The sequence below is a fragment of the Subdoligranulum sp. DSM 23681 genome (assembly GCF_057005535.1).
Genome location: NZ_CM168050.1, coordinates 2,755,391 through 2,870,733 on the forward strand (window position 1 = coordinate 2,755,391; position 115,343 = coordinate 2,870,733).

General features: G+C 57.6%; 103 protein-coding genes, 5 tRNA genes, 1 riboswitch and 1 other annotated feature (2 of these 110 running past the window's edge). Of the genes, 71 read left to right on the forward strand and 37 right to left on the reverse strand.

The window, feature by feature from the left end; genetic code table 11:
• Positions 1 to 1,038, forward strand: the 3' portion of a protein-coding gene (locus tag AC127K_RS12715; RefSeq protein WP_483720869.1) for a sensor histidine kinase. Its footprint begins 354 nt before the window's first position; 1,038 of the gene's 1,392 nt are visible here — the last part of the coding sequence; its start codon lies off the left edge, out of view; it ends in the stop codon at positions 1,036 to 1,038.
• A 91-nt stretch (positions 1,039 to 1,129) separates the two neighbouring features.
• Here AC127K_RS12715 and htpG read toward each other — a convergent pair whose 3' ends face one another.
• Positions 1,130 to 3,034 (reverse strand): molecular chaperone HtpG, encoded by a 1,905-nt coding sequence (gene htpG, locus AC127K_RS12720; RefSeq protein WP_483720870.1) that lies wholly within the window; start codon positions 3,032 to 3,034, stop codon positions 1,130 to 1,132.
• A 240-nt stretch (positions 3,035 to 3,274) separates the two neighbouring features.
• On the opposite strand from htpG, the gene AC127K_RS12725 reads away from it, so the two are divergent.
• The 4 genes from AC127K_RS12725 to AC127K_RS12740 are packed head-to-tail and all read left to right on the forward strand — an operon-like array spanning position 3,275 to position 6,264.
• Positions 3,275 to 3,739: a C-GCAxxG-C-C family protein gene (locus AC127K_RS12725; RefSeq protein WP_294540628.1), complete on the forward strand. Its 465-nt coding sequence runs from the start codon at positions 3,275 to 3,277 to the stop codon at positions 3,737 to 3,739.
• A 15-nt stretch (positions 3,740 to 3,754) separates the two neighbouring features.
• On the forward strand, positions 3,755 to 4,561 hold the full coding sequence (locus AC127K_RS12730) for an alpha/beta hydrolase (RefSeq protein WP_483720871.1): 807 nt from the start codon (positions 3,755 to 3,757) through the stop codon (positions 4,559 to 4,561).
• 18 nt (positions 4,562 to 4,579) lie between these two features.
• Positions 4,580 to 5,566 carry a D-isomer specific 2-hydroxyacid dehydrogenase family protein gene (locus AC127K_RS12735; protein ID WP_483720872.1) on the forward strand — a complete coding sequence of 329 codons (987 nt, stop codon included), beginning with the start codon at positions 4,580 to 4,582 and terminating at the stop codon, positions 5,564 to 5,566.
• The gene (locus tag AC127K_RS12740) at positions 5,563 to 6,264 is read left to right on the forward strand and encodes a YkgJ family cysteine cluster protein (protein WP_483720873.1); all 702 of its coding nucleotides are present in this window, start codon (positions 5,563 to 5,565) and stop codon (positions 6,262 to 6,264) included. Before AC127K_RS12735 ends, AC127K_RS12740 begins: the two co-directional genes overlap by 4 nt.
• 78 nt (positions 6,265 to 6,342) lie before the next feature.
• On the opposite strand, the gene AC127K_RS12745 is transcribed toward AC127K_RS12740, so the two are convergent.
• From AC127K_RS12745 to AC127K_RS12765, 5 genes are all read right to left on the reverse strand, one after another.
• Positions 6,343 to 7,083, reverse strand: coding sequence for a J domain-containing protein (locus AC127K_RS12745; protein ID WP_483720874.1), 741 nt, complete (start codon positions 7,081 to 7,083; stop codon positions 6,343 to 6,345).
• A complete protein-coding gene (locus tag AC127K_RS12750) occupies positions 7,080 to 7,958 on the reverse strand; it encodes a DUF5685 family protein (RefSeq protein ID WP_483720875.1) in 879 nt (292 codons plus the stop codon). The genes AC127K_RS12745 and AC127K_RS12750 overlap by 4 nt, the downstream gene beginning before the upstream one ends.
• Before the next feature lie 31 nt (positions 7,959 to 7,989).
• Positions 7,990 to 8,394, reverse strand: a complete 405-nt coding sequence (locus tag AC127K_RS12755) for a zinc ribbon domain-containing protein (RefSeq protein ID WP_294540615.1) — start codon at positions 8,392 to 8,394, stop codon at positions 7,990 to 7,992.
• A gap of 140 nt (positions 8,395 to 8,534) precedes the next feature.
• Positions 8,535 to 9,920, reverse strand: a complete 1,386-nt coding sequence (gene rlmD, locus AC127K_RS12760; protein ID WP_483720876.1) for a 23S rRNA (uracil(1939)-C(5))-methyltransferase RlmD — start codon at positions 9,918 to 9,920, stop codon at positions 8,535 to 8,537.
• Between the two features lie 91 nt (positions 9,921 to 10,011).
• Positions 10,012 to 10,857 (reverse strand): AraC family transcriptional regulator, encoded by an 846-nt coding sequence (locus tag AC127K_RS12765; protein ID WP_294542797.1) that lies wholly within the window; start codon positions 10,855 to 10,857, stop codon positions 10,012 to 10,014.
• Positions 10,858 to 11,082: 225 nt separating this feature from the next.
• Between AC127K_RS12765 and AC127K_RS12770 the strand changes: the two genes are divergently transcribed.
• A complete protein-coding gene (locus tag AC127K_RS12770) occupies positions 11,083 to 12,390 on the forward strand; it encodes a galactokinase (protein WP_294542795.1) in 1,308 nt (435 codons plus the stop codon).
• A gap of 153 nt (positions 12,391 to 12,543) precedes the next feature.
• On the opposite strand, the gene AC127K_RS12775 is transcribed toward AC127K_RS12770, so the two are convergent.
• Entirely contained in the window at positions 12,544 to 13,137 is a 594-nt protein-coding gene (locus AC127K_RS12775; protein WP_483720877.1) for a sugar O-acetyltransferase, read from the reverse strand.
• A gap of 591 nt (positions 13,138 to 13,728) precedes the next feature.
• On the opposite strand from AC127K_RS12775, the gene AC127K_RS12780 reads away from it, so the two are divergent.
• The 3 genes from AC127K_RS12780 to AC127K_RS12790 are packed head-to-tail and all read left to right on the forward strand — an operon-like array spanning position 13,729 to position 16,052.
• Entirely contained in the window at positions 13,729 to 14,529 is an 801-nt protein-coding gene (locus AC127K_RS12780) for a MerR family transcriptional regulator (protein ID WP_483720878.1), read from the forward strand.
• Positions 14,526 to 15,335, forward strand: a complete 810-nt coding sequence (locus tag AC127K_RS12785; protein WP_483720879.1) for an ABC transporter ATP-binding protein — start codon at positions 14,526 to 14,528, stop codon at positions 15,333 to 15,335. The genes AC127K_RS12780 and AC127K_RS12785 overlap by 4 nt, the downstream gene beginning before the upstream one ends.
• Positions 15,336 to 15,338: 3 nt before the next feature.
• A complete protein-coding gene (locus AC127K_RS12790; RefSeq protein WP_483720880.1) occupies positions 15,339 to 16,052 on the forward strand; it encodes an ABC transporter permease in 714 nt (237 codons plus the stop codon).
• Positions 16,053 to 16,424: 372 nt separating this feature from the next.
• On the opposite strand, the gene AC127K_RS12795 is transcribed toward AC127K_RS12790, so the two are convergent.
• Positions 16,425 to 16,500: transfer RNA gene (locus tag AC127K_RS12795), tRNA-Ala, on the reverse strand.
• A 475-nt stretch (positions 16,501 to 16,975) separates the two neighbouring features.
• On the opposite strand from AC127K_RS12795, the gene AC127K_RS12800 reads away from it, so the two are divergent.
• The 16 genes from AC127K_RS12800 to AC127K_RS12875 all read left to right on the forward strand — a co-directional run bounded on the left by AC127K_RS12800 (position 16,976) and on the right by AC127K_RS12875 (position 37,163).
• Positions 16,976 to 17,278: a hypothetical protein gene (locus AC127K_RS12800; protein ID WP_294540001.1), complete on the forward strand. Its 303-nt coding sequence runs from the start codon at positions 16,976 to 16,978 to the stop codon at positions 17,276 to 17,278.
• 70 nt (positions 17,279 to 17,348) lie between these two features.
• Positions 17,349 to 18,095: a hypothetical protein gene (locus tag AC127K_RS12805; protein WP_483720881.1), complete on the forward strand. Its 747-nt coding sequence runs from the start codon at positions 17,349 to 17,351 to the stop codon at positions 18,093 to 18,095.
• A 42-nt stretch (positions 18,096 to 18,137) separates the two neighbouring features.
• Entirely contained in the window at positions 18,138 to 18,956 is an 819-nt protein-coding gene (locus AC127K_RS12810; RefSeq protein ID WP_483720882.1) for an ATP-binding protein, read from the forward strand.
• Positions 18,957 to 19,088: 132 nt separating this feature from the next.
• Positions 19,089 to 19,796: a UMP kinase gene (pyrH, locus tag AC127K_RS12815; protein ID WP_294539995.1), complete on the forward strand. Its 708-nt coding sequence runs from the start codon at positions 19,089 to 19,091 to the stop codon at positions 19,794 to 19,796.
• A 71-nt stretch (positions 19,797 to 19,867) separates the two neighbouring features.
• A complete protein-coding gene (gene frr / locus AC127K_RS12820; protein WP_483720883.1) occupies positions 19,868 to 20,422 on the forward strand; it encodes a ribosome recycling factor in 555 nt (184 codons plus the stop codon).
• A 146-nt stretch (positions 20,423 to 20,568) separates the two neighbouring features.
• On the forward strand, positions 20,569 to 21,435 hold the full coding sequence (locus tag AC127K_RS12825; RefSeq protein ID WP_483720884.1) for a phosphatidate cytidylyltransferase: 867 nt from the start codon (positions 20,569 to 20,571) through the stop codon (positions 21,433 to 21,435).
• 19 nt (positions 21,436 to 21,454) lie between these two features.
• Entirely contained in the window at positions 21,455 to 22,606 is a 1,152-nt protein-coding gene (locus AC127K_RS12830; RefSeq protein WP_294539990.1) for a 1-deoxy-D-xylulose-5-phosphate reductoisomerase, read from the forward strand.
• 60 nt (positions 22,607 to 22,666) lie between these two features.
• Positions 22,667 to 23,788 carry a M50 family metallopeptidase gene (locus tag AC127K_RS12835; RefSeq protein ID WP_483720885.1) on the forward strand — a complete coding sequence of 374 codons (1,122 nt, stop codon included), beginning with the start codon at positions 22,667 to 22,669 and terminating at the stop codon, positions 23,786 to 23,788.
• Positions 23,789 to 23,801: 13 nt separating this feature from the next.
• The gene (gene ispG, locus AC127K_RS12840; protein ID WP_294539986.1) at positions 23,802 to 24,851 is read left to right on the forward strand and encodes a flavodoxin-dependent (E)-4-hydroxy-3-methylbut-2-enyl-diphosphate synthase; all 1,050 of its coding nucleotides are present in this window, start codon (positions 23,802 to 23,804) and stop codon (positions 24,849 to 24,851) included.
• Between the two features lie 24 nt (positions 24,852 to 24,875).
• Positions 24,876 to 25,118, forward strand: coding sequence for a hypothetical protein (locus tag AC127K_RS12845; protein WP_483720886.1), 243 nt, complete (start codon positions 24,876 to 24,878; stop codon positions 25,116 to 25,118).
• 344 nt (positions 25,119 to 25,462) lie between these two features.
• Positions 25,463 to 29,479, forward strand: coding sequence for a PolC-type DNA polymerase III (locus AC127K_RS12850; RefSeq protein ID WP_483722199.1), 4,017 nt, complete (start codon positions 25,463 to 25,465; stop codon positions 29,477 to 29,479).
• A gap of 212 nt (positions 29,480 to 29,691) precedes the next feature.
• The gene (locus AC127K_RS12855) at positions 29,692 to 30,102 is read left to right on the forward strand and encodes a hypothetical protein (RefSeq protein WP_483720887.1); all 411 of its coding nucleotides are present in this window, start codon (positions 29,692 to 29,694) and stop codon (positions 30,100 to 30,102) included.
• Between the two features lie 196 nt (positions 30,103 to 30,298).
• Positions 30,299 to 32,275: a DNA gyrase/topoisomerase IV subunit B gene (locus AC127K_RS12860; protein ID WP_483720888.1), complete on the forward strand. Its 1,977-nt coding sequence runs from the start codon at positions 30,299 to 30,301 to the stop codon at positions 32,273 to 32,275.
• A gap of 14 nt (positions 32,276 to 32,289) precedes the next feature.
• Entirely contained in the window at positions 32,290 to 34,545 is a 2,256-nt protein-coding gene (locus AC127K_RS12865) for a DNA gyrase subunit A (protein ID WP_294539978.1), read from the forward strand.
• 105 nt (positions 34,546 to 34,650) lie between these two features.
• The gene (secG, locus tag AC127K_RS12870) at positions 34,651 to 34,896 is read left to right on the forward strand and encodes a preprotein translocase subunit SecG (protein WP_483720889.1); all 246 of its coding nucleotides are present in this window, start codon (positions 34,651 to 34,653) and stop codon (positions 34,894 to 34,896) included.
• Between the two features lie 143 nt (positions 34,897 to 35,039).
• The gene (locus AC127K_RS12875) at positions 35,040 to 37,163 is read left to right on the forward strand and encodes a ribonuclease R family protein (RefSeq protein ID WP_483720890.1); all 2,124 of its coding nucleotides are present in this window, start codon (positions 35,040 to 35,042) and stop codon (positions 37,161 to 37,163) included.
• A 141-nt stretch (positions 37,164 to 37,304) separates the two neighbouring features.
• Here the strand turns inward: AC127K_RS12875 and AC127K_RS12880 are convergent.
• Both AC127K_RS12880 and AC127K_RS12885 read right to left on the reverse strand, forming a co-directional pair.
• Positions 37,305 to 37,396 (reverse strand) — tRNA-Ser (locus tag AC127K_RS12880).
• Positions 37,397 to 37,486: 90 nt separating this feature from the next.
• Positions 37,487 to 38,275: a DUF975 family protein gene (locus tag AC127K_RS12885; protein WP_294539972.1), complete on the reverse strand. Its 789-nt coding sequence runs from the start codon at positions 38,273 to 38,275 to the stop codon at positions 37,487 to 37,489.
• 238 nt (positions 38,276 to 38,513) lie between these two features.
• Here AC127K_RS12885 and AC127K_RS12890 point away from each other — a divergent pair.
• From AC127K_RS12890 to AC127K_RS12900, 3 genes are all read left to right on the forward strand, one after another.
• Positions 38,514 to 38,600 (forward strand) — tRNA-Leu (locus AC127K_RS12890).
• Positions 38,601 to 38,763: 163 nt separating this feature from the next.
• Positions 38,764 to 38,850: transfer RNA gene (locus AC127K_RS12895), tRNA-Leu, on the forward strand.
• A gap of 97 nt (positions 38,851 to 38,947) precedes the next feature.
• On the forward strand, positions 38,948 to 39,694 hold the full coding sequence (locus AC127K_RS12900) for a hypothetical protein (RefSeq protein ID WP_294539970.1): 747 nt from the start codon (positions 38,948 to 38,950) through the stop codon (positions 39,692 to 39,694).
• A gap of 83 nt (positions 39,695 to 39,777) precedes the next feature.
• Here AC127K_RS12900 and AC127K_RS12905 read toward each other — a convergent pair whose 3' ends face one another.
• Complete coding sequence (locus AC127K_RS12905; RefSeq protein ID WP_483720891.1) at positions 39,778 to 41,211, reverse strand: DUF3329 domain-containing protein; 1,434 nt, start codon at positions 41,209 to 41,211, stop codon at positions 39,778 to 39,780.
• 221 nt (positions 41,212 to 41,432) lie between these two features.
• Positions 41,433 to 41,526, forward strand: a riboswitch (NiCo riboswitch).
• Between the two features lie 110 nt (positions 41,527 to 41,636).
• Here AC127K_RS12905 and AC127K_RS12910 point away from each other — a divergent pair.
• From AC127K_RS12910 to AC127K_RS12920, 3 genes are all read left to right on the forward strand, one after another.
• A complete protein-coding gene (locus tag AC127K_RS12910) occupies positions 41,637 to 42,575 on the forward strand; it encodes a cation diffusion facilitator family transporter (RefSeq protein WP_483720892.1) in 939 nt (312 codons plus the stop codon).
• A gap of 95 nt (positions 42,576 to 42,670) precedes the next feature.
• A complete protein-coding gene (locus AC127K_RS12915) occupies positions 42,671 to 43,021 on the forward strand; it encodes a transposase (RefSeq protein WP_483720450.1) in 351 nt (116 codons plus the stop codon).
• Positions 43,012 to 43,860, forward strand: coding sequence for an IS3 family transposase (locus AC127K_RS12920; protein WP_483720451.1), 849 nt, complete (start codon positions 43,012 to 43,014; stop codon positions 43,858 to 43,860). Before AC127K_RS12915 ends, AC127K_RS12920 begins: the two co-directional genes overlap by 10 nt.
• Positions 43,861 to 43,935: 75 nt before the next feature.
• On the opposite strand, the gene AC127K_RS12925 is transcribed toward AC127K_RS12920, so the two are convergent.
• Positions 43,936 to 46,527, reverse strand: a complete 2,592-nt coding sequence (locus AC127K_RS12925; RefSeq protein ID WP_483720893.1) for an ATP-binding protein — start codon at positions 46,525 to 46,527, stop codon at positions 43,936 to 43,938.
• A 317-nt stretch (positions 46,528 to 46,844) separates the two neighbouring features.
• Here AC127K_RS12925 and AC127K_RS12930 point away from each other — a divergent pair, with 317 nt between their 5' ends.
• The 3 genes from AC127K_RS12930 (at position 46,845) to AC127K_RS12940 (ending at position 49,972) form a co-directional block, all read left to right on the forward strand.
• Positions 46,845 to 47,441: a Crp/Fnr family transcriptional regulator gene (locus AC127K_RS12930; protein ID WP_483720894.1), complete on the forward strand. Its 597-nt coding sequence runs from the start codon at positions 46,845 to 46,847 to the stop codon at positions 47,439 to 47,441.
• A 135-nt stretch (positions 47,442 to 47,576) separates the two neighbouring features.
• A complete protein-coding gene (locus AC127K_RS12935; protein ID WP_483720895.1) occupies positions 47,577 to 48,779 on the forward strand; it encodes a glycoside hydrolase family 3 protein in 1,203 nt (400 codons plus the stop codon).
• 26 nt (positions 48,780 to 48,805) lie between these two features.
• Positions 48,806 to 49,972, forward strand: a complete 1,167-nt coding sequence (locus AC127K_RS12940; RefSeq protein ID WP_483720896.1) for a glycosyltransferase family 4 protein — start codon at positions 48,806 to 48,808, stop codon at positions 49,970 to 49,972.
• 68 nt (positions 49,973 to 50,040) lie between these two features.
• Here the strand turns inward: AC127K_RS12940 and AC127K_RS12945 are convergent, their stop codons facing one another.
• Positions 50,041 to 51,558 (reverse strand): YifB family Mg chelatase-like AAA ATPase, encoded by a 1,518-nt coding sequence (locus AC127K_RS12945; RefSeq protein ID WP_483720897.1) that lies wholly within the window; start codon positions 51,556 to 51,558, stop codon positions 50,041 to 50,043.
• Positions 51,559 to 51,771: 213 nt separating this feature from the next.
• Here AC127K_RS12945 and AC127K_RS12950 point away from each other — a divergent pair, with 213 nt between their 5' ends.
• The 6 genes from AC127K_RS12950 to AC127K_RS12975 all read left to right on the forward strand — a co-directional run bounded on the left by AC127K_RS12950 (position 51,772) and on the right by AC127K_RS12975 (position 57,432).
• The gene (locus AC127K_RS12950) at positions 51,772 to 53,454 is read left to right on the forward strand and encodes a phospho-sugar mutase (RefSeq protein ID WP_483720898.1); all 1,683 of its coding nucleotides are present in this window, start codon (positions 51,772 to 51,774) and stop codon (positions 53,452 to 53,454) included.
• A gap of 141 nt (positions 53,455 to 53,595) precedes the next feature.
• A complete protein-coding gene (locus AC127K_RS12955) occupies positions 53,596 to 54,444 on the forward strand; it encodes a PHP domain-containing protein (protein ID WP_483720899.1) in 849 nt (282 codons plus the stop codon).
• A 29-nt stretch (positions 54,445 to 54,473) separates the two neighbouring features.
• A complete protein-coding gene (locus tag AC127K_RS12960; protein WP_294542432.1) occupies positions 54,474 to 54,731 on the forward strand; it encodes a TIGR03905 family TSCPD domain-containing protein in 258 nt (85 codons plus the stop codon).
• 39 nt (positions 54,732 to 54,770) lie between these two features.
• Positions 54,771 to 56,549, forward strand: coding sequence for an HAD-IIIC family phosphatase (locus AC127K_RS12965; RefSeq protein ID WP_483720900.1), 1,779 nt, complete (start codon positions 54,771 to 54,773; stop codon positions 56,547 to 56,549).
• A 305-nt stretch (positions 56,550 to 56,854) separates the two neighbouring features.
• Positions 56,855 to 56,939 (forward strand) — tRNA-Tyr (locus AC127K_RS12970).
• A gap of 73 nt (positions 56,940 to 57,012) precedes the next feature.
• A complete protein-coding gene (locus AC127K_RS12975) occupies positions 57,013 to 57,432 on the forward strand; it encodes a hypothetical protein (protein WP_483720901.1) in 420 nt (139 codons plus the stop codon).
• 62 nt (positions 57,433 to 57,494) lie between these two features.
• Here the strand turns inward: AC127K_RS12975 and AC127K_RS12980 are convergent, their stop codons facing one another.
• Positions 57,495 to 58,334 (reverse strand): DegV family protein, encoded by an 840-nt coding sequence (locus AC127K_RS12980; RefSeq protein WP_483720902.1) that lies wholly within the window; start codon positions 58,332 to 58,334, stop codon positions 57,495 to 57,497.
• A gap of 240 nt (positions 58,335 to 58,574) precedes the next feature.
• Here AC127K_RS12980 and AC127K_RS12985 point away from each other — a divergent pair, with 240 nt between their 5' ends.
• From AC127K_RS12985 to AC127K_RS13010, 6 genes are all read left to right on the forward strand, one after another.
• Positions 58,575 to 59,585, forward strand: a complete 1,011-nt coding sequence (locus AC127K_RS12985; RefSeq protein ID WP_483720903.1) for a GDSL-type esterase/lipase family protein — start codon at positions 58,575 to 58,577, stop codon at positions 59,583 to 59,585.
• A 333-nt stretch (positions 59,586 to 59,918) separates the two neighbouring features.
• Complete coding sequence (gene glgB, locus AC127K_RS12990; RefSeq protein WP_483722200.1) at positions 59,919 to 61,916, forward strand: 1,4-alpha-glucan branching protein GlgB; 1,998 nt, start codon at positions 59,919 to 59,921, stop codon at positions 61,914 to 61,916.
• A gap of 36 nt (positions 61,917 to 61,952) precedes the next feature.
• On the forward strand, positions 61,953 to 63,176 hold the full coding sequence (locus AC127K_RS12995; protein ID WP_294540130.1) for a glucose-1-phosphate adenylyltransferase: 1,224 nt from the start codon (positions 61,953 to 61,955) through the stop codon (positions 63,174 to 63,176).
• Entirely contained in the window at positions 63,170 to 64,297 is a 1,128-nt protein-coding gene (glgD, locus tag AC127K_RS13000) for a glucose-1-phosphate adenylyltransferase subunit GlgD (protein WP_483720904.1), read from the forward strand. Before AC127K_RS12995 ends, glgD begins: the two co-directional genes overlap by 7 nt.
• 131 nt (positions 64,298 to 64,428) lie before the next feature.
• Entirely contained in the window at positions 64,429 to 65,847 is a 1,419-nt protein-coding gene (glgA, locus tag AC127K_RS13005; RefSeq protein WP_483720905.1) for a glycogen synthase GlgA, read from the forward strand.
• 165 nt (positions 65,848 to 66,012) lie between these two features.
• On the forward strand, positions 66,013 to 67,026 hold the full coding sequence (locus AC127K_RS13010; protein WP_483720906.1) for a serine hydrolase: 1,014 nt from the start codon (positions 66,013 to 66,015) through the stop codon (positions 67,024 to 67,026).
• A gap of 78 nt (positions 67,027 to 67,104) precedes the next feature.
• On the opposite strand, the gene udk is transcribed toward AC127K_RS13010, so the two are convergent.
• The 4 genes from udk to AC127K_RS13030 all read right to left on the reverse strand — a co-directional run bounded on the left by udk (position 67,105) and on the right by AC127K_RS13030 (position 69,701).
• On the reverse strand, positions 67,105 to 67,725 hold the full coding sequence (gene udk, locus AC127K_RS13015) for a uridine kinase (protein ID WP_294540122.1): 621 nt from the start codon (positions 67,723 to 67,725) through the stop codon (positions 67,105 to 67,107).
• 18 nt (positions 67,726 to 67,743) lie between these two features.
• A complete protein-coding gene (locus AC127K_RS13020; protein ID WP_483720907.1) occupies positions 67,744 to 68,223 on the reverse strand; it encodes a deoxycytidylate deaminase in 480 nt (159 codons plus the stop codon).
• Positions 68,224 to 68,331: 108 nt separating this feature from the next.
• On the reverse strand, positions 68,332 to 68,613 hold the full coding sequence (locus AC127K_RS13025; protein ID WP_294540118.1) for a sporulation transcriptional regulator SpoIIID: 282 nt from the start codon (positions 68,611 to 68,613) through the stop codon (positions 68,332 to 68,334).
• Between the two features lie 194 nt (positions 68,614 to 68,807).
• Positions 68,808 to 69,701, reverse strand: a complete 894-nt coding sequence (locus AC127K_RS13030; protein ID WP_294540116.1) for a PLP-dependent cysteine synthase family protein — start codon at positions 69,699 to 69,701, stop codon at positions 68,808 to 68,810.
• Positions 69,702 to 69,950: 249 nt separating this feature from the next.
• On the opposite strand from AC127K_RS13030, the gene AC127K_RS13035 reads away from it, so the two are divergent.
• The 21 genes from AC127K_RS13035 (at position 69,951) to AC127K_RS13135 (ending at position 90,053) form a co-directional block, all read left to right on the forward strand.
• Entirely contained in the window at positions 69,951 to 70,328 is a 378-nt protein-coding gene (locus AC127K_RS13035; RefSeq protein ID WP_294540114.1) for a sigma factor-like helix-turn-helix DNA-binding protein, read from the forward strand.
• A 20-nt stretch (positions 70,329 to 70,348) separates the two neighbouring features.
• Complete coding sequence (gene ffh, locus AC127K_RS13040) at positions 70,349 to 71,692, forward strand: signal recognition particle protein (protein WP_294540112.1); 1,344 nt, start codon at positions 70,349 to 70,351, stop codon at positions 71,690 to 71,692.
• A gap of 93 nt (positions 71,693 to 71,785) precedes the next feature.
• The gene (gene rpsP, locus AC127K_RS13045; protein ID WP_204645819.1) at positions 71,786 to 72,028 is read left to right on the forward strand and encodes a 30S ribosomal protein S16; all 243 of its coding nucleotides are present in this window, start codon (positions 71,786 to 71,788) and stop codon (positions 72,026 to 72,028) included.
• 29 nt (positions 72,029 to 72,057) lie between these two features.
• Positions 72,058 to 72,291, forward strand: a complete 234-nt coding sequence (locus AC127K_RS13050) for a KH domain-containing protein (protein ID WP_204645596.1) — start codon at positions 72,058 to 72,060, stop codon at positions 72,289 to 72,291.
• 77 nt (positions 72,292 to 72,368) lie between these two features.
• Positions 72,369 to 72,899 carry a ribosome maturation factor RimM gene (gene rimM / locus AC127K_RS13055; RefSeq protein ID WP_294540108.1) on the forward strand — a complete coding sequence of 177 codons (531 nt, stop codon included), beginning with the start codon at positions 72,369 to 72,371 and terminating at the stop codon, positions 72,897 to 72,899.
• A gap of 3 nt (positions 72,900 to 72,902) precedes the next feature.
• Positions 72,903 to 74,156, forward strand: coding sequence for a tRNA (guanosine(37)-N1)-methyltransferase TrmD (trmD, locus tag AC127K_RS13060; protein WP_483720908.1), 1,254 nt, complete (start codon positions 72,903 to 72,905; stop codon positions 74,154 to 74,156).
• A gap of 243 nt (positions 74,157 to 74,399) precedes the next feature.
• Entirely contained in the window at positions 74,400 to 74,663 is a 264-nt protein-coding gene (locus AC127K_RS13065) for an HPr family phosphocarrier protein (RefSeq protein WP_113999630.1), read from the forward strand.
• Positions 74,664 to 74,729: 66 nt separating this feature from the next.
• Positions 74,730 to 76,574, forward strand: a complete 1,845-nt coding sequence (gene uvrC, locus AC127K_RS13070; protein WP_483720909.1) for an excinuclease ABC subunit UvrC — start codon at positions 74,730 to 74,732, stop codon at positions 76,572 to 76,574.
• A 105-nt stretch (positions 76,575 to 76,679) separates the two neighbouring features.
• Entirely contained in the window at positions 76,680 to 77,228 is a 549-nt protein-coding gene (gene rsmD / locus AC127K_RS13075; RefSeq protein WP_294540101.1) for a 16S rRNA (guanine(966)-N(2))-methyltransferase RsmD, read from the forward strand.
• A complete protein-coding gene (locus tag AC127K_RS13080) occupies positions 77,225 to 77,701 on the forward strand; it encodes an HrpE/YscL family type III secretion apparatus protein (protein WP_294540099.1) in 477 nt (158 codons plus the stop codon). The genes rsmD and AC127K_RS13080 overlap by 4 nt, the downstream gene beginning before the upstream one ends.
• 390 nt (positions 77,702 to 78,091) lie before the next feature.
• The gene (gene mraZ, locus AC127K_RS13085) at positions 78,092 to 78,508 is read left to right on the forward strand and encodes a division/cell wall cluster transcriptional repressor MraZ (RefSeq protein ID WP_294540097.1); all 417 of its coding nucleotides are present in this window, start codon (positions 78,092 to 78,094) and stop codon (positions 78,506 to 78,508) included.
• Positions 78,509 to 78,541: 33 nt separating this feature from the next.
• Positions 78,542 to 79,465, forward strand: a complete 924-nt coding sequence (gene rsmH, locus AC127K_RS13090) for a 16S rRNA (cytosine(1402)-N(4))-methyltransferase RsmH (protein ID WP_483720910.1) — start codon at positions 78,542 to 78,544, stop codon at positions 79,463 to 79,465.
• 46 nt (positions 79,466 to 79,511) lie between these two features.
• Entirely contained in the window at positions 79,512 to 79,982 is a 471-nt protein-coding gene (locus AC127K_RS13095; RefSeq protein WP_483720911.1) for a hypothetical protein, read from the forward strand.
• 82 nt (positions 79,983 to 80,064) lie between these two features.
• On the forward strand, positions 80,065 to 82,524 hold the full coding sequence (locus tag AC127K_RS13100; RefSeq protein ID WP_483720912.1) for a penicillin-binding transpeptidase domain-containing protein: 2,460 nt from the start codon (positions 80,065 to 80,067) through the stop codon (positions 82,522 to 82,524).
• Positions 82,521 to 83,891 carry a UDP-N-acetylmuramoyl-tripeptide--D-alanyl-D-alanine ligase gene (locus tag AC127K_RS13105; protein WP_483720913.1) on the forward strand — a complete coding sequence of 457 codons (1,371 nt, stop codon included), beginning with the start codon at positions 82,521 to 82,523 and terminating at the stop codon, positions 83,889 to 83,891. Before AC127K_RS13100 ends, AC127K_RS13105 begins: the two co-directional genes overlap by 4 nt.
• A gap of 32 nt (positions 83,892 to 83,923) precedes the next feature.
• The gene (gene mraY, locus AC127K_RS13110; protein ID WP_294540088.1) at positions 83,924 to 84,937 is read left to right on the forward strand and encodes a phospho-N-acetylmuramoyl-pentapeptide-transferase; all 1,014 of its coding nucleotides are present in this window, start codon (positions 83,924 to 83,926) and stop codon (positions 84,935 to 84,937) included.
• A gap of 42 nt (positions 84,938 to 84,979) precedes the next feature.
• The gene (locus tag AC127K_RS13115) at positions 84,980 to 86,251 is read left to right on the forward strand and encodes an FtsW/RodA/SpoVE family cell cycle protein (protein ID WP_483720914.1); all 1,272 of its coding nucleotides are present in this window, start codon (positions 84,980 to 84,982) and stop codon (positions 86,249 to 86,251) included.
• Positions 86,252 to 86,293: 42 nt separating this feature from the next.
• Positions 86,294 to 87,418 (forward strand): undecaprenyldiphospho-muramoylpentapeptide beta-N-acetylglucosaminyltransferase, encoded by a 1,125-nt coding sequence (gene murG / locus AC127K_RS13120; protein ID WP_483720915.1) that lies wholly within the window; start codon positions 86,294 to 86,296, stop codon positions 87,416 to 87,418.
• A gap of 81 nt (positions 87,419 to 87,499) precedes the next feature.
• A complete protein-coding gene (locus AC127K_RS13125) occupies positions 87,500 to 88,759 on the forward strand; it encodes a cell division protein FtsQ/DivIB (RefSeq protein ID WP_483720916.1) in 1,260 nt (419 codons plus the stop codon).
• A 104-nt stretch (positions 88,760 to 88,863) separates the two neighbouring features.
• The gene (locus tag AC127K_RS13130) at positions 88,864 to 89,214 is read left to right on the forward strand and encodes a transposase (RefSeq protein WP_483720450.1); all 351 of its coding nucleotides are present in this window, start codon (positions 88,864 to 88,866) and stop codon (positions 89,212 to 89,214) included.
• Positions 89,205 to 90,053, forward strand: coding sequence for an IS3 family transposase (locus tag AC127K_RS13135; protein ID WP_483720451.1), 849 nt, complete (start codon positions 89,205 to 89,207; stop codon positions 90,051 to 90,053). The genes AC127K_RS13130 and AC127K_RS13135 overlap by 10 nt, the downstream gene beginning before the upstream one ends.
• Positions 90,054 to 90,150: 97 nt before the next feature.
• Here AC127K_RS13135 and purB read toward each other — a convergent pair whose 3' ends face one another.
• The 10 genes from purB to purE all read right to left on the reverse strand — a co-directional run bounded on the left by purB (position 90,151) and on the right by purE (position 103,065).
• A complete protein-coding gene (purB, locus tag AC127K_RS13140; protein WP_483720917.1) occupies positions 90,151 to 91,584 on the reverse strand; it encodes an adenylosuccinate lyase in 1,434 nt (477 codons plus the stop codon).
• A 36-nt stretch (positions 91,585 to 91,620) separates the two neighbouring features.
• Complete coding sequence (locus tag AC127K_RS13145) at positions 91,621 to 95,307, reverse strand: phosphoribosylformylglycinamidine synthase (RefSeq protein WP_483720918.1); 3,687 nt, start codon at positions 95,305 to 95,307, stop codon at positions 91,621 to 91,623.
• A 13-nt stretch (positions 95,308 to 95,320) separates the two neighbouring features.
• Positions 95,321 to 96,613, reverse strand: a complete 1,293-nt coding sequence (gene purD / locus AC127K_RS13150; RefSeq protein ID WP_483720919.1) for a phosphoribosylamine--glycine ligase — start codon at positions 96,611 to 96,613, stop codon at positions 95,321 to 95,323.
• A 17-nt stretch (positions 96,614 to 96,630) separates the two neighbouring features.
• Positions 96,631 to 97,812 carry a phosphoribosylaminoimidazolecarboxamide formyltransferase gene (locus AC127K_RS13155; protein WP_483720920.1) on the reverse strand — a complete coding sequence of 394 codons (1,182 nt, stop codon included), beginning with the start codon at positions 97,810 to 97,812 and terminating at the stop codon, positions 96,631 to 96,633.
• A gap of 2 nt (positions 97,813 to 97,814) precedes the next feature.
• Positions 97,815 to 98,552: an IMP cyclohydrolase gene (locus AC127K_RS13160; RefSeq protein WP_294542002.1), complete on the reverse strand. Its 738-nt coding sequence runs from the start codon at positions 98,550 to 98,552 to the stop codon at positions 97,815 to 97,817.
• 4 nt (positions 98,553 to 98,556) lie between these two features.
• A complete protein-coding gene (gene purN, locus AC127K_RS13165) occupies positions 98,557 to 99,150 on the reverse strand; it encodes a phosphoribosylglycinamide formyltransferase (RefSeq protein ID WP_483720921.1) in 594 nt (197 codons plus the stop codon).
• The gene (gene purM / locus AC127K_RS13170) at positions 99,147 to 100,187 is read right to left on the reverse strand and encodes a phosphoribosylformylglycinamidine cyclo-ligase (protein ID WP_294541990.1); all 1,041 of its coding nucleotides are present in this window, start codon (positions 100,185 to 100,187) and stop codon (positions 99,147 to 99,149) included. The genes purN and purM overlap by 4 nt, the downstream gene beginning before the upstream one ends.
• A gap of 20 nt (positions 100,188 to 100,207) precedes the next feature.
• On the reverse strand, positions 100,208 to 101,680 hold the full coding sequence (gene purF, locus AC127K_RS13175) for an amidophosphoribosyltransferase (RefSeq protein ID WP_483720922.1): 1,473 nt from the start codon (positions 101,678 to 101,680) through the stop codon (positions 100,208 to 100,210).
• 41 nt (positions 101,681 to 101,721) lie between these two features.
• Entirely contained in the window at positions 101,722 to 102,435 is a 714-nt protein-coding gene (gene purC, locus AC127K_RS13180) for a phosphoribosylaminoimidazolesuccinocarboxamide synthase (RefSeq protein WP_483720923.1), read from the reverse strand.
• A 123-nt stretch (positions 102,436 to 102,558) separates the two neighbouring features.
• Complete coding sequence (gene purE / locus AC127K_RS13185) at positions 102,559 to 103,065, reverse strand: 5-(carboxyamino)imidazole ribonucleotide mutase (RefSeq protein ID WP_483720924.1); 507 nt, start codon at positions 103,063 to 103,065, stop codon at positions 102,559 to 102,561.
• A 406-nt stretch (positions 103,066 to 103,471) separates the two neighbouring features.
• Between purE and AC127K_RS13190 the strand changes: the two genes are divergently transcribed.
• The 4 genes from AC127K_RS13190 to AC127K_RS13205 all read left to right on the forward strand — a co-directional run bounded on the left by AC127K_RS13190 (position 103,472) and on the right by AC127K_RS13205 (position 105,915).
• Positions 103,472 to 104,002: a PglD-related sugar-binding protein gene (locus AC127K_RS13190; RefSeq protein WP_483720925.1), complete on the forward strand. Its 531-nt coding sequence runs from the start codon at positions 103,472 to 103,474 to the stop codon at positions 104,000 to 104,002.
• A gap of 151 nt (positions 104,003 to 104,153) precedes the next feature.
• Positions 104,154 to 104,474, forward strand: coding sequence for a PadR family transcriptional regulator (locus AC127K_RS13195; protein ID WP_294542942.1), 321 nt, complete (start codon positions 104,154 to 104,156; stop codon positions 104,472 to 104,474).
• 28 nt (positions 104,475 to 104,502) lie between these two features.
• Positions 104,503 to 105,201: a hypothetical protein gene (locus tag AC127K_RS13200; protein WP_483720926.1), complete on the forward strand. Its 699-nt coding sequence runs from the start codon at positions 104,503 to 104,505 to the stop codon at positions 105,199 to 105,201.
• A gap of 30 nt (positions 105,202 to 105,231) precedes the next feature.
• On the forward strand, positions 105,232 to 105,915 hold the full coding sequence (locus AC127K_RS13205) for a hypothetical protein (protein WP_483720927.1): 684 nt from the start codon (positions 105,232 to 105,234) through the stop codon (positions 105,913 to 105,915).
• A gap of 106 nt (positions 105,916 to 106,021) precedes the next feature.
• Here the strand turns inward: AC127K_RS13205 and leuB are convergent, their stop codons facing one another.
• From leuB to AC127K_RS13250, 9 genes are all read right to left on the reverse strand, one after another.
• Positions 106,022 to 107,092: a 3-isopropylmalate dehydrogenase gene (leuB, locus tag AC127K_RS13210; protein WP_483720928.1), complete on the reverse strand. Its 1,071-nt coding sequence runs from the start codon at positions 107,090 to 107,092 to the stop codon at positions 106,022 to 106,024.
• 1 nt (position 107,093) lies between these two features.
• Positions 107,094 to 107,582 carry a 3-isopropylmalate dehydratase small subunit gene (gene leuD, locus AC127K_RS13215; RefSeq protein ID WP_294542934.1) on the reverse strand — a complete coding sequence of 163 codons (489 nt, stop codon included), beginning with the start codon at positions 107,580 to 107,582 and terminating at the stop codon, positions 107,094 to 107,096.
• A gap of 2 nt (positions 107,583 to 107,584) precedes the next feature.
• Positions 107,585 to 108,844: a 3-isopropylmalate dehydratase large subunit gene (leuC, locus tag AC127K_RS13220; protein ID WP_483720929.1), complete on the reverse strand. Its 1,260-nt coding sequence runs from the start codon at positions 108,842 to 108,844 to the stop codon at positions 107,585 to 107,587.
• Positions 108,845 to 108,874: 30 nt separating this feature from the next.
• Positions 108,875 to 110,542, reverse strand: coding sequence for a 2-isopropylmalate synthase (locus AC127K_RS13225; RefSeq protein WP_483720930.1), 1,668 nt, complete (start codon positions 110,540 to 110,542; stop codon positions 108,875 to 108,877).
• Between the two features lie 86 nt (positions 110,543 to 110,628).
• Positions 110,629 to 110,908: a binding site (T-box leader), on the reverse strand.
• Between the two features lie 86 nt (positions 110,909 to 110,994).
• Complete coding sequence (locus AC127K_RS13230) at positions 110,995 to 112,392, reverse strand: SGNH/GDSL hydrolase family protein (protein ID WP_294542875.1); 1,398 nt, start codon at positions 112,390 to 112,392, stop codon at positions 110,995 to 110,997.
• A 38-nt stretch (positions 112,393 to 112,430) separates the two neighbouring features.
• Positions 112,431 to 113,891, reverse strand: coding sequence for an MBOAT family O-acyltransferase (locus tag AC127K_RS13235; protein WP_483720931.1), 1,461 nt, complete (start codon positions 113,889 to 113,891; stop codon positions 112,431 to 112,433).
• 31 nt (positions 113,892 to 113,922) lie between these two features.
• Positions 113,923 to 114,312, reverse strand: a complete 390-nt coding sequence (locus tag AC127K_RS13240; RefSeq protein WP_483720932.1) for a DUF2304 domain-containing protein — start codon at positions 114,310 to 114,312, stop codon at positions 113,923 to 113,925.
• Positions 114,313 to 114,355: 43 nt separating this feature from the next.
• The gene (locus AC127K_RS13245; RefSeq protein WP_483720933.1) at positions 114,356 to 115,078 is read right to left on the reverse strand and encodes a glycosyltransferase family 2 protein; all 723 of its coding nucleotides are present in this window, start codon (positions 115,076 to 115,078) and stop codon (positions 114,356 to 114,358) included.
• A 56-nt stretch (positions 115,079 to 115,134) separates the two neighbouring features.
• A protein-coding gene (locus AC127K_RS13250; RefSeq protein ID WP_483720934.1) for a glycosyltransferase family 4 protein crosses the window boundary here: on the reverse strand, positions 115,135 to 115,343 show its final stretch. 1,018 nt of this gene lie beyond the right edge of the window; 209 of the gene's 1,227 nt are visible here — the last part of the coding sequence; its start codon lies off the right edge, out of view; it ends in the stop codon at positions 115,135 to 115,137.

Sequence of the window (115,343 nt, forward strand, 5' to 3'; positions counted from 1 at the left end):
GCCGATTATCCGGTGTTCTGCTGGATCACCGAAAACGGCCTTTTGGTGCTGGGCCGTACCCCGGGCACTATGTTCCGGTACAGTTTTTACTCTTACACCGAACTGTTCCAGGGAATTTACCGGGGCATCGTCCCCACATTGCTGGCCATTGTGGCTTTGGTGGTGGCCGGGTGCATGGTGTTCAGCTGGCGGGGGGCCAAAGCCCTGACCGGTGTGGCCAGGGGACTGGACACCCTGGCTGCCGGCGGTGCGGTACAGCTGCCCACCGTCGGCTTCACCGCGGAGGTGGCCCGCAAACTCAACCAGACCAGTGCACGACTGCAGCGCCAGAATGAGATCATTGCCAAGCGGGATGCCGCCCGCACCGACTGGATCGCCGGGGTCAGTCATGATATCCGCACGCCGCTGGCCCTGATTTTCGGCTATGCCGAACAGCTGGAACAGGATCCCACCCTGCCTTCGGACCAGCGGAACAAGGCGGCGGCCATCCGGGTCCAGGGGCAGACCATCCGGCACCTGATCGAGGACCTGAACCTGACCAGCAAACTGCAATACAACGCCCAGCCGCTTCGCCGTGCACCGATACATGCAGGGGAGCTGCTGCGCCGGATCGTTACCGATTTCTGCAATTCCGGCGTGGGGGAGACCTGTACCCTGGACTTTGACCTGGACCCGCTGGCAGAGAGGCTGGTGCTGGATGCGGATGCGTCTTTGCTGGGGCGGGCCTTCACCAATCTGCTGGGCAACAGTGCCAGACACAACCCGGGGTGCGCCATCACCGTTCATGCCCGAAGGGAGGAAACCACCCTTGCCGTGGCTGTTGCCGATACCGGCAGCGGGTACCCGCCGGCGGTGTTGGCGGTTCTGGAGGGCAATTGCCTTTCCGGCACGCAGCCCCATGTGCTGGGACTGCACATTGTGGAACAGATCGTGAAAGCCCATGGGGGGCAGGTGCAATTCGGCCAGAATACGCCCCACGGTGCCCGTACCGTTGTAAGGCTGCCTTTGGCAGAAGAACCGAATTCAGAAAAGCAATAAAAAACCGGGGCGCCCTGCCCCTGCTCCGCTTGGTGCGGAACAGGACGGCAGGGCGCCCCGGCTTGTTTTTTGGCAGGGGTGATCCCCTTGGTTACTTCATCAGGTCGCAGACCAGCTGGGCATACGCCACAGGATCTTCGATGGGCAGACCCTCAATGAGCAGGGCCTGGTCATACAGCAGTTCGCTGTATTTGTTGATCTTGTCAGTGTCGCCGGCAGCCTGGGCGGCCTGCAGGGCGGCAAAGACAGGATGGGTGGTGTTCAGTTCCAGTACCTTGGTGCTCTCCATGCCCTCGGTGTTACCGGGCATCTTGCGCAGGACCTTCTCCATCTCCATAGACAGTCCGCCTTCGCTGGACAGGCACACCGGATGATCTTTCAGAGTCGGGTTGGCCTTGACTTCCTTGATCTTGCCGTTCAGGGCGTTCTTGATGGCCTCAAACAGATCCTTGTTCTCATTGGCGGCGTCTTCGGCGGCCTTCTTTTCCTCATCGGTGGCCAGCCCCAGATCACCGGCATTGATGTTCTTGAATTCCTTCTCCTTGTAGTTGTGCATGATCTGCAGGCAGAACTCATCCACATCCTCGGTGCACAGCAGCAGGTCGTAGCCCTTGCTCAGAACCAGCTGGGCGTTGGGCAGCTTGCTCAGGCGGGCCGCATCGTCGCCGGCGGCGTAGTAGATGCACTTCTGGTCTTCGGGCATCTTTTCGATGTACTCATCCAGAGTCACATACTTCTGTTCCTTGGCGGAGAAGAACATCAGCAGGTCGGCCAGCAGATCCTTGTGCATGCCGTAGTCGCCGTAGATGCCGAACTTGATCTGGCGGCCGAAGGCCTTCCAGAAGGTCTCATACTTTTCGCGGTCGTTGACCAGCATGGCGTGCAGTTCGTTCTTGATCTTCTTTTCCAGACTGTTGCGGATCAGGCGCAGCTGGCTGTCTTTCTGCAGGGTCTCACGGCTGATGTTCAGGCTCAGGTCCTCGCTGTCCACAATGCCCTTGATGAAGCTGAAGTAGTCGGGCAGCAGGTCTGCGCACTTGTCCATGATCAGCACGCCGGAAGCGTACAGGGCCAGTCCCTTCTCGTATTCCTTGGTGTAGTAATCGTAGGGGGTACGTCCGGGCACAAAGAGCAGAGCGGTGTAGGTGGCGGTGCCCTCGGTGCGGGAGGTGATCACCCGCAGCGGGTCGGTGTAATCGTTGAAACGGTTTTTGTAGAACTCGTTGTAGTCCTCATCCTTCAGCTCTTTCTTGTCCCGCTTCCAGATGGGAACCATGCTGTTCAGGGTTTCCAGTTCGGTGTAGGTCTCCCACTCGGGCTTGTAGTCATCCCCGGCGTCCTCCGGCTTCGGCTTCTGACGGCTCTTTTCCCGGTACATGGTGATGGGATAATGCACATAATCGCTGTACTTCTTCACCAGATCGGCCAGAGTGTACTCTTCCAGATAGTGGCTGTAGTCCTCGTTTTCGGCGTCCTCTTTCAGCACCATGATCACATCGGTGCCCACGTCTTCCTTTTCGGCGGGGGTCAGGGTGTAGCCTTCCACACCCTTGGACTCCCACTTCCAGGCCTCATCGGAACCCAGAGCACGGGAGATGACCGTCACCTTGGACGCTACCATGAAGGCGGAGTAGAAGCCCACGCCAAACTGGCCGATGATGTCGATGTTCTCGTTCTGGTTTTCCTGCTTGAAGTCCAGGCTGCCGGACTTGGCGATGGTGCCCAGATTCTTTTCCAGCTCTTCCTTGGTCATGCCGATGCCGTTATCGCTCACGGTCAGGGTGCGGGTGTCCTTGTCGGCGGCAATGTGGATTTTCAGGTCTGCCTTGCTCACACCGATGCTGGTGTCGGTCAGGGACTTGAAATACAGTTTGTCGCAGGCATCCGACGCGTTGGAGATCAATTCACGCAGAAAGATCTCCTTGTTGGTGTAGATGGAATTGATCATCAGGTCCAGCAGCTTTTTGCTTTCGGCCTTGAATTGATGCATACCCATAAAATGATCGACCTCTTTGTATCTGAATTTCTTTGTTTTACCACGATTTAGCACTCTTGCAAGTCAAGTGCTAATGATAGTGTAGCACTCTGCTGCGCAAAGTGCAAGCGAAAACAGGCCTTTTTACAAAAAATTCAAAAACGTGTAAATCCCTCTTTTCAAACGCAAAGGTTTGCGCTATTCTATTGGTTGAAGCAAACCAAGAACAAAAACAATAATAATATACAAGGAAGTGTACCAATGTCCATTCATGGTGATGAGGCCTACAACAATTTTATGAAAGGCTATAACTGTGCCCAGTCCGTGGCGCTGGCCTATGCGGAAGAAATGCACCTGACCCCGGAGCAGGCCCTGACCATGTCGGCAGGCTTCGGCGGCGGCGTGGGACGCCTGCGGGAGGTCTGCGGCGCCTTTTCCGGCATCGTGCTGGTGCTGGGGGCGCTGTACGGCAGCCCGGACCCGTCCCAGAAAACCGCCCTGTATACGGAAGTGCAGGCACTGGCAGAACGTTACCGCACCGAAAACGGCGGCGGCAGCATCGTCTGCCGGGAACTGCTGGGCCTGAAAAAGGCGGAGGGGAGCCCGGTAGCCAGCCCCCGCACGCCGGAATACTATAAAAAACGTCCTTGCCCGGAGCTGGTCCGGCTGGCGGCCAATATTCTGGATGACTATATTGCCGCGCATCCGCTGCCCGAGCACAAATAAAAAGGGGAGAGAATCATGCATCTGTATGAGTACACCATGCCCAGCGGTGCCCGCATAGTGGGGTACCTGCGCGACCCCGACGACCATATGCCGGATTATAAGGTGCGCCCCGGGGTACTGATCATTCCCGGCGGCGGATACGACCATTGCGGCCACCGGGAAGGGGACCCTGTGGCCATGAACTTCCTCAACGCGGGGTATCAGGTGTTTATTCTGACCTACACCACCGCCAACACCACGCCGGCCCCTCTGGGGTTTGCACCGCTGCGGGATGCGGCCGGTGCCATCCTGCATCTGCGCCGGAATGCCGCCGCGCTCAATCTGGACCCCCACCGTCTGGCTGTATGCGGGTTCTCGGCGGGCGGGCATCTGGCCGCCTCTGTGGCGCTGCTGGCCCATCGTCCCGAAGTCTGTGCAGACCTGGGAGCGGAGGCTTCGCGGCTGCGCCCTGATGCGGTGATTCTGGGGTATCCGGTCATCACTTCCGGGGATTTTGCCCACAAAGGTTCTATTGCAAACCTGGCCGGGAATGACCGGTCCCTCTGGGAACTTTTCAGCCTGGAAAAGCAGGTGCAGCCCGGAATGCCGCCCTTTTTCCTCTGGCATACCGTGGAGGACGATGTGGTTCCGGTGCAGAACACCCTTCTGCTGGTCGGGGCTCTGCAGGCGTGCCATGTGCCGTATGAACTGCATCTGTTTCCCCATGGGGCCCACGGCAGCAGTACCTGCCACCGTGAGGTGAACCATCCCGATCCCCATAATGCAACATGGCTGCCGCTGTGCATCGACTGGCTGGCCGATGTTTTTGATTTTCACCTGTAACAAGGAGGCGCTTTTGCCATGAAAATCTTTTTCTATACCTTGCGGGAGTTCGATGAACTGCCGTATTGTGAACCCTTCAAACAGAAGTACGGTATCGACTACGCCTGGACTTCCGAGCCGCCCTGTCCGGAAAACCTGCATCTGGCCGAAGGCTGCGATGCGGTGAGCACCAACCCCTGCGAGATCCGCCCCGAATACCTGCAGACCTTTGCCCAAATGGGAGTGCGCTACCTGCCCTGCCGTAGCATCGGATATGACCACATTCCGCTGGATACCGCGAAAGAGCTGGGCCTGCGGGTCTCCCACAGCCATTATCCGCCGGAAGGCGTGGCCAACTATACCATCATGCTCATGCTGATGGCCACCCGCAAGATGAACCAGATCATGCTGCGTGCGGTGGCGCAGGATTATTCTCTGGCCGGCAAGATGGGCCGGGATCTGTCCAGCTGCACCGTCGGCGTGATCGGTACGGGCAAGATCGGCCGCACGGTCATCCGGCACCTGGCCGGGTTCGGCTGCCGCATCCTGGCCTATGATCTGTATCCCAATGAGGAAGTCTGCAATACGGCCGAGTACGTGGATCTGGACACTCTGTATGCCGAGAGTGATGTCATCACCCTGCACCTGAATGCCACGCCGGAGAACCATTACCTGATCAACGAGGCAGCCATTGAAAAAATGAAGCCGGGTGTGATCCTCATTAACACCGCCCGGGGGACCCTGATCGAACCCAAGGCGCTGGTCAATGGTCTGGAAAGCGGCAAGATCGGCGGCGCCGGTCTGGACGTGGTGGAGGATGAAAACGGCATCTGCTACTACAACCGCGCCGGAGAGGCACTGGCAAACCGGGAACTGGCCTTGCTGCGCAGCTTCCCCAACGTGATCGTCAGTCCCCATACCGCTTTCTATACCGACGTGAACGTGGCCAGCATGGTGCAGAGCGCCTTTGAGGCGGTGAGCAACATGGCTGCCGGACGTCCCGAACCCAACGAGGTGAAGCTGTGAGTCTGGAACCCGGCCGCACCGGGGAACCGGAACTGGAGGCTGCCCTGGACCATTGCCCGCGGCTGAAGCCGTCGGATGCGTTTTCTTTCGCCTGCGCGGGCTGCGGGGACTGCTGCCGCAGCCGTCGGGATCTGGTGCTGTCCGGTCTGGACCTGTATCGTCTGGCCCGGTGGATGCGCCTTCCGCCCCGCACGGTGGCGGAAGCCTTCTGCCGCCGGCAGATCGGTTCCGCTACCTGCCTGCCGGTGCTGGTATTGCGTCCCTCGGCCCGTACCGGAGACTGCCCCTTTCTGGAAGGAGACGGCTGTGCCATTCATCCGGCCCGTCCGCTGGCCTGCGCCCTGTATCCGTTGGGCCAGTCCATCGACCCGGACACTGCCCGGATAGAATACTTTCCCCAGCTGCCGCTGTGCGGAACAGACGCTCCCGACAGGACGCTGGCAGACTATCTGGAACATGCCGGCGTGACCGAACGTGCCGGCACGGACGCTTCCTGGGCGGTGGAGTGCACCCGCCTGACCGACATGCTCAAGGCGGCAGGGGGCAGGGAACATCCCCGTTTTGCTCCGGCGGTACGGCGCATCGAACGGGCTTTATACTACGACTACTCTACCCGGGATGAATTCTACCCCCAGTTCCGGGAAAACCTGGATATCCTGTATCCGGTTGTGCACAAATTGCTGGGCATCGACCCCTGAAACAAAGTAAAACAGCCCTTCTTCCCGGCGGATCGCCGCACAGGGAAGAGGGGCTGTTTGATTTTATATGGAAAATGGTCAGCAGCAGAAGAAGCCGCGTCCGCCGCAGCAGCAAATGCTGCACAGGTTGCACATCATCAGATACAGCCATGCCTGCAGGCAGAAGTTGCCCTGCTGCATGCGGGAACCGGGCTGGGTGTAGGCCTCCTGGTAGGAAGCATAGGTGCGGCCGGGGTTCTGCAGCCGGTCCAGCAGCCGCTGATAATCAAAGTTGTTGGGCTCCATATTTACGGCAGTGCGGGCTTCGTTCTGGGCGTTGATGTTGTTGCCAAGCCCGGAATTGGCCAGTGCCGCGTAATAGTGCCAGCGGGCGGAACGGTCGGCCACCGGTACGCTGTTCAGCACGTTGAGGGCTTCCGTGTAATAGCCGTTGCGGATATAGTTGTTGGCCGCCTGCATTTCGGGGGATTCCCGTCCGGTGTTGCTGCGGGTCTCATAGCCGCCAAAACCAAAGGGATCAAACCCAAAGCCGAACCCGAAGGGATCCTGGTACCCGGTATTTTGGCGGCCGTAACCGCTGTATCCGCCGGCATTGCCTTGCCCGTAGCCGCTCTGGGACTGCTGACGGCTGCCGCCGCCGGAACGCAGGCGCATGATCTCGCTGTACGCGGCCTGTACTTCTTTGAACTTGTCTTCGCAGGTGGGATCGTCGGGATGCAGGTCGGGGTGATACTGCTTGCATTTCTGGCGATATGCCTTTTTGATGGTTTCCTCGCCAGCCCCCGGCTGGATGCCCAATACGCTGTACGGATCGGTCATTCGTCTTGCTTCCCCTTCCTTGCCTTGCCGGACTTGTTGCGCATGGCCTTTACCAGCGCGTATTTGCTCCATACCCCGGCATAGATCGTGTTGTGCAGCAGCTGCCCCTCAGGTGTGTCGTTCAGTATGGGCAGCAGGTTGAAATTCTGGGCACACAGGCCCATCTGTTGGGTCAAAAGTTCATGGCACCGCTCTTCAAAGCCGGCCTTGTCAGGGCCGAATGCTTCAGCGATGGCGGCCAGGGCGTTGAAGCTGCCCCGGCGCTTATCTTTTTTCAAATCGTCATAGGCGTCCATCAGGTAAATGAACCCGCCCAGGCCTCGGCCCATGCCATCCAGGGCAGGGGCCCATATGTCCTCCCGACAGCAGAACACGGCTCCCAGCAATGCGCCGAAGCAATTGCACAGCGCATCCAGATCGGTGCTGCCGGCGCTTTCCAGCGCGTTCAGCTCGGCCAGTCTGATTTCGATGGCACCGCATTGCCGCGGCCATTTTTGGCGGATATCGGCCAGGGGCCGTTCCAGTTTGTGTGCGGCCAGAAGGCTGACGCGGCTGTGATCGTCTTGCCAGTTGTCCAGATAATTGTAGTAGGCCAGCGCTACGGTCATGTCGGCTGCGTACTCCAGAAATTCGTTGGCGGCACGGGGACGGGCTTTCAGCGGATGGGGGGCACAGCGTCCGGCGGAAAATTCGGTCTTCGGCTCGTACAGAGCGCTGAGCAGCAAAGCGGCAAATGTCATGTCGTAGGAAAGGGCCATCCGCGCTGTGTTTCCGTAGCGGGCCAGGGACTGGCACAGGCCGCAGTAATAGGCCTGATAGCAGTCCATGGCACTTTTGTCCAGCCCTTTGCGATAGATCGTAACATATCCGAACACGCAGCGTCAACCTTTCCGGCCGTAGAGTAAGTCAGCTCTTTTTGATAAAGCTGGTGCCGCATTTGGGGCAGGTGATGGAGATACGGCCCCGTCCGCGCGGCACCCGCAGCTGCTGGCGGCAGCGCGGGCAGCGGTAATAGTGATAGGTCTTGCGCAGGGAAAACCGGGTCTTTACGCCGCCGAACCAATTGAGTACAGCGGTGCGCTTTTCCCAGTACCAGCGGTTTTCAGCAATGCGCTGGGCGTGATTGCGGCTGAACATCCGGATGTAGGAATAGATCAGCATGGCAAAACCGATGGCGTAGAACAGTACGCCGAACAATCCGGGCAGAAACAGTCCCAAAATCAGGAACACCAGAGACGCAACGGCCAGAAAACGATTGAATTGATCGCCGCCGTACCGGCCCGACATAAAACGCTGAAACCAGGCTTTCATTTTGATACACGCATCCTTCTTGCAAACATTGTAAAAATCAGGTTCGGGCATTATTATGCCATGAATTTGTGGTCAAATCGTGAACAGGAAGGAAACAGACTATAAACATCCGGGCTTCCGACGGCCTTGTGATGCAAAGTTCAGCCGTTCTGCCGCTGCAGCAGTACGACGGTCTCACAATGTTTTGTCCGGGGGAACAGGTCCACCGGCTGGATGGTTTCAGGGCGGTACCCGGCATCCGCCAAGGCGCGGGTATCCCGGGCGGCGGTGGCAGGGTTGCAGCTGACCATGACGATGGTGCGCGGCGCCATATCCACCAGTGCTTTCAGGGTGGCCTCGTCGCAGCCCTTGCGGGGCGGGTCCACCACGATCACGTCGGGGCGGGCTCCTTCTGCCGCAAACCGGGCCGCAGCGGTCCCGGCATCCATGCAATAGAAGTCAGCCTGTTCGGGGGTCAGTCCCAGCCGTGCCGCCGTCTCCTTGGCGGCGTCCACGGCCTGGGGGACGACCTCTACCCCCACCAGCCGACGGCAGTCCGGCAGCATGGAAAGCCCGATGGTTCCCATACCGCAATACAGGTCCAGCAGAAAATCGTCAGGGCGCAGGGCTGCGTACCGTCGGGCAGTGGCATAGAGGAGTTCGGCGGCGGGGGTGTTGACCTGGTAGAACTCGTGAACGCTCATGCGCAGAGGGACGCCTGCCAGTGTATCTTCGATCAGACCGGGCCCCAGCACCGTGCGGGTGTTCTGCCCCAAAATCACATTGGTGCGGGCTGTGTTGCGGTTGACCAGGATGGTGGTCAGCTCAAATTCTTTTTGCAGCGTCTGGCAGATCTCCGCTTCGTGGGGCAATCCGTTTCCATTGACCACAAAACAGAGCAGACGCTGACCGCTGTGCCAGCCCTGCCGCATATACAGATGCCGGATGCGCCCCTTGCCGGTCTCCTCGTTGTATGGTTCCACATCATATCTTTCAAACAGAGCGCAGGCCCTGACAGCCAGGGCATTCATCCAGTCCGGCTGCAGCCGGCAGTCCGGTGTCCGGATGATGCGGTGACTGCGTCCGGCATAAAAGCCGGTAATGATGTGCCCGTCGCTGTCCCGTCCAACCGGCAGCTGTACCTTGTTGCGGTAGCGCTCCACCAGGGGCGAGGGCAGCACATCGGCCACCGGCGTATGCACTCCGCCCAGACGGACAAAGGCATCCCGGACAAAACCGGTCTTGGCAGCACATTCAGCCTCGTAGGTGATGTGCCGCAGACTGCATCCGCCGCAGGGAGCACAGACGGGACAGTCGGGCTCGCAGCGGCCGGGTCCGGGTTGAAGAAGGGTCTCCACCCGGGCAAACGCATAATTCTTCAGGGACTTTGTGATTCGTGCGCAGATGCGGTCACCGGGGGCGGTGGCGGGCACAAATACGGCCATGCCTTCAAAGTGGCCCACGCCGCTTCCGTCACTGGACAGGGACTCCACGGTCATTTCAATGATCTGGTTTTTTTTCAAAAAAGAGGAAGTCTGGTTCGGCATAATGCTCCTTTACATATAAGAAAAACAGGACGGGGAGAAACACACAAAACAAGCCCAAAACGCGGCACGTTGCGGCGCTTTGGGCCGGAAATCACAGCTGGGGATCTTTTTCCAGCGCAGCCAGATACTTGCTTGGGGGCACACCCTTGACCTTTTTGAAGACCCGGGAAAAATAGAACTGGTCAAAGAAGCCCACCGAAACGGCAATCTCCGCAATGGAAAGGTGGCTGTTTTTCAGCAGGGAGCAGGCCTCACTGATGCGGTATCCGGTCAGGTAATCAATAGGACTTTGTCCCACGTTTGCCATAAACACCCGGTACAGGTGGCTGCGGCTTACGCCCACCGCCTTGGCGATGTCATCCACCGAGATGTCATGGGAATAGTTGAACTGGATATACTTGATGGCGGCCAGCACATACTGGCTGCTGGAACTGCCGGGATTGGGCATGGTGTCCCGGGCTTCCTTCATGAGCTGGGCCATGAACAGGTACAGGTACCCGGTCATCAGAGCTTCGCACTGGGGTTCCGGCCCGCGGGAAAGATATATATTGTAAAGTGCTTCCCGCACGCTTTGCGGATCCTTGCAGTGGTGCAGAGGATGCTGGTCGGTGAACGGAGTCTGCTGCACCAGTTTGTTGGCGCAGGCGCCGTTGAATCCCACCCAGTAATATTCCCAGGGTTCGGTTTCATCCGCGGCGTAGGTGATCAGCTGGTTCGGCTTGGCCAGGAACAAGTCGCCCTCCTGCAGATTGAACGCCGCACCGCCCACCTGGTATACGCCTTTTCCGGCCACCACCAGGTGGATCAGGTAATGGTCGCGCACACCGGGCCCCCAGGTGTGCCCCGGCAGACAGCACTCATGACCGCAGTTGAAGATGGAAAGTTCCACGTTGTCGGTATAGCTTTGCTTATAGGATTGCTTGAGCAGGTTTGCCATGTTTTGCCCCCAAAAGGATGTTGCGGCACAGGCCGCGGGATTTCTTTTATTATAGCAAGGCATTCATCAAAAGTCCATAATCTCGTTGAAAAAAACTGTTTACTTACCGGTAAAATTTGTTATACTGGGTATAGATAGAGCCTCTGAGAGCAGAGTCTACCAAAAAATGCGAAGCTTTTTGTGCATGATGCTAAAGCTGAACAGAAACGGGAGGTTGTTACGACCATGGCCATTTCCAGCGTTCTCAAAAAACAGATTCAGGACGGCGCCTATGACGCCGCTTTTGCCAAGCTGTACGCGGCTGACCCGGCGGTCATTGCGGCGCAGCGGGCACGTTACATAAGGACCATTGAAAATTTTGAAAAGGAGTTTGGTGCGGACCGCGAAGTGCGTCTGTACTCCGCTCCCGGCCGGACGGAAATCGGCGGCAACCATACCGACCACAACAACGGCGTTGTCATGGCAGCGGCCGTCAACCTGGATATCATCGCTGTGGTTGCCAAAAATGACAACAATACTGTCCGTTTCATTTCCGAAGGCTTCGGCAAGATCGATGACATTGACCTTTCGGTGCTGACCCCGCAGAAACCGGAAGCGGAGCACAGCGCGTCCCTGATCCGCGGCGTTGCTGCCGGTATCGTGAAGGAAGGCGGCAAGGTGGGCGGCTTCGACGCTTTTTCCACCAGCGATGTGCTGCGCGGTTCCGGCCTGTCCAGCTCCGCGGCCTTCGAGGTGTGCGTGGGTGCCATCTTCCGCGGCGAATACAATGACAACGATATGGAACGCCTGAACCAGGTGGAGATCGCCAAGATCGGTCAGTATGCCGAAAACGTCTTTTTCGGCAAGCCTTCCGGCCTGATGGACCAGACCGCCTGCGCCGTGGGCAGTGCCATTACCATTGATTTCAAGGATCCTTCTGCACCCATTGTCAATAAGGTGAAGTTTGACCTGGCCGGCAAGGGCTTTGCCCTGTGCATCAGCGATACCAAGGGCAGCCACGCGGATCTGACCGATGATTATGCCGCTATCCGCCGTGAGATGGAATCGGTGGCGGCCTGCTTCGGCAAAAAGGTCCTGCGGGATGTGGACGAAGAAACCTTCATTGCCGCCATTCCCGAAGTCCGCAAGAAGGTGGGGGACCGTGCGGTGGTGCGTGCCATCCACTTTTACAACGATTGCCGGCGCGCTACAGAGCTGTGCGATGCCATCAAGGCGGATGAATTTGACCGGTTCCTGGAACTGATTCTGGAAGGCGGTCATTCCAGCTTTGAGTATAACCAGAATGCTTACAGCATCAAGAACGTAAAAGAACAGGGCGTACCTCTGGCGTTGGCCATCAGCCAGCGGGTGCTGCAGGGCCGCGGCGCCTGGCGTCTGCAGGGCGGCGGTTTTGCCGGTACCATCCAGGCCTTTGTGCCCCTGGATCTGCTGGACAAGTACCGCACTGCCATTGATGCGGTCTTTGGCGCCGGCAGCTGCCATGTGCTCAGTGTGCGCAATTACGGTGCTGTGCCGGTAGAAGAAACGATGTAACCTGCATTTCGGAAAAGGTAAGGGCGGCTTTTTCTCCGTGCCCGTCTGCATGGAGGAAGGTCCGCCCTTTTTTGTACCGACATCCCATAAGAAAAGACCCGCAGGGGAAACCTGCGGGTCTTTCTTCATCAGGGCAAAGGTGGCCGGACCGCATCAAAAAGCAAGCTGATCCGGATGGATCCTATCAGATTCAGAGATCGCCCGGATAGGGCGGCAGGGAACACCCGCCGCCACAACACCGGCGGGGATATCATGGGTGACCACGCTTCCGGCACCGATGACCGAGCCGCTGCCGATGGTAACACCGCCGCACACCACGGCGTTGGCACCAATCCAGACATTGTCCTCCAGCCGGATGGGCTTGGATGTGCTGATCCCCTCGGACCGCTGCACAGGATCAAGGGAATGTCCGGCACAGCTCAGGCATACCCCTGGCGCAATGAAAGCACCGGCTCCGATGTGAACGGGGGAGGTGTCCAGGATCACGCAGTTATAGTTGATGACCGTTAATCCGTGGGTATGAATATTGAATCCGTAATCGCAGTGAAAATCCGGTTCGATAAAGGTCAGGGGATGGCAGGTTCCCAGCAGCTTTTCCAGGATATCCCGGCGGGTCCTGGCGTCATCGGGTGCTGTGCGGTTGTACTCCCAACACAGCCGTTGGGCAGCGGCTTTCAGCGTGGGCGGAATGTTCCGGTTCTGGGCGGCGTATCCGGCGGGGTCTCTTAAAATGTCTGCTATTTCCATGGCTCTATCCTTTCCGGCAGCATAACGGCGTGATATAAAATAAAAAAACCGACTTGCAACAACAAGTCGGCTGATTCTGTGTTGCGACGTCAACAATGGATATCGCTGGCCTCGCTTTTACGTTATATCATACTTTGACACAGTTAGACCAACTTTAATAAGGGGTGACACAGTAATTTAGCTCGGCACCAGTTTTCTTAATTATGGGAAGCATTTCCTTTCTTTGGTGCAATAAGGAACTCCATATCCACCTTTTCCAGCTGCAAGAATTCCAAATATATTGCTACGGTTGCTGACCGTTAGCCTGACCGATCGCACCTCCAATACCTTACGGAAGCCCCGTAATATCCCTGGTATTCTGCGGAATTAAGGGAAACGACTTACTGCTTATTTCTAAAACAGCAATCCAGTTCTGACGGCGGCCAACCGTCAGAACCATCCGCAGTATCCTCAGCAAACTCATGTGCCGTAAAGTAATGTAAGAGAATTTGATAAGCGGCCACCCCCTATTCCGTATTTTTTCCTGAATCTGTTCAAAAAGCTTGTTTGTGACGTAACGTAATAAGATATACTATAAGCAGGAGGTACGATATGGATAAGCATAAAGCTATACCACAAGGTTATATGACAGTTGGCGAAGTCGCAAAGAAAATGGATGTTACTGTACGGACATTACAACATTACGATAGAGAAGGCTTGCTCTCTCCCTCAGCCATGAGTGAAGGGGGACGCAGGTTATATACGGATAAGGACATCGTTAAGCTTCATCAGATTTTGTCCCTCAAGCACTTGGGTTTTTCTCTGGACGATATAAAGAACCGGTTGATTCCTCTTGATACACCGGCTGAAATTGCTGCTGTTCTAACGGAACAGGCTGCCGCTGTCAAGCAAAAAATAGATAGCCTGTCCGAAACGCTGAGGGAACTGGTAGTATTGCGCGAGGAAGTTCTTCAAATGCAGTCTGTTGACTTCAAAAAATATGCTGATATTATTGTCAATTTGCAGATGAAAAACGATTTCTACTGGCTAATTAAGCATTTTGATGACCAGACCCTTGACCACATCCGCAGCCATTTTGATAAAGACAGCGGAAAGGCATTTATGGACACTTTCATGCAGCTTCAAGACGAAGCGATAAGACTTCAAAATGCAGGCGTTCCCGCAGACAGTGATGAGGGACAGAATTTTGCAAGAGCCTATTGGAATATGATAACGGATTTTACTGGCGGAGACATGAGTATGCTCCCTAAACTCATCGAATTAGGGCAATTTCAAAACGTAGAACAAAGCTGGAAAGAAAAACAAAGTATTGCGAATGGCTATGTTGAGCAGGTATTAGGAGTCTATTTTTTCAAATTAGGAGTTGACCCGTTTCAGGAGGGATCGAAATGAATGAGGCTATAAAAATCAGCGGTTTAAAGAAAAGCTACGGAGCCCATGTCGTGTTGAACGGTTTGGATTTTTGTGTACGGCAAGGAGAGATTTTCGCGCTGCTCGGTGTAAATGGCGCAGGGAAAACCACCTCTCTTGAATGTATCGAAGGTCTAAGAAAATATGATAGTGGAAACATTACAATCCACGGTAGAATAGGAATCCAATTACAGTCCGCATCGTTGCCGGAACATATTAAGCCATTGGAGGCGATTAAACTATTTGCTAAATGGAGCAAGACGACCCCTGATAGAACAACGCTTGAAGCTCTCGGCATTTATGAGCTTGAGAAAAAACAATATTATCAATTGTCAACCGGTCAAAAGCGGCGGCTTCATTTAGCACTCGCTCTAACGCGAAAACCAGACATTCTTTTTCTGGATGAGCCAACAGCTGGTCTTGATGTGGAAGGACGGCTTTCTTTACACAAACAAATTCGACAATTAAAGGCAATGGGGAAAACAATCATATTAACAAGCCATGACATGGCTGAAGTAGAGAATTTATGTGACCGGATTGCTATTTTGTCCGAGGGGAAGATTGTTTTTATTGGAACCGTTGGACAATTGGGGGAAACCGTAGGAAGGCATTATAACATCATAATTCAAACAGAAAACAGCACCAAAAAATACGAATCTGATAATATCGGAGAAACATTGCTGTCGTTGCTTACACAGTATAAAGAAAATGGAGAATCTATTGTAGATATACAGATAAACCGCGGTACTCTGGAACAACATTTTATGAAGATTGCAAAAGGAGAATAATAGATGGGTGCTTTTTTATACGGAATTTACCTGCAATGGAAGTTAGATATACGGAGTAAGACATTACTTATAACCTGCTATATTGTCCCTCTCCTGTTTTTTGCGATTATGGGTGGGATATTTACATCTGTTATGCCGGAAGCAAGATACACACTCATTCAGTCTATGACCGTTTTCGGAGTAACAATGGGTGCGTTAATTGGCTTGCCGCCCTCTCTTGTTGAAATTTACAGCAGCGATATTAAAAAAGTTTATAAGGCAAATGGTGTGCCACTATATCTTGGTCTTGTTTTGACGAATATTTCCGCATACATACATCTGTTTATTATGAGCATAATTCTATACATTGCTGCGCCGCTTGCTTTCAATGCTGAGATACCAGAAAATCCGATGCTGTACTTTGCCAGCCTTGCTATTTTTATTGCGGTGTCCCTTAGCATTGCCAGCATAATTGGTTTAGCAGTAAAAGACCAAGCGAAAACTTCAATGGTTTCTATCATCATTTTTTTGCCCTCTATCATGCTTTCCGGAATTATGTTTCCGATTGAATTGCTGCCAAAAGCATTTGAAATTGTAGGAAAAATTTTTCCAGCCTCATGTGGCTATAGAGTAATGACGGATAGTACATTCCAACTTGAAAACTTGTTGCCGTTGGTAGCAATTCTTATATTGGCTATTTGTGTATGTGGCATACTACTACGCAAAGTTGATAAATAGCAAAGCCAGCCGAGCCAGTCAAAGATAAAATGAACGCCGCTTCGCGTCTTCGTTGACAGTCCCGCCCGCCTTTGCAAATAAGTGATCAGGGGTCGGCAGCATTTCTTGCTGCCGACCTCAGTCTGTCGAAAAATATCCGTATCATCTACTTAAAAGTGGTGCAGAAAGAAACATCCGTGTCAGAAGTGGTGCGATAGACTCACCAGTGAAACCGGCCGTTCTCTCCCACTCATAAAAATAGTGCAGCTCGATCTCTGAGCAAAGTCCAGAACGATCAATAATGAACACAAAAAAGCGGGACACCCCTGTTATTCACAGGGGTGTCTCATAACTTTGCGCCGCTATGCGATATCCATAGGCGACGTCCTAATGTGGTGGACCTGGAGGGATTCGAACCCTTGACCTCTCGGATGCGAACCGAACGCTCTCCCAACTGAGCTACAGGCCCAAATTTATCTGACCAAGATACTATACTCTTTTTGCAAAAAAATGTCAAGCCCCGGTCAGAAAAAAGAAATAGTATGCAGCTGTGAACCTGTGACGCAGCCCATGATAAAGGGATCTGTGGCAAAAGATAAGGAAGAAATCCGATATTTTGTATCAATAATCGCGTTTGCGCGCTTGGTTCCGTTTTGTAAAGCCAAAACGAAGGAACAAAAAATGCGAAATAAAAAGGCGATGTATCAAATATAATGAAAATAACGTGCAAATATTGCTGCAAACGTATGAAATCGTAAAATCAAATACGACGCGCAGCCATTGATTTTGCGGACATAAATCAGTATGATTATTTATCGAGAAGACCCGCGTCCGGTGCGGTATCCCGGCGCGGGCTTTCGGCGGTGTGCGCCCGCCGTTTGCGGTCCCGGAACGCGGGCGGTATCTACCCGGCTGAATTTGTATTGTGGGGAGACAAGAGGAAGATGAATCCAACACAGGCAGAATTGCTGGAATCCTATGCGCGGAATTTTTCGGAGATTGAAGGTCTGCAGAAGGCCCATCGCATCGGGTATGCCCTCTATGTGAAAGAAGGGTGCCTTGGTGTTGTGATCTGCCGGGAGGCGGGCGACGGAGTACCTAGGACCATGCGCTGCACGCTGCGGGATGTAAGTGAAAAATTCGGCCGGGGGCTGCTGCGGTTTCTGTATGAGAATGCAGTCCCACCGGAAAATGCCTGCGACGTGATCCGGGACGTGTGCGGCGCGGCGGCGGAATGCGCGGTCTGACGCAGCGGACAGCAAACAACAAGGACGCCCTGCGGAAGCGGCCGGAAAAGGAATGAAGAAGATGCGCGACATGGACAAACAGGAATGGGTCAGCGCACTGTTTGCAGACAGTGACCGTGGCCAGTGCAGTGCAATCAGACTGTACGGATCGGCCCAACGGTCGGTGGAGGTGTGTGCGGCGGTCACGTCGGGGCAGCAGGTGCTGGAAATCCTGCAAAGCGGCCTGTGCCCGCAGGTCCTTGTGCTGGATACCCTGCTGCAGGGACCGGGCCTGGGAGAGTTGCTGTGGCAGCTGGGCATGCTGGAACTGCCTCAGCGTCCGCGCATCCTGATCACCGCCATGCCCTATACACAAAAGTCCACGGCGCGTTTCTTGACAATGGGTGCTGATTGTATTATCTTTAAGCCATATACCTTGTCGGAGTTATTTGCGGCGGTGTATCGCTGCGGCGGCAGTGATGATGCCTGGGATGCCTACCGCGTACGGGAGTATCTGCACGAACTGCTTTGCTCCATGCACTACAACCGGCGCCTGGGTGGCTGGAATTACTTGGAGCGGATCCTGCTGCGCACCGTTCTGGGGGCCGATGATTATATTGCCAAGGAACTGTATCAATATGCAGCGGACGGACAGCATATCCGTCCCGGCACCGTGGCCTCGGCGATGCAGCGGATCAATGAATCCCTGCGGCACACCGGACCCCAGGGATATGACCGGCTGTGCCGTGCGGTCAACAAACCGGAAGGCAGCCGTCTGACCAACCTGGAATTGATCCGCAGCCTGACCGAACTGATCCGCAGGGCCATCGGGCGCTGAACCGATACTGCATTGCGCGCGGGATCAGAGGAGACTCTTGCGATGAACACCGAAAGATCCACCGACCACATCTGGCCGGAAAACTGTAACCCCCTTCGCGGCGGCCTGAAAGGGCGGCTGGCGGAGGATTTTTGTGTTTTGCAGGGCACGGTGGATGCCCTGACCCGGTACCTGGAACAGCAGGCCCCGGAACCGGTCCGCTCCACCGGTCTGGATACTTTGCGGGAAATGTCCCGGCGCATTCAAAGGCTGGAACGTCTGGCCGACAATGCTGCCGATCTGGCGCTGGGAACGCAGCTGCGGCAGCTGCGTCCGGCCTTTCCCCTGGAACTGACTGATCACCTGCGGGGCGTATGTACCTGCGCCCAGGAGGAACTGGCGGCCTGCGGCCGTGCCGTTCGCCTGACCTTGCGGGACGAAACGGAACGGGGGCTCTGGCTGGAAGCGGATGAGGCGCTGCTCAACAGCCTGCTGGCCAATCTGATTTCCAATTCGGTGCGTGCCGGGGCGGACACGGTGGAGCTGACCTGCACGGAAAACCGCCGGCTGGTGTATCGGGACAACGGCCCGGGCGCCGCGCCGGAGGCTGTGGCCATGCTCACGGAAGGGACCCTCACCGGAGATTTGCTGAACCGGGGTGTTACCGGTCTTTTGCTGGTGCGGGAATATGCCGCTGCGCTGGGATGGAAAACGGAGGAGGCCCAGGGAACGGACGGCTTTTCCGTTGTCTTCGCCCTGCCGCAGCACTGTCCGGACCCGTCCCGGCTGGTTCTGGCGGATGATGCCAACAGCAGACAGCAGATGCTGGCGCAGTGCCGTCATTGTCTGCGCAGAGAATTTGCCGCCGTACTGGAAGAATAATCAGCGCTTTCCTTTTTCACACTGCCCCCATGGGCGGTGTGAATTTTTTATGCCATTTTCCGAACCCTTATTTACTTTGTGGGCAAACTATTGTAAAATAACTACATATGACAAAATCAGGTGGTGCTTACTATGGAGAACCGTTATAATCGTATATTGCTGAAACTCAGCGGGGAAGCGCTGGCCGGCAGCAAGGGCGCCGGCTTTGATGAGGCAACCATTGCTTCCATCTGTGCCGGTGTCAAGCAGGCCCATGATCTGGGCGTGCAGATCGGCATTGTGGTGGGCGGCGGCAACTTCTGGCGCGGCCGTTCCAGCGGCAAAATGGACCGTATGGACGCGGACAAGATCGGTATGCTGGCCACGGTCATGAATGCCCTGGCCGTGAAAGATGCCCTGCGTCAGCAGGGGGTGCCGGCGGTGGTCATGACCAGTGCCGTGATGCCTCAGGTGGCCGAGACCTTCACCAGCGACAAGGCCATTGCTGCGCTGGAAGAGGGCAAGGTCGTGGTGTTCGGCGGCGGTACCGGCAACCCCATCTTCTCCACCGACACGGCCTCCGCCCTGCGCGCTCTGGAAATCGGTGCCGATGCCATGCTCAAGGCCACTATGGTGGATGGTGTCTATGACAAGGATCCCCACAAATACCCCGACGCAGTGCGGTATGACACCCTGACCTTTACCCGGGTGCTGGACGAACGTCTGGCCGTGATGGATTCCACCGCCGCCAGCCTCTGCCGGGACAATGCCCTGCCCATTCTGGTATTTGATCTGGGCGACGGTTCCAACATTGCCCGCGCGGTGCGCGGAGAAAAGATCGGCACACTGGTCAGTGAATGAATCTGCCGGAATGCCGGAAAAGAAGAAAAACACGGTCACCCAAGGCCGTTTGAACAAAAGGAGACACTTGTATGAGCAGCACGACCAAAATCTATGAAGAGAAAATGACCAACTGCGTCAACCACCTTTCCCGTGAGCTGGCCACCATCCGCGCGGGCCGTGCCAATCCGGCCATTCTGGACAAGGTCGCAGTGGATTATTACGGTGCTCCCACCCCGGTCAACCAGATCGCGGCTGTGGCTGTGGCCGAAGCCCGCATCCTGACCATCACCCCCTGGGACCCCAAGATGGTCAAGGAGATCTCCAAGGCCATTCAGACCAGCGATATCGGCATCAATCCCATTGACGACGGTCATACCATCCGCCTGATTTTCCCGGCTCCCACCGAAGAACGCCGCAAGCAGCTGACCAAAGATGTGCAGAAGCAGGGCGAAGAAGCCAAGGTGGCCGTGCGCAACGTCCGCCGTGATGCCATGGACAGGTTTAAGGCCATGAAGAAGGCCGGCGAGATCACCGAGGATGACCAGAAGAATCTGGAAGAAGAGGTCCAGAAACTGACCGACAAGTTTGTCAAGAAGATCGACGAGACCTGCACCGCCAAAAATCAGGAGATCATGGAAGTCTGATCGTTTCAGGCTTTCTGCTGCGTGTGCCGCGCATCTGCGCGGCATACGTCATATCTGGCAAACTCCGGCAGCAGTGCGCATATAGTAAAACCATCCCCGAAGCAGTAAACCGTGCACTTCTGTCTCCGAAAGGAATTCCCGCCCATATGAAAACTCGAATCATAACAGCCGCTGTAGGGCTGTGCCTGCTGGCCGTTGTCCTGGCTTTCTTTGATACCGTCTTTTTTGACCTGGTCCTGGCCCTGATCTGCCTGATCGGCATGCATGAAGTGTATTCCGCCATGGGCTTCGGCCGCCGTCAATGGTACCTGTTTGCAATGGCAATACCCTATACAATGCTGATCATGCTGTCCAGCAGCGCTGCCGTCCGTGCGGTCATTCTGCCGGCCAGTTTCCTGGTGGTGCTGTATTATAACATCTGCCTGATCGTCAAACATGGAACGTTGGATTTCGGCCGTCTGGCCGGGTTCGTCTATTTCGGCGGCGTCATTCTCTTCTGCTTTTATTCCCTGATTTATCTCAAACGCCAGCTGCCCATCGACCAATACGGGTATGATGCCGTCTATTTCATCCTGCTGATTCTCTGCTTCGCCTGGGGCGGAGATACCGCAGCCTACTTTGCCGGCCGTGCCTTCGGGCGGCATAAGCTGGCCCCCATTGTCAGCCCCCACAAAACGGTGGAGGGGGCTGTTGGCGGCGTCATCGGCAGCATGGCAGCCGGACTGCTGGTCACCTTTGTTTACGGCCTTCTGTCGGGACGGCTGCAGGTCTTTACGGTCAACATCAATCCCCAGCATTACCTGGTCATTCTGGGCCTGGGCGCTCTGGCCTCGGTGCTGGGAATCCTGGGAGACCTGTTTGCATCGGCGGTCAAGCGTCAGGTGGGAATCAAGGACTACGGCACGATTTTCCCCGGCCACGGCGGCATTCTGGACCGCTTCGACAGCGTGATGTTCATTGCGCCGTTTGTGTCCATTGCGGTGCGCCATTTCTTCTATCTTTCCTCTTTTTGACTGAACAGGAAGTGAATGTATGAGCAAGACGATCACTCTGCTGGGGTCCACCGGTTCCATCGGGACCCAAAGCCTGGATGTGGCCCGTATGCACGGGTATACCATCTTCGGTCTGGCAGCCCATTCCCGCATTGAGATCCTGCAAAAACAGATTGCAGAATTCCATCCCCGCTATGTGGCGGTGGTGGATGAAGCTGCCTGTGACCGACTGGAAGCGGAACTGACCGGCATGGCGGATGCCCCGCGGCTGCTCAGGGGAACCGAAGGCCTGCGTACCCTGGCAGCCATGGATGGCCCCGATGTGGTGCTCAATGCCGTTGTGGGCATTGCGGGCCTGCCTGCTTCGCTGGCCGCCATCGAGAGCGGCCATGATCTGGCTCTGGCCAACAAGGAAAGCCTGGTCACCGGCGGCCATCTGGTCACCGATGCAGTACGCCGCAAGGGCGTGCGCCTGCTGCCGGTGGACAGTGAACACTCAGCGATCTTCCAGTGTCTGCAGGACCAGCACTCGGCCAAACGGCTGACCAAGATTCTGCTGACCGCTTCTGGCGGCCCCTTCTTCGGTATGAAACAGGATCAGCTGGCCGGCAAGAAAAAGGAAGATGCCCTCAAGCATCCCAACTGGAATATGGGGGCCAAGATCACCATCGACTCCGCCACCCTGATGAACAAGGGACTGGAATTGATCGAGGCTGTCTGGCTTTTCGGATTGCCGGAGGATAAAATCCAGATCGTTGTCCAGCGGGAGAGTGTTATTCACTCGGCGGTACAGTTTGCGGACAATTCGGTCATTGCCCAGATGGGGGTGCCGGATATGCGTATTCCCATCCAGTATGCGCTGACATGGCCGGATCGTCTGCCCAGCCCGGTACCGGAGCTGGACTTTGCGGCTCTCAAGTCCCTGAGTTTTGATGTGGCCGATGAAGAGACCTTCCGCTGTCTGGCCGCCTGCAAAAAAGCCATCCGGAAGGGCGGCCTTGCCCCTTGTGCCGCCAACGGCGCCAATGAGGAAGCCGTGCGCCTGTTCCTGCAGGACAAGATCGGTTTCCTGGATATCGGCCGCCTGGTGGAAGGTGTGGTGGACAGCCAATCTTTCGGCGGCGACTATACCCTGCAGGATGTATATGACTGTGACGCCATGGCCCGGGCTTACGTCCGTGCCCATCTGTAATTCCCACCGGCGGCAGGGCAGGGGATGCCCGCCGTGCGGCAACTTCAATCGAGGTGTTCAATGACGATCGTCCTTCTCACCACCATTGTGGCAATCGTGGTATTCGGTCTGGTTGTGCTGGTGCATGAGGCCGGCCATTTTCTGGCGGCCCGGCGTGTGGGAATGTGGGTTCAGGAATTTTCCATCGGGTTTGGTCCGGCGCTGTGGTCCCGGGTCAGGAACGGCACCCGATACAGCATCCGCCTTCTCCCTTTGGGCGGATATAACCTTCTTCCCGGGGAAAATCCCGAGGAAGAAGGGGAAGACCGGGAAGCGGAACAGGACGGGTTCGTCCGTCCCCATGCTTCCTACGACCGCCGCCGTCCGGTACTGCCCGCGGCGGTCAGGGGCAAGTTTTTTGACGAAGCACCGCCCGCGCATCGCTTTTTTGTGATCCTGTGCGGTGCCATGATGAACTTCGTCCTCGGGTATTTTCTGCTGGTGGCCCTTCTTTGCGGGGAGGATGCCATCACCAGCTGTATGATTTACGATTTTCTGGGCGATGCACCGGCCAGTGAGGCCAGCGGTCTGCAGGCGGGAGATGAGATCCTCTCGGTGAACGGACATGTCTGCTTTGTGGCCGAGGACATCGTGTACGAGCTGCAGCGCACCCCGGATTACACCGCCTCCATGACGGTGCTGCGGGACGGCAGCATCGTACACCTGCCCGCCGTGCATTTTGACTCCTCCACCGGGGCGGACGGCACCACCACCATGGTACTGGATTTCCAGGTCTACGGCATTGCCAAATCGCCCCGCAAGGTGGCCGGTTGGGCAGGCCGGTATTTTCTGTATTACGCCCGGGCCATTCTGCGCGGCTTTGTGGATATGGCCACCGGCCGGGTCGGCATCAACCAGCTGTCCGGCCCGGTGGGCTTTGTCAGCGCAGTGAGTCAGGCGGTACGCTACGGCTGGAAGGATGTGGTCAGTCTGGCGGCCCTGATCTCGGTGAACCTGGGCATCTTCAATCTGCTGCCCATTCCCGGACTGGACGGTTTCAAGCTGCTGTTCCTGGCGGTGGAATGTGTTTCCGGCAAGACGGTGCCGGCGCGGGTGCAGGCGGTCCTCAATGCTGCGGGCATCGTGGCGCTGCTGGCCCTGATGGTGCTGGTTACCTTCCAGGATATTGCGAAATTTATATAAGGAGTGTCTTTGTATGCGCCAGCTCAAACGAACGGTCAAGATCGGCAATGTTACCATTGGCGGCAACAACCCCATCGCGGTGCAGACCATGCTCAACGTGCCGGTGGAGGATATCGCCGGCAATGTGGCCCAGGCCCGCCGTGTGGCTGAAGCCGGCTGCCAGATCGTGCGGGTCACGGTTCCCACCCCCAAGGACGCCGCGGTGGTTTCCGCCATCAAGGAAGAGGTGGACATTCCGGTGGTGGCGGACATTCACTTTGACTACAAGGCGGCTCTGGCAGCGCTGGATGCAGGGGCGGATAAGATCCGCATCAATCCCGGCAATATCGGGGATGACGACCGCGTCAAGGCGGTGGCCGATGCCTGCAATGCCAAGAACGTACCCATCCGCATCGGCGTGAACGGTGGCAGTCTGGAAAAGCACATTCTGGCCAAGTATGGCGCTCCGGTGCCGGAAGCCATGGTGGAAAGCGCCATGTATCATGTGCAGCTGCTGGAGAAGCATGATTTCAACAATATTGTCATTTCCATCAAGTCCTCCAACGTGCCCCGCATGATGGCGGCGTACCGGATGCTCAGTGCCAAGACCGACTACCCGCTGCATGTGGGCGTGACCGAGGCCGGCGGCAACCGGATGGGCCTGATCAAGTCGGGAATGGGCATCGGGGGACTGCTGCTGGAAGGCATCGGCGACACGCTGCGCGTTTCCTTGACCGACACACCGGAGAACGAAGTCCTGGCCGGATATGACATTCTGCGCGCTGTGGGCTATGCCGTGGCGGGTCCCGAGATCATCAGCTGTCCCACCTGCGGCCGCACCCAGTATCCCATGATGGATATTGCCCGTCAGGTGGAGGAGCGTCTGCGGGCCGACGGCTTCAAGAAACCCGTCAAGATCGCCATCATGGGCTGCATCGTCAACGGCCCCGGCGAAGCTTCCGACGCCGATATCGGCATTGCCGGCGGCAAGGACTGTGCGCTGCTGTTTATCCGCGGAGAAAAGGTCCGCATGCTCAAAGACAACATCGTGGATCAGTTCGTGGACGAGATCTATAAACTGTAAATAGCCACGCGGAGGAAGACCCCCATGGACCTGCTGCAACTTGTTGTTGATTTTTTGGTGGCCATTAGTCCGCGTTTTACCGCAGTGCTGCTGATTTTGGGAGCAGCACTGTTTGGTTTTTGTGCCTATGTGTTTTTTGATACGGCACAGTGGGCGGGCGGCATTTTCTTTCTGGTACTGGCCGCGGCCACGGCGGCACTCTTCCTTTGGCTGCTTTGCACCGGGGAATTCTGCCGCACCTCCGGCCGCCCGGGATCAAAGCGCTGATATCGCTGCCCTGTTTTTTCCCTGAATGGACCCGAAAATAAAAAGGAGAAGCCTTGAAACCTTTTGTCACTCAGGTCTGGCCGCAGTTTACGGCCGACGCCCAGTTCAACGCCTGCTTCAGCGGCGTGATCGTGGAAAAAGTGGAACTGTTCCGCACTTCCCGCAAGGTGGTCATCAGTCTGCGCAGCGCAGAGCCCCTGGACAGGGGGCTCTGCGGCCGCCTGCTGGCCTCGCTGGAACCGGTGTTTGCCGGCTATGAACTGGCACTGCGGAACTATTTCAATTATGATGCCATCACCCCGGATGCCGTGACCCTGCTCATTGAGGAACTCAAGCAGCAGGGGATGCCGGTAAATGGATTTCTGGACAAGGACCAGCCCGTGGCTTTTGAGCCTGACGGGCTGATTGTGCGTGTCAATGCGGGGCGCACCATTCTGGAAAGCGTGGAGCTTCCCCGGCGTCTGGCCGAACTGATTCAGGAACGTACCGGCTCTTTGCCGGTGGTCCGGATGAAGGATGTGGCGGCCCAGCTCAATGCCGAGGAACTGGAGCGGCGTGTGGCCGAAAAGGCGCCTGCCGTGCAGTTCAAGGCCAAGGAGGAGGTGGCGCCCTTCACCATCGAGGGTCTGGAACTCACCTCCAAGCCGGCGAAGCTTTTCCACGGCAAGTCTTTCAAACCGGCAGACCTGCGCCCTCTCAACGATCTGGGCGACGGCGGCAAGGTCACCGTCTGGGGCGATGTTTTCGCCACCGAAGTCAAGGGCAACCGCCGCAAGATCTATTTCACCTCCATCACCGACTACAACGGCTCCATCAACCTCAAGGTACTGGGGGATGAAGGGGAGGACATGTCCAAGTGGGAGGGCCTCAAACCCGGCACGACCCTGATCGTGCGCGGCAATTACACCTACGATAAATATGAGCGCGACTATGTGCTCCTGCCTTATGATGTCCTGCAGGTGGAACGTCAGCCCCGTCAGGACACCGAACCGGAAGGCCACAAGCGGGTGGAGCTGCATCTGCATACCAAGTCCAGCTCTATGGACGGATTCTGTGACCCCGGCAAGATCGTCCGGCTGGCCCACCGCATGGGCCATCGCGCCATTGCCATCACCGACCATGGCGTCTGCCAGGGATACCCGGAAGCCATGCTGGCGGCCGATGATATCCATGGTTCCGACCCCGGTTTCAAATTGATTTACGGGTGCGAAGCCTATTTCGTGGATGATATGATCCCCACGGTCTACGGCAAGGTCAAAATGCCTCTTACCGGGAGCTTTGTGGTCTTTGATACCGAAACCACAGGTCTGGATACCAACAACGACATCATGACCGAGATTGGTGCCGTCTATGTGGAAAACGGCAAGATCAACGAGGAAAAAAGCTTCGCTACCTTTGTCAATCCCGGGCGGCCCATTCCGGCCAAGGTGGTGGAACTGACCGGCATCAATGACGCCATGGTGGCGGATGCGCCTTCTCCGGATGAAGCCATCCGCAGCTTCAAGGAGTTCTGCGGGGACAACATCGTCATCGCCCACAATGCCAGCAGTTTCGATATGCTGATTCTGCAGCGGGCGGCCGAACGGGCGGGCATCACCTTCAACAATCCCTATATCGATACCGTTCCCATGGCGCAGGCTCTGTTTCCCGGGCTTCGCAGCTACAAGCTGGATGTGATCAACAAGCATCTGGAAATTCCTCCCTTCAACCATCACCGGGCGGTGGACGATGCCATGGCCCTGGCCCGCATCTTCGAGAAGATGCTCGAAGACCTGAAGGAAAAGGAAATCTACAACGTCGAGGACATCAACACCGGCCTGGGCGGCAATAAAGAGGTCCTGAAAAAGCGGTTCAACCATCTGATCATCTGGGTGAAGAACCAGACCGGGCTCAAGAATCTCTACCGCATTGTCAGTGCCGCCCACACCAAGTATTTCTTCAAAAAGCCCCGTGTGCCCCGCAGTCTGCTGAACCAGTACCGGGAGGGCCTGATCCTGTCCTCCGCCTGCGAGTCGGGAGAACTGTATCGTGCCATCGTCGCAGGCCGCAGCCATGAAGATCTTCTGCGGATTGCCGATTACTATGACGTTTTGGAGATCCAACCCCTGGGCAACAATGCGTTTATGGTCCGCAACGGTCAGGTGGACTCCATCGAAGCCATCAAGAATTTCAACCGTACCGTCATTGCCCTGGCGGACGAACTGCACAAACCGGTGGTCGCTACGGGGGACGTGCACTTCCAGGAACCGGAGGATGCGGCTTATCGGGCCATCCTGCAGGCGGGCAACGGCTTCAAGGATGCGGATAACCAGGCACCGCTGTTCTATCGCACCACCCAGGATATGCTGGAGGAGTTCAGTTATCTGGGCAAGGAAAAGGCCTATGAGGTGGTGGTCACCAATCCCAACAAGATCGCTGCCACCATCGACGGCAACCTGCGCGCCATTCCCAAGGGCACCTATCCGCCTTCCATCAAGGGCGCCGAGGAGCAGCTGCGTTCCGGCACCTGGGAGCACGCCCGGAAGGATTATGGCAGTCCGCTTCCCGATATTCTGCAAAAGCGCCTGAAAAAGGAACTGGATTCCATCTGCGGCCACGGCTATGCCGTTCTGTACGTCATTGCCGTCAAGCTGGTGGCGTTCTCCAACGCAGGCGGGTACCAGGTGGGCAGCCGTGGCTCTGTGGGGTCCTCCGCCGTAGCCCACTTTGCGGGAATCTCGGAAGTCAACAGTATGCCGCCCCATTATCTGTGCCCGGAATGCCAGCACAGTGAATGGATCGATGACGGCCACACCATGGACGGCTTTGACCTGCCGGACAAGAAGTGCCCGGTCTGCGGCACCTCCATGATCATGGAAGGCCACGACATCCCCTTTGAGACCTTCCTTGGCTTCTACGGCGACAAGGAGCCGGATATCGACCTGAACTTCTCCGGCATGTATCAGTCCAACGTTCACCGTTATACCGAGGAACTCTTCGGCAAGGAGAACGTCTTCAAGGCGGGAACGGTCTCCGGTCTGCAGGACAAGACCGCCTACGGGTATGTGAAGAAGTACCTGGAAGAACGCGGCCGCACCGTCAACCGTGCGGAGGAAAACCGCCTGTGCATCGGCTGTACCGGCGTCAAGCGGACCACCGGCCAGCATCCCGGCGGCATGGTCGTTGTGCCCGATACTTTTGATATCTACGATTTCTGTGCCATCCAGCACCCGGCGGACGACGTGAAGGGCGGTCTTTTGACCACCCACTTCGAATTCAAATACCTCCACGACACGCTGCTCAAGCTGGACGAGCTGGGCCACGATGTGCCCACCTTCTACAAGTTCTTCGAGGAGTATTCCGGTATCCCCATCAACTCGGTGCCCATGAACGATCCCAAGGTGTACAGCCTGCTCACCTCCACCGAGGCCCTGGGCGTCACCCCGGAACAGATCGGCAGCCAGACCGGTACCTTCGGCATCCCCGAAATGGGCACCAACTTCGTGCGCCAGATGCTACTGGATGCCCAGCCCAAGAACTTCTCGGAACTGATCCAGATTTCCGGCCTGTCCCACGGAACCGACGTCTGGACCAACAATGCCGACGAACTCATCCGCTCCAAGACCTGCACCATCGCCGAGGTCATCGGCTGCCGTGACAGCATCATGCTGTACCTGCTGCGCAAGGGCCTGGAACCCAAGATGTCCTTTGACATCATGGAGGCTGTGCGTAAAGGCAAGGTGGCCAAGGGCGGCTTCAAGCCCGGATGGGAGGAAGCCATGCGGGAACACGATGTGCCTGACTGGTACATCGAATCCTGCCGCAAGATCAAGTATATGTTCCCCAAAGCCCATGCGGTGGCTTACCTGATGGCGGCCATCCGCCTGATGTGGTTCAAGGTTTACCATCCGGCCATTTTCTATGCGGTCTACTTCACCGTCCGCGGTGCCGATATTGACTACGAAGCGGCCGTGGGCGGCGTCCGGGTTGCCAAGGAACACCTGCGGGATAACGAGCGCATCCCCAAGGATGAGCGTACCGCCAAGGATGACGATGCCCTGGTCAGCCTGCAGCTGGTCAACGAGATGCTGCAGCGGGGCTGCCAGTTCCTGCCCATTGAACTGGGCAAGAGCTATGCCAGCAAATATATCGTGGAGGACGGCAAGGTCCGCCTTCCCTTCACCGCGCTGAAAGGCCTGGGCGAAAATGCCGCCATTGCTCTGGAACAGGCCACCATCCACGGGGAAGAGTATATCTCCATCGAGGAACTGCAGCAGGCATCCGGTGTGGCCCAGTCCATCCTGGACAAACTGCGGGATGTGGGGGCCCTGGGCAACCTGCCGGAGACCAGCCAGGTGGACTTCTTCAGCATGATGGGCTGAGAAGTTTCTGTTACCCAAAACGCAAGAAGCTCTTCTGCCGCTTTGGCAGGAGGGCTTTTTTAGAAAGGAATGCAACCAAACTTTTACGGTTGTATCGTGGAAAACTGCCTTGTGGAGCGGCAGGAACATGTGGTATACTGAATGCAGGAAAGCTTTCTTGTGTTTCAGAATACCAAATTCGCCCCGTAACACCTTGCCAAAGGAGAACACAAATGAAACGTCGCACAATGTCCCGTCTTGCCGCCCTTTTGCTGGCTGCCGGTCTGAGTCTGGCGCTGTTCGGCTGCACCCCCAAGACCGACGAATCCCAGCCCGCGTCTGACCCGGCTGCCTCTGCGGATACCCAGACCCCGGAGGCTTCCTCCGACGATACCGCCCAGGAACCCGCTTCTTCAGACTCTCAGCCTGCCTCTCAGGAAGACGAGGCCACGCCCGCTGAGGAGGAAAAGCAGGCGGTGACCGAGAAGGTGAAAGAGCAGCTGGCGGAGATTCAGGAGCAGTCGGAACAGCTGCAAGCCGACAGCACCACCGCAGACGATTCCGAGGCCGAGGCAAAGCTGAATGAAGCCGCCGATGAACTGGACGCCTACCTGAAGGAAGAGGTGGAAGGCAGCAGCAACTGATCTGACTTGCTTCCCGTCTGAGCACAAACGCCGCCGGAGCCTTCCGCTCCGGCGGTTGCTTTTGTCTTGCAATACAACCAAGGGTTGTGATATAATGAAAGCATTATTTGACAAACCCTTCCACTTCATGGTTAAATAATAAATACGCGCAAAATACACATGAACTCGTCACAACGCAATTTCAGGGGGAAGCCGCATGGCAAAAAAACAGGTTTACGGCAACGAAAGCATTAAAAGTCTGAAGGGCGCGGACCGTGTCCGCAAACGTCCTGCCGTTATTTTTGGCTCCGACGGTGTGGAAGGCTGCGCTCACTCCATTTTTGAGATCGTCTCCAACTCCATCGACGAAGCCCGGGACGGCTTTGGTGACAAAATCAATGTTACCCTCTACCCGGACCACAGCGTGGAGGTTGAGGACTTCGGCCGCGGCATTCCGGTAGATTATAACAAGGCTGAACAGCGGTGGAACTGGGACCTGGTTTTCTGTGAACTGTATGCCGGCGGCAAATACGGCGAGGGAGCCGGCAACTATGATTTTGCCCTGGGCCTCAATGGTCTGGGTCTGTGTGCCACCCAGTATGCCAGTGCCTGGATGACGGCCGATATTTACCGGGACGGCTTTCACTATCACCTGGACTTCAAAAAAGGCGAGAATGTGGGCGGACTGAAAAAGGAACCTTTCAGCGGCCGCCGTACCGGGTCCGTCATCCGGTGGATGCCGGATACCGATGTTTTCACCGACATCACCGTATCGCCCGAGACCTTCCGGGATATGCTCAAACGGCAGGCGGTGGTCAATGCCGGCGTGACCCTGGTCTTTAACGACCGCTCGGGAGAGCGTGCGGAAAAAATCTCTTACTACTATGAAAACGGTATTGTGGATCATGTGGCCGAGCTGGCAGGGGACAAGGCCCTCACGCCGGTGCATGCCTGTGCCGGTTCCGCCGTGGGCCGTGACCGGGAAGACCAGCCCGAATACCAGGTCAAGATGAATGTGGCCTTCTGCTTCTCCAACCAGACCCAGGCGCTGGAATATTACCACAACTCCAGCTGGCTGGAACATGGCGGCAGCCCTGACCGTGCAGTGCGTCTGGCCTTTGTGAATCAGATCAATGCATGGCTGAAAAACAAGGGGCTGTATAAAAAGAACGAAAGCGCCATCACCTTTGCCGATGTGCAGGACTGCCTGATCTTGGTCTCTTCCAGCTTCTCCACCCGCACCAGTTATGAGAACCAGACCAAGAAGGCCATCACCAACAAGTTTGTGGCCCAGGCCATGACCGATTTCCTCAAGCATCAGCTGGAAGTCTATTTCATCGAAAACCCCGACGAAGCGGAGAAAGCCTGTAAACAGGTGCTCATCAACAAGCAGAGCCGGGAACACGCTGAAAAGGCCCGTATCTCCATCAAGAAAAACATCACCCAGCAGATGGACATTGCCAACCGGGTGCAGAAGTTTGTGGACTGCCGCACCAAGGACGCCTCCCGGCGGGAACTGTATATCGTGGAGGGCGATTCCGCTATGGGCGCGGTCAAGCAGAGCCGCGACTCCGAATTCCAGGCCATCATGCCCATCCGCGGCAAGATCCTGAATTGCCTGAAAGCCGATTATGCCCGCATCTTCAAGTCGGAGGTCATCACTGACCTGATCCGGGTCATGGGCTGCGGCGTGGAGCTGGGCGGGTCCCATAACAAGGACCTGGCCACCTTCAACCTGGACAATCTGCGCTTCAATAAAATCGTCATCTGTACCGACGCCGACGTGGACGGCTATCAGATCCGCACCCTGGTGCTGACCATGCTGTACCGTCTTACGCCCACCCTCATCAACCAGGGCTACGTCTATATTGCCGAGAGCCCGCTGTATGAGATCAACACCAAGGCCAAGACGTATTTCGCCTATACCGAGCCGGAAAAGGCGGATATCCTGCGCCGCATTGACGGCCAGAAATATACCATCCAGCGCTCCAAAGGTCTGGGCGAGAACGACCCTGAAATGATGTGGCTGACCACCATGAGCCCGGAGAGCCGCCGCCTGATCAAGGTGCTGCCCACCGACGCCAAGCAGACCTCCGAGGTGTTCGATCTGCTGCTGGGGGATAACCTGGCCGGCCGCAAGGAACATATTGCGGAACACGGCGCCGAGTATCTGGATGATCTGGATGTGTCCTGACAAGGGGAGGAACCATGGCAAAAAAACGTGAAAAGAAACAGGCGCCTGCCCGCCCGCAGCTGGGGGATAATGTAGAGATCCTCTCGGCGGGCGAAGTGATCGAAAGCCCCATCACCCAGACGCTGGAAACCAACTATATGCCGTATGCGATGAGCGTGATCGTCTCCCGCGCCCTGCCGGAGATCGATGGCTTCAAACCCGCCCACCGCAAGCTGCTGTACACCATGTACGGGATGGGCCTGCTCAAAGGGGCACGCACCAAGAGCGCCAACATCGTGGGCAGCACCATGCACCTGAACCCTCATGGTGATGCTGCCATCTACGATACCATGGTGCGTATGGGTCGCTCCAACGAAAGCCTGTTGGTGCCCTTCGTGGACTCCAAGGGCAACTTCGGCAAGGCGTACAGCCGGGATATGGCCTACGCTGCCGCCCGTTACACCGAAGCCAAGCTGGAACCGGTGTGCGAGGAACTCTTCCGGGACATCGACAAGGACACGGTGGATTTCGTGCCCAACTACGACGGCACCACCACCGAGCCCACCCTGCTGCCGGTGACTTTCCCCACCATTCTGGCCAACAACACCCTGGGCATTGCCGTAGGCATGGCCTCCAACATCTGTTCCTTCAATCTGGCCGAACTGTGCAATGCCACCATCGCCCTGATGAAGGACGAGAACGCCGACCTGATGCAGCTGCTGCCCGCCCCGGATTTTGTGGGCGGCGGCAGTATCCTGTATGATGCCGCCGAGATGAAGAACGTGCTGGAAAACGGCCGGGGCAGCATCCGGGTTCGGGCTGCCTGGTCCTATGACAAGGAAAACAACTGCATCGACATCACCCGCATCCCGCCCACCACCACGGTGGAAGCCATCATGGACAAGATCACCGAGCTGGTCAAGGCGGGCAAGATCCGGGAAATCAGCGATATGCGCGATGAGACCGACCTGAACGGCCTCAAGCTGACCATTGATCTCAAGCGTGGTCAGGACCCGGACAAACTCATGGCACGGCTGTTTAAGGCCACCCCGCTGGAAGACTCCTTTGCCTGCAACTTCAACCTGCTTATCGGCGGCCAGCCCCGGGTGCTGGGCGTGCGGGGCATCCTGCTGGAATGGGCGGCTTTCCGGGCTGAATGCGTGCGCCGCCGTACCTACCATGACCTCCAGGGCAAGCAGAAGCGTCTGCACCTACTGCGCGGTCTGGAGGCCATCCTGCTGGATATCGACAAAGCCATCCGCATCGTCCGGGAGACCGCCGAGGAGAGTGAGGTCGTCCCCAACCTGATGATCGGCTTCGGCATCGACGAAGTCCAGGCCGAGTATGTGGCCGAGATCAAGCTGCGGCACCTCAACCGGGAATACATCCTCAAACGCACCGAGGAGATCGAGGAGCTGGAAAAGGAGATCGCCGACCTGGAAGACATCCTCAAGCGTCCGGCCCGCATCAACAAGATCATCATGAAGGAACTCACCGAGGTGGCCCAGAAGTACGGCAAACCTCGCCGGTGCGAGATTCTGTACGACCTGCCGGAGGAGAGTGCAGAGGAGGAGCAGCAGGAGATTCCGGACTATCCCGTGCATCTCTTCTTCACCCGGGAAGGCTATTTCAAGAAGATCACCCCCCAGAGCCTGCGCATGTCCGGTGAGCAGAAACTCAAGGACGGGGACGAGATCGCCTTTACCTGTGAGTCCACCAACAGCGTGGAGCTGCTCTTTTTCACCAACCACGCCCAGGTCTACAAGACCCGCGCGGCGGATTTCTCCGACTCCAAGGCCAGCGTGCTGGGGGATTATGTTGCCTCCACCCTAGGCATGGACGACGGGGAAGTGCCCGTCTTCATGGCCGTGACCGCCGATTACAGCGGCCACATGTTCTTCTTCTTCCAGAACGGCAAATGTGCCAAGGTGCCTCTGACCAGCTACCAGACCAAGCAGAACCGCCGCAAGCTGCTCAAGGCCTACAGCGACAAGGCGGAGCTGGCGGCCATCCTCCATCTGACCGAGGAACAGGAGCTGGCCATCTTCGTCAATGCGGGTCCGGCCACCACCCGTCTGTTGTTGGCCGGCAGCGCTCTCATCCCCGAAAAGACCACCCGGGACACCGCCGGTGTCAATGTGGTCAACCTGAAAAAGAATTCCCGCATCACCCGGGTGCGTCCTGCGGCGGGGCTGGAGCTGGCCGATCCCCATCGCTATCGTGTGCGCACCCTGCCGGCTGCCGGTGCCCTGCTCAAGGAGACTGACAGCGTGGAGCAGATGACCCTGTAAAGGGACGGTGCGTATTTTTGCAGAAACCACGCCAAAATTTTCTTGCAATTCGGGATAGGGTGTGGTATAGTATATCCTGCATGAGACTTTGAAGGAGTGCTACAAATGGGAATCTATGAAATCGTGTTCGGCGTGATCCTCATCATCGCCTGCCTGTTGATCGTTATGTTCACCCTGGCGCAGGAGCAGAAGGGCCGCGGCCTTTCCAGTGCCATTATGGGCGACAACAGTTTCATGGCTGCCGGCCGTGAGCGCGGCCTGGATGCCAAGCTGGCCAAGTTCACCAAGATTCTGGGCGCTGTGTTCCTGATTGCCGCGCTGGTCGTCAGCGTTGTCAACGCCCGCCTGTAATCCATTTGACAGAAAACGGCCCGCCGGAACCCGCGGGCCGTTTTTTATGGGAAAGTTCATAAAGAAGAAGGTTTTGCGGGCCAGACCCGCACGGAAGGGCCCCGCCGGCCGACGGGGCGACGTCAGGGAGGAGTAAATACCACATGACACCACTGCAAAAAAATATTCTCAATGCCGTCAAGCGGCGCCCCCACACCCTGCGGGAACTGCAGAACAACCTGCAGGTGGACAACACCCGTCTGCGCAGCACCGTGTCCGGCATGGTGGCCACCGGCCTGCTGACCGTGCGTGATGGCCAGTATGCCCCGGGGCTTGCCACCATCGAAAACGAATCTGCTCCGGCGGGCATTCCCTGCACCTTGGTCAAGCTGGCGGCACGCTTCGGCTTTGCCGCCCGGGACGATGGCACCGGCGATATCTTCATCCCCGGCCGCGCCCTCCATGGTGCCATGCCTCATGACAAGATCCTGGTCAAACTGTTTGAGCGTCCCCGGGTAGAGGGCAGCGCAGAAGGCGAAGTGCTGGAAGTCACCGAGCCCCACAACAGCTTTGCCGGTACAATCACCATGACCGATGACGGCCGTATGGCGGTGGAGCCGGATGGCTGCCGGGACGTGCGCATCATACTGGACAAGAAGGCCATCAACGGCGCCCAGCTGGGCGACAAAGTGGGCGCTGTGCTCACCGGCCGCGGCGGCCGTCACATGGACCACCGCGCTGCCGTCACCGAGCGGTTCGGTTCCTCCGATTATGCCTGTGAGTGTGCCAAGGCCATTCTCTATGGCCGCGATGTGCGGCAGGAATTCCCGGACGAAGTCATGCAGGAAGCTTCTGCCTATGACAACGCCCGGATCGATCCCGCCGAAGCGGCGCACCGCATGGATCTGCGGGGATTGCCCATCTTCACCATCGACAGCGCCGAGACCAAGGATATCGACGACGCCATCAGCCTGATGCATCTGCAGGATGGCGGCTATGAACTGGGGGTTCACATCGCGGATGTGAGTCACTATGTCCGTCCGGACACGGCTCTGGACAAGGAAGCCTACGAGCGTGCCACCAGCATTTATTATGCGGACAAGGTCATCCCCATGCTGCCCCAGCAGCTGTCCAACGGCATCTGCAGCCTGAACGAAGGGGAAGACCGGCTGGCTTTCTCCTGCCTGATGCGCCTGGACGAAAAGGGCAACATCCATGGCTACCAGTTTGTCAAGACGGTCATCCGCAGCCGTGTCAAGGGCGTGTATAAGGAGATCAACTCCCTGCTGGACGGCACGGCAGGGGAGGACCTGCAGAATAAATACAGCGAAGTCCTGGCCCAGCTGCCGGTGATGAATGAGCTGTACGAAAAGCGGCTGGCCCTGCGGCGGGAACGCGGCAGCATGGAGATCGAGTCGGATGAAGCCAAGCTGGTCATCGATCCCGAGACCGGGCGCTGCGTGGACATCGTCAAGCGCGGCCGCGGCGTGTCCGAGTGCATGATCGAGGAATTCATGCTGCTGGCCAACCAGTGCGCGGCCAACGCCGGCCGCACCCATCGCGTGCCCTTCGTTTACCGTGTACACGAAGCCCCCGATGCCGAAAAGATGGAAAAGCTCCGGGCCACCCTGAAAGCCTGCGGCCTGAACCCGGTGTTCAAAGGCGAAATCCCCACCCAGCTGGAGCTGTCCGCCCTGCTGGATGAGACCCGTGATACTCCCATCCGCATTCCGGTGCATACCGGTATCCTGCGCAGCATGCAGAAAGCCCGGTACAGCCCGGAGCCTCTGGGCCACTTTGGCCTGGTGCTCAAGGACTATGCGCACTTTACCAGCCCCATCCGCCGGTACCCTGACCTGGCCATTCACCGTATCCTGACCGATATGCTGGTGGGGGCACCGCATGAACGTCTGGTCAAGAATTATACCGAGTTTGCCACCCATGCCAGCGAGCAGTCCAGCCGCAAGGAAGTGGACGCCGTGCGCATTGAGCGCGACGTGGAGGACCTGTACAAGGCCGAGTATATGCACGGCCATCTGGGCGAGGTCTATGACGGCACCATCTCCGGCATCACTGCCCGGGGCGTCTTTGTGGCCCTGGACAACACGGTGGAAGGGTTTGTGCCTGCCGCCCAGCTGTGCAAGGGGGAAGCCGCCGTCACCGAGGGCGTATCCCTGACCGACCCGCTCACCGGCCGTACCTGGATGCTGGGCAGCCCCATCAAGGTCAAGGTTGCCGGAGCCGATGTGCCTCTGGGCCGCATTGATTTTGAGTTCATGCCTCAGTGATTTCTGATTCTGACTGAAAAACAGCCGCCTTCCCCAATGCAGGGAAGGCGGCTGTTTTTGCGTGGCAGGAAGAACTCTGTCCCGTAAGCAGAAAGAAAATTATAAAAGAAAAAACCTTTCGGAATTTCCGAAAGGTTTTTCTGGCGGAAAGAGAGGGATTCGAACCCTCGAGGGCTTTCAGGGCCCTACACGATTTCCAGTCGTGCGCCTTAGACCAGCTCAGCCATCTTTCCATAGCAGCTCGGCAACGCCAAGCTGCAAGAGTTATTATAGCAAGGTCCGAGCCAACTGTCAAGTGTTTTTTTGACTTTTTTCTTCGGATATCAGTGGCGCACAAAACCGCCCAGCTCACTGGCATCGGTCAGGTTCATGGCAAAGGCTTTGCTGCGCAAAGCGGCATACAGTTCCGCCATGGTTGCCTGATAGTAGGGTTCCAGAAACAGAAGCCCGATCCCAAGGGTCAGCATGCCCAGAATGACCCAGCCCACGAAGGAAAGACGCAGCAAGAAGGCGTGCCACTTTTCGCCGTGCATCATCTCGCGGCTCAGCTGCATGGCGCGGGTGGTGCTCATGTAGGGATTTTCCGCCAGCAGATAGGGGACCATCAGATAGCAGTACGCCCAGTAGATGCCGGGGATCACCAGCAGGAAAAGTCCCAGCACAATCTTCAGGTCAACCAGAAATTTCACCTTGACCATGTTCAGATAGGGGGTACGGAAAACGGTGGTGACGGTGCGCAGCGGTGCAGGGCTCTGGCGGTTCTCCATGAAGAAGCGGTTGCGTCCCACTTCCAGGGGCGCAGCGACAAAGGCGGCCCACAGCACAGCGATCACCACCGATATGAGCAGGATGACAAACACAATGCTCCATACGGCAGCGGGGATTCCGGCCAGCTGCTGCCAGATGTCGGCCTGGGCAGCCTCCCCGGTCCAGACTCTGCCGCGGAACATGGTGTTCAGGCGGTCGACCTCGGTTTCAAAATGATACGAGGCAGTAACTGAATAGTCGCCCACGCCCACAATAGCCAGCAGAAGGCACAGGGCAAAAGTGCGCCAGTATGTACCGGACAACGCCTGTCTGGCATTCTGCTTCAAAAGCGAACAAGTCCACATAAGAAAGATCCTCCCGGAAATGGCCAGCAAGGGCCGAAGTTTTCCCTTATTATAGCATGGAAACGGAAAATGGAAAACCGGTAACACTGTTTCTAAATTGTAAATAAACGACGCTACGCAGGAAAGCGTATCGATTACAGGAGCATGGAATTTTTTTGAAAAAAGGTGTTGACAAACCATGGGCCGGTGTGTATAATAATATTCGTCGCTCAGGGAGACCTGCCGACGAACAGAATATGCGGATGTGGCGGAACTGGCAGACGCGCTAGATTCAGGTTCTAGTTCCCTTAAAAGAGTGTGGGTTCAAATCCCTTCATCCGCACCAAAATCCCGGACGCTTTGGCGCCCGGGATTTTTTGTTGCCCGACAAGGTGCGGCAAAAAACGAAAAACAGGGGAAAATAAGTTCTTAATAAAAGTGTTGACAAATCCCGGGAGCATGTGTATAATAATACATGTCGCCTGGGTGACCGGCTGACAAAACAATATGCGGATGTGGCGGAACTGGCAGACGCGCTAGATTCAGGTTCTAGTTCCCTTAAAAGAGTGTGGGTTCAAATCCCTTCATCCGCACCAAAATCCCGAACGCTTCCGCGTTCGGGATTTTCTTTATCCGGCAAACTCTCGCACGGAACGGGACACCGTTTTCCGGCTGTACAGGAAAGAGGCAGTCATGTCCAGGACCAGAAAAATTTATGTGGCCCGCCTGGTGGGGCGGAGTCTGATTTTCCTGCTGTGCACCCTTGCGTGTGTATTTCGGCGCGGTGTTTTCACGGTGCTGGAAGGCATGAATTTCTTCAGAACATTTTCTCCGCTGCATCTTTTGTGGTTTGTTTGGGTCATGGATATGATCCTGCAGATATTTCCCATCAAAAACAAGGTGCCGCTTGGGTCCCAGAAACTCTTTGCCAATCGTTTTCGGCCTATCCGGGAAAAAATCAACTACGAAGCCCTCAAAAGTTATATCGTGGCCACAACCAAAGCGGCGTACAAAGTGTTTCTGATCTGGTGCGCCCTGATCGCTGCCATCGGTGTGCTGCATTATGCCGGCGTGATCGATAAAATCACCCTGTTCATGATCTCGGTGTTCTTTTATGTCTGTGATCTGATTTGCGTGCTGATCTGGTGTCCGTTCCGTCTCATTATGAAAAACCGCTGCTGCACCACCTGCCGCATCTTCAACTGGGACCACCTGATGATGTTTTCGCCGCTGATTTTTATGGGGGGATTCTTCGCCACCTCGTTGGTGCTTATGTCCATTGCCGCTTGGCTGGTGTGGGAACTGTGCGTTATGATGTACCCGGAACGATTCTGGGATCATTCCAACGTGGCCCTGCAGTGCTCGCAGTGTACCGACAAGCTTTGCACCCAGTATTGCCAGAAACTGCGTCCGGCGGATCGGGCACGGACGCGGGAGTGACAACCGGGCCGGAAGCCGGCTTCAAAACCGAACATAATAAAACACCGGAACCGCCGACTGTGGCAGGTTCCGGTGTTTTGTTTTCAAGAAGCGCTGTCTTCCGCCTGGGCCTGACCGGCAGCGTATGCATCGTTCATGTGCCCGGGGAACGGATAGGTGCGGGCCTCGGTGGCGGTGATGCCGCCGACCCCGTACCAGCGGGCACGGCACAGGCCGATGGAATCGCCGCTGTCTTCCCGGATATCCGGCAGTCCGTAGGCGGCACACCAGTGTGTGTACGGTTCGATGGCGTAGCTGACCAGTTCGGCCTGAGGCGCCTGCTCACCCAGTTCGGCGGCCTCGGTGCGCAGCAGGCCGTCCCGTGTTTGGTACATCACATAGTAGCTGGCAATGTCATATCCGGCCTCCGCCGCATGGAAGGCGCACACAAGGCCTGCGCAGGCGGCGGCACAGGTCAGCGCTTTGCGCAGCGTCCGGCCGCTGAGCTGTACCGCGCAGGCCGCACAGGCAGCGGTGAGCAGGGTAAAGGGGCCGTGGGTGGAGCGCTCGTAGTAATCGGGGCTCAGGATCATGGCAAAATTGGCGGCCAGACCGCCCAGCAGCAGAATCACCGGCCAGACTATGGGGCCGTATCCGGTTTTGTCCGTGCTGCATTGGAAGACCAGCAGCACGAACAGGATCACGAAGGCGAACAGCAGGGGCAGGGCATACTCTTTCAGCATGTTCAGACAGTTGAAAAAGCGTACCGCATACCGCGTGAGGAAGGATTCATAATCCCCGTAAACCGAAGCCCGATTGTAATTGCCCCGGGCTGCGATCAGAATCACAAACCCGGCTACCGAACCGGCGAAGCCGGACCACATCCAGGAGGGGATTCTGTGGTGTCGGATCAGCAGAGCCAGCAGGCAGAGGACAAGGCAGACCAGCATGCCGGCGCTGGTGTTTTCACTCAGCCAGCCGGCCAGCAGTCCGGCCAGGGCCATGCCTGCGGTCAGCCGCCAACTGCCTGCAAACGGTTTCTGCAGGTAATAGCGCCATGGCAGCAGAAAGGCCAGACATCCCAGACTGGCCCACAGGTAATTGCAGGCACCGCACATCCACAGGTTGGTCTGTCCGAATGCCGGACTGATTTCCCACAGAGATGCCAGGATCAGCGCAAAGACAACCAGATCATACCGCCCGGTGCGGCGCCCTCTGGCCAGCCGGTAGATGACCAGAGCCAGTGCCAGATAGGCGGCAGCATTGCAGAGGTTGAACAGGACCTTGGGGAACATGGTGAACCCCTGGGCAAAGAATTTCACCACCACCCGGCCGCTCCATTCATAATAATGGTAGGCCAGACTTTTCAAGAGCTGGGGCAGACTGTGCAGCCGCAGTCCCGTGTCAAAGGCATAGGCAAAGGTGAAATCATCTGCAATGTAAGGGGTCAGACAGTTCAGCAAGAACATCCATAGAAAAACCACCGCAGCGGCGGCGGTAAAACATTTCTTTCGCAGCGCAGAGGCCTTGTCGTGCATAGGCGGCATCCTCCTGAAAGTGAATTTTGAAAGGGAAATGGCGGCTGCGCAGCTCCGCACCTCCGTCCGGAATCGCAGCTGCCGTTCAGGTGTATCTTACTACAACGGCACTTTTTTTTCAAGGCAAGGGTATTTTTCTCTTGCGTTGGATCATAAAATATGATACTATGACTTATACTCTTTGCACTGCATTACATCCTTGCAAAAAGGGTGCGAGATCAACAGTACAAACTGAGCAGGCGATGCCCATTCCGGGCATGGGGTCGGGCCGCCTTTGCGGCAGCAGATGTGAACGACGGCATCTGTGGGACAGTTGTATGTTCCACAGGTGCCTTTTTCTATACCCTGGTGGAACCGTATCTCAATGAGGTGCACATAAGAGAATACAGTACGGCCGCACAGCGGCCCAACAGGAGGTTTCTTTTATGTCAACCCGTTCAACCCACGCAACCGCCCGTCATCTTGATGAGGACGCCGTGATCCGGCGTCTGTCCCTGGTCAGTGTTGTCGGCAATGCCATCCTTTCCGGCTTCAAACTGCTGGCCGGTATCTGGGGACATTCCGGCGCCATGATCTCCGACGCCATTCACTCGTTTTCGGATGTGCTGACCACCCTCATTGCCTGGATCGGCGTCAAGGTATCCCGGCGCGCAGCGGATGCCGCCCATCCCTACGGCCACGAACGCCTGGAATGCGTGGCTTCTCTGATCCTGGGCGTGGTGCTCATGGCCACCGGGCTGGGTGTGGGCCGCGTCGGCCTGGAAAACATCTTTTCCGGCGAGTATGAAAAGCTGGCCGTGCCGGGGCTGATCGCGCTCATTGCCGCTGTGGTCTCCATTGTGACCAAGGCGGCCATGTACTGGTATACCCGGTACTATGCCAAGCAGATCAACTCGGCGGCTTTCATGGCGGATGCATGGCATCATCGGTCCGATGCCTTCTCCTCCATTGGCTCTCTGATCGGTATCGGCGGTGCCATGCTGGGTTTCCCGGTACTGGACTCGGTGGCCAGCGTGGTCATCTGCCTGTTCATCGTCAAGGTCGCTTACGACATCATCAAAGATGCGGTGGTCAAGATGCTGGATACGTCCTGCGGAGAGCAGTATGAGCAGGAACTCAGCCGGTTCGTCAGTGAACAGCAGGATGTGGTCTGTGTGGATACGCTCCACTCCCGCATGTTCGGCAACAAGGTCTATGTGGACCTGGAGATCGAGGTGGACGGCCAAAAGACCCTTCAGGACGCCCATGCAGTGGCCGAACGCGTACACACTGAGATGGAAAGTCATTTCCCCGATATCAAGCATGTGATGATCCACCTGAATCCGGCACCCAGTTCTGTCGTGCAGTCGGCGGAAAGCCAGTGATTTCCCTGTAAAAAAAGCCCGCGGAAGAGGCTGATGAACTGCACCCCATTTGTTAGACAGTATGGTATACTGGATAACAAGTGGGGTGCTTTATTATGCCGAAAGGAATACCAAACAAACGCTACACACCGGAATTTAAGCAACTGGTAGTGGAGACAATGCGAGAAGAACATTTAAGTGTTCGGGAAGTAATGCGAAGGTTTAAAATCAATGATCATGGCATTATTGAACGCTGGGAACGAATCTATCTTGAAGAAGGGCCGGAAGGATTGGCGATAGAACGTCGAGGGCGCAAAAGAAGAAGCCGGCTTGCGAAGCTGTCTAAAACAGTTGAAGAAGACCTTATTGCCGAGAACCAGCGACTGCGCGCGGAGAACGAATACCTAAAAAATTTGCAAGCCTTGGTTTTGGAGGAAGAGCGACGCCGGCACAGAAAATGCAGGTAGTCCAAACACTAAGGCCGAAATATCCTTTGTCCCAGCTGCTCGAAATCGCTCAACTGCCTCGTGCCACTTTCTACTACCATCTGAAGCGGATGCAAAAGGAAGATAAATACGAAGAAGCAAAAGCGGAGATTTCCTCCATTTACCACGAAAACAAAGGGCGGTATGGATACCGGCGCATTACCGCAGCACTACACAAGAACGGTATACATTTGAACCACAAGACGGTGCAGCGACTCATGAAAGATCTGGGATTGGTTTGCCGTGTCAGACCCAAGAAGTATCGCTCTTACAAAGGAGAAGTGGGCAAGATCGCCCCTAATCTGCTGAACAGAGACTTCCATGCGGAAATGCCAAACCAGAAGTGGGTTACTGACGTGACAGAGTTCAGCCTGTTCGGCCAGAAGCTCTATCTTTCTCCAATCTTGGACCTGCACAATGGGTATTTGGTAAGCTACGCTATCTCTGACCGTCCGGTTTTAAGCATGGTAACGAAGATGCTTGCCAAAGCCTTTGAAACCATACCGGATGGAACCAGACTGATTCTTCACTCCGACCAGGGCTGGCAATACCAGCACAAGCAGTACCGGAGGATGCTTAAAGCAAAGGGCATCCGGCAAAGCATGAGCCGCAAGGGAAACTGTTTGGACAATGCAGTGGCGGAAAACTTCTTCGGTCTGCTCAAGAGCGAATTGCTCTATCTACAAAAGTTCCAGTCCATGCGGCACTTCAAACAAGAACTCATTGACTATCTGGATTACTACAATAACCGACGTATTAAGACAAAGCTAAAGGGCCTGCCGCCTGCAATTCACAGACAACAAGCCCTTTCGGTTGCTTGAACAGTTTTTATTTGAAAATATTGTCTAACTTTTGGGGGTCATTTCACTGAACTCTCCCGCGGGCTTTTTGCTTTTTCAGGAAGTGGTGTCCGGCGTATCCGTCTGGGCGAGGGTGTCCGGTGCTATGGTTTCGGTGCCGGCGGTCAGTCGGCCTAAGGTACGGCACAGGTGGCCGAAATCGATGGGCTTGGATACATGGGCATTCATGCCCGCCGCGGAAGTGGCGGCAATATCTTCGGCAAAGGCGTTGGCGGTCACGGCAATGATGGGGACCACGGGAGCGTCGGGGCGGGGGAGCGCCCGGATTTGTCGGGCGGCTTCGCAGCCGTCCATTTCCGGCATCTGCATATCCATCAGAATGGCATCAAACTGGAAAAGCTCGCTCTTTTCAAAGGCCGCCACGGCTTCCCGGCCACTCCATGCCTGCGTTACCTCCACGCCGTTGAGCTGCAGCAGTTCGGTGGTAATTTCCATGTTCACCTCGTTGTCCTCCGCAAGCAGGATGCGCCGCCCTTCCAGTCGGTATACTTCCGGAGCGGAGGCGACCGGTGCCGCCGCTTTCTGGTCGGCGATGACTGCAAAGGGGAGTACCAGGGTGAAGGTGGTGCCCTTGCCCTGTTCGCTTTCCACCTGCAGTTCACCGTTCATCTGGCTCACCAGGTTTTTGGTGATGGACATTCCCAGCCCGGTGCCGATGCTCTGCTTGGCGGAAAAACGCATTTCCCGGCTGTAAGGCTCAAACAGATGGGGCAGGAATTCCGCCGACATGCCGATGCCGGTATCTGCCACCACGATTTTGTATTTGGCATAATCGCCCTTGTCGATCTGGGTCACATGCAGACGGATGGTGCCGCCTTCCGGTGTGAACTTGAAGGCGTTGGAAAGCAGATTGTTCAGGATCTGGTTGATGCGGGCTGGATCGCCGAGCAGGCGGGCCGGTTCCAGGTCCAGCTTCACATCCAGTGTTTTCTTCTGGGTATGAGCCTGGAACCGGAAGGCTTCCAGGCATTCTTCCAGACAGGCGCGCAGGTCGAACTCGTGATTGTTCAGCATGACCTTGCCCTGTTCCATGCGGGACATGTCCAGGATGTCGTTGATCAGATTCAGCAGCTGACGGCTGGCGCTGTTGATCTTGCGCAGATATTCCTTGAGCCGGTCTGCGTCGTCGTATCTGGAAGCCAGCTCGCTCAGTCCCACGATGGCATTCAGCGGGGTACGCATATCATGGGACATGCTGCTGAAGAAGGACTGTTTGGCGCTCTCGTTCCGGTGGGCCAGCTCCAAGGCATCCTCCAGTATACGCCGTTCTTCCATCTGTCGCTGCTTTTCCTGACCGATTTCCCGGAAGCAAAGCACAACTTCCTCGGGGGAGAGAATTTCATCGAACAGGATCCGGACATTCACCCAATGATATTCCTCACCGAACTTTCGCTGAAAGTCTCCGCCGAAATCCTGGGTATGCGCCTGGACCAGCCGGCGGATGTTTTCCAGGGAGAAGCTCTTGGAAAATTCGGCATATGCGCCCGGTTCCATCACTTCTTCCACGATTTTCATCAAGGCGGCGTAATTGCCTGTTGCGGGCAGAGTCTCCTGCACGGGGGAAGGGCTCTTGATCATCTCATAGGTGCCCTGGGCACAGTCGATCCGGTACAGGGCATAGTAGGAATTCCCCAGTACCCGAACGGTTTCGTCGGTGCGGTCAATGCGGTCATGGTATTTCTTTTCCCGCCAGACCGTTACTGCCAGGACCAGCAGGGAAACGCCCAGGATCATGGCCAGCACGCTGCCAAAGGGACGCAGATTGCCCAGAAGGTTTCTGTAGGGGATCGTCACGATGGAATACCAGCCGTTTTCCATCCGGGTGTAGTAAACACCCCGGCGGTCGCCGTCCAGGTCCTTGATGAAATCACAGTATTCGTCCAGCTCGCCGGCATAAATCTTTTCCAAAAGACAGCTGCAATATTTCTGGATTCCCTCGCTGTCCAAAGGCAGGCCCGTGCGGGAATAAAGGACCTTTCCCGTGGCGTCGCATAAGAAGAAGGAATCCGCATGGGCCAGGGTCAGAGGATCTGCCTGGAAATGGAAGTTTTCGGTAAAGACATCAAATCCCAGCACCACGTTCCCGTTGTCAAAGGACTGCACCACCGAAATGACCGGCTCTTCGGTGACTATGTCGGTGTACAGCCCGGTCACCACGACCTTGCCCTCTTCGGCCACCGCCATGCGGTACCAATCCCGCTGGCGTGCGTCATAATCGGGGTCGATATCGGTGGGCAGGCGTCCGGAGGCTGTGAGCATTTCATCGCCCACCAGCAAAAACGGGCTGACGACCCCTTCACCCAGAACACTGGTCACCCGCTCAAAATACATATCTGCCGGCTCAAACAGGTCTTCGGCCGTATAGCCCTCGTCCAGCCGGTCCTGCAAGAAGGCGGTGCCGTAACTCAGCAGGGTCTGGTACACGGTCAGGTTGCTGCGGGCTTCCTCCGCATAGCTGCGCGCCAACGCCGCGCCGGTTTCCTGCCCGTTGATCAGCAGGGAACGCCGGATTATCAGTACGCCGAACAGCGCCAGACATACCAGCACGCCAAAGGCGAGCAGACTCAGGCGCATATCTTTCAGAACACGGCGGAGGCTTTTGTATCGTTTGGCCTTTTTTCTGTTCATGGTAGGCAACCTTTCTTTTCTGTCTGCCAGGAATCCGCTGTACGGGATGGGCGGTACATTGTTAAAAATTTCTTATTGTATCTTCATTATAAAGCATGCCGGCGGGCGGAACAAGATGTCCGGGACCCGGTCCGTCTCTTTTTCTTGCATGAGCCACGGATGTGAACGATTCTTGACAAGGAACGGAGGTTCGGGGTATGATATAAAATAACAAATTTTGCCTATAGGGGATCCTGGCGGAAACGAAGGGCGCCATATGACGGGTGTGCGGTATATCCCGGTCATGCGGCGGGGGGAAGAATGTTTGGGAGTATACTATGGATGCAATGGAATTGTTTACCCGGCAGTATGGTCTGACGGAACCGAAATTGGTGGAGTCCCTGTGCCAGCTGGCCCAAGTGCGCCGTATGCCGCGCGGAACGGTATTTCTGCGGGCAGGGGAGATCCAGACGCAGGTGTTTCTTTTGCTCAGCGGGGTAGCGCGGGGGTATTTTGTGGACATGGATGGGGCGGACCATACGGATTGTTTCTGCTTCAAGTGCGGAACGCCCACCATGCCGCCTTGCTCTTTTGACGAGCCTTCTCCGGAAAACCTGGTGGCCCTCACCGACTGTGAGTTTGTGGTACTGCCTTTGCAGGAAACGATGAAGCTGGTGCATACCTATCCAGAACTGACGGAATTGTATGCGCGCTTTTTGACCGATGCCATGCGTCTGCACAACCATACCCGCCATGTCATGTGCAATCTGCCTGCCAAGCAGCGGTTCCAGTGGTTTCTGGAAGAGTATCCCGGCCTGATCTTTGATGTGAACAACCGTCACATTGCCAGTTTCCTGAGCATGACGCCGGAAACGCTCAGCCGGATGAAAAGTGCTTTGCGCAAATCCCGCTATGCCGGGTGGCAGAATTCCTGACCATGATTTTGGCTTTGACGGCACGGCCCCGTAAGGGGCTGTGCCGTTTTGCGTGGTCCGGCATTTTCTTTTGCGGATACCCGTGGTATAATACAGGCAGATTTCAGTCTGTGCCCGGGGAGGGAGGAGAAGCGGATGGCGGTTTCGTTTGTACGCCGTGCGGCGGCGCTGGGGCTGACGGTCTGCCTGATGGCCGGCTGCACCGCACCATCTTCCGTGCCGGTGTCCACGCCATCCCCGCTGCCGGCCCAGACGGCGCAGCCGGACGGCCCTCTGTCCGGCATGACCCTGCGGGACAAGGTCGGGCAGCTGTTTCTGGTTCGGCCGGATGCGCTGGAAGAATCCCTCTCCCAGGAGGAGATCGACGACGCGGATGCCGACGGCGTGACCGAAGTCTCCGACTCCATGGCAGCCTTTCTCGCGGAATATCCGGTGGGTGGTGTGGTCCTTTTCGGCAAAAACATCACCGGCGAGTCACAGCTGAAAACCCTGGTTGATGAACTGCAGCAGGCCTCGGAGATTCCGATGCTCATCGGTGTGGATGAGGAGGGCGGCGCCGTGGCCCGTCTGGCCGGAAATCCGGCTTTTTCCCTTCCCCGGTATCCGAGTGCCGCCGCGGTAGGGGAACAGGGGCCGGAGGCCGTGCGGGCCATGTCGCTGGAAATCGGCAGATACCTGACCGGATATGGCATAACCCTGGATTTTGCCCCGGTGGCGGATGTGAACACCAACCCGGACAATCCGGTTATTGGCACCAGAGCCTTCTCCTCCGATCCCCAGACCGCCGCGGCGTGCGTGACTGCCGCCGTGCAGGGATTTGAGCAGGCAGGGGTCCTGTGCTGCCTCAAACATTTTCCCGGGCACGGAGATACCGCCCAGGACAGCCACGACGGCGCGGCCGGTACCGACAAAACATTGGAAGAGCTGCGTGCCTGTGAGTTCCTGCCCTTTGCGGCCGGAATCCAGGCCGGAGCGCCTCTGGTCATGGTGGGACACATTACCGCTGCCCAGGCTGTCCCTGCCAGCGAAGCAGATCTGCCGGCCACCTTCTCCCACACTATGGTCACGGAGATCCTGCGGGGAGAGCTGGGATTCAGCGGTGTGGTGGTGACCGACTCGCTTTCTATGGGAGCGGTGACGGGAACTTACACACCGGGCGAAGCTGCCGTTCTCGCCCTGCAGGCCGGAGCGGACCTGCTGCTGATGCCCGCCGGTTTGGTCCAGGCGTATGAGGAAGTGCTGGCGGCTGTAGAGGATGGACGACTGAGCGAAGCCCGCCTGAATGAGAGCGTGGAACGCATTCTGGCTCTCAAACAGCAGGCGGGACTTCTTGAATGACTGTTTCCCGGACAGGAGGAAAAGGGATGCAAAAGGACACGATCACCGCCAAACCGGCGCAAAGCTCTCTGGCAGGGACCTGCGGGGAACGTACCCGCCCCTGGCAGGTGCGGGACTGCGGAGCCAGACCGGCGGCCAAGCCGCTGTATGCTGTGGACGGCTGGTTCTTTACCCAGCGCCTTTCTGGAATCCAGAGATATGCCACCGAAGTCCTGGCAGAACTGGACAAGATCGCACCGCCCGGGGCCCTGGAGGTGGTCGTGCCGGAAGGCGCGCCGCAGCCTGCCTATGAAAACCTGAAGGTCGTAGCGTACGGCAAGCAGAATCCGCTGTGGGAGCAGCGGGACTATCCGCGGTATCTGGCGCAGACCGGCCGCCGGTGGCTGTGCATGTGCAATGTGATCCCCCTGCGGGCCGGCCGGCACGCGGGGATTGCCGTCTGGCATGATGTGTGCTACCGTGCCCGTCCGGATTTCTACCGGGACCCACGGGGGCGGGCGTCGGCGGCGTGGCACCGGCTTCAGTACCGGGCCATGGCCCATCAGGCCTGCGGTATTGTCACCGTATCGGAATTTTCCAAAAACGAGATTGTCAAATATTATAAGGTGGACCCATCTCGCATCACCGTCATTGGCAACGCATGGCAGCATATGGAACGGATCAAAGCTGACCCGGATGTTTTTGCCAACGGGGGCAAATGGCCCGCCCTGAAGCCGGGACAATATTACTTTTCCATGGCCAATCTGCTCAAGAATAAAAACTTCCCCTGGGTGCTGCGGGCCGCCAAAAATGCCCCGCGGGAGGTTTTCGCCATAGCAGGGGGCGGCAGCCTGCAAAAGCAGGCAGAGGAACTGGGTCTGGCCGACCTGCCCAATGTGGTCTACCTGGGATATGTCTCCGACGGGGAAGCCAAGACCCTGATGGCCAACTGCAAAGCGTTTTTGTTCCCCACGCTGTATGAGGGATTCGGCATCCCGCCGCTGGAAGCGGTGGCCTGCGGGGCACCCCGGGTGCTGGTCAGCGACACGCCCTGCATGCGGGAGGTTTACGGCCCCTGTGCCGGGTATATTGATCTGGCCGTCAATCATGGAGATGTGACGAAAGTGACGCCGCCTGCGGCGGACCCCGCCGAGCTGCTGGCCAAATATTCCTGGGCCGAAAGCGCTCGCCGTCTGGCCGGTCTGCTTTTCTGAATGGAATATCCAGGATAGGAAAACCGCCCGACTCCTTTTGTGCACAGGCACAGGGAGTCGGGCGGTTTTTATTGTTTGCGGTCCATGCTGCGGTATTGCAGGGCCTCCATCAGCTCGGCAGGGCCGATGATGTCGCTGCCGTTCAGGTCCGCCACCGTGCGGGCCACCCGCAGGATGCGGTCGTAGGCACGGGCGCTGTATCCCATCCGCTCAAAGGCGGTGCGCAGCATGGCCTCGGCGGCAGGGGCCAGCCGGCAGTACCGGCGCAGAAGGCTGCTGGGCAGCTGGGCGTTGCAGCCGATGGCAAGCCCTGCATACCGTTCCCGCTGAACGGCACGGGCGGCAGTCACCCGGGCCAGAATGGCAGTGCTGGGCTCGCCGCCCGCCTCGGCTGCCAGGGAGTCGTATTCCACCGGCCGGACCTCCACATGCAGATCGATGCGGTCCAAAAGCGGCCCGGAAATCCTCTGCCGGTACCGTTCGATGGCGCTGGGGGTGCAGGTGCATTCGTGTCCGGGGCAGCCGTGATACCCGCACTTGCAGGGGTTCATGGCTGCCACCAACATGAACCGGCAGGGGTAAGTGGCACTGGCATGGACCCGGCTCACGGTGATTTTCCCGTCCTCCAGCGGCTGGCGCAATACCTCCAGCGTGTCCCGGGAAAATTCGGGCAGCTCATCCAGAAACAGGACGCCGTTGTGGGCCAGACTCACTTCCCCCGGGCGGGCGTTGGTACCGCCGCCCGCAATGGCGGTGGCGCTGACACTGTGATGCGGGCTGCGGAAGGGGCGGGCTTTCAGCAGACCCTGGCCCGCGCGCATCAGCCCTGCCACCGAATAGATGGCGGTGGTCTCCAGGGCCTCCTCATAGCTCATGGGCGGCAGGATTCCCGGCAGCCTCTTGGCCAGCATGCTCTTGCCGGTACCCGGCGGGCCCACCATGAGCACATTGTGCCCGCCGGCGGCGGCCACTTCCAGCGCCCGACGGGCTTCCGCCTGCCCGCGTACATCCGCAAAGTCGGGCCCCAGCCAACCGCTGTCCGCGTCATATCCGTCCGGTTGGGCAGGGGAGAGCTTTTCTGTGCCGCACAGATGCTCCACCACCTCCCGGGCGGTGCGGGCCGGATAGACGGTGACGCCGGGGGCTACGGCGGCTTCGGCGGCGTTTTCGGCCGGCAAGAACAGTTCGGTGATGCCTGCCTTTCGCGCCGCCAGAGACATGGGCAACACCCCGGGGATGGGCCGCAGGGCGCCGTCCAGACCCAGCTCCCCCAGAAAAGCCTGGTGCGGGGCCGGAGCGGGCAATTGCCCTTGGGCGGTCAGAATGCCCAGAAACACCGGCAGATCGTACAGGGAACCGGTCTTGCGCACGTCGGCGGGAGCCAGGTTGACGGTGATGTGGCTGGCAGGCCAGGGGTAGTGCAGATTCTTCACGGCGCTGCGGACCCGCTCGCTGCACTCCTTGACGGCGGAATCAGGCAGTCCCACGAGGGCAAAGGCGGGCAGCCCGCCGGAAATGTCGGTCTCCACCGTCACAGGATAACCGCTCAGGCCGGTCACCCCCAGGCTGTTGATCTGCGCAAACATCCGCGCCCCTCCTCTGTGTTCGTTTCGCTTATCAGTATATCGTTTTCTCCGGCATGGGGCAAGCAAAAAGCATAAAAATGCAGACGGACAGGGCAAAAAATGGGTGATTGCGCCAAGATTCGATTGACAAGACCGGTGCAGATTGGTATATTTATGATAGTTAAGCAAAACTACCCAAAATATATCATTGGAAGAAAAGCGCAGGTGTTCAAAATGTATAAAGAAATGTTTGACCGCTGGCTGGCCTTCGACCTCGATGACGCCGACCTGAAACCGGAACTGGAGAGCATCAAGGATGACGACGCTGCCATCCAGGACCGTTTTGCCGTTGCCCTGAAATTCGGCACGGCCGGTCTGCGCGGCGTGATCGGTGCCGGTACCAACCGGATGAACGTCTATGTGGTCCGGCAGGCCACCCAGGGGCTGGCCAACTGGGTCAAGACCCAGGGCGGTACCCAGACTGTGGCCATCAGCTACGACAGCCGCATCAAGAGCGATGTCTTTGCCAAGGCGGCGGCCGAAGTGCTGGCAGCCAACGGAATCAAGGTCCGCATCTACCGTGCCCTGATGCCCGTTCCGGCCCTGAGCTTTGCTACCCGGTACTATAAGTGCAACGCAGGTATCATGGTCACCGCGTCCCATAACCCTGCCAAGTATAACGGCTACAAGGCCTACGGCCCGGACGGCTGCCAGATGACCGATGAAGCCGCCGACATCGTCTATGCCGAGATCCAGAAGACTGACATTCTCACCGGTGCCAAGACCATGCCCTTTGCCGAGGGTCTGGAAAAGGGCCTGATCGAGTATGTGGGGGATGACTGCATCCGCGCTCTGTACGATGCCATCGAAGCCCGCTCCATCCGTCCCGGCATCTGCAAGACCGCCGGCCTGAAGCTGGTGTACAGCCCGCTGAACGGTTCCGGTCTGGTGCCTGTCACCACCGTTCTGGACGAGATCGGCATCAAGGATATCACCATCGTGCCCGAACAGAAGGACCCGGATGGCAACTTCCCCACCTGCCCCTATCCCAACCCCGAAATCTTCGAGGCGCTGCGCCTGGGTCTGGAACTGGCCGAAAAGTCTGGTGCCGACCTGATGCTGGCCACCGACCCCGACGCCGACCGTGTGGGCATTGCCGTCAAGTGCAAGGACGGCAGCTATGAGCTGCTTTCCGGCAACGAAGTGGGCGTTCTGCTGCTGGATTACATCTGTGCCGGCCGCATCGAGCAGGGCACCATGCCCAAGGACCCCGTCATGTGCAAGTCCATCGTGTCCACCCCGCTGGCGGACGCCGTGGCTGCCCATTATGGCGTGGAGTGCCGCAACGTCCTGACCGGCTTCAAGTGGATCGGCGACCAGATTGCCAAGCTGGAAGCCGATGGCCAGGTTGACCGCTTCATCTTCGGCTTTGAGGAAAGCTACGGCTACCTCGCCGGTCCCTATGTCCGCGATAAGGACGCCATCATCGGTTCCATGCTGATCTGTGAGATGGCGGCGTACTACCGTGCCAAGGGCTCCTCCATCAAGGAGGAGCTGGAGCGCATCTATGCCCAGTATGGCCGTTACCTGAACAAGGTGGACAGCTTCGAGTTCCCGGGCCTGTCCGGCATGGACAAGATGGCCGGCATCATGGAAGGCCTGCGCAAGAACCCGCCCGCGGACTTCGCCGGCGACAAGGTCGTCAAGGTCACCGACTACGAGAAGCCCGAGGAGACCGGCCTGCCTGCCGCCAACGTCCTGATCTACAAGCTGGAAAGCGGCGCCACCGTGGTGGTCCGTCCCTCCGGCACCGAGCCGAAGATCAAGACCTACTTCACCACCCTCGGCAAGGACCTGGCCGAAGCCCAGGCCCAGAAAGACAAGCTGGCCGAAGCCATCAAGCCGATTCTGGCCTGATTTCCCTGTTCATCATCCGGGGCTGCCCTTCGCGGGGCGGCCCCTTTTTGCTGTATCCTGATTCCGGGGACCCTCTTTTCAAATCTGACAAAACTGTATATAATAAAAAGAGCTGCCAGACAGCGGAAAGGAGCACTCCCCATGCCAGGAGATCTTCACACACATACCACCTTTTCCGACGGATCCACCCCGGTGGCCAAGCTGCCTTTTCTGGCCAAATGTGCCGGCATGACCCATCTGGCCGTGTCTGACCATGATGCCATCCGCAGCGTGCGGTATGCCTATGCCAATCCGGTGGTGGAAGGGGTCCACCTGATTCCGGCCACCGAACTTACGGCATACGACTATGAGCGGGGGCACCGTGTACATATTCTGTGTTTCTGGCCTGATGACTGTGCGGCCCTGGAGGACTTCTCCAAGCTTATGTCCGAGCGCCGGTACAACGCCGTTATGCAGAGCTGCCGGGAACTGGAAGAGCTCTGCCCGCAGTTCAAGACGGCGGAAGCGCTGGAATTTGCCCGGGACAGCGGTACTTTGTACAAAGCGCACGTCATGCGGGTGCTGTGGCAGTACGGCCTTTCGGATGGGATGTACAATTCGGTGTACCGTTCGCTGTTCGGTCTGCGGCCGGTGCGGGGCAAGATCCTGCACAATCCCAAGTACGAGACGGTGGACACGGTGCTGAACCTGATCAAGACCTGCCGTGGCGTGGCCGTGCTGGCCCATCCCAGTGTGTATAAGAGCATGCCTCTGGCCCGGGAACTCATCGCAGCCGGCCGTCTGGATGGCGTAGAGATCGACCATCCCCGCAACACTCCGGAAGACAAGGAGGAGCTGACCCGTCTGGCCCGGGAAAACGACCTGATCGTCACCGGCGGCACCGACTTCCACGGCATGAATTCCAACAACCCGCGCCCGGTGGGCGCCTTTTATACCGCGGACGATCAGATCGCCCGCATTGAAGCTGTCGCCCGCGCCCGCAAGCGCTGAGCGGCAAAAAAGACAAAGGAGAGACCATCATGATTTACGAACGCAAGAATAAGGGCACCTGCTCGGTGCTGACCCGTGTCGATCTGGCTGAGGACCACACCATCCGCAAGGTGGAAGTCATGGGCGGCTGCAATGGCAACCTGAAAGGCATCTGCCAGCTGCTGCAGGGGATGAAGGCCGAGGACGCCATTCAGCGCATGAAGGGCACCACCTGCGGTCCTCGCCCCACCAGCTGTCCGGACCAGATCTCCCATGCTCTGGAAGAGGCCCTGGCACAGCTGGGCTGATTGCTGCTTACCCAGAAAAACGAAGCAAAGGAGCCTGTCATGGACTGCTTCCATTATCCTCTTGATACCGAACAGCTGCTGCGCAAAAAGCGCCGCATCCGGCGGGAGCTGCTGGCCCAGAACCCCAGCCCCCTGCACAAGAAAATTGCCATCCTCGGCGGTTCCACCACCAACGAAGTGGCCGATCAGCTGGGACTGTTTCTGCTGAATTACGGCATCGAGGCCGAGTTCTATCAATCCGAATACGGTCAGTACTGGCAGGATGCCATGTTCGGTACCCCCGAATTGGATGCATTCAAACCGGATGTGATCTATATTCATACCAACTGGCGCAACATTGAACATTTCCCCACCACTGCCGATACTTCGGCTCAGGTGGATGAAATGCTGGAATCCGAGTACGCCCGCTTCGAGACCATGTGGCAGGCGCTGGCCCGGAAGTTCAGCTGTCCGGTCATTCAGAATAATTTCGACCGTCCCAACTATCGCCTGATGGGCAACCGGGATGTGTGGGATGTGCGGGGACGCACCAACTTCATTTCCCGCCTGAATCAAAAGTTCTATGCTTATGCCACGGCCCATGAGGACTTTTATATCAATGACCTGGACTATCTGGCTTCGGACTATGGCCTGACCGCCTGGGGAGATGCTTTCTTCTGGCACATGTACAAGTATGCCATGTGTCTGGATGCCATCCCGTCTCTGGCCAACAGTCTGGCCAACATCATCAAGTCCCTGTATGGCCGCAACAAGAAAGCCCTGGTCCTGGACCTGGATAATACCCTGTGGGGCGGCGTTGTGGGGGATGACGGGGTGGACGGCATTGCTGTCGGACCCGAAGTGCCCGAGGGACAGGTCTATGCCGAATTCCAGAGTTACTGCAAGGCGCTCAAGTCCATCGGTGTTGTGCTGGCGGTGGATTCCAAGAACGACGAGGAAAATGCGCTGGCGGGGCTCAACCATCCCGACGGCGTTCTGCGTCCGGAAGATTTCGTGGCCATCAAGGCCAACTGGGACCCCAAGGACCAGAACCTCAAGGCCATTGCCGCCGAACTCAACCTGGGAGCGGACAGCTTTGTCTTTGCTGATGACAACCCGGCAGAGCGGGCCATTGTGGCGGCCCAGGTGCCCGGTGTGGCCACGCCGGTATTGGACGGGGCCGAAAATTACATCAAGACCCTGGACCACGGCGGCTACTTTGAGGTCACCACCCTCTCAGGGGAGGACCTGAAAAAGACCGAACTCTACCATGCCAACGCCGAGCGCCGCCGTGCCCAGGCAGCCTTTGCGGATTACGGTGCTTATCTGGACAGCCTGGAGATGACAGCCACCATCCGCGGCTTTGAACCTCTGTATATCCAGCGTATCGCCCAGCTGACCAACAAGTCGAACCAGTTCAATCTCACCACCCTGCGCTGCTCGGAGGACGATATCCGTGGTATGGCCGATGACCCGTCCTGGCTGTGTCTGTACGGCAAGCTGGTGGACAAGTTCGGCGATAACGGTGTGGTCACGGTGGTGGCCGGACAAGCGGAAGGGGAGACCCTGCACCTGCGTCTGTGGCTCATGAGCTGCCGTGTGCTCAAGCGCGGCATGGAAGATGCCATGATGGATGCCGTGGTGGCGGATGCCGCTGCCCGTGGCCTCAAGACCATCCGGGGCTACTATTATCCCACAGCCAAGAACGGTATGGTGAAGGACTTCTATGCCGGCATGGGCTTTACCCGGGTGGAAGAAGATGCCGAGGGCAACACCACCTGGGAGCTGTCTGTGGAGAGCTACAACGCCCGCCATCCTCACATGAAGATCGAGCGCTGACAAAATTGTTTCAGGTCCCCGGTTTACGGTCCGGCTTCCGTAAACCGGGGATTTTTGTATTGATCGGACCGTTTTGCGGAGAGGCGGGCGGCAAGACGGGCAAAAGCTCCGTTCCGGATATCTTTTCTGCCGTCAAAAACAGTGCTCCGACCCATAAAAAATCAACTTTTTTCAAAGAAATTTTGAAGACAACGAAACATCGACAAACTTTTTTTCAAAAAAAGCTTGCATTTCCAAGATTCCTTTGCTATAATAAATGAGCGCTGACAGGTGAGCACAAACGAGCGGCGCGAAACTGAATAGATGGGAGCTTTCCCGAGTGGCCAATGGGGACAGACTGTAAATCTGCTGCGTAATGCTTCGGTGGTTCGAATCCACCAGCTCCCACCAAAAACCCGAACGATTTATCGTTCGGGTTTTTCTTTTGCAAACTATACGGAAAAAGGGAAGGACGGTTTCATTTATGGAAAAGCTGTTTGACGGTGTCCGCCGGATACAACCGGCACAGCTGCATGTCAGCCAGCTGTACGTCAGCCGTACCAAGCTGCAGGCGGTACAGGCGTGGCTCACGCCAGCCACCCTGAACGCTTGCCGCCCGCTTCCGGTGCATGATTTCGGCGATGGTTTTTTCACCCTGACCGATGGCCACACGCGGGCATTGGCTTTGCTGCTGTTGGGGCTGCCCTGTCCGGTCTGTTATGATACGGATGAAATGGTGGTGGGTCCGGAAGGGCAGAAGGCCTACCGGACGGCCATTGGCTGGTGCAGGAACGCGGGCGTTTGTACGGTGGGGGACCTGAGGAAACGTGTGGTGGGGCAGACACAGTATGAGAAACTGTGGCTGGACCGCTGCGCACAGGCTTTTGCCGAATTGGGGCAATAATGCCTGCCGCAGCATAAAAACACCCCCGGAGAGCGCCTCTCCGGGGGTGTGCTGGTGGTTTCTCAGTAGGTAATGATAATGCCCTGCTCCTGCGCGTAGAAGCTGCAAAGGCCGCCGCAGGGGACTACCTGTACATTGGCTTCCGGCCATTTGGCACGGATACCGTGGGTCAGCAGGGTGGCGGCGTTCTCGTTGCTGCAGTGGCTGATGAGTACCGGACGGGTACCGTCGAAGCCGTCGTGATCCATCTGCTCCAGAATGCGGGCCAGTACCCGGGGTTCGCCGCGGGTCTTGAAGAAAAAGTCGATCTTGCCGTCGGCGGTGCGCTTGCCCAGCACCCGCATGTTCAGGCGTCCGGCGATAAAGCCGACCACCTTGGAAACGCGGCCGTTTTTGGCCAGATTATCAAAGCTGGCCAGAGCAAACAGAATGTGGCCTTCCTTGCTGAACTCGGTCAGGGCCTGACAGATCTCCTCAAACCCGGCGCCTTCCCCGATCATACGGTTGGCCAGAGCGGCTGCCGATGCCAGCGCGCCGGCGCAGCTCAGTGTGTCCAGAATGAAGATCTTCTTTTCCGGGTGTTCTTCCAGCACCATCTCCCGGGCAGCCACAGCGGCGTTGTAGCTGCCTGAAAGATTGCTGCTGATGGTCATGGCAATGACCTGGTCAGCCTGCAGAAAACGCTCGGCCCATTCCTCGGGGCTGGGGCAAGCGGAAGAAGAGGCGCCGTTGTAGTCGGTCATCGCCTGGATCATCTGCGGCACATTCAGTGTGGGCAGGTCCACATATTCTCGCTCCCCGATGCGGATTTTGAACGGGACCAGTGCAAACTGCACTCCTGCAGAAAGCGGTGTCAGTTCCCGGATGTCACAAGAAGTGTCGGATACAATCATCCATGCCATGGCAAACCCTCCCGGCACCGGTGCAGAACACAGGCGCGCTATACCAAGTATTGGTTTCTCTCTTTATTATACGGGGGCACGGCAAAACCGTCAAGCGTTCGATTCAGCGCACAAAATTGTAAAAGGTAGGAGAGGGCGGGTTTTTCCCTTGCGTTGGTGATGGAAAAAGAGGTATAATACCTCATGTACTTGTTATGCTGCATGCAGAAGGCGTGCACAACCACAGGAGATCTCTGTATTATGGCAGATTATTATTACTATCGCAGAAAAGTGGAAAGCCAGCGCCGCCGCCGCAAGGCTGTGATCGCGCTTTTGATTGTTATGGCTCTGTTGTGCGCGGCTGCCGGGTATTTCTGGTTCCGCAGCCAGAATGATACACCGCCGCAGGGGAGCACGCCGGAAACGGCCGTGTCGGAAACAGCGTCTCCGGCCCCTGCCACCACGGAAACGGCGGCCAGTCCGGAAAGTGCTTCGCCCTATGCGCCGCAGCGCCTTCTGCCGGCGGTGGACAACGCTTCCTGGGATACCAGCCAGCCGGTGGAACAGACCATCGATTTTGAATATCTGAATACCGATGCCAGAATGGTGGCGCTGCCCCAGTCGGGTCGTGTGACCAGGGAGCATTTCAACACCGCTACCTTCCTGGGGGACAGCATTACCGAAGGCATGGCTATCTACGCCACCGGGTTTACCAATGCCCAGGTCAGGGGATACCGCAGTGCAGGCCCCCAGATCATCGTCAACAATGCAGCGGTGCATGACTACGCCCGCAATGTGGACGAGGCGGCCCTGGACGCCGTGGTGGCTTCTCAGCCGGATTTCCTGTATGTGCTGTTCGGCACCAATGCGTTGGTCAATCAGGGCAACGAGGATTCCTTTGTTGCTTATTATGACAAGATGATCGAGATCCTGCAGCAGAACTTGCCTGGTGTGGCCATTTATATCCAGGCCATTCCCGGCGTGCAGGAAACGGTTGTCCAGACCAAGCCGGGTCTGGACAACGCCCGTATCCAGACCATCAACAATATGCTGGCCAACATAGCTTTGACCCGTGGGTGCTATTTCGTCAATATCCAGGAAGCTCTGACCTATCCCGACGGAAGCCAGATTGATGAATACCAGACCAGCGACGGTATCCATATGGGCCCTGCCGGTTACGCGGCCTGGACGGAATACCTGCAGACCCACACCGCCTGGGACCGGCGGAACAAATACGAAGGTACCAATCCTTACTATATTCTCGGTTCGTGATGAATACAGCGCTTGCAGCGTGCTTTTCTGACAAAAAGTGCGCTGCAGGCGCTTTTTTCGTTGCATAATGTCATCAAGCAACATGATAAATGACTATTTTGCACAAATCGACAGGCAGGCTTGATAAAATTTTAGCGGTTTATTACAGAAAAGTCTTGAAATTCCTGTGTGAAACGGGTAATATAGAATCAATAGAACCACAAAAATCAGTGGATCTGCAGCAGCAGAACCACACAAAGCATGGTTTTGTAAGGGGAGATCAAATTGAAACAGCAAGAAAAGGTGCCAAAACCTTCCGACCTGCCGATCTATCTGTTCAAGCAGGGCAATAATATGGAGGCTTACCGCTATTTCGGCGCACACCTTTGCGAGCAGGACGGTCAGGCGGGATGCGTGTTCCGCCTGTGGGCTCCGCATGCAAAGGCTGTTTCGGTAGTGGGGGACTTCAATGACTGGATGCCCACCACCCACCCGATGCAGAAGGTGGATGACGGAATCTGGGAATTGTTCATTCCGGGGATCAAGCAGTTTGACGTGTACAAATACTGTGTTACCACCCCGGCGGATGAACTGGTCTATAAGGCTGATCCGTATGCGTTCCACGCCGAGACCCGCCCCTCCAACGGCAGCAAAGTCTATGATATCAGCGGATTCGCCTGGGATGATACCGCCTGGGAAGAAGAGCAGAAAAAACGTGATGTGATCAACGGGCCGATGCTCATCTACGAGCTGCATGCGGGCAGCTGGAAGATGAAGGCGGACGGTGTGCCGTACAACTACTCCGAACTGGCAGACGAACTGATTCCCTACATAAAGGATATGGGCTATACCCATGTGGAATTGCTGCCCATCACCGAATATCCTTTCGACGGCAGCTGGGGGTATCAGGTCACGGGGTACTATGCACCCACCAGCCGCTACGGTACGCCCCATGATTTCATGGCGTTTGTGGACAAGATGCACAATGCCGGCATCGGCGTGATTCTGGACTGGGTGCCCGCCCATTTCCCCAAGGACGCCTATGGTCTGTATATGTTCGACGGTGCGCCCTGCTATGAGGACCCCAACCCCCGCCGCGGCGAGCATAAGGAATGGGGCACCATGGTGTTCAACTATGGCATGCCGGAAGTGCAGAGCTTCCTGATCTCCAGTGCGCTGTTCTGGATCGAGCAGTACCATGTGGATGGCCTGCGTGTGGATGCGGTGGCCAGCATGTTGTATCTGGATTACAACCGTCGGGATGGCGAGTGGGAACAGAACGTCAACGGCGGTAAGGAAAACCTGGAAGCCATTGCCTTCCTGCAGAAGTGCAACAGCACCGTTCTGGGACGCTATCCCCACAAGATGATGATCGCCGAAGAATCCACCGCATGGCCTCTGGTTACCAAGCCTGCCGCGGACGGCGGCCTGGGCTTCAACTTCAAGTGGAATATGGGCTGGATGAACGACATGCTCAGCTACATGAAGACGGATCCGTTGTTCCGTGCCGGCAATCACGGCAAGGTCACCTTCAGCTTCTTCTATGCGTTCAGTGAAAACTTTGTGCTGCCCATCAGCCATGATGAGGTCGTGCACGGAAAGTGCAGCCTGATCAACAAGATGCCCGGTGATTACGAACAGAAGTTTGCCAATCTGCGTACCTTCTATGGCTACATGGCCGCGCACCCGGGCAAGAAACTGCTGTTCATGGGGCAGGAGTTCGGCCAGTTCATCGAGTGGGATGAAAAGAAGCCGCTGGACTGGATGCTGCTCGGGTACGACAAGCATCACCAGCTGCAGAGTTATGTCCGTGATCTGAACAAGTTCTATCTGGAAACGCCGGCCATGTGGCAGGTGGATTACAGCTGGGAAGGCTTCCAGTGGATCGTGCCAGACGATAACCAGCAGAGTGTCATTGCGTTCCTGCGTCGGGACGCCAAGGGCAAGATGGTCCTCATCGTCTGCAACTTCAACCCTGTCCTGCGGGAAGGCTACTCCATGGGCGTGCCCAACGCCGGCAGCTATAAGGAAGTTCTGAACTCCGACGATGCCAAGTACGGCGGTTCGGGCGTTACCAACGGTACGGTCCGCAGCAAGAAGGGTGCTATGCACGGCTTTGAGCAGCATATTACCCTGACGCTGCCGCCGCTGTCCACGATGTATTTCAGTGTGCCCGCGCCCCGCAAAAAGCCCACCAAGAAAGCGGAGGAAGAACCGGTAAAGGCTGCCAAGGCAGAAAAGTCTGTCAAGGCGGAAAAGCCGGCAAAGCCCACTGCGCGCAAGACCACTGCATCGACCCGTACGCGCAAATCCAAGTCCAAACCGTCTGAAAAGATGGAAGGAAATATTTGATCCACTGCAAATACCATATTTAAGGGGAGAAACATTATGGCAAAAGAAATGATCGCAATGATCCTGGCCGGCGGACAAGGCTCACGCCTGTATGCGCTGACCCAGAAGCTGGCCAAGCCGGCGGTACCCTTTGGCGGAAAGTACCGCATTATCGACTTCCCACTTTCCAACTGTGTCAACTCCGACATTGACACGGTTGGCATCCTGACCCAGTATCAGCCGCTGGTTCTGAACGAATACATCGGCAACGGTCAGCCTTGGGACCTGGACCGCCTGCATGGCGGTGTACATGTTCTGCCTCCGTATCAGCAGGCCAGCGGCTCTGACTGGTACAAGGGCACTGCCAACGCCATTTATCAGAATATTTCCTTCATTGATCGGTATGATCCGCAGTATGTCATTATCCTGTCGGGCGACCAGATCTGCAAGCAGGACTACAGCGATTTCCTGCGCTTCCACAAGGAAAAGAACGCCGAGTTCAGCGTTGCCGTCATGGAAGTGCCATGGAGCGAGGCTTCCCGCTTCGGCCTGATGGTCACCGACAATGACGACCGTATCAATGAGTTCCAGGAAAAGCCGAAGGATCCCAAGTCCAATCTGGCTTCCATGGGTATCTACATCTTCAACTGGGATGTGCTCAAGGCCTACCTGATCGCCGACGAAGCGGATCCCAACTCCGAAAATGACTTCGGCAAGAACGTCATTCCCGCACTGCTCAAGGATGGCCGCCGCATGTATGCGTACCGCTTCAGCGGCTACTGGAAGGATGTGGGCACCATTTCTTCCCTGTGGCAGGCCAACATGGAAGTGCTGGATCCCTCTCATTCCGGCATCAACCTGTTTGATGAAAACTGGAAGATTTACTCCCGCAACTCCGGCCGTCCCTGCCAGCAGATCGGCACGGATGCCGACATTGAAAACTCCATGGTCACCGAAGGCTGCAAGGTCAACGGCACCGTCAAGAACTCCATCCTCTTCTCGGGCGTTGTGGTCGAAAAGGGTGCAACGGTCGAAGCCGCTGTTGTCATGGGAGGTACGGTCATCAAGGCCGGCGCTACCGTGGCACACTGCATCGTCGCCGAAAACTGCACCATCGAAGAAGGTGCAACCGTCGGCAAGATGCCCGAAGGCGGCCTGAACATTGCCGAACCCGGCGATGTGGCAACTCTGGGCGCCGGCGTCAAGATCGGCAAGGGCGCAACGGTGGGCCCCAAGGCAATGGTCTCCAATGATGTAAAGGATGGTGAGGAACAATGGTAAGCAGCAACGCAAACGCTCTGGGCGTTATTTTCGCCAACTCTTATGATAACCTTGTCCCCGAACTGGTGGCGGAGCGCACAATGGCCTCCATCCCGTTTGCGGGCCGTTACCGCATGATCGACTTCACTCTGTCCAACATGGCAAACTCCGGTGTGGACAATGTGTCGATCATCGTCCGCAAGAACTACCACTCCCTGATGGACCATCTGGGAGCCGGCCGTGAATGGGACCTGACCCGCAAGCGCGGCGGTCTGAACATTATCCCGCCTTTTGCAGAGCGCAGCGTCAAGCTGTACTCCGGCCGCGTGGATGCACTGGCCAGTGTGCTGACCTGGCTGGCTGCACAGAAAGAGCGCTATGTCATTCTCTCTGACTCCCACATCGCCATGAACTTCAACTTCAACAAGCTGCTGGAAGCGCATATCAACAGCGGCGCCGACGTGACCATGGTTTATAACCGTGCGGAAATTCCCGATGGTGCCCGCAATGACAACTACACCATCCGGATGGATGCCAACGGCCGTGTGACCGAACTGCTGTCCAACGATTATCGTCCCGGCATGCAGAATCTGTCCATGAACCTGTATGTCATCGAGCGTGAAAGCCTGATCCAGCTGGTCCGTGACGCTGCTGTCCGCGGCCTGGTCTACTTTGAACGGGATATCCTGGCCCGCAACCTCAGCCTGCTGAACGTCCAGGCTTATGAGTTTACCGGCTATGCCGCCCGTCTGGCGGATATGAAGAGCTATTTCGACGAGAATATGCGCCTACTGCAGCCGGGTAACGTCGATCAGCTGTTTGACCCCGCCAACCCCATCTACACCAAGATTCGTGATGATAACCCCACCCGTTACATCAGCGGCAGCAAGGTCAAGAACAGCCTGCTGGCTGACGGCTGCGTCATCGAGGGTGAGGTCGAGAACAGTGTGCTGTTCCGCGGCTGCGTTGTCAAGAAGGGCGCCGTGGTCAAGAACAGCGTGCTCATGCAGGATACCATTGTGGAAGAAAACTGCTCCGTTGAATATGTCGTGACTGATAAGAACGTTCATATCACCACCGGCAAGCAGCTGTGCGGCACCGATTCGTTCCCGGTGTTCGTTGCCAAGAACCACACGGTTTGATCGCTCAAAAAGGCGGGCCGCCACATCTCCCCGGCGACCGCGCCTGATTGAGAGGGCGGGGGAGTCTCCCGCCCTTTCTTTTACTTCTCCGCGCATTGCGCGTGATAGATCCGCAAGGAGGCTACCCAACCATGAGAATTTTGTATGCAGCCAGCGAAGCAGCCCCATATGCCAAGTCCGGCGGTCTGGCCGACGTGGCTGGTGCCCTGCCTAAAGCTCTTGTCCGGGACGGTATCGACTGTCGTGTGGTGATGCCGCTGTACAATGACCTGAAGTTCAAGGACACCCTGACTTATGTCACCAATTTCAGTGTGCCGGTGGGGTGGCGCAGCCAGTATTGCGGCCTGTTCAAGGCCGAGCATGACGGCGTTACCTTCTACTTCATCGACAACGAATATTACTTCAAGCGCAGCGGATTGTATGGCTTCTATGATGATGGCGAGCGCTTTGCTTTCTTTGCCCGCGCCATTCTGGAAATGCTGTTCTATACGGATTTCGAGCCCGATATCATCAACTGCAACGACTGGCAGACCGCACTGACGCCGGTATACCTGAACCTGTATTATCGTCACCTGGACAAGTTCAACCGGATCAAGACGGTGTTTACCATCCACAACATTGCCTATCAGGGCAAGTATGGTCTGGATATTCTGGAAGATACCTGCGGTATCGGCAATCGGGATGCCCATGTGGTCGAGTACGACGGCTGTGCCAACTTCATGAAGGGCGCCATCGAGACCGCCGATAAGGTCACCACTGTCAGCCCTACCTACGCCCAGGAAATTCTGGATCCCTGGTTCAGCCATGGCCTGGATGGTCTGCTGCGTCAGAAACAGTACAAGCTGTGCGGTATCCTCAACGGCATTGATGTGGACGTGTTTAACCCGGCCACCGACCCCGATATCGTCAAAAACTATGATGTCGATACCTTCCAGGAAGGCAAGGCGGCCTGCAAGGCAGCTTTGCAGGATGAGATGAACCTGAACAAGGACGGCAGTCCGGTCATGGCCATGGTCACCCGTTTGGTAGGCCATAAGGGTGTGGATCTGGTCCGCTCCATCGCCGAAGGCCTGCTGCAGCAGGGAATTGAACTGGTCATCCTCGGTTCCGGTGAAGCGCAGTACGAAAACTTCTTCAATGAACTGTGCGCCCGCCATCCGGGCCGCGTGGGTGTGTACATCGGCTTCAATGCCAAGCTGGCCCAGCGGATCTATTCCGGTGCCGATATCTTCCTGATGCCGTCCCGCTCCGAACCCTGCGGTTTGGCCCAGATGGTCTCCTGCCGCTATGGCACCATTCCGGTGGTGCGCGAGACTGGCGGTCTGCGGGATTCCATTCACGACTCCGGTGACGGGTATGGAAATGGCTTTACCTTTGCCAACTACAATGCCCATGAGCTGTATGAAGCTTGCTGGCGTGCCAAGGAAGGATATTGGCAGAAGGATGGCTGGCCGATTCTGGTCCGCCGTGCCATGGAGTGCGACTTCAGCTGGTCCAACTCCGCCAAGAGCTATGAGGGCATGTACAACGAGGTCGTCAATCTCTGGTAATCATCACATAAACTGAGGCAGATCTCCTGTCGGGATTCCCGGCAGGAGATTTTTTTGTCGGTTGCACCATTTTCACACATTTTGCAAACAAAACCGATACAATCGAAAGGTATTATTGCTATATGGAACCGTGTGGGATACAATAAATGGTGAAGGATGTGGATGATGATGTCAACAAAAACCAAAAAGCCGCGGGCGGGTCTGGCGCTTTTGGGTCTGGCGGCGGCTGCAGTGGTGCTGGCTTTTACCGCACGGGAACTGATTCCTCTGCTGCAGCCAGGAAAAGAAACGGATACAATGCAGACGGCCAGTACACAACTTTCGGAAAGTCTGCCCACGCCGGTCAGTGAGCCGGAGGATGAGCCGGAAGCCGTGGCAACACCGGCTGTAACGGCCACACCCTTTGCGGGGTGGGATGTGGAAACGCTGGATGCTTTCTGCGCACAGCAGCCAAGCGGCTTTTCTGTGTATGCGAAGGACCTGGAAACCGGGGCCGTGTATACATATAATACGGAAACAGAATATTACCCGGCCAGCACGCTGAAAGCGGCGTATGCACTGTGGCTGTGTGAGCAGGCGGAGCAAGGCGTGCTGGATATGGAGGGGGATGTGCGGAATACCTTCTCCTTCGGCACACTGGCCGGCACCAAACTGAATGCCTATGACGGCGTTTCCATGATCCCGGCCTGGGATGTCATGTATGCGATGATCACAGTCAGTGATAACAACGCCATGGACATGCTGGTGGCAACCTGGCCGGCAAATGAAGAGAGCGGATTCTGTGATTTTCTGGCCGATCTTGGGTTTCATGCTCCGTATACCTGTTCCATGACGGAGGAGGACGGCATCCAGGGCATTATGAATGTATCTGATGCCGGTCTGCTGATGCAGGCACTTTATCAGTATTTCGGAACGGAAACCAGCACCTCGCTTCAGCTGATGGACTGCTTCCTGGATGCAGAACACACGGCGCTGTACATACCGGAAGGGGTGGAAGCTGCCAAAAAGTATGGCAGCTGGGATTATGCCTTCCATGACTTTGCCATTGTGTATGCGGAACACCCTTACATTCTTTGCTGCATGACTGACCAGGGCGACCAGAACGTGGATTTTCCGCCGGCTGTGGTGGCGGCTATGCAGGAACTGGGACAGCTGGTCTATGCCCAGGAAAGTGCCTGAACGGTTGCCTCTGTTGCCCTCGGCTGCTATATAATAAGGAAAGCCCGGTGCTTCATGGAGAAGCATCGGGCTTTTTGTTCAGTTGGTCTGTAAATGATTATCGACCCATTTGATCAACATATCCAGGGCCACTTCGTTGCGTCCGCCTTCCGGCACAATCAGGTCGGCTTTTCGCTTGCTTGGCTCGACAAACTGTTCATGCATGGGTTTGACGGTGGTCAGATACTGCTTCACTACGCTGTCCAGGGTGCGTCCCCGGGATTTCACATCGCGGACGATGCGCCGCAGAATGCGAACATCCGCATCTGTGTCCACAAAGACCTTCAAATCCATCATGCTGCACAGTTCGGCAGAATCAAAGATCAGGATCCCCTCCACAATAATGACCGGCGCGGGGGAGACCGTCACCGTTTTATCGCTGCGGTTATGAATGGAGTAGTTATACACCGGAACCTGGACCGTTTCACCGCGCCGCAGGGCGCGCAGGTGCTCAACCAGCAAGTCGGTGTCAAAAGAATCAGGGTGATCGTAATTGAGCTTGCAGCGCTCTTCATAGGGCAGCTCATCGTGACGTTTGTAGTAGCTGTCGTGGTTGATGACACTCACTTCATGTTCGCCAAAGTGTTCCCGCAGCCGTGCCGTCAGGGTGCTTTTGCCGCTGCCGGTGCCCCCAGCAATGCCGATGATGGTAGTTTTCATTCCTGAACGTCCCCTTTGTCAGACTGTAAAGGTGATCTGGCGTCCTGTGGGCTGGTAGGCCCGGAAGCTGACCCCCGCCATGCTCAGAAGGCGGCGGCTGGCGATGCTCATATCGGCATCATGGTATTTGTCCGAAAGATATACAATCTCCTTGATTCCGCTCTGAATGATGCTCTTGGCGCATTCGTTGCAGGGGAACAAGGTCACATATACCCGGGCTCCCCGCAGATCGCTGTGGGCGGAGTTCAGAATGGCATTGAGTTCGGCATGACAGACATACATGTATTTGGTCTCCAATGCCGGACCTTCCCGTTCCCAGGGCATATCGTCATCGTTGCACCCGGTGGGCATGCCGTTGTACCCCAGAGACAAAATCTTGTTTTCGGGACTGACGATGCACGCCCCCACCTGACTGTTGCTGTCCTTGCTTCGCATGGCGGACAGCAGGGCAATGCCCATGAAATATTCGTCCCAGCTGATATAATCGGTGCGTTTCATCGTTCCACACAACCTTTCTTGTACCGGCAAACAGTCCGGCACGGATACACATCTTGCTTTTATTATACTGTCCAGGGTACAGCCGCGCAACCCCCTGTAAAGCGACTGTCAAACTTTTGTGAAGTCGGGCGGATGGCGGCATCGCGCATCCTGCAGATACTTGCAGCGGGTGGCTTCACCGCCGCGCAGATGGCGCTCGGCTTTGTTTTTTTGCAGTACCTTTCGTACCTCTGCCCACAGACCGGGATTCAGGCGCCTCAGCCGTGTCTGATCTTTCCAGACGGTGCTTTTGCTTACGCCAAATACCCGTGCTGCCGCCCGCACTGTTGCACCGCTGCGCACCAGATACCGCCCCACCTCCACCGCACGCTCTTCGGGGTCGCCTTTCATACACAAACCTCCCTTGCATAGGATCGTTTTGCCAAACCCTATGCCGGAAAAGGGGACTGTATGCTATTCCCGACCTGAAAAGCAGACAGCCCCCGGGCCAAAAGACCCGAGGGCTGCTGAAAGATATCGAGGAGAGGGGAAGAACGGGGGCTGCCAGATGGCCCTGTAAAGCAAAAGTGCCTTACAGCTTTTGGTTATCCATATGTATGACGTCCCGCAAAAACACAAAGCGGCCGGGTGGACTTCCCGGTGCCGATGAGCTGTACGGCAGCTGCCAGGGTAGCTCCGGCGCTGGTGCAGGCCGGCACGCCATCAAAGAACAAAACCTCCCGGGCGGCGCGTTCTGCATCAGCGGTGCTCACGGTCAGTACTGTGTCAACCACATAAGGGTTGTAGTTTTCCGGTATAAATCCGGGCCCGATGCCGGAAATACCGTGATGCCCGATGTACCCGCCTGAAATGGCGGCGCATTCGCTGGGTTCCACCGCCACAATGCGGATCATGCTGTTCCAGGCTTTCAGGTATTCGGCCACACCGGTGATGGTGCCGCCGCTGCCAACGCCAATCACCACGGCATCGATGGAGTCGTTGCAGGCCTTCAGGATCTGGGGGCCTGTCACACGGCGGTGGTATTCCGGGTTGTCATCGTTGGCAAAATAGTTGGTATAGTATCCGTTGTATCGCTTGGCGGTGTCGGCCGCTACCCGTTCCAGGGCTTTGCGCCCGCCGCCGCTGCACACCACGATTCGCGCCCCCAGATTTTGCAGATGCTGGCGGCGGGAGAGCGGCAGGCTGCTGGGCACTACCAGGATGCAGGGATGCCCTGTGGTAGCGCAGGACACAGCCAGCGCAGCACCAAAACTGCCGGAGCTGGCTTCCACCACCGGCATACCGGGCTTCAGTGTACCGCGCTCAGTGGCAAAGGCTAGCATCGTTTCTGCAACGCCGTCCTTGCAGGTCCCGGTCGCCCCGCCGAAATCCAGGTATGCCAGAATGGCGCTGGGCAGACCGTGGCGCCCCGAATATCTGGACAGGCGAACCACCGGACACTTATATACATCCTGATAATAGCTTTGCAGGATGGCCATGGCCTTCCACCGTCCTTTCGGGAAAATTGGATGCTTTTTGTCAGATACTTCATTATTATATCATAAAACGGCAGGCTTTGCACCTTTTTCGGGATAGAAAATCCCGGAATGGAGGATCTTTAGGTTTGGTGCCGGGGAAAAAATTACGTCAGACACAGAATTTTGCTTGACAGGAATGACCCGGAGTGTTATAATTCATCTGCTGTAAAGAAAAATACTTTACATTGTCGAAGGGAAGGAGGCGCCGCCGTGGCCCCCAAAAGCCAGAAAAACCTGACGTTTTCGGTGCTGCTGGATTATTACGGCCCTGTCCTGACCGAAAAACAGCGTGCCATCCTGACCGAATATTATGATCAGGACCTGTCCCTGGCAGAGATTGCCGAAAATTACGGCATCACCCGTCAGGGCGTGCGGGATGCCATCAAACATGGCGAAGCGACGCTGACCGAGATGGAGCAGAACCTGGGCTATGCTGAAAAGGACGCGGCCCAGCGTGCCGATCTCGCCCGCCTGGAACAGCTTGTCATGGAAATCCGCTGCTGCAACACCGGCCTGTTTACGCCGGTGCCGCAGATCACCCGGGATACGGACGAGATCCTGGCTATTCTCAAACGTCTGAATACCTGACCACAGGGAGGGAACACACCGTGGCATTTGAATCATTGAGCGAACGCCTTTCGGGCGTGTTCAAAAAACTGCGCGGCAAGGGCAAACTGAATGAAGCAGACATCAAGGCGGCCATGCGGGAAGTACGCATGGCGCTGCTGGAAGCTGACGTCAACTACAAGGTTGCCAAAGATTTCTGCGCGCAGGTTTCCGAACGTGCCATGGGACAGGAAGTCATGGAAAGCCTGACCCCCGCCCAGCAGGTGGTCAAGATCGTCAACGAGGAACTGACCCGGCTGATGGGCGGTGACGAACCCCAGACCCTGCACATCAAAAACAAGGGACAGACCGTCATCATGATGTGCGGCCTGCAAGGCAACGGTAAAACCACCCATGCTGCCAAGCTGGGCAAGTATTACCGCGGCCAGGGCCGTCGGCCGCTGCTGGTGGCCTGCGATATTTATCGTCCCGCCGCCATTGATCAGCTGCGTATCGTCGGCCAGCAGGCCGGGGTGCCGGTGTTTGAGATGGGCACTGAAAAGCCCGAGATCATCGCCGCCAAGGCCATGGCGTATGCCCGCGACCACGGAAATGACATCGTGATTCTGGATACCGCCGGCCGCCTGCAGATCGACGATGCGCTCATGGGCGAGCTGGTGCGCATCAAAGAAGCGGTGGAAGTGGACGAGACCCTGCTGGTCGTGGATGCCATGGCCGGTCAGGAAGCCGTCAATGTGGCCAAGACCTTCAATGAAAAGGTGGGCATCAGCGGTGTTATCCTGACCAAGACCGACGGTGACACCCGCGGCGGTGCAGCCTTGTCGGTTCTGGCTGTTACCGGTAAGCCCATCTACTTCCAGGGCACCGGCGAAAAGCTGGACGCTCTTGAACCCTTCTATCCCGCCCGTATGTCCAGCCGCATCCTGGGCATGGGCGATGTCCTTTCGCTTATCGAGCGTGCGCAGTCCGTACAGGACGATAAGGCTGCCGAACAGGCAGCCCGGCGCATGATGGAAAATAAATTCGACCTGAACGATATGCTGGCCCAGTTCTCCCAGATCAAAAAGATGGGCGGTGCGGCCGCACTGCTGGGAATGTTGCCCGGCGGCAATCAGATTGATCTCGATCAGATTGATGATAAGGCCATGGCCCATATCGAAGCCATCATCTATTCCATGACGCCGGCAGAGCGGGAGCATCCTTCCATCATCAACCCCAAGCGCAAACGCCGCATTGCGGCGGGCAGCGGCCGTACGGTGGAAGAGGTCAACAAGCTGCTTCGTCAGTTTGAGATGATGCAAAAGCTGATGAAAAAGGCCAAGCGAAATCCCAAGGGCTTTATGCGCAGCCTGGGTGGGCTGGGCGGTCTTAAAGGCCTGCGGTAAACACAAGGTTATCTCTCCCGGATACGGGGTGGATATATAAAACAGGCCCCGTCCGGGCCGTCAAATCAATAATGACTTTTTTGGAGGAAACACATCATGGTCAAGATTCGTCTGCGCCGTCTGGGCGCCAAGAAGAACCCCTTCTATCGCGTTGTTGTCGCTGACAGCCGTTTCGCTCGTGACGGCCGCTTCATCGAGGAGATCGGCTACTATGATCCCACCACCGAGCCCTCTGTGGTCAAGATCGACGCCGAGAAGGCCAAGCAGTGGCTGGCCAACGGCGCTCAGCCGACCGACACCGTTCGCGTTCTGCTGAAGAAGGCCGAGATCCTGTAACCTGTCTAAGCGTAAGGGAGGGACCCCAGATGCAGGAACTGCTGATTGCCGTTGCCCGCGGTCTTGTGGAAGACAAGGACGCGGTGCGGGTCACGGTTGACCCTGCGCGTGAGGACGGCACCGTCGTCTACCACCTGAGCGTGGCCGAAAACGATATGGGCCGTGTGATCGGCAAACAGGGCCGCATCGCCAAGGCGATTCGCGTGGTCATGCGTGCCGCTGCCGTCCGCCAGGGCGAAAAAGTTGTGGTGGAGATCGACTGACACTCCATTGCTTTCCGCAAGCACTTTGCCCCCGGGCAAAGTGCTTTTTTACTGATTGTCTTTTTGGAGGTTTACTCATGTCTGATTTTCTCCCGGCTTTCAAGGTTGTCACCACCCATGGTGTGCGTGGTGAAATGAAAGCCCAGCCCCTGTGTGACGGTGCTGCCTTCCTGGCCCGCATCAAGCGGGTGTACACTTCAGCCCAGGGCGCGGGCGAAACCCCGCTGCTGGGGGTGCGTGCCCAGGGCAACATGCTTCTGGTGCGTCTGGGCGGTGTGGATACCATGGATGCGGCCCGTGCACGGGTGGGGCATACCTACTACTTTGCCAAACAGGATGCCAGACTGCCAAAAGGCCGTTATTTCATTGATGACTTGTTGGGGTGTGCGGTCGTGGATGCGGATACCGACATCGTGTACGGGACTGTCACCGAAATTGACCACCCGGCTGCTCATGATATCTATACCGTCCGTCGGGAGGATGGCAGCACGGCACTGTTTCCTGCTGTACCGGAATTCCTGGACCGGGTGGATCTGGAGGCGCGGAAGGTGTATGTGCGTCCCATTCCCGGCATGTTCGATCAGCCAGTCAACGGGGATGAGGAGTGAGCCATGCGCATTGATATCGTAACGCTCTTTCCGGAGCTTTGCCAGAGTTTTCTTGGGGCCAGCATTCTGGGGCGTGCGGCGGATAAAGGCTTGTTTGAGGCCCACTGCCATCAGATTCGGGATTACACCACCAACAAGCAGAAACAGACCGATGACTACCCCTACGGCGGCGGCTGCGGGATGGTGCTGTATGCCCAGCCCATTGCCGATTGCCTGCGGGACGTGATCCGCCAATGTGAGGCACAGGGCCGCCCTCGCCCGCATATTGTTTTTATGACGGCGGGTGGCCAGCCCTATAACCAGCAGATAGCCAAGCGTCTGGCTCAATGTGATTCCCTGACCCTGGTCTGCGGCCACTACGAGGGCATCGACGAACGGGTCATTGAGGCCTTTGCTGACGAGGAAATCTCCATCGGTGACTATGTCCTCACCGGTGGGGAACTGGCCAGCCTGGTGGTGGCGGATAGTGTGCTGCGCCTGCAGCCCGGTGTACTGGCCGAAGAACAGGGCTACCAGGAAGAAAGCCACTGGGATGGCCTGCTGGAATATCCCCAGTATACCCGTCCGGAAGTATGGGAAGGCCGACCTGTTCCGCCGGTGCTGCTCACCGGGGATCACGGGAAAATCACCACATGGCGTTCCCGTCAGGCCCATGCCCGCACGGCGGCCCGCCGTCCGGACCTGTATAAAGACTGGTGCCTGCGCCATCCCTTGCATCCTCGCCGCTGGAAGCGCAATGAGCGCGCTGAACTGATCCGCACAGACGCAGCCCTGGATGCAGCAGCGCAGGTGTATGCTGCGTCCTGGCAGGCCATGTGCGCTCCTGTGTGTACCGCAGAGTATGTGGCCCAGCATACGCCCCAGACTATGCGTGCCGAGCTGCAGGCTGATCGTGCCGCCGGGTGGGCCTTCTACTTGCACAGCACTGCCGGCGTGCCGGACGCCCTGATAGGGGTCTGCCACAAGGCGGGGGAGATCGGCCGGTTGTATGTCCGCCCCGAATCCCAGGGGCAGGGCATCGGTGCACTTTTGCTGGAATTTGCCAGAAAAAAGCTGTCGGAGCATGCGGCGCCCCATCTGTTTGTGCTGGATGTCAACCTTCCGGCCCTGGCACTGTATCTGCGTATGGGATATCGGTTTGACAGTGTGGCAAAGGTGTATGATCCGGCCGAAAATCCGGCCGCTGTGCAGTTTTGCCGGGAACTGAAATTCATCTATGCACCGAGAAAAACTGAAGAGGAAAAATCGGAAAACTGACTTTTTTGTGCTGATTCACAACAGTGTTGAAAATAAACTGGTTAAAATGTACAAAGAACGGGCGCAAGGTTTGTCGGAAATGCGGAATCCTGACAAATTTGCTGTTTTCCACTGTACAAAGTCGAACAAATGGGATAAAATAAAATCATCCGGGCGGCTACCTTTAGTGCAAACACCGCCTGACACTTGCCCGCGGTAGAAAAGCTTGGGCGTATTATTTTCACAAAGTAGGAGAGAATAGCTATGTACGTTAAAGAAGTTACCGTTGAGAATCAGGTTGGTCTGCACGCTCGTCCGGCTACGTTCTTCATTCAGAAGGCCAACGAGTACAAATCCTCTATCTGGGTCGAGAAAGAGGAGCGCCGCGTCAACGCCAAGTCCCTGTTGGGCGTTCTGAGCCTGGGCATCGTTGGCGGCACCACCATCCGCATCATTGCGGACGGCACCGACGAGCAGGCCGCTGTCGACGGTCTGGTCAAGCTGGTCAACTCCGGCTTCTCTGAATAATCCCATGATTCTCTTCGGCCGGGTGGGGTAACCACCCGGCCTTATTCTATTTTCCAAGGTGTTTTCATGACCAAGCAAGAACTGTACAAAAAAGCCTGTATGCTGCCGCTTCTTCCGGGTGTCTATATCATCCGTGACAAATCGGATGAGATCATCTATATCGGCAAGGCCAAGCGCCTGCGGACCCGTGTTTCCCAGTATTTCCGGGAAGGCGTGCCCCACGATGCCAAGGTCACCCAGATGATCAACCACGCCTTCACCTTTGATGTGATCGTCTGCCAGAGCGAGTTTGAAGCCCTGGTGCTGGAAGCCAGCCAGATCAAGGCGCATACCCCCAAATACAACATCCTGCTCAAGGATGACAAAGGGTACAGCTATGTCAAGATCACGAAAGGGGACTGGCCCCGCATCTCGGCCGCTTTGCAGAAAGATGATGAAAACGCGGATTACATCGGCCCATTCACCTCCTCTTTCGCGGTGCGGGAGATGGTGGAAACGGCCCAGAACTGCTTTCTGCTGCCCCGCTGCAACAAGGAATTTCCCCGGGATATCGGCAAGGGCCGCCCCTGCCTGAACGCCCACATTGGCAAGTGCATGGCGGTGTGCAGCGGCAAGGTCAGCTGTCAGGCCTACAATGAGGCCGTGCAGGGGGCTTTGCAGATGATCCGCTACGGCAAGAAGGATATCCTGCGCCAGCTTCGGGAAAAGATGGAAGCCGCCTCCGAGCGCCTGGACTTTGAATCCGCCGCCATTCTCCGGGACCAGATCGCCGCCATTGAGCGGGTGGCAGCCGGACAGAAGGTTGTTATGGAGAGCGGCACCGAGATGGATGTGGTGGCCTTTGCCGGCACCAGTCGGGCGGTCTGTGCCGCCGTGCTGCGGTACCGGGAAGGTCGCCTGACCGATAAGCGGGAGTTTGTCTTTCACGATACCACCGACATTGCCGCCGTGCGGGAAGAATTCCTGCCCCAGTACTATCTGGACGGCGAGTATGTCCCCAAGACGGTGGCGGTGGATGCCTTGCCGGAGGCTCACGAAGCCCTCAGCGAGGCTCTGGCCCAGGCCCGGGGCAGCAAGGTGGAACTGTATGTGCCCCAGCGCGGGGACGTGGCCAAGCTGGTCACCATGGCCTACACCAACGCGGTGGAGCGCCTGGGACGGGAAAGCGGCCGTTATACCAGAGAGGAAAAACTGCTGGAGGAAGCGGCCCAGGTGCTGGGTCTGAAAGCGCCGCCCCGCCTGATCGAAAGCTATGATATCTCCAACTGGGGCGATGGCTCCAGCGTTTGCGGCATGGTGGTGTTCAAGGATGGCAAACCTTACCGCAGCGGCTATCGCCGGTTCAAGATGCGGGAAGTCATCGGCACCGACGACTATGCCTCTCTGGCCGAGACCCTCAGCCGCCGTGCTGCTGAGTATGAGGCCGCACGGCGCGGGGATAAGCCGGACGGCCCCGGCAATCAGTTTGCCGCCCTGCCGGACCTGTTGCTCATCGATGGCGGCAGGGGACAGGTATCTGCGGTACGGCAGGCCCTGCGGGGCACAGCGCTGGAAAATGTTCCCACCTTCGGTATGGTCAAGGATGACCACCACCGCACCCGGGCTATCGTAGATGATGCGGGGGGCGAAATCGCCATCAACCGGCATCGGAATATCTTTACCTTTGTAACGGCCATTCAGGATGAAACCCACCGTTACGCCAACGATTACCGCAAGCGTCTGATGAAGAAAAAATCTTACGCAGCGACCCTGACGGCCTTGCCCGGGGTAGGGGAGAAGACATCGGCCGCCTTGCTGGCCCATTTCAAGACGGTGGCGGCGGTCAAGGCGGCGTCCATTTCCGATCTCGAGGAAGTCAAGGGCATCAGCCACGCCAAGGCCGAAAAAATTTACAACGCCCTGCGGGCCTGAGCGGGTAGTTTCGACTTGACAAGATAGGGCAAAGACTCCATAATAGATGAGATTAGGGAAGAATCCTTCGTTTCAACACTGAAAAGAAAGGCAGGTGCCGCTGCTATGCGAGTGATCGCCGGATCCGCCCGCGGCAAAAATCTGGCCGCCCTTCCGGGCGAAGACGTGACCCGCCCCACCATCAACCGCGTGAAAGAGGCCATGTTCTCCAGCGTACAGTTCCTCCTGCCGGGGGCACAGGTGCTGGATTTGTTTGCGGGAAGCGGTCAGCTGGGGATAGAAGCACTTTCCCGCGGTGCCGCACAGTGCACATTTCTGGATGCCAGCCCCGATGCAGTGAAAATCGTCACTGCCAACTGCCGTACTGCTGGCGTACAGGATCGGGCCCGCATTTCCTGCGGGGATTCCTTCAACTACCTGCACACCGCCCGCGGCCCGTTTGATCTGGTCCTGCTGGACCCGCCCTTTGCCCACGGTACACTGGCAAAGGTGCTGCCGCTTCTGGAACGCAGTGTGGCACCCGGAGGCGTTGTTCTGTGCGAAAGCGAACTGGAAGCTGAGCTGCCGCCGCAGGCGGGAAGCCTGCAGCTGGTAAAACAATACAAGTACGGCAAAATTCTTGTCAGCCGTTATGAGAGAGAGGGACAGCCATGAGTGTGGAAGAATTGCTTGAATTGATGGAAGAAACGCTGGAAGAAGGCGGAGGCGTTCCTTTCAGCCCTTCCAAGCGCTTTGTGGATGTGGACCGCATGCGGGACATCATTGATGAGGTGCGCAACAATCTGCCGGATGAGATTCGCGACAGCAAAAAGATCGTGGCTGACCGGGAACAGATCCTGAAAGGTGCCCGTGCCGAAGCCGACGGGATCATTCAGCAGGCGGAAGAACGGGCACGGGGTCTTGTTTCGGACCAGGAGATCGTCCGGCGTGCGCAGCAGCGCGCGGCGGAGATTCTTTCTACGGCCCAGGAGCAGGCCAAGGAGATCAACCGCAGTGCCACCACTTACTGCGAGGCCATCCTGAAAAATTCTGAGGAAGTTCTGGCCCGCAGTGTGGCGGATATCAAGAAAACCAGGATGAATCTGCGCAGTGCTGCGGCCCGTGGCCTGCGCGGCCCCAAAAAGTAAGTACATAGTTACTCCCTGTTTGTGAAAGCAGAACCGCCGACCGGATATTCCCGGCCGGCGGTTCTGCTTTTTTCGGCTTCTGTCGAAGAAAAGGACTGAAAACAAATACCGACGGTTTGCCTGCTTTTTGGCGCCGGAACCGATTTTTTCCCCACTGTTCACCCCGGCATTTTCAGATGTGAAAAATCCTTGCCCACTGTGTTTTTTTGCCCCGCGGACTTGCTTTTTGCCCTGTAATTTGGTACTATGATGGTACAGCTGTGGGTAAAAAAACCTTAAAAAGGGTTAAAGTGGGTAGTTTTCAACGTTTTCAACTGCGTTTTCAACTGCTCTCCAACGGCTGGACGTCGAAAAACAGAGAAAATCGGCAGGGAGGAGGGAGTTTTCAACATGTTCGTGGGCCGCTTCGATTATGCCATCGACGGCAAAGGACGGTTGAACTTCCCCGCCAAGTTTCGTGACGGCATGGGTGAGACGTTTATTGTGACCCGCTGGCTGGATCATTGCCTTGCTGCGTTTCCCACCGCGGAATTTGAAAAGGTGGCGGAACGCATTGCGGAAAAAGGGCTCGTCAAAGGCCGTCAGGTAAGCCGGATGCTGTATTCTTCCGCCACCGAGGTCACTCCGGACAAGCAGGGGCGCATCCAGCTGCCGGCAGAATTGCGGCAGTACGCAAACCTGTCTCATGATGTGACCATCATCGGAAACCGGACCTTTGCCGAAATCTGGAATACAGACACCTGGAACCAGAATCAGGCTGCTTCGGATGAAGATTTCACCGCAGCCATGGAAGCTCTGGATTTCTGAACAACAAGGCGCACGGCGCAAAAGGACATCGAAATGGAATTTTCCCACATACCCGTATTGCTGCAGCCCTGCCTGGATGGATTGGCGATTGATCCCACCGGTATCTATCTGGATGGTACCGCCGGCGGCGCAGGGCACTCCCGTGAAATTGCCAAACGCCTGACCACAGGGCGGCTGATCGCTCTCGATCAGGACCCGGATGCGGTGGCAACAGCCACCGAAAGGCTTAAGGGTCTTCCCGCCCTTGTGGTCAGGGCCAATTTCCGGCAGGCAGCGGCTGTGCTGGATGACCTGGGAATTGAAAAGATCAACGGTGCTTTGCTGGACCTGGGGGTCTCGAGCCATCAGCTGGATGAAGCCTCCCGTGGCTTCTCCTACCACGCGGATGCACCGCTGGACATGCGGATGAGTCAGCAGGGCCCCACCGCGGCGGATCTGCTCGATTCGCTGCCCCGGGAAGAAATTGCCCGTATCCTGCGCGAATACGGGGAAGAGCCCTATGCCTGGCAGATTGCCGGCAAGATCGTGCAGCAGCGGGAACAGACGCCGATCACCACCACCCTGCAGCTGGCAGAACTGGTGGCGGCCGCCGTGCCGCCCAAAGAGCGCCGTAAGAGCAAGAATCCGGCGCGCCGCACATTTCAGGCCGTTCGCATCGCGGTGAACGGGGAACTGGATGCCCTGAATGAAGGCCTGGAAGCTTTGTTTGACAGACTGGCGCCGGGTGGGCGCCTGTGCGTGATCACCTTCCACAGCCTGGAAGACCGGCTGGTGAAGAACAAGTTCCGCCGTTGGGCGCAGAAATGTACCTGCCCGCCGGAACAGCCCATCTGCACCTGCGGCGGCGTGGCCAAAGCCACTCTGATTACCCGGCATCCCATTGAGGCAGATGCCGAGGAACTGGAGGAGAATCGCCGCAGTCGCTCGGCAAAATTGCGGGTACTGGAAAAGAACTGAGCACAACAACTTTGCTTTTGGAACACAGATAGAGGGGGTGCTGACCATGACTTCGGCAGCATATCAAGTCAACAATGCACAATCGGTCCGCCGTGCACCGCGGGTGCGTGTGGTGCGCGGCGGACGCTTCCACTTCGGCCGCGCCAAAGAATTCATGCGTCAGATCGCATCGGTGCTGGTGATCGTGGTTTTTCTGGCCTTGATCACGGCCATTGTGGCCGGTCAGGCAAAACTGACCGAGATCTCCGGCGATATTGATGCCAAGCGTACGGAACTGGCTGACGCACAGACCACCTATGAGTATTTGTCCGGCAAGATGGACGAGATTTCCAACAGCGCCAATATCGATGAGGTGGCACAGAGCCGCCTGGGTCTGGTCAAGACCGATCCCAGCCAGGTGACCTATCTCCGCCTGGACGACGAAAGCATCATCGAAAAGAGCAACTCCAAAACCGATGAGATCCTGGATGGGCTGTATACCGCAGCCCTTAGCCTGATCGGCAGTTTTGAACCGTAAGCAAAGCCCAAAAGCGTGCATCCCGCGTCGGGGCACGCTTTTTGCCTTTTTATGACCTGTACCCAACGGAAGGAAAACAACCATGCAGAACAATCGTGACAGGCAAAATGAACGGCACTCCATCAACAATGCCCTGCGTGTGCGCACATTGATGCTGGTGGCGCTGTTCATAATTTTTGGTATGGGCCTTTTGATTTATCAGCTGTACGCACTGCAGCTGCGTGACCCTGAAAAGTATCGTGTCGGTGCGGCGGAACAGCAGCTTTCGGATGAGACCATCCCGGCCTCCCGCGGAACCATCTACACGTCCACCGGCAAGGTCCTGGCCAAGAGTACCACTGTCTGGAACATCATCGCGGATCCTTCCCGGTGCAATGCAAAGTACATTGCGCAGGCAGCCCAGGATATCTCCAACCTGCTGGGAGGGAGCGTGTCGGCGGAAAGCATCCTGGAAAAACTCAGCGATACGAAAAGCCAGTATAAAGTCCTGGCCCGTGGGGTGGACTTGCCCACCAAGGATGCCATCATTGAATATGCCAATACCAAGCGGCCCCTCAATGACGGAGACGAGGAAAAAGACTGGGAAACCGTTCTGAACATCTATACCGAACAGGCATCGACCCGCAGCTATCCTTATGGCTCTTTCCTGTCTTCGGTACTGGGCTTCACCAATTCGGACGGCGAAGGCATCTATGGTCTGGAAAAGTCCTATCAGGAGGAGCTGGCCGGTACGCCCGGACGTCGGATCACCAGCCAGAATGCCTTGGGTTATACGTCCGATGATGAAGGGAAAGTGTATGAGCCCGTCAACGGCTATGACCTGCACCTGACCATTGATGACCAGGTACAGACGGTGGTGGAGAAGTATCTGGGACAGGCACTGAAAGAATACAGTGTAAAGAACCGTGGTACAGTCATTGTCATGGATGTGAACACGGGCGCCATTCTTTCCATGGCCACCATGAGTCAGTTTGACCCCAATGATCCCTATACCATTGCGGATCCGGAAATGGCCGCTGTTCTGGAGGATGGAACCCTGACTGCCGAGGAGATCGACCTGCTGCAGTCCCGCCTGGGAGAAAGCAATGTGGCCTCCATTGTGGAGGACGGCGTGCTCAGTTCCGAGGAGTATTCCACCCTGCAGGGTTATATCCGGGAAGCCCAGTGGAAGAATAAGAGCGTGACCGAACTGTATTTCCCGGGTTCCGTCTTCAAGCTGGTCACCGCGGCTTCCGCGCTGGATTCCGGTTTGATGGATGCCAGCCAGGTGTTTTACTGCAACGGCAAACTCACCGTCAATGAAGGGACGCAGTGGGAAACCACCTATGGATGCGCCAATGATGCGATTCACGGGCCGCTGGATATGGCGGGCGCTCTGGAAAAGAGCTGCAACCTTTATTTCATCCAGGTGGCAGAGCTGATGACCCCGGAGTTTTTCTATAACTATTACCAGGCATTCGGTCTGGATGAGACCACCGGCATTGACCTGCCTTATGAGTCCAAGGGCATTTCCAAGACGCAGGCAGATATGGAGCAGGTCAAGACTGACCTGTACTCTACGGCTTTTGGACAGACCCAGAAACTCACCGCCATCCAGATGGCCACCGCCGTTTCTGCGGTGGTCAACGGTGGGTATCTGGTTACCCCCTATGTGGTGGGCAGCATGACCGATGACGCGGGCAATGTGGTCAGTGAGACCCAGCCCAACATCCGCCGGCAGGTCATCTCCGAGGACGTGAGTCAGCAGCTGTGCGCCATGATGGAAAACAACGTGGGCGGCGGTAAAGAGGGATATTCCTGCCGCAACGTTTACGTGGCCGGTTACTCCATCGGCGGCAAATCCGGTACGGCGGAACAGCTGGACCGCAGCGAGCGTTCGGATGGCGACTACCACAAGCAGATCAGCTTTGCGGCGGTTCTGCCCGCCGACGACCCCGAAATTCTGGTCTTTGCGGTACTGGACGACCCCCGCTGGGTGGAAGATTTTGCCTCCCAGATCGTGGCTCCCATGGTGGGGAACATTATCAGCGAAATAGCACCTTACCTGGGCATTCCCCGGGACCCTGACTATGTGGAACCGGAAAGCATCACGGTGCCCAATGCCGTCGGTTCCCGCTGGTCTCTGGCGCAGGCCAATCTGAACAAGCTGGGCCTGGGCCATCAGCTCATCGGTTCCGGCAGCGAGATCGTCTACCAGTACCCCTATTCGGGTACTTCGGTCCCGGCGGGATCCACCATTTACTTCTACACTGATTCCACCACCGGCAGCCTGACCACCGTGCCGGACGTGACCGGCAAGACCGGTACCTTCGCCAGCCAGATGCTCAAGTCCGCCAACCTGAACGTCAAGCTGGTGGGGGATGCCAACGGCAAGGTGGTCTCTCAGGATGTGGCGGCTTCTTCCAGTGCGGAATTCGGCACCATTGTGACCATCCAGACAGAGACTGACACAACCAGTACAGATACAACACAAACCGATGAATCGGATACCAGCGAAACGGATACCACGAACCAGACGGATACTGAGGAGGGAACTGAATGAAACCGATCCATGCCAATGAACTGCTGGCCGGCCTGACTCTGGCGCGGCCGGTGGACATCACCGCCGTTGTCACTGACAGCCGCAAAGTGCAGCCGGGGTGCGTCTTTGTATGCTTTCCCGGTGCTCGGGTAGATGGCCATTATTTTGCCGAGACGGCCTATAAGGCCGGGGCGGAGTACGTGATTGCCAATCACCCGGTAGAAGGCGTGCCGGAAGATCACCTGGTGGTGACCCCGTCCAGTCACATGGCCATGCTGCGGATGGCATCCAACTATCGCACCCTGTTCAGTCCGCTCATGATCGGCGTCACCGGTTCGGTGGGAAAGACCACCACCAAGGAATTCTGTTATGCGGTACTGTCGGCTTTCGGCAATACCCTGAAGACGGAGGGAAACCAGAACAACGAGATCGGTCTGCCCAACACCCTGTTCCGTCTGGAAGACGCCACCGAGTATGCGGTGGTGGAAATGGGCATGAGTGCTCTGGGGGAAATTGCCCGCTTGACCCGCACGGCTCGTCCTTCCGCCGGGATCATCACCATGATCGGGGTCTCCCACCTGGAAAATCTCGGCAGCCGTGAGAATATACTGAAGGCGAAGCTGGAAATCTGCCAGGGGCTTCCGGATGGAGCTCCGCTTGTGCTCAATGGGGACGACGAACTGCTGCGCAGCGCAGCGCTGCCTGCCCGACTCAAGCCTGTCTGGTTTAGCCTGAAAGCGACGGGCGCAGATGTCTGTGCCGCCGATATCCGGGATGAAAAAGACGGCACCGCTTTCACTCTGCGGGATGCGGAACATGGCGATTTCGAGGTTCATATTCCCACCCAGGGCCTGCACACGGTCAGCGATGCCCTGGCAGCTTATGCGGCTGCCACCCGGCTGGGGCTGGACCCTGCCCGCGCCGCTGCCGCGCTCTCGGATTACAAGACCACCGGTATGCGGCAGAATATCGTGCAGCATGGCGGCATCACCTTCATTGAAGACTGCTACAACGCCAGTCCGGACAGCATGCGTGCGGCGCTGGATATCCTGCAGCGCCAGATTCCCGGCCCCGGCGGCCGCCGGATTGCCGTGCTGGGGGATATGCTGGAACTGGGGACGGCTTCCGAACAGGCACACCGGCAAACCGGAGAATGGGCCGCCGATGTGGTGGATTTGTTGCTGGCTGTCGGCCCCAACAGTACCGCCATGGCGGAAGCGGCCGGCGAAAAAGTAACAACATTGCATTGCCAAAATACACAGGAAGTAGTAGAATATCTAAGGTCGTATCTGCGCCCCGGTGATGTGGTTCTGGCCAAGGCCAGCCACGCCATGCAGTTTGAAGAAATGCTGCACAGCCTGTACGCGGAGCTTCCCGACCACGCATAAGACTACAACCTGAACTTTGGGGGAATTACCATATGGGGATGATCGTGTCCTGGATGCTGATCGCGGCGGCAATTGTCGCGTTCTGCGTTACTGTTGTTTCAGGCTTTTTCCTGATCCCGGCGCTGCACCGCCTGCATTTTGGCCAGACTATCCGGGAGGACGGACCCACCTGGCACAACAAAAAGCAGGGCACTCCCACCATGGGCGGCCTGTGCTTTATTCTGGGAATTCTGTTGGCCTGCGGTGTGGTGTATGCCGGACTTTCCGCCAAGGCGCCGGAACTGGTGGCACCGCAGCAGGTCCAGGGAGGCCTGCTGGTGCTGTTCCTGGCCTTCGGCTCCGGCGTCATCGGATTTCTGGATGACTTTATCAAGGTGGTGCGCCACCGCAATCTGGGCCTTCTGGCGTGGCAGAAACTTGTCATGCAGTTTGTTGTCACCGGTGCTTTCATGGCCGGTCTTCACAGTCTGGGGCTCATGACCACCATCATCATGGTACCGGCTGTGGGTGCGGTGAATCTGGGCTTGCTTTACTATCCCATCGCTTTCTTCGGCATCATTTTCCTTGTGAATGCCGTGAATCTTACCGATGGTCTGGACGGCCTGTGCTCCTGTGTGACCTTTGTGTCCATGCTGGGATACCTGCTGGCAGCCAGCATGCTGGGATTTTACCATGTGGCAGTTCTTTCTACTGCCACCGCGGCCGCCTGTGCCGGTTTCCTTGTCTGGAATTTTTATCCTGCCAAGGTGTTCATGGGAGACACCGGCAGCATGTTCCTGGGGGGAATGGTCACGGCACTGGCCTTTGTGATGGGCCGTCCGGAACTGGTCCTGTTCTTCGGCATCGTCTTTATCTGGGATGCCATGACCGTTGTGATCCAGCGCGTGTACTACAAAGCCACCCATGGCAAGCGCATCTTCCGCATGACGCCGATCCATCATGCCTTTGAGATGCGCGGCTGGAAAGAGGCCCGCATCGACGCCTTCTTCAGCCTGATTGCCGTTATGGGTGTGGCGCTGGGGCTTCTGTACATCTATCTTGCGTAACATCCTGCACCGCTCCCTTTGCAGGAAAGGAGGGACCTGCCCGTGACCGCTGCACGCATTTTTGACATTACATTCGGCAATCTGGTACGTTTTGCACAGAATGCAGCCTTTCGCAAAGAGGAGCACGGGCCTGTCTCTTGGGGCTTTGTGGGCACCTTGCTGCTGGTTTTGTGCTATGGGCTGATTATGCTGTTTTCAGCCAGCTATGTCACCGCCTATTATCGGTTTGGGGATATCTACCATTACATAAAACCACAGGTGATTCTGGCGTTGGGCGGCCTGTTCCTCATGGTAGTGATTTCCAACATAGACTACCATGCGTTGCGCTATCTGTATGCACATCTGTATGTGGGACTGATGTTCCTGCTGGTGCTGGCTCTGTTCAGTAAGGAGATCAACTACGTTCATCGCTGGGTGTATATTCTGGGCATTAGCGTCCAGCCTTCGGAAATCGCCAAGTTTGCGGTTATTCTGGGAGTGGCCCTGTATACCGATGAACACTATGAACAACGGCGGACCCTGGTGCATGGCATGATCATGCCGATCCTGCCGGTACTTCCCATTGTGGTTCTGCTGCGCATGGAACCCCACAACTCTGCCATTCTGCTGATCTGCATGATCCTGGGCACCATGCTTCTGTGCGGCGGCTGCGCGCTGCGCTGGATGCCTGTGATGGCCGGTGTGGCCATGGGCGGTCTGTATCTGATGCTGACCGCTGAAGGGAATGATGTCGCCAACGAGCGCCTGGGTGCCTGGGGCCTGTTTGCTGAAAGTGATGTGGATCTTGGTTATCAGACAACCCAGAGCCTGTATTCCATTGCTTCGGGCGGCCTGACCGGTCTTGGCATCGGCAACAGCCGTCAGAAACAGCTGTGGCTGCCGGAAGCAACCAATGACTTCATCTTTTCTGTTCTGTGTGAAGAGTTGGGCTTTATCGGAGCGGTGCTTTGCATCGGACTGTTTGCGGCCCTGCTCATTCAAGGCATCCTGATTGCCCTGCGCTCGCCGGACTATTTCGGCAGTATGCTGACCATTGGCGTGATGGCGCAGATCGCATGGCAGGTATTCTGTCATATCGGTGTGGTTACGGCCACCTTGCCCAACACTGGCATCAGCCTGCCCTTCTTCTCATCGGGCGGAAGCAGCTTGTTGCTGCTGCTATGTGAAATGGGGGTCGTACTCAGCGTATCACGGGCGGGAAATGCCAAAATCATGGCGCAGCGGAAACGCAGCCAGGATGAGCTGATGCGTCGCCTGCATGGCAACAGCCCCACACGCAAAGTCTATCGCCGGCGGGAGAATGTCAGCGGCTGACACCCGCCGCTTTTGGGTATCGAGGGAAAGAGAGGGAACCATATGCGTGTTCTGATCGCCGCCGGCGGTACTGCCGGACACATCAATCCTGCGCTGGCCATTGCCGGTGCGCTGAAAAAGGCAGAGCCGTCTGCGGAAATTCACTTTGTGGGGCGCCGGGAAGGAATGGAGTACGGCCTTGTGACGGCGGCCGGATATCCCTTTCATCATATTGAAATCAATGGTTTTCAGCGCCGCCTGACGCCCAAAAATATTGCCCGCAATTTCCAGGCGCTTTATCATCTGGCCCTGTCCGGTCCGCGCACGGCGGCAATCCTTCGGGAGGTCCAGCCGGATCTGGTCATCGGCTGCGGCGGTTATGTCAGCGGTCCGGTGGTGCGGGCTGCGGCCAAAAAGGGAATCAAGACGGCAATTCATGAGCAGAATGCCTTCCCCGGAGTCACCAATAAGCTGTTGGCCAAAGATGTGGATGTGGTCTTTGCGGCCAGTGCCGCCGCGGTGGAAAAACTGGGCGCTCCGGATAAGACGCAGGTGGTAGGCAACCCTGTCCGTCCGGAAATCCTGACCCAGGACCGGGCGGCCGCCCGCGCTGCCATCGGAGCAGGGGACCGTACGGTGATTCTGAGCTTTGGCGGCAGCCTGGGCGCCCGACGCATCAACGAGGTAGTGGGTGCCCTGTGCGGCTGGGAACAGAAGACCCATCAGAATGTGCTGCATCTGCATGCCACAGGCAGCCGTGGGGTACAGCTGTTTCAGGACCTGGCCAAACAGGAAGGTTTTGCGCCCGGTCCCAATCTGGTGGTAAAGGAATATATCAAGAATATGCCGGAACTGCTGGCCGCAGCCGATCTGGTCATTTCCCGTTCGGGCGCTTTGACGCTGGCGGAACTGGAAGCCATGGGCCGTGCTGCCATCCTGATTCCCAGCCCCAACGTGGCCGAAAACCACCAGTATTATAATGCCCTGGAATTGCAGAAGGCCGGCGCAGCGGTGGTCATTGAAGAGAAGGACCTGACCGCCGAAAAACTGATTGAGACTGTGCAGCAGTTGCTGGCTGCCCCGGGACGTCTGGCCGAGATGGGCCGTCAGGCACGCACCTTGGCCCAGCCTCGCAGTCTGGACATGATTACAGAACGTCTGCTTGCCCTGGTCAAAACGGGCAGGTAAGAAGTGCAACGCCCCACCCTGTGCGGGGCGTTTTGTGCGTATTGTCCTTTTTCTATTTTCACGACAGAAAGGAGGCCGCGGATGGATCGTAACCAGCGAAGCCGCCGGCAGAAAGCAGCCGCGACCCCGCCCGCAAACCAACGTCCGGCACCGCGCAGCATGAAAAGCCGCCTGGGACTGACCAAGAAAGCCCAGCCCGCCGGACAGCCCCGACGCGCCCGTCCGGTGCAACAGCCCACAGGACAGCGCACAGGCCCGCAGCAGGGGATGGACGGTAGGGAAAACATCAGGGGGCGCCGTCCGCAGCAAAATCCGCAGAAAGCCGCTTACCGTCAGAATCCGAACCGTCGTCCGCCGCGCCGCGTGACACATGCCGAACAGCTGCGCCTCCGTCGCCAGCGCGCTGTGCTGGGAGCGCTGCTGGTGTTTGCAGTCCTTGTTGGCGGGATCATTCTTTCGGTCAATCTGCTGTTCAAGGTCACGGACTTCCGCATTGAAAACACCGATGGTTCCACACCAGCGAACACCGGTGTTTATACCGAAGACCAGATCATCGAATTGCTGGGAATTTCGGAAGGCGACAGCCTGTTTGGCTTTTCCGCCCGGGAAAAGTCCCAGTTCCTGCTCAGTAATCTTCCCTATCTGGACGTGGCGGATGTGGGCACCCAGATGCCAGGTACGGTGGTTGTCAAAGTACAGCCGGCTACCGAGCGCTTTATGATGGAATACGCAGGCCAATGGCTGGTATTCAGCGATCATCTCAAGGTACTTCGCACCAGTGACAGCCAACCCGATGGGCTGATCTGGCTGGAAGCCGACATACCACAGGGACAGGCAACCACGCCGGGAAGCTTCCTGTCACTGCAGGCACAGACAGAGGAGCAGGCGACGGCAGAGACCAGCCATATTTCTGCCCAGGACACGCTGGAGCAGATGATGACAGCGTTGGAAGAAAATGGGCTCAAGGATGGAATTTCCGTCATTGATATGACCGACTTGAGCGAACTGAACTTCCTGTATCAGGGCCGTGTTTCCGTCACACTGGGTACTGCCAACAATCTGGATTACAAGATTCGCTTTGCAGCGACCCTGATTCTGGATGTGAACGGTACCGGCCTGACCTCTTCGGACCGCGGCACGCTGGATGTGAGCCGTCAGCTGGAGGATGGCAATATTGAGGCCACCTTCAACAGTGATACCAGCACGCCCACACCCGCGCCCACTCCTACCCCGGAAGGGGACGGAGATGAAACCGGCGAAGGGGCCGATGCAACCGGCAGCGGTGGCGATTCCACCGAAACCACCCCCACTCCGGAACCGACTCCCGTACCGGAAGGCTGAGACCATCGCCGCCACGGAATAACATAAAACCCCCGCAGCCCTTTGAACTGCACCCCATTTGTTAGACAGTATGGTATACTGGATAACAAGTGGGGTGCTTTATTATGCCGAAAGGAATACCAAACAAACGCTACACACCGGAATTTAAGCAACTGGTAGTGGAGACAATGCGAGAAGAACATTTAAGTGTTCGGGAAGTAATGCGAAGGTTTAAAATCAATGATCATGGCATTATTGAACGCTGGGAACGAATCTATCTTGAAGAAGGGCCGGAAGGATTGGCGATAGAACGTCGAGGGCGCAAAAGAAGAAGCCGGCTTGCGAAGCTGTCTAAAACAGTTGAAGAAGACCTTATTGCCGAGAACCAGCGACTGCGCGCGGAGAACGAATACCTAAAAAATTTGCAAGCCTTGGTTTTGGAGGAAGAGCGACGCCGGCACAGAAAATGCAGGTAGTCCAAACACTAAGGCCGAAATATCCTTTGTCCCAGCTGCTCGAAATCGCTCAACTGCCTCGTGCCACTTTCTACTACCATCTGAAGCGGATGCAAAAGGAAGATAAATACGAAGAAGCAAAAGCGGAGATTTCCTCCATTTACCACGAAAACAAAGGGCGGTATGGATACCGGCGCATTACCGCAGCACTACACAAGAACGGTATACATTTGAACCACAAGACGGTGCAGCGACTCATGAAAGATCTGGGATTGGTTTGCCGTGTCAGACCCAAGAAGTATCGCTCTTACAAAGGAGAAGTGGGCAAGATCGCCCCTAATCTGCTGAACAGAGACTTCCATGCGGAAATGCCAAACCAGAAGTGGGTTACTGACGTGACAGAGTTCAGCCTGTTCGGCCAGAAGCTCTATCTTTCTCCAATCTTGGACCTGCACAATGGGTATTTGGTAAGCTACGCTATCTCTGACCGTCCGGTTTTAAGCATGGTAACGAAGATGCTTGCCAAAGCCTTTGAAACCATACCGGATGGAACCAGACTGATTCTTCACTCCGACCAGGGCTGGCAATACCAGCACAAGCAGTACCGGAGGATGCTTAAAGCAAAGGGCATCCGGCAAAGCATGAGCCGCAAGGGAAACTGTTTGGACAATGCAGTGGCGGAAAACTTCTTCGGTCTGCTCAAGAGCGAATTGCTCTATCTACAAAAGTTCCAGTCCATGCGGCACTTCAAACAAGAACTCATTGACTATCTGGATTACTACAATAACCGACGTATTAAGACAAAGCTAAAGGGCCTGCCGCCTGCAATTCACAGACAACAAGCCCTTTCGGTTGCTTGAACAGTTTTTATTTGAAAATATTGTCTAACTTTTGGGGGTCATTTCACTTTCGGGTACTGCGGGGGTTCTTTGTTTTATCTCAGCGACAAAGTCAGTGTCAGACGCTCAGTTCGGCTTTCTGACCAACGGCATCAGGGTTGGCGGCCAGCAGGGGACGAATATACTGGTCCAGATACTCCTGTACCTGTTCCGGAGCCCGACCGGTGAAATCTTCCGGACTCAGCTCTGCTTCGATCTCCTCGCGGCTCAGCCCAAAGGCGGGATCGGCTTCCACGCGGGCGATCATGTCGTTGGGTTTGCCTTCCTGCTTGACCACAGCGGCAGCGGCCACAGCGTGCTCACGCAGGCGCTCGTGCAGTTCCTGACGGTCGCCGCCCTTTTTCACGGCCTTCATCATGATGTTTTCGCTGGCCATGAAGGGCAGCTCTGCCATCACCCGGCTGCGGATGACCTTGGGATACACCACCAGCCCATCCGAAACATTCAGCAGGATGTTCAGGATGGCGTCAGCGGCCAGGAATCCCTCGGCCATGGCGATGCGCTTGTTGGCGCTGTCGTCCAGGGTGCGCTCAAACCACTGGGTACCGGCGGTCACAGCAGGGTTCAGCACGTCGATCATCAGGTAGCGGGACAGGGCGCAGATGCGTTCGCAGCGCATGGGGTTGCGCTTGTAAGGCATGGCGGAAGAACCAATCTGATTCTTTTCGAAAGGCTCTTCCATTTCCTTGAAGTTGGCCAGCAGACGGATATCAGTGGCCATCTTCATGGCGCTCTGGGCAAGGCCGGCCAGGGCGGACAGCACATTGTAATCCACCTTGCGGCTGTAGGTCTGGCCGCAGACCGGAACCACCTTGTCAAAGCCCATCTGGGCGCAGACATCAGCTTCCACAGCCTTGACCTTGGCGGAATCCCCACCGAACAGCTCCATAAAGCTGGCCTGAGTGCCGGTAGTGCCCTTCACGCCGCGCAGGGCAAGCTGAGAGATCTGATGCTCAATCTCCTGCACGTCCATGTACAGCTCGTTCATCCACAGGGTGGCACGCTTGCCCACGGTGGTGAGCTGGGCGGGCTGGCAGTGGGTGTAAGCCAGACAGGGCATATCCTTGTACTCATCGGCAAACTTGGCCAGATTGGCCAGGGTCCCGATGATCTTCTTGCGGACCAGCTCCAGGCCCTGCCGCATGATGATGACGTCGGTGTTGTCGCCCACATAGCAGCTGGTGGCGCCCAGATGAATGATGCCCTTGGCGTGGGAGCACTGCAGGCCGTAGGCGTAGACGTGGCTCATCACGTCATGGCGGACCAGCTTCTCCCGTGCAGCGGCTTCCGCATAGTTGATGTCGTCCTTGTGGGCTTCCAGTTCGGCGATCTGTTCATCGGTGATGTCCAGACCCTGCTTCTGTTCGGCCTTGGCCAGAGCAATCCACAGACGGCGCCAGGTGCGGAACTTGTTGTCGTCAGAGAAAATATACTGCATCTCGTCCGAAGCATACCGGGTGGAGAAGGGCGAGATATAACGATCATGTGCCATTGAAAAAACTCTCCTTATCTGTCAGGGGATGGCGCATTACAGCTTGAAGTAGTTCACGCCGCCCTCAAAGATGGGCTGGTACTTGTCGCCGCCCACATTCTTGTACAGCTGATCGGCACTGCGTTCGCTGTGACCCATCTTGCCGAACACGCGGCCGTCCGGGCTGGTGATGCCTTCGATGGCCAGCACACTGCCGTTGGGGTTGTAGCGCTGGTCCATGGTGGGCACGCAGTTCAGGTCCACATACTGGGTGGCAATCTGACCGTTGGCAATCAGCTGCCGCAGCAGTTCATCACTGCACACAAAACGGCCTTCGCCGTGGCTGATGGCAATGAGGTGCTCGTCGTTGACATCGCACTCGGACAGCCAGGGGCTCTTGTTGGAAGCCACACGGGTACGCACCAGCATGCTCTGGTGGCGATGTACGGTGTTGAAGGTCAGGGTGGGATCGTCCTTGGTGATGGGACGGATCTCGCCGTAGGGGACAAGCCCCAGCTTGATCAGCGCCTGGAAACCGTTGCAGATGCCCAGGGCCAGACCATCGCGCTCGTTCAGCAGACGGTTCACCGCGTCGGCCACGGCTGGAGCACGGAAGAAGGCTGCAATGAACTTGGCGGAACCATCGGGTTCGTCACCGCCGGAGAAACCACCCGGCAGCATCAGGATCTGGGCCGCGTCGATCTCCTTGACCAGAGCTTCGCAGCTTTCGGCCACGTCGGCGGGGGTCAGGTTCTTCAGAACCAACACATGGGGATCACCGCCGGCGCGACGGAAGGCCCGGGCGGTATCATACTCGCAGTTGGTGCCGGGGAAGACGGGGATGATGACCCGTGGAGTGGCCAGACGCACGGCCGGAGCCACGCGCTGGAAGGGGGTGCAGTGGTATTCCAGGGCCTTGACTTCCTCGCCCGCACGGCGGTAGGGGAAGACCGGCTCCAGCTTGCGCTCCCACAGTTCCTGCAGGTGCGGCAGGTCCAGCTCTTCATCGCCCACACACATGGTGTAGTCCACGGTGGTGAAGCCCAGGAATTCACCTGCAGTGGCATCCAGCAGTTCCAGGATGACGGCGCCGTAGCAGGGCTCAAACAGCCGTTCGGGACGGAAAGCCTTGCTCAGCTTCAGGCCAACGTGGTTGCCCACACACATCTTGAACAGGGCTTCGCCGATGCCGCCGAATCCGGGGGTGGCAGCAGCCAGGACCTTGCCCTCGTCGATCATCTGCTCCACGATCTTGTAGATGGAAAGCAGGCTGTTGACTTCCGGCAGACCATCTTTGTACTGAGGTTTCAGAATGACCACCGAGCTGTTGGCTTTCTTGAATTCGGGGCTCAGCACGTCCCGGGTATTGCCCACAGCGGTAGCAAAGCTGACCAGCGTGGGAGGAACATCCAGACCCTCAAAGCTGCCGGACATGCTGTCCTTGCCGCCAATGGAGGCGATGCCCAGACCCATCTGGGCGTCCAGGGCACCCAGCAGCGCGGCCAGGGGCTTGCCCCAGCGCTCCGGTTTGTCGCCCAGATGCTCAAAGTATTCCTGGAAGGTCAGGTACATATCCTCGTGATGGAACCCGGCGCAGACCAGCTTGGTTACGCTCTCCACCACAGCCATGTAGGCGCCGCGGTAGGGATCCGCTTCGGTCAGGTAGGGGTTGAAGCCCCAGGCCATGCCGGAGCAGGTGGTGGTCTCGCCGTCCACCGGCAGCTTGGCAGCCATGGCCATGGAAGGCGTCAGCTGATACTTGCCGCCGTAGGGCATCAGCACGGTGGCCGCGCCGATGGTGGAGTCGAACCGTTCGCCCAGACCCTTCTTGCTGCAGACGTTCAGGTCGCTGACCATGGCTTCCATCTTCTCTGCCACGGTGTTGCCGGACCATTTCGGCTTCCAGGTCGTGCCGGCCTCGATGTGGGCGTCGGCATGGCGTTCGGCACCGTTGGAGTTCAGGAACTCACGGGACAGGTTGACGATGGGGGTGCCGTTCCACTCTTCCACCATCCGCTTTTCTTCGGTAACGGTGGCCACCACGGTGGCTTCCAGGTTCTCCTCGTTGGCCAGAGCGATGAAGCGGTCGGCATCCTCAGGGGCCACGGCCACGGCCATGCGCTCCTGGCTCTCGCTGATGGCCAGTTCGGTGCCGTCCAGGCCCTCGTACTTCTTGGTGACCTTGTTCAGGTCAATGTGCAGCCCGTCGGCCAGCTCGCCGATGGCCACGGAAACACCGCCGGCGCCGAAGTCGTTGCACCGTTTGATCATGCGGCAGGCATCCTCACGGCGGAACAGGCGCTGCAGTTTGCGCTCAATGGGGGCGTTGCCCTTCTGAACCTCGGCACCGCAGGTCTCCAGACTGGACAGCTTGTGGGCCTTGCTGGAGCCGGTGGCGCCGCCGATGCCGTCACGGCCAGTACGGCCGCCCAGCAGGATGATCACATCCCCGGGGGCGGGCTCTTCCCGACGCACATGGCTGGCGGGAGTGGCGCCCACCACGGCGCCGATCTCCATGCGTTTGGCCACATAACCGGGATGATACAGCTCATCCACCTGGCCGGTGGCCAGACCGATCTGATTGCCGTAGCTGGAATAGCCCTGGGCAGCGGTGGTCACCAGTTTGCGCTGGGGCAGCTTACCGGGCATGGTCTCAGACACGGGCTTCAGCGGGTCACCGGCGCCGGTCACACGCATGGCCTGATAGACGTAGCTGCGGCCGGACAGGGGATCGCGGATGGCGCCGCCGATGCAGGTGGCCGCGCCGCCGAAGGGCTCGATCTCGGTGGGATGGTTGTGGGTCTCATTTTTGAAGAGGAACAGCCAGTCCTGCTGCTCGCCGTCCACATCGCACTTGATCTTGACGGTGCAGGCGTTGATCTCCTCGCTCTCGTCCAGATTCTTCAGGATCCCACGCTGTTTCAGCGCCTTGGCGCCGATGGTGGCGCAGTCCATCAGGGTGCGGTTCTTGGCATTGCGGCCGGTTTCTTCCCGCAGGGCCATGTAGCGGTCAAAGGCCGCCTTGACAATCTCGTCGTCGATGGTCACGTTATCCAGGATGGTGCCGAAAGTGGTGTGGCGGCAGTGGTCGCTCCAGTAGGTATCGATGACCCGGATCTCGGTGATGGTGGGGTCACGATGCTCGCTGCGGAAATAGTTCTGGCAGAATACGATGTCGGCGTGGTCCATGGCCAGACCTTTTTCCTGCCGGAAGGCTTCCAGAGCGTCCTCATCCATCTCGATGAAGCCGGTCAGGGTCTCCACGGCGGACGGAACGGCAAACTCCATCTTCAGGGTGCTGCGCTCGTCCAGGCTGGCTTCCCGGGCTTCCACCGGGTTGATAACATACTTCTTGATGGCGGCCAGATCTTCCTCAGACAGGTCACCTTCCAGAATATACACCCGGGCGCTGCGCACATCGGGGCGTTCGCCCTGGCTCAGCAACTGGATGCACTGGGAAGCGGAGTCTGCCCGCTGGTCGAACTGACCGGGCAGGTACTCCACCGCAAAGACGGTGCCGCCCTGGGGCAGGGTGTCGTAGGTCACATCCACCGGCGGCTCGCTGAAGACGGTGGGCACGGCCTTCTCGAACAGGTCGCGGTCGATGCCTTCCACGTCGTAGCGGTTCAGCAGGCGCAGGCTTTTCAGCCCGGAAATGCCCAGCAGTTCGGTCAGCTCATGGAAAAGTCCCTGGGCTTCGCCGTCAAATCCGGGCTTTTTCTCCACATAAATGCGGTAAACCATTTGTTTTTCCTCCTTAACGGCGGTTCAGGGCGGCCATGGCGCGGGCACCGATGTCGCTGCGCTTGTGCACGCCGTCAAAATGAATCTGCTCAGCGGCCGCATAGGCCTTTTTCAGGGCGGAGGCCAGATCGGGAGCGGTGGCAGTCACGCCCAGTACACGGCCACCGGCGGTGACCAGGGCATCACCCTTGCGGGCGGTACCGGCATGGTAGACGGTCACATCGGCGGCGCCGGACAACTGCCCTTCGGTCAGGCCGGTGATCTCCTTGCCTTTTTCGTAGGTCAGGGGGTATCCGCCGGAGGCCAGGATCACACAGGCAGCGGCACCGTCGGAGAACTTCACCGGGGTCTTGTCCAGAGTGCCGTCGGTGGTGGCCTGCATCACGGTCAGCAGATCGCTTTCCAGCAGGGGCAGCACCACCTGAGCCTCGGGGTCACCGAAACGGCAGTTGTACTCAATGACTTTGGGCCCGTCGGGAGTCAGCATCAGGCCGAAGTACAGGCAGCCCTTGAAGGGGCAGCCTTCCGCCTGCATGGCCGCTACGGTGGGGGCAAAGATGGTACGCATGCACTCGTCTGCCACCTCGGGGGTGTAGTAGGGGTTGGGGGCCACGGTGCCCATGCCGCCGGTGTTGAGACCTTCGTCATGGTCCAGGGCGCGCTTGTGGTCCATGCTGGAAACCATGGGGATGACGGTCTTGCCGTCGCAGAAAGACAGCACGCTCACCTCAGGTCCGGTCAGGAACTCTTCCACCACCACATGGTTGCCGGAAGCGCCGAACTTCTTGTCCAGCATGATCTCCTTCAGCCCTGCTTCAGCCTCCGCCTCGTCCTGACAGATCAGCACGCCCTTGCCCAGAGCCAGACCGTCGGCCTTGATGACCACCGGATACTTGCCCTGACCGCGGATGTACTCCATGGCAGCGTCGGCGTTGTCAAAGGTCTCATAGGCGGCGGTGGGAATGCCGTACTTCTTCATCAGGTTCTTGCTGAACACCTTGCTGGCCTCGATGCGGGCGGCAGCGGCGTTGGGACCGAAGGCGGGAATCCCCACCTTGGCCAGCGCGTCCACCATGCCCAGGGCCAGGGGATCATCCTGGGCCACCACGGCGTAGTCAAAGCCTTCCTCTTTGGCAAAGGCTACCATAGCGTCCACATCGGTGGCCTTGATGTCCTTGCAGATGGCGTCATAAGCGATGCCGCCGTTGCCCGGTGCGCACCAGATCTCGGTGCACTGGGGACTCTTCTTCAGCGCGCGGATGATGGCATGTTCCCGTCCGCCGCCGCCAACGACTAAAATCTTCATCGCAAACTCCTTTGGTATCAGTGATGGAACAGACGGATGCCGCAGAAAGCCATCACGATGCCATACTTGTCGCAGGTATCAATGACCTGCTGGTCACGGATGGAACCGCCGGGCTGCACAATGGCATCCACACCGCTGCGGCGGGCACGCTCGATGTTGTCGCCGAAGGGGAAGAAGGCATCGCTGCCCAGGCTCACGCCGTGCACCTGGGACAGCCAGGCTTTCTTTTCATCGGCGGTCAGGGGGGCAGGCTGCTCGGTGAAGGTCTCAGCCCACACGTCGTCGCCGATCACATCTTCCGGGGTATCCCCGATGTACACGTCAATGGCATTGTCCCGGTTGGGCTTGGTGATGTCATCCCGGAAAGGCAGGTCCAGCACCTTGGGCATGTGGCGCAGCTGCCAGTTGTCGGCCTTCTGGCCCGCCAGACGGGTGCAGTGGATACGGCTCTGCTGGCCGGCACCCACGCCGATGGTCTGGCCGCCCTGCACATAGCAGACGCTGTTGGACTGGGTGTATTTCAGCACGATCAGGCTCATCACCAGGTCGCGCTTCTGGTCTTCGGTCAGGTCCTTGGCCTTGGTCACGATGTTGGTCAGCATGGTGTCGGCGGAGATATCCAGATCCTGACGGCCCTGCTCAAAGGTCACGCCGTACACGGTGCGGCGCTCCAGAGGCGCAGGGGTATAGTCGGGATCAATAGCCACGATGTTGTAGTTGCCCTTCTTCTTGCTCTTCAGCACTTCCAGGGCGTCGTCGTCGTAACCGGGGGCGATGATGCCGTCAGAGACTTCATGCTTGATGAGCTGGGCGGTGGCCAGGTCGCACACGTCGGACAGAGCGATCCAGTCGCCGAAGCTGGACATGCGGTCGGCACCGCGGGCGCGGGCATAGGCGCAGGCCAGGGGAGACAGCTCCATCTTGGCGTCAATGTGGTACATCCGGCGCAGGGTGTCGTCCAGGGGCAGGCCCACAGCGGCACCAGCGGGGGACACATGCTTGAAGCTGGCAGCGGCGGGCAGACCCAGGGCCTTCTTCAGGTCCTTGACCAGCTGGTAGCTGTTCAGCGCATCCAGAAAGTTGATGTAGCCGGGGCGGCCGTTCAGGATGGTCACCGGCAGCTCGCCGCCGTCTGCCATAAAGATGCGGGCGGGTTTCTGGTTGGGATTGGTGCCGTATTTCAACTGGAATTCGTTCATGCTCAACCCTCCACAGTATTGTACTTGTTCAGGATAACGTCCTCATAATCACCGGTAGCCAGAGTGATGGCCCGCACAAACAGGCTCACCTTGTTGTCGGTGTTCAGCGCGTCCCACAGTTTGCCGGCAAATTCGTTGGGGTCGCTCTCGTCAATGCCTACCCGCATGGGTTCGCCCGCAAAGCTGGGAATGGGGCTGCCGTTTTTCTGGTAGGTGGTGATCAGATGACCTTCTCCGGCCACCGGCTGGGGGTAATCGAAGGTCTGGCGCTGTACGCTGGCGTCGTTGCCGTCGCAGCTCTTGAGGATGCTCAGTTTGTAGCCGCCCTGCTTCATGTCCACCACGCCGGAAATCCGGGGGGTGAAGTTGGGAGCGTCATCCTCAAAGGTGCGGGTGGCCAGAGCCGCCTCAAAGCTGTAGCCGGGGAACAGGCCATCCTTCATAAAGTTGAAGATGGTGTCGGTCTGGTCGCCGTTGGTCACGATGGTGGTAGCGCCCAGGGTCAGGACCGGATTGTAAATGATCAGATGGGGATCTTCCATCTTGGCAGGGTCCGCCGCCACAGTGCGGATGCCGCCGCGCTCGGGCAGAGCCTCAAACACGCGGTTGCGGCTGTTGGCGCTGCGGCCCATGATCCAATAGGCAATCATGGCCTTGGAACCGTCGGGGGAAAGCCCCAGGCAGATGCCCCGGCCCGGATATTCGTTGCCGGCCAGATACTTGTACAGATTCTTTTTCATCGCATTACACCTCGTCGTTGCAAACCATGGCCAGAGCGCGGGGCAGCAGCTGCCATTCGGCTTCCACCATCACCCGCTTCTGCAAAGTTTCGGGGGTATCGTCCGGCTGTACGGCCACAGCCTTCTGCAGCAGGATGGGCCCGCCGTCGCATTCTTCGTTCACGAAATGCACCGTGGCACCGGTCACCTTGACACCCCGGGCCAGAGCGGCCTCATGCACCCGCAGTCCATAGAAGCCCGGTCCGCAGAAGCTGGGAATCAGGCTGGGATGAACGTTCAGGATGCGCCGGGGATAGGCGGCAATGACGCTGGGGCCCAGCACGCTCAAAAAGCCTGCCAGCACCACCACGTCGATCTGGTTTTCCTGCAGGACAGCCAGCAGAGCCGCGTCAAAGGCGGCGCTGTCGGCGTACTCCTTGCGGGCTACCACGGCGGTCTTGACCCCGGCGTTTTCCGCCCGGGTCAGGGCATACACGCCCGGTTTGCTGGCCACCACCAGGGTCACTCGACCATTGGGGTTCTCTCCCCGGTGTTCGCTGTCCAGGATGGCCTGCAGGTTGGTGCCGCCGCCCGATACCAATACCGCGACGTTTTTCATACCAGTTCCACCCCTTCGCCTTCGGCAATCACGCCCAGGCGGTAGGCATCCTGGCCGTTGGCCTTCAGGATCTCGATGGCCTTGTCGGCGTCCTCGGCAGCCACAGTCAGAACCATACCCACACCCATGTTGAAGGTATTGAACATGTCGTGTTCCGAGATGTTGCCGGTTTTGGCCAGCAGCTCAAACAGGGCAGGGGTACGCACATCCGCCTTGGCGATGCGGGCGCAGCAGCCGTCCTTCAGGCTGCGGGGAATGTTTTCGTAGAAGCCGCCGCCGGTGATGTGGGAAACACCCTTCACGGTGATTTCCTTCATCAGAGCCAGCACCGGCTTGACGTAGATCTTGGTGGGAGCCAGCAGAGCCTCGCCCAGGGTGCAGCCCAGTTCATCGAAGTGCTTCTTCAGGATGTCGGGGTTGTTTTCCAGGTCGAAGATCTTGCGCACGAGAGAGAACCCGTTGGAATGCACACCGGTGGAAGGCAGGGCAATGATCACATCGCCCGCCTGCATGGTGGAGTTGTCCAGGATCTTGCTCTTGTCCACGGCGCCCACGGTGAAACCGGCCAGGTCGTAGTCGTCCTCCGGCATCACACCGGGATGCTCGGCGGTCTCGCCGCCCACCAGGGAGCAGTCGGCCTGCACACAGCCTTCAGCCACGCCCTTGACGATCTCGGCGATGCGCTCGGGCACGTTCTTGCCGCAGGCAATATAATCCAGGAAGACCAGCGGCTTGGCACCGGCGCAGATGATGTCATTGACGCACATGGCCACGCAGTCGATGCCGATGGTGTCATGACGGTCCATCAGCTGGGCAATGCGCAGTTTGGTGCCAACGCCGTCGGTGCCGGAGATCAGCACCGGATGAGGCATATCGGTGCAGTCCAGCTCAAACAGGCCGCCGAAACCGCCCAGGCCGCCGATGCAGTGGTCGTTCATGGTGCGGGCCACATACTGCTTCATCAGGCGCACGGCCTCATAGCCAGCGGTAATATCCACACCGGCAGCGGCATAGCTTTCAGAATAGCTTTTCTCCATGGTCGTTGACTCCTTCTTCATCACAGCTTTTTGTTGGTGTTGGACTGGCTCAGCGGCCGGTCATACACAATGTTCATGGGTTCCTTGGGCGGGTCCACCGGGTATTCGCCGGTAAAGCAGCCCACGCAGTAGCCGCATTTGCTCTTGGGAGCCAGCTGCTGCACATGCTCGATGCTCAGATAGCCCAGCGTATCCGAACCTACCAGCTTGTTGATCTCCTCCACCGTATGGCCGGTGGCAATCAGCAGCTTTTCGTCGGGAATGTCAGTGCCGAAATAGCACGGATGAGCAAAGGGCGGGGCGGAAATGCGGTAGTGCACTTCCTTGGCGCCGGCTTCCCGCAGCAGCTTGATGGTGCGGGCACTGGTGGTGCCGCGGACGATGGAGTCGTCCACCAGCACCACGCGCTTGCCGGCCACGGTGGAGGAGATGGCGTTCAGCTTGATGCGCACGCTGCTCTCCCGTTGTGCCTGACTGCCCTGGATGAAGGTGCGGCCTACATACTTGTTCTTGATGAAGCCCACGCCGTAGGGAATCCCGCTCTCCTGTGCGAAGCCCAGGGCGGCGTCCAGACCGGAGTCCGGCGCACCGATGACCACATCGGCGTCCACCGGGTGCTCCTGGGCCAGGAAACGGCCGGCCTGCAGGCGGGCCTCATGGACACAGGTGCCCTCGATGACCGAGTCCGGACGGGCAAAGTAGATGTACTCAAACACACACAGGGTGTGAGGCGCGGTGTTGCAGTGGGTGCGGATGCTGCGCAGACCGTTGCGGTCGGCCACTACGATCTCGCCGGGCTCCACGTCCCGCAGCATAGTAGCGCCCACGGCGTCCAGAGCACAGGTTTCCGAAGCAAAGGCAAAGCCGGAACCGTCAGGCAAGGCACCGATGCACAGAGGACGGAACCCGTGGGGGTCCCGGGCGGCGATCAGCTTGGTGTGGGTCATGATGACCAGACTGTAGGCACCTTCAATCTGCTCCATGGTGCGGCAGACGGCGGTCTCGATGTCGGGGGAAATCAGGCGGTTCTGGGTCAGCAGATAGCCGATGACCTCGGTATCGGAGGTGCCGTGGAAGATGGACCCGCTCATTTCCAGCCGATGACGCAGCCGGGCGGCGTTGGTCAGGTTGCCGTTGTGGCACACAGCCATGGCGCCCTTGCAGTGATGCAGAACCATAGGCTGGGCGTTGGAACGGCTGCGCTGGCCGGAGGTGGCATACCGTACATGGCCGGTGGCCATCTTGGCGCCGTGGGGCAGGTCTTCCAGCACCCGCTTGGTGAACACTTCGCTCACCAGCCCTAAGTCCCGGTGGCCGGTCAGAACGCCGTCCACGTTCAGGGCGATGCCGCAGCTTTCCTGCCCGCGATGCTGCAGGGCGTACAAAGCGCTGTACACCGCGCTGACCATGTCGGTCCGGCCGGTGGAATCATACATGCCGAACACGCCGCATTCTTCATGCAGGCCCGTGTTTTCAAGGCTCATTTCGCTCATTACAAAACTCCGTTCTTCATGCAAAAGGGGCAAGGGGCGTCTCAGCCCAGCAGACGCTTCATGACTTCCTGGTAAGCGTCGGCCTCACCGCCCATGTCGCGGCGGAACAGGTCCTTGTCCAGGTGTGCGCCGGTGGTGGCATCCCAGAAACGGCAGGTGTCGGGGCTGATCTCGTCGGCCAGGATGATGGTGCCGTCGGGCAGGCGGCCGAACTCCAGCTTGAAGTCGATCAGGCGGATGTTGGCATCCAGCAGGATCTTCTTCAGCACTTCGTTGACCTTGAAGGCGTAACGGGTGATGGTGTCGATCTCTTCCTGGGTGGCCAGATCCAGGGCCAGGGCGTAGTAATGATTGATGAACGGGTCATGCAGATCGTCGTTCTTGTAGCTGAATTCCAGGATGGGGGTCTTGAACGGAGTGCCTTCGGGCACGCCCATGCGCAGGCTGAAGTGGCCGGCGGCGACGTTGCGGATGATGACTTCCAGAGGCACGATCTCCACCTTCTTCACAAAGGTGTCGCGGTCGTTGATCTCTTCCACATAATGGGTGGGCACGCCCTCTTTTTCCAGCTTCTGCATCAGGGCGTTGGACAGCTTGTTGTTGACGATGCCCTTGTCGCGGATGGTGCCCTTCTTTTCGCCGTCACCGGCAGTAGCGTCATCCTTGTAGTGCACCATGACGATCTCGGGGTCGCTGGTAGCGAAAACCTGCTTGGCCTTACCTTCGTACATCTGATCCAGAACCTTGATATCCATGATAAACTCTCCTTTTTATTATGTAATAACCACTGTATTTTTGGGCGTGCGGCACGGTACCGCACGCAGATCCCACACTTCTATTGTACCTGTTTTAACAGGAGGGCGCAACACAAATCTGTGTTACAGGGCGGCAGCCTCAGCAGCCACAGCAGCGTCCTTCTTGGCGATGGCGGCGGCGGTGTCGGCGCGGAAAGCGGCCAGCTTGTCGGCCAGTTCCTCATCGGAAACCGCCAGAATGGCCACGGCCAGGTAAGCGGCGTTCTTGGCACCGTTCAGGGCCACGGTGGCCACGGGGAAGCCGGAAGGCATCTGTACGGTGGCCAGCAGGGCATCCATGCCGTCCATGGTGCCGCCCTTCATGGGAATGCCCACCACCGGCAGGGTGGTGTTGGCAGCAAAAGCACCGGCCAGGTGGGCGGCCATGCCGGCAGCGCACAGAATCACGCCGAAACCGTTGTCCCGGGCGCTCTTGGCAAAGGCGGCGGCAGCTTCCGGGGTGCGGTGGGCGGACAGGATGTGGGCTTCAAACGGAACCTCAAACTCTTTCAGAACGCTGCATGCGCCCTTCACGACCGGCCAGTCGCTGTCCGAACCCATGATCACGGCTACTTTTTTGCGGTTTTCCATATACTTGACCTCCCTGAAAAATAAAACAGCGCAGCGTATAGATATACACTGCGCTTACTGGTGATGAGATACACGGCGGCCCTGTTTTTGGGTGCAGGAGGGGTGCAGGTGCATAAAATTGTTTCTGTACAATGGATACGGCACGGAACACCCTCCTTTGAAAAATTCGCCCGACAAACAGTGAGGCATCCTGTAAATTTAGTGTAAAGCCGGATGGGAAAAATTGCAAGTGGCCCCATTGTTTTTCAGCCAACTACACATGCGGCTCTTGTTTCGTTGGTGCTTTTTGTCGAAATTGATGGGCGAAAAAAATGGATAGTATGACTTTTTCACAAAAGGATTTTGTCTTGTTCCTCCGCGAAAAAGGTGCTATACTGGCAAAAGAAACACGAAAGGGGCGACGTATATGTCGATTTTGTCCTATCGGAAACAGGTGCTGGTGCTGGGCCGGGGCGGCTTCGGCAAACAGCTGGGGGAGATGCTGGCCGATACCGGTTGGGGAAGCCCGGTGTATCTGGATGACAACGCCCCCGACTGCGCCGGGACCCTGCGGGATTTTGTGGACCCGGAACTGCAGCGCCGCTGCCCCAACGCCTTTGTGGCCATTGGGGATAACAACCTGCGCCGGGACCTGCTGCAGAAGCTGCGTGCCGCAGGCTATCAGCTTCCGGTGTTCATCCACCCGGCGGCGGAGGTCTGTGAATCCGCCCATCTGGGGGTGGGCACGGTGGTGCTGCCATTTGCCTTTGTGGGCGCCAATGCGGTGACCGGGGCGGGCTGTCTGCTCAATGTGGGGAGCATCGTGGACCATGATGCCCGCCTGGGCACCGCGGTGCATGTGGCACCCGGCGGCATTGTGAAAGCCGGAGCCGAAGTGCCCGACTTTGCCAAGGTCGATTCTGGGGAGATTGTCCGCTCTCCCTGGGAAAAAGGCTGACCGGTTGCCTTTTATTATGGAAATACGCCCGACGGGAAACGCCCCGTCGGGCGATTTTTTTTCTGGAACCCGATTGACAACACCACTACCTTGTATTACAATATAGTCAGAAGGAACCTTGCAATACAAGGTAGTGAAAGGAGGGGCAGCGGTGTTTGAGCGTTCCCAGCTGAACAAGGGGACATTGGAAGGCTGTATCCTCAAAATCCTTTCCCGGGAAACTTCCTACGGCTATGCCATTGCGGCGGCTCTGCGGCAGGCGGGCTTTGCGGACGTGAACGAAGGCACCCTGTATCCGCTGCTCTTGCGCCTGGAACGCAAGGGGCTGCTGAAAGCGGAGTACCGGGCTTCGCCCAGCGGACCCAGCCGCAAATATTACAGCCTGACCCAGGACGGCATTTGTTATCTGACCGAATTTGAGCAAGCGTGGCAGCTGACCGCCGCGGCGGTGGATGCCATCCTGCAGGATTGAATCTATGACCTTGAAAGGGGTGACCATCATGCTGGAGAAACTGGTGCAAAACGAATATACGGAACTGTACAAGGAAAACAAGCTGCGAGAATCGACCCTGAGCAAGCGGAATCAGGATATCCTGCGGCAGGTATATGACCGTATGTCGGCATACACCTGGAACTGCTATGAGGTTGAGCTGGTGCGGAAAGACCTTATCGGGATGGCGGCCCAAGCGGAGGCCCGGGGAAGTGATCTGGAGCAGGTCGTGGGAGGCAACCCAGACGAATACTGCCGCCAGATCGTGGACGGTATTGATCGGGGAAGCCCACTGGACTATGTTTCTACATGGTATCCTACGGCATACATGATATTGGTCATTTTTAATGTGATTATGTTGATCGTAAACCGCGGAAACGCTAACTTGGATTTGCTTCGGTCGCTGGCCGCTCCGGTTCTGTTTTTGTTTTGGCTATGCCTTTGTGCCTGGATGCATCGCATCGGGCATAAGCTGAGCCTTCGTTTTGGTACATGGGTGGAATTGGGGTGGAATCTGTTTTTAATAGCAGTGTTTATCTGTCTGTGTATTGCCTTCAGTAAGGTAGTGGTGGGTTATCCTGTTCAGGGACCTCTTTGGCTGGTAATCTTGTACCAGCTGGCCTGGGCCATAGGAAGCCAGTGCTGGCAGAACTTCCGTTACAACCGCTACGCCCGCAACCATCCCTGGCGGGAACAGCCCCAGCAGTAAAACCTGAACATACGAGGGGAGAAATACTCTATGGCCTTCAGTGAATATCACGCTCTCTGGCTGCAGAACCGGAAAGACCGGGCTGCCCTGAACGATCTGGATAAAAACTCGGTGGACCGGGCCAGAGACTGGCTGAAAGCCGTCAGCTGGAATTCCTACGAAGTGGAACTTGTGGTCCGGGACCTGATCCTGATGGCGGCGGAAGCGGACCGGCAGGGGAAGACCCTGCGGGAGACTTTGGGGGATGAAGATGCCTTTTACAGCAATCTGGCAGACTCCATCCACCATGGGAACCTGATTGATTATGTTACCGGGTATTTTGCTTTGCTGACCGCTGCTGTGGGGGCAATCGGTACAGTGATCTTCGCCGTTATGCCGGACAGAGACCCCACGGATGCAGGTATGTTCTTGCTGCAGCTGCTGGGACAGATTCTGGTGGCAACCTTCAGCATCCTGTTGGGGCGGCAGTTTCTGCCGCCGCTCAACAAAGGACACATAGGGGCCAAGATGCTCCTTGCGACGTTGGATCTGGCTGCCCTTGTCTTTGTCTGTACCACCTGGATGTGGAAAGACGCTTTCCGCACCTTTCCGCTTCCGCCCATAGCTGTCTGCTTGTTGCTGCTGGTTTTCGGCCTGCTGCTGCGTTTGTGCCGGGGCGTTCGCTACAATCTCCTGGCCGCCAGACACCCCTGGCGGGAAAACACCCGCGCCTGATCCGCCATTCCCACTTCATCATAAAAGCATGCCCCCGCCGTATTCTTTGCGGCGGGGGCGTTGCTTGTATGTGCTTTTATGATGAAATGGCGGGTTGAAGACTGTTTCAGATGTGCTTCAGGATGGCGTCGCCCATGGCGGTGCAGCCGATTTTGGTGCAGCCCTCCTGCATGATGTCGGCGGTGCGCAGTCCCTCGTCCAGCACGGCGGATACGGCGGCCTCAATTTCGTCCGCTTCCGCCGCCATGCCGAAGCTGTACCGCAGCATCATGGCGGCGGACAGGATGCAGGCGATGGGATTGACCACGTCCTGTCCGGCAATATCGGGGGCGGAACCGTGAATGGGTTCATACAGACCATTGGTGCCTTCGCCCAGACTGGAGGAGGGTACCATGCCGATACTGCCGGTGATCTCGCTGGCCTCGTCGGACAGAATATCACCGAACATGTTTTCGGTGACGATGACGTCGAACTGGGCCGGGTTCTTGCAGATCTGCATGGCGGCATTGTCCACGAACATCTCGCCGTACTCCACCTCCGGGTACTCGGCGGCCAGACGGTGCATGACCGCACGCCACAACCGGCTGGTGTCCAGCACGTTGGCCTTGTCCACGCAGGTCAGCTTTTTGCGGCGCTTCATGGCCGTCTCAAAACCGATGCGCCCGATGCGCTCGATCTCGTGCTCGGAGTAGGGCATGGTATCCACGGCAATCTTCTCGCCGTTTTCCTCGTAGGTTTTGTGCTCCCCGAAGTACACGCCGCCGATGAGCTCCCGCACCACGATGAAGTCGATGCCCTTGTCCACGATCTCCTGCTTCAGCGGGCTGGCGTCGGACAGCTGGGGCCAGATCTTGGCCGGACGGCTGTTGGAGTACAGCCCCATCCCGGCGCGCAGCCGTAGCAAGCCTTTTTCCGGGCGCTTGTCCCCGGGCATGCCCTCCCACTTGGGGCCGCCGATGGCGCCCAGCAGGACACTGTCCGCGGCCAGACATTTGTCCAGCTCGGACTGGGGCAGAGGATCACCGAACTTGTCGATGGCCTCGCCGCCCATGTAGGCGCGGGTGTAGGTGAAGGTGTGGCCGTGCTTGGCAGCGATCTTGTCCAGCACCCGCACCGCCTGGGTGACGATCTCCGGGCTGGAGCAGTCGCCGTAGATGAGCGCAATGTTTTTCTGCATCTTACTTGCCCTCCCGGATGCTGGCCATCAGGCCGCCTTTTTGGATGATGTTCTGGATGAAGGGGGGAAACGGTTCCGCCTGGAAGGTGGCCCCGGTGGTCACGTCGGTGATGACGCCGGTGTCAAAGTCGATGGCCACGGTGTCCCCGTCGGCAATGGCTTCGCTGGCGGCGGGGCATTCCAGAATGGGCAGGCCAATGTTGATGGAATTGCGGTAGAAGATGCGGGCAAAGCTTTTGGCAATGACGCAGTCAATGCCCGCAGACTTGATGGCCAGGGGCGCATGCTCCCGGGAGGAGCCGCAGCCGAAGTTCTCGCCGCCCACCATGATGTCGCCCTGCTTCACCTTGGTGACAAAGCTCTTGTCAATGTCCTCCATGCAGTGGCTGGCCAGTTCCTTGGCGTCCTGGGTGTTCAGGTAGCGGGCGGGGATGATGACGTCGGTGTCGATGTTGTCCCCGTATTTGTAAACAGTACCCTGTGCTTTCATCTTCAAACCTCCCTCGGGTCGGTGATGTGGCCGGTCAGTGCGCTGGCGGCGGCGGTAGCGGGGCTGGCCAGATAGACTTCGGAATCCACGTGCCCCATACGTCCCACAAAGTTGCGGTTGGTGGTGGAAACACAGCGCTCGCCCTCAGCCAGGATGCCCATGTACCCGCCCAGGCAGGGCCCGCAGGTGGGGGTGGAAACAATGCACCCGGCATCAATGAAATCGGTGGTGTATCCCCGCAGGATGCACTCCTTGTACACGGCCATGGTGGCGGGAATGATGATGGCCCGCACCCCCTTGGCGATGTGGCGGCCCTTCAGGATCTTCCAGGCCGCTTCCATATCCTTCAGACGGCCGTTGGTGCAGGAGCCGATGACCACCTGGTCAATGGCAATGTCCTTGCCCTCGGCGGCCGGATGGGTGTTCTCCGGCAGATGGGGATAGGCGACGGTGGGCACCAGGGTGTCCAGGTCGATCTCCACCGTGCGCTCGTACTCGGCGTCCGGGTCGGCTTCGTACTTGACCCAGGGACGCTGGCTGCGGCCGGTGAGGTAGGCTTCGCAGGTCTCATCCACCGGGAAGATGCCGTTCTTGGCACCGGCCTCAATGGCCATGTTGCAGATGCACAGCCGGTCCTCCATGGTCAGGCTCTTAACGCCTTCGCCCACGAACTCCAGGCTCTTGTACAGCGCCCCCGAAACGCCGATGGTCCCGATGAGGTGCAGGATTACGTCCTTGCCGGAAACAGGAGCTTTCAAGGCGCCTTTCAGTACCACCTTGATGGCGGCGGGAACCTTGAACCAGGCCATGCCGGTGGCCATGCCGGCGGCCATGTCGGTGGAGCCCACACCAGTGGAGAAAGCCCCCACCGCACCGTAGGTGCAGGTGTGGCTGTCGGCGCCGATGATGCAGTCCCCGGCGGTGACGATGCCCTTTTCGGGCAGCAGAGCGTGCTCGATGCCCATGGTGCCCACGTCGTAGAAGTTCAGGATGTCGTACTTGTTGGCGAAATCCCGGCATTTCTTGGACTGCTGGGCGCTCTTGATGTCCTTGTTGGGCACAAAGTGGTCCAGCACGATGTTGACCCGGGTCTTGTCAAAGACCGAGTTGAAACCGGCCTTCTCAAATTCGTTGATGGCCACCGGGGTGGTAATATCGTTGCCCAGCACAATGTCCAGCTTGGCATTGATGAGCTGTCCGGCCTTGACCGAGTCGGCCCCGCAGTGGGCGGCCAGAATCTTCTGGGTCATGGTCATTCCCATGGAAAAAACCTCCGTTCCTCTATGACAGGTTTACTTGTTGTTGATGGCACTGACCAGGGCGCGGATACCGGCCACGATGATATCGGTGTGGGTGCCGCAGCCCCAGGTCTCTTCGCCGCTGGCCCATTTCAGCCCCACATAGCTGCAGGCGCGGCTGTCGGTGTCGGAATCCAGAGCGTGCTCGCTGTAATGCACCAGGGTGAAGTGCATGCCGGTGGTCTGCTCAATGGCGGTGGCCACCGCGTCCAGACGGCCGTTGCCGGTGGCCTGACAGGTCTTGATCTCGCCGTTGCAGGACAAGGTCACGTTGGCGGTGATGGTGTTATCCGGGTTCTGGATGAAGTGGGCCTCGGTGACGTTCAGCGGGCTGGTGTGGTTGAGGTAGGCCCGCTCAAAGACGTAGAGCACTTCCTTCACACTGAGTTCGCGGTGTTCGTGGTCGGAAACATCCTTGACCCGGTAGCCCAGATCCTCCCGCATACGCGGCGGGGGATTGTAGCCGTAGTTCTGCTGCAGCAGGAAACCGATGCCGCCTTTGCCGCTCTGGCTGTTGATGCGGATGACGTCGGCGTCGTAGGTGCGGCCAATGTCGTGGGGGTCGATGGGAATATAGGGACAGGTCCATTCGTGGAGATTGTGTTCCTTGCGCCAGTTCATGCCCTTGGCGATGGCGTCCTGATGGCTGCCGCTGAAAGCCGCGAATACCAGGCTGCCGGCATAAGGCGTGCGCTCATACACATGCATGCGGGTGACCCGCTCGTACACTTCGCAGATGGCTGGCATGTCGGAGAAGTCCAGCTTGGGGTCCACGCCGTGGCTGTACATGTTCATGGCCAGGGTGATGGCATCCACATTGCCGGTGCGCTCGCCGTTGCCGAACAGGCAGCACTCGATGCGCTGGGCCCCGGCCAGCACGGCCAGCTCGGCGTCCGCCACGCCGCAGCCCCGGTCGTTGTGGGGATGGGTGGAAAGGATGACGCTGTCCCGGTATTTCAGATGCTTGGAGCACCATTCGATCTGGTTGGCGTATACATGGGGCATGCTCATCTCCACCGTGACCGGCAGGTTGATGATCATGGGACGGTCGGGGGTGGGCTGCATCACGTCCAGCACGGCGTTGCACACTTCCACGGCGTACTCCGGCTCGGTGCCGGTGAAGCTTTCGGGGCTGTACTCGAACAGGAAGTTGCCTTCGTACTCTTCGCTCAGCTGCTTGACCAGCTTGGCGCCGTCCACGGCGATCTTCTTGATCTCCTCCTTGCTCTTGCGGAATACCTGTTCCCGCTGGGCCACGCTGGTGGAGTTGTAGAAGTGGATGATGGCCCGGGGGGCGCCCTTGACGGCCTCAAAGGTGCGGCGGATGATGTGGTCGCGGCACTGGGTCAGCACCTGCACCGTCACATCGGAGGGGATGCGGTTCTCATCGATCAGCTTGCGCAAAAAGTCGTATTCGGTCTCGCTGGCGGCGGGAAAGCCCACCTCGATTTCCTTGAAGCCGACTTTCAGCAGCATATTGTAGAATTCCAGCTTCTCTTCCAGGCTCATAGGCACGATCAGGCTCTGGTTGCCGTCACGCAGGTCCACGCTGCACCAGGCCGGGGCCTTTTCAATGTGGTCCTTCTGCGGCCATTCATACACGTGGCCCGGTTCCACCGGCGGGGGATAGTAGCCGACATGATACTTGGTAGCGTCCATCATAATCATTTGCCTCCTTCAGGGTGTGGGTGCCTTTGAAAGCCGGAAAAAATAAACAAAAAACCCGTCTCTCAAAGGCAATGCTGCCTTTGAGAGACGGGAAGTAGCGTTTGTTATGCCGTACCCGCGGTACCACTCTCATTGCCGACCCGGAAAGGGAGTCGGCCCCTCTGTACGATCGGCCCGTTGTTCGGGGCGAATCGCGCCTGCATGATAACGGTCAGGATTCCGTCCGGACCTAACGGCTGATAGCCGCTCAACCCGGCTGCTCAGGGGCCAGTGACGCCGTACCTTCCGCACCGCCTTGCACCAACCGGCGGCTCTCTGAAGCGAAAACTGGTACTGCTTTTTCCCCGTCAACGCATTTTCAATTTGATAACAATACCGAGTGTATCAGATTTCATAAAATCTGTCAAGCACTCTTTCTGAGTTTTGGATAAAAAGCAGATCAAAAATCAGGCTGCATCCGCATCGGTGGTCTCGTCGGTGGTTTCTGCAGCGGCAGCGTCATTGGCAGTGGGCAGGCTGGTGCGAGGAGTGGTGGCCAGAGGATCGGGCAGGGTGTTGTTCTGCACCGCTTCCAGCACAGCGGGCACGCCGGGGAAGAACTTCTTGATGCCGGTGTCCTTGCAGTGCAGCCCGTCAAAGAAGTCCATCTCTTCGATGCCCTCAATGCATTCGGGATCGTAACTGCCGTACAGAGGAATGTTGTTTTCGGCACAGTACTGCCGGATCCAGGGTTCCACCTGGAAAAATCCTTTGTGCAGATCGGTCTCGTTGAGCAGATAATTGTACAGGAATGGGTGCCAGGGAGACAACACCAGAATGACGGTGGTACCCTGGCTGTGAGCATAGTCAATAAACGCCTCAAATGCCTGGATCTGGGTATCGCTCATGGCGTCGAACCCTTCCATATGTACGCTGTTGAAGGTGGTGCTGGCTGCTGCTGCCAGAGCCAGGATCTGCTCCTGGGTCTGGTTGCGGAATGCGGTGTCATACAATACGCTGCCATCCGAACGCTTGATGGTGGTGGTCTGGTCGTAGGGATCTCCGGTGACGGGGTTGAACTCGATGGTGTTGCCGTCGTCATCGGTCACCACGTCCTGACCACGGTTCTTGACGTAGTAGTCCACATTTCCCTGGAAATAGGCCGGTTCCACCAATGCTTTCCACAGCTCCACCTTGTCCGGTTCTTCGTAGTCGGTGGGAACACCCAGCACCTTGGTCAGAAATTCGTTATACAGCTCCGCGTCGGCGCGGTAGTCATAGGCGGCCTCATTGCCGTAGAACACCCACGGATCCACGCTCCAGATCAGGACCTCCGGAGCTTTGTCGTAGGTGACCATTTTGTAGTAGCTGGTCATATTGTCCCGCACATCGGCGCCGGTCACGCCCATGTTGAAAAAGCTGTCCACGCCCACCAGCTCCCGGTTGAACTGCAGCACCCGACTGGAACCGATGCCGATAACCTGGGGCGTTTCGGGTACATCCTGGGCATACAGCTGTACCACCTGGCGCTCATCCATGGATTCAAAATTGGTGACGTCGTAGCCCTGGAGCATCAGGTCCACAATGCGGCGGGGTGCCAGTTCTCCCTGGAACAGACCGCTGCGGTCCACCGTGTAGCTGACCCACACCATAAACACCAGAATGGGAACCAGCAATACAATCCGGGACAGGGTTTTGGTGCCGAAATACAACCGGCGCAAAAGGCCGAAGAAAAAACGTTTGATGAGTCCCGGTCCCTTTCGGGCGCCTTTTTTTCCGGCAGGGCGGGCAGGTGCGGCTACGCGGCCGGAGCGGTGCACACGCTGGGGCTGCTGGGGAACGGGAGTTTGGGTACGTTGTGCCATGCGAAGGGCTCCTTCCTCTGAATCACACAAAAGCCAAGTCAGAACTGCTGGTAGATGAATGCGCTCTGACCAAAGGCACCGAAGAACAGCAACGCTGCCGCCGCCGCATAGTACAGGGTCCAGCGCAGCGCAAAATTCTGGGTGCGGATCCAGCGGGCTACGCTGCGGCCATTGCTTTCCACCGCAAACACAATCAGGGAAGCGCAGGTCAGCACCACGGGCATACGGCCGTCGATGCCGCTGTCATGCAGCAGATTGCGCACACTGTCCCACGCGGGGCCGATGCCGCCCTGCCAGCCCTGGAAGAGGCCGGCATACACGCCGTAGGGGTCGGTGTTGTACAGGGCGCTGGCAAAGAAGACCAGGGTGCCCACAAACAGGATAAACACAAACACCCGCTGGATCAGGTTCTTGCACCAGGTGGCGCGGTACAGCGGATTGTACTTCCACACCGCCTTGCGCACACCGAAGGTCAGCCGCCCGAAGGCGCACAGAACACCGCAGGCAAGTCCCCACATCAGGTAACGCCAATCAGCCCCGTGCCAAAGTCCGGACACCAGGAACACGATGATGACATTCATCAGGCGGCGGGCCATGCAGCAGCGGCTGCCGCCCAGGGGAAAGTAGATGTAATCCCGGAACCATCCGGTCATGCTGATATGCCAGCGGGTCCAGAACTCGCTGAAGCTGGTGGATTCAAAGGGGCTGTTGAAGTTTTCAATCAGATCATATCCCAGAATCCGTGCCACGCCCAGGGCGATGTCACAGCAGCCGGAGAAGTCCATGTACAGCTGGATGGCAAACAGCACGCTGGCCGCCAGCAGGTTGGGGCCGTTCATGGTGTCCGGCGTGCCGTACACGAAGCTGGTGTACAGGTTCAGATTGTCGGCAATGACCATCTTTTTGGTGTAGCCCCACAGGATGCGGAACAGCCCGCCTGCACACCGGGTATAGCTGAACCGGCGGGGCTTCTTGATCTGCGGCCGCAGATGGGGATACCGCTCGATGGGGCCGGTGATCATGGTGGGGAAGAAGCTGACGAACATGGCATAATGCAGCAGGTTCGGCTCCACCTTGCAGCGCTTTTTGAATACGTCGATGCTGTAGCTCAGGGCTGCAAAGGTAAAGTAGCTCAACCCCAGCGGGGCAATCAGGTCCAGATGGGGCACGCTGCCGCGGGTGATGCCGGCGACTGCATCGGCCAGCAGGTTCCAGTACTTGTAGTACAGCAGGATGCCCACGCCGCCGGCAATGGACAGCAACAAAAAGACCACCCGTACAACTTTGGACCGGCTTTTGCCGATGACCAGCCCGCAGACCCAGGTCAGCAGGGTGGCCCCGACCAGCACCAGCGCCAGCGGGCGGTTGGAAGGATCATAGCAATAAAAGGCATAGTTGGCCGCCAGCAGAAAATACGGCCGTGCCACCCGGGGCAGGACGTAATGGAGCAGGGCGACCGCCGCAAAAAAGCCCAGATACAACAGGGAGGTTATCGTCATCCTTTACACCATCCTAAAACTCATACCGCCGTCAGCCCCGGGGGCTGTTCTTCTCTTCCTCAGTTTTTTGCAGGACCTTTTCCAGTTCCCGCACCCGTTTTTCCAGGATAGCGTTAGCCTGGGTCAGGCGCTTGGATTTTTCCGCCAGTTGGCTGATGGCAATGCTCAGGGACAGCAGCACCAGCAGAACAAAGCAGAACATGAGCATAAATACCAGATTTACCGGCATTTCCACGCCCATCAGGTCCCGCAGTACATACACCACGTACGGGAAAATAGCAAATACCAGCAACACCAGGGAAAGGCACATCCACAAAAGGCTGTACTTTACCGTCATCTTGCCGTGCTTGAGCAGTACAAAAATAATGATCAGAAGCACCAAGGCGCCCAGGATCATAAAGGCCTGAAATTTTTCTGACATGGGGTCACCCCTCAAAATAGTAGTGTTGAAGCCGCAGAAAATGTTACGACCGGTGATGGATCTTTTTGATGGAAAGGCGGTCAATGATCAGCGAAAGGGAGACCTTGATCATGTAGTACGCACTCTTGAAACTGGAAATGCTGGAAACGCCGCCCTGGCGCTCCCGCATGATCACAGGCACTTCACCCACCCGGAAACCGGCCAGACAGGCAGCCAGATTGGATTCCGGTTCCGGGTAATCCGCTGCATAATTCCGGGCAAAATATTCGGTCATGGCCCGTCCGGTGGCGCGGAACCCGCTGGTCACGTCCAGAAGGCGCTGGCCGCACAGCAGAAAAATCATGCCGCTGAGAAACCGGATACCCACCCGGCGCATGAAGCTGGTCTGGAACCCTTCATGACGGATGAACCGACTGCCGATGCACATGTCCAGTTCGCCGTTCAATACCGGCTCCACAATATGCATCAGATAAGCGGGGTCGTGCTGACCGTCTCCGTCCATCTGCACGGTCACATCGTAGTTGTTGGCATTGGCATACACATACCCGCACTGAATACCGCCGCCGATGCCCAGGTTCACCGGCAGGTCCAGGTATTCATATCCGTGCTCTTTCAGCAGGGCGGCGCTGCGGTCGGTGGAGCAGTCGTTGATGACCAGATAGTCCACATCGGGGCAGAGCTCCCGCAGGCGTTCCACAGTCTTGACGATGTTGGCCTCCTCATTGTAGCAGGGGATCAACACCAGAATCTTGGCCTTGGTTTGCAAAACAACACCTCATAGTTATCGGGCACGCTGCCGCAGGCAGGGTCCGGAATCACGATTTACACCGTCTGGGTCAGGATAAAATCCTCCAGCCGGCGCAGCAGCTGGGCCCGACGATAATGGGCCAGGTAATACTCTTTAGCCTTCGCGCCCATGGCGCCACGTTCTTCGGCGCTCAGGGCATACAACCGGTTCAGGTTGGCAGCCAGGGCAGGCGCGTTGCAGGCCGGACTGGAAAGCCCGCCCGCCGCCTGCACAGCGGCGAACC

Excerpts from the sequence above, each read along its gene's own strand:
- htpG (WP_483720870.1), bottom strand. The coding sequence starts at position 3,034 with ATGGGTATGCATCAATTCAAGGCCGAAAGCAAAAAGCTGCTGGACCTG.
- AC127K_RS12725 (WP_294540628.1), top strand. The coding sequence starts at position 3,275 with ATGTCCATTCATGGTGATGAGGCCTACAACAATTTTATGAAAGGCTAT.
- AC127K_RS12730 (WP_483720871.1), top strand. The coding sequence starts at position 3,755 with ATGCATCTGTATGAGTACACCATGCCCAGCGGTGCCCGCATAGTGGGG.
- AC127K_RS12735 (WP_483720872.1), top strand. The coding sequence starts at position 4,580 with ATGAAAATCTTTTTCTATACCTTGCGGGAGTTCGATGAACTGCCGTAT.
- AC127K_RS12745 (WP_483720874.1), bottom strand. The coding sequence starts at position 7,083 with ATGACCGATCCGTACAGCGTATTGGGCATCCAGCCGGGGGCTGGCGAG.
- AC127K_RS12755 (WP_294540615.1), bottom strand. The coding sequence starts at position 8,394 with ATGAAAGCCTGGTTTCAGCGTTTTATGTCGGGCCGGTACGGCGGCGAT.
- rlmD (WP_483720876.1), bottom strand. The coding sequence starts at position 9,920 with ATGCCGAACCAGACTTCCTCTTTTTTGAAAAAAAACCAGATCATTGAA.
- AC127K_RS12765 (WP_294542797.1), bottom strand. The coding sequence starts at position 10,857 with ATGGCAAACCTGCTCAAGCAATCCTATAAGCAAAGCTATACCGACAAC.
- AC127K_RS12770 (WP_294542795.1), top strand. The coding sequence starts at position 11,083 with ATGGCCATTTCCAGCGTTCTCAAAAAACAGATTCAGGACGGCGCCTAT.
- AC127K_RS12775 (WP_483720877.1), bottom strand. The coding sequence starts at position 13,137 with ATGGAAATAGCAGACATTTTAAGAGACCCCGCCGGATACGCCGCCCAG.
- AC127K_RS12780 (WP_483720878.1), top strand. The coding sequence starts at position 13,729 with ATGGATAAGCATAAAGCTATACCACAAGGTTATATGACAGTTGGCGAA.
- AC127K_RS12785 (WP_483720879.1), top strand. The coding sequence starts at position 14,526 with ATGAATGAGGCTATAAAAATCAGCGGTTTAAAGAAAAGCTACGGAGCC.
- AC127K_RS12790 (WP_483720880.1), top strand. The coding sequence starts at position 15,339 with ATGGGTGCTTTTTTATACGGAATTTACCTGCAATGGAAGTTAGATATA.
- AC127K_RS12800 (WP_294540001.1), top strand. The coding sequence starts at position 16,976 with ATGAATCCAACACAGGCAGAATTGCTGGAATCCTATGCGCGGAATTTT.
- AC127K_RS12805 (WP_483720881.1), top strand. The coding sequence starts at position 17,349 with ATGGACAAACAGGAATGGGTCAGCGCACTGTTTGCAGACAGTGACCGT.
- AC127K_RS12810 (WP_483720882.1), top strand. The coding sequence starts at position 18,138 with ATGAACACCGAAAGATCCACCGACCACATCTGGCCGGAAAACTGTAAC.
- pyrH (WP_294539995.1), top strand. The coding sequence starts at position 19,089 with ATGGAGAACCGTTATAATCGTATATTGCTGAAACTCAGCGGGGAAGCG.
- frr (WP_483720883.1), top strand. The coding sequence starts at position 19,868 with ATGAGCAGCACGACCAAAATCTATGAAGAGAAAATGACCAACTGCGTC.
- AC127K_RS12825 (WP_483720884.1), top strand. The coding sequence starts at position 20,569 with ATGAAAACTCGAATCATAACAGCCGCTGTAGGGCTGTGCCTGCTGGCC.
- AC127K_RS12830 (WP_294539990.1), top strand. The coding sequence starts at position 21,455 with ATGAGCAAGACGATCACTCTGCTGGGGTCCACCGGTTCCATCGGGACC.
- AC127K_RS12835 (WP_483720885.1), top strand. The coding sequence starts at position 22,667 with ATGACGATCGTCCTTCTCACCACCATTGTGGCAATCGTGGTATTCGGT.
- ispG (WP_294539986.1), top strand. The coding sequence starts at position 23,802 with ATGCGCCAGCTCAAACGAACGGTCAAGATCGGCAATGTTACCATTGGC.
- AC127K_RS12845 (WP_483720886.1), top strand. The coding sequence starts at position 24,876 with ATGGACCTGCTGCAACTTGTTGTTGATTTTTTGGTGGCCATTAGTCCG.
- AC127K_RS12850 (WP_483722199.1), top strand. The coding sequence starts at position 25,463 with ATGCCGGTAAATGGATTTCTGGACAAGGACCAGCCCGTGGCTTTTGAG.
- AC127K_RS12855 (WP_483720887.1), top strand. The coding sequence starts at position 29,692 with ATGAAACGTCGCACAATGTCCCGTCTTGCCGCCCTTTTGCTGGCTGCC.
- AC127K_RS12860 (WP_483720888.1), top strand. The coding sequence starts at position 30,299 with ATGGCAAAAAAACAGGTTTACGGCAACGAAAGCATTAAAAGTCTGAAG.
- AC127K_RS12865 (WP_294539978.1), top strand. The coding sequence starts at position 32,290 with ATGGCAAAAAAACGTGAAAAGAAACAGGCGCCTGCCCGCCCGCAGCTG.
- secG (WP_483720889.1), top strand. The coding sequence starts at position 34,651 with ATGGGAATCTATGAAATCGTGTTCGGCGTGATCCTCATCATCGCCTGC.
- AC127K_RS12875 (WP_483720890.1), top strand. The coding sequence starts at position 35,040 with ATGACACCACTGCAAAAAAATATTCTCAATGCCGTCAAGCGGCGCCCC.
- AC127K_RS12885 (WP_294539972.1), bottom strand. The coding sequence starts at position 38,275 with ATGTGGACTTGTTCGCTTTTGAAGCAGAATGCCAGACAGGCGTTGTCC.
- AC127K_RS12900 (WP_294539970.1), top strand. The coding sequence starts at position 38,948 with ATGTCCAGGACCAGAAAAATTTATGTGGCCCGCCTGGTGGGGCGGAGT.
- AC127K_RS12905 (WP_483720891.1), bottom strand. The coding sequence starts at position 41,211 with ATGCACGACAAGGCCTCTGCGCTGCGAAAGAAATGTTTTACCGCCGCC.
- AC127K_RS12910 (WP_483720892.1), top strand. The coding sequence starts at position 41,637 with ATGTCAACCCGTTCAACCCACGCAACCGCCCGTCATCTTGATGAGGAC.
- AC127K_RS12915 (WP_483720450.1), top strand. The coding sequence starts at position 42,671 with ATGCCGAAAGGAATACCAAACAAACGCTACACACCGGAATTTAAGCAA.
- AC127K_RS12920 (WP_483720451.1), top strand. The coding sequence starts at position 43,012 with ATGCAGGTAGTCCAAACACTAAGGCCGAAATATCCTTTGTCCCAGCTG.
- AC127K_RS12925 (WP_483720893.1), bottom strand. The coding sequence starts at position 46,527 with ATGAACAGAAAAAAGGCCAAACGATACAAAAGCCTCCGCCGTGTTCTG.
- AC127K_RS12930 (WP_483720894.1), top strand. The coding sequence starts at position 46,845 with ATGGATGCAATGGAATTGTTTACCCGGCAGTATGGTCTGACGGAACCG.
- AC127K_RS12935 (WP_483720895.1), top strand. The coding sequence starts at position 47,577 with ATGGCGGTTTCGTTTGTACGCCGTGCGGCGGCGCTGGGGCTGACGGTC.
- AC127K_RS12940 (WP_483720896.1), top strand. The coding sequence starts at position 48,806 with ATGCAAAAGGACACGATCACCGCCAAACCGGCGCAAAGCTCTCTGGCA.
- AC127K_RS12945 (WP_483720897.1), bottom strand. The coding sequence starts at position 51,558 with ATGTTTGCGCAGATCAACAGCCTGGGGGTGACCGGCCTGAGCGGTTAT.
- AC127K_RS12950 (WP_483720898.1), top strand. The coding sequence starts at position 51,772 with ATGTATAAAGAAATGTTTGACCGCTGGCTGGCCTTCGACCTCGATGAC.
- AC127K_RS12955 (WP_483720899.1), top strand. The coding sequence starts at position 53,596 with ATGCCAGGAGATCTTCACACACATACCACCTTTTCCGACGGATCCACC.
- AC127K_RS12960 (WP_294542432.1), top strand. The coding sequence starts at position 54,474 with ATGATTTACGAACGCAAGAATAAGGGCACCTGCTCGGTGCTGACCCGT.
- AC127K_RS12965 (WP_483720900.1), top strand. The coding sequence starts at position 54,771 with ATGGACTGCTTCCATTATCCTCTTGATACCGAACAGCTGCTGCGCAAA.
- AC127K_RS12975 (WP_483720901.1), top strand. The coding sequence starts at position 57,013 with ATGGAAAAGCTGTTTGACGGTGTCCGCCGGATACAACCGGCACAGCTG.
- AC127K_RS12980 (WP_483720902.1), bottom strand. The coding sequence starts at position 58,334 with ATGGCATGGATGATTGTATCCGACACTTCTTGTGACATCCGGGAACTG.
- AC127K_RS12985 (WP_483720903.1), top strand. The coding sequence starts at position 58,575 with ATGGCAGATTATTATTACTATCGCAGAAAAGTGGAAAGCCAGCGCCGC.
- glgB (WP_483722200.1), top strand. The coding sequence starts at position 59,919 with ATGGAGGCTTACCGCTATTTCGGCGCACACCTTTGCGAGCAGGACGGT.
- AC127K_RS12995 (WP_294540130.1), top strand. The coding sequence starts at position 61,953 with ATGGCAAAAGAAATGATCGCAATGATCCTGGCCGGCGGACAAGGCTCA.
- glgD (WP_483720904.1), top strand. The coding sequence starts at position 63,170 with ATGGTAAGCAGCAACGCAAACGCTCTGGGCGTTATTTTCGCCAACTCT.
- glgA (WP_483720905.1), top strand. The coding sequence starts at position 64,429 with ATGAGAATTTTGTATGCAGCCAGCGAAGCAGCCCCATATGCCAAGTCC.
- AC127K_RS13010 (WP_483720906.1), top strand. The coding sequence starts at position 66,013 with ATGATGTCAACAAAAACCAAAAAGCCGCGGGCGGGTCTGGCGCTTTTG.
- udk (WP_294540122.1), bottom strand. The coding sequence starts at position 67,725 with ATGAAAACTACCATCATCGGCATTGCTGGGGGCACCGGCAGCGGCAAA.
- AC127K_RS13020 (WP_483720907.1), bottom strand. The coding sequence starts at position 68,223 with ATGAAACGCACCGATTATATCAGCTGGGACGAATATTTCATGGGCATT.
- AC127K_RS13025 (WP_294540118.1), bottom strand. The coding sequence starts at position 68,613 with ATGAAAGGCGACCCCGAAGAGCGTGCGGTGGAGGTGGGGCGGTATCTG.
- AC127K_RS13030 (WP_294540116.1), bottom strand. The coding sequence starts at position 69,701 with ATGGCCATCCTGCAAAGCTATTATCAGGATGTATATAAGTGTCCGGTG.
- AC127K_RS13050 (WP_204645596.1), top strand. The coding sequence starts at position 72,058 with ATGCAGGAACTGCTGATTGCCGTTGCCCGCGGTCTTGTGGAAGACAAG.
- rimM (WP_294540108.1), top strand. The coding sequence starts at position 72,369 with ATGTCTGATTTTCTCCCGGCTTTCAAGGTTGTCACCACCCATGGTGTG.
- trmD (WP_483720908.1), top strand. The coding sequence starts at position 72,903 with ATGCGCATTGATATCGTAACGCTCTTTCCGGAGCTTTGCCAGAGTTTT.
- AC127K_RS13065 (WP_113999630.1), top strand. The coding sequence starts at position 74,400 with ATGTACGTTAAAGAAGTTACCGTTGAGAATCAGGTTGGTCTGCACGCT.
- uvrC (WP_483720909.1), top strand. The coding sequence starts at position 74,730 with ATGACCAAGCAAGAACTGTACAAAAAAGCCTGTATGCTGCCGCTTCTT.
- rsmD (WP_294540101.1), top strand. The coding sequence starts at position 76,680 with ATGCGAGTGATCGCCGGATCCGCCCGCGGCAAAAATCTGGCCGCCCTT.
- AC127K_RS13080 (WP_294540099.1), top strand. The coding sequence starts at position 77,225 with ATGAGTGTGGAAGAATTGCTTGAATTGATGGAAGAAACGCTGGAAGAA.
- mraZ (WP_294540097.1), top strand. The coding sequence starts at position 78,092 with ATGTTCGTGGGCCGCTTCGATTATGCCATCGACGGCAAAGGACGGTTG.
- rsmH (WP_483720910.1), top strand. The coding sequence starts at position 78,542 with ATGGAATTTTCCCACATACCCGTATTGCTGCAGCCCTGCCTGGATGGA.
- AC127K_RS13095 (WP_483720911.1), top strand. The coding sequence starts at position 79,512 with ATGACTTCGGCAGCATATCAAGTCAACAATGCACAATCGGTCCGCCGT.
- AC127K_RS13100 (WP_483720912.1), top strand. The coding sequence starts at position 80,065 with ATGCAGAACAATCGTGACAGGCAAAATGAACGGCACTCCATCAACAAT.
- AC127K_RS13105 (WP_483720913.1), top strand. The coding sequence starts at position 82,521 with ATGAAACCGATCCATGCCAATGAACTGCTGGCCGGCCTGACTCTGGCG.
- mraY (WP_294540088.1), top strand. The coding sequence starts at position 83,924 with ATGGGGATGATCGTGTCCTGGATGCTGATCGCGGCGGCAATTGTCGCG.
- murG (WP_483720915.1), top strand. The coding sequence starts at position 86,294 with ATGCGTGTTCTGATCGCCGCCGGCGGTACTGCCGGACACATCAATCCT.
- AC127K_RS13125 (WP_483720916.1), top strand. The coding sequence starts at position 87,500 with ATGGATCGTAACCAGCGAAGCCGCCGGCAGAAAGCAGCCGCGACCCCG.
- AC127K_RS13130 (WP_483720450.1), top strand. The coding sequence starts at position 88,864 with ATGCCGAAAGGAATACCAAACAAACGCTACACACCGGAATTTAAGCAA.
- AC127K_RS13135 (WP_483720451.1), top strand. The coding sequence starts at position 89,205 with ATGCAGGTAGTCCAAACACTAAGGCCGAAATATCCTTTGTCCCAGCTG.
- purB (WP_483720917.1), bottom strand. The coding sequence starts at position 91,584 with ATGGCACATGATCGTTATATCTCGCCCTTCTCCACCCGGTATGCTTCG.
- AC127K_RS13145 (WP_483720918.1), bottom strand. The coding sequence starts at position 95,307 with ATGGTTTACCGCATTTATGTGGAGAAAAAGCCCGGATTTGACGGCGAA.
- purD (WP_483720919.1), bottom strand. The coding sequence starts at position 96,613 with ATGAAGATTTTAGTCGTTGGCGGCGGCGGACGGGAACATGCCATCATC.
- AC127K_RS13155 (WP_483720920.1), bottom strand. The coding sequence starts at position 97,812 with ATGAACGAATTCCAGTTGAAATACGGCACCAATCCCAACCAGAAACCC.
- AC127K_RS13160 (WP_294542002.1), bottom strand. The coding sequence starts at position 98,552 with ATGAAAAAGAATCTGTACAAGTATCTGGCCGGCAACGAATATCCGGGC.
- purN (WP_483720921.1), bottom strand. The coding sequence starts at position 99,150 with ATGAAAAACGTCGCGGTATTGGTATCGGGCGGCGGCACCAACCTGCAG.
- purM (WP_294541990.1), bottom strand. The coding sequence starts at position 100,187 with ATGGAGAAAAGCTATTCTGAAAGCTATGCCGCTGCCGGTGTGGATATT.
- purF (WP_483720922.1), bottom strand. The coding sequence starts at position 101,680 with ATGAGCGAAATGAGCCTTGAAAACACGGGCCTGCATGAAGAATGCGGC.
- purC (WP_483720923.1), bottom strand. The coding sequence starts at position 102,435 with ATGGATATCAAGGTTCTGGATCAGATGTACGAAGGTAAGGCCAAGCAG.
- purE (WP_483720924.1), bottom strand. The coding sequence starts at position 103,065 with ATGGAAAACCGCAAAAAAGTAGCCGTGATCATGGGTTCGGACAGCGAC.
- AC127K_RS13190 (WP_483720925.1), top strand. The coding sequence starts at position 103,472 with ATGTCGATTTTGTCCTATCGGAAACAGGTGCTGGTGCTGGGCCGGGGC.
- AC127K_RS13200 (WP_483720926.1), top strand. The coding sequence starts at position 104,503 with ATGCTGGAGAAACTGGTGCAAAACGAATATACGGAACTGTACAAGGAA.
- AC127K_RS13205 (WP_483720927.1), top strand. The coding sequence starts at position 105,232 with ATGGCCTTCAGTGAATATCACGCTCTCTGGCTGCAGAACCGGAAAGAC.
- leuB (WP_483720928.1), bottom strand. The coding sequence starts at position 107,092 with ATGCAGAAAAACATTGCGCTCATCTACGGCGACTGCTCCAGCCCGGAG.
- leuD (WP_294542934.1), bottom strand. The coding sequence starts at position 107,582 with ATGAAAGCACAGGGTACTGTTTACAAATACGGGGACAACATCGACACC.
- leuC (WP_483720929.1), bottom strand. The coding sequence starts at position 108,844 with ATGGGAATGACCATGACCCAGAAGATTCTGGCCGCCCACTGCGGGGCC.
- AC127K_RS13225 (WP_483720930.1), bottom strand. The coding sequence starts at position 110,542 with ATGATGGACGCTACCAAGTATCATGTCGGCTACTATCCCCCGCCGGTG.
- AC127K_RS13230 (WP_294542875.1), bottom strand. The coding sequence starts at position 112,392 with ATGGCACAACGTACCCAAACTCCCGTTCCCCAGCAGCCCCAGCGTGTG.
- AC127K_RS13235 (WP_483720931.1), bottom strand. The coding sequence starts at position 113,891 with ATGACGATAACCTCCCTGTTGTATCTGGGCTTTTTTGCGGCGGTCGCC.
- AC127K_RS13240 (WP_483720932.1), bottom strand. The coding sequence starts at position 114,312 with ATGTCAGAAAAATTTCAGGCCTTTATGATCCTGGGCGCCTTGGTGCTT.